This window comes from Burkholderia arboris, assembly GCF_902499125.1.
Taxonomy (GTDB): Bacteria; Pseudomonadota; Gammaproteobacteria; order Burkholderiales; family Burkholderiaceae; genus Burkholderia; species Burkholderia arboris.
Genome location: NZ_CABVPX010000020.1, coordinates 1 through 112075 on the forward strand (window position 1 = coordinate 1; position 112075 = coordinate 112075).

At 66.9% G+C, this 112075-nt stretch carries 108 protein-coding genes, 3 tRNA genes, 1 other RNA gene, 1 pseudogene and 1 riboswitch (1 of these 114 cut by a window edge); of the genes and pseudogenes, 58 read left to right on the forward strand and 55 right to left on the reverse strand.

All coding sequences use genetic code 11. The features are described from left to right. The first annotated feature begins 201 nt into the window (after window positions 1-201). Window positions 202-765 (forward strand): transcription elongation factor GreB, encoded by a 564-nt coding sequence (gene greB / locus BLA15945_RS23015; protein ID WP_059235573.1) that lies wholly within the window; start codon window positions 202-204, stop codon window positions 763-765. Between the two features lie 99 nt (window positions 766-864). On the opposite strand, the gene BLA15945_RS23020 is transcribed toward greB, so the two are convergent. Both BLA15945_RS23020 and BLA15945_RS23025 read right to left on the reverse strand, forming a co-directional pair. Then, complete coding sequence (locus tag BLA15945_RS23020; RefSeq protein ID WP_059235572.1) at window positions 865-2016, reverse strand: porin; 1152 nt, start codon at window positions 2014-2016, stop codon at window positions 865-867. A 504-nt stretch (window positions 2017-2520) separates the two neighbouring features. Then, on the reverse strand, window positions 2521-2784 hold the full coding sequence (locus BLA15945_RS23025) for a hypothetical protein (RefSeq protein WP_174993451.1): 264 nt from the start codon (window positions 2782-2784) through the stop codon (window positions 2521-2523). 393 nt (window positions 2785-3177) lie between these two features. Between BLA15945_RS23025 and BLA15945_RS23030 the strand changes: the two genes are divergently transcribed. Together BLA15945_RS23030 and BLA15945_RS23035 are read left to right on the forward strand one after the other, a co-directional pair. Continuing rightward, on the forward strand, window positions 3178-3381 hold the full coding sequence (locus BLA15945_RS23030; protein WP_006476615.1) for a cold-shock protein: 204 nt from the start codon (window positions 3178-3180) through the stop codon (window positions 3379-3381). A gap of 141 nt (window positions 3382-3522) precedes the next feature. Further along, window positions 3523-4650 (forward strand): exonuclease domain-containing protein, encoded by a 1128-nt coding sequence (locus BLA15945_RS23035; RefSeq protein WP_174993452.1) that lies wholly within the window; start codon window positions 3523-3525, stop codon window positions 4648-4650. 28 nt (window positions 4651-4678) lie between these two features. Here BLA15945_RS23035 and BLA15945_RS23040 read toward each other — a convergent pair whose 3' ends face one another. Then, window positions 4679-5272 carry a chorismate mutase gene (locus BLA15945_RS23040; RefSeq protein ID WP_174993453.1) on the reverse strand — a complete coding sequence of 198 codons (594 nt, stop codon included), beginning with the start codon at window positions 5270-5272 and terminating at the stop codon, window positions 4679-4681. Between the two features lie 223 nt (window positions 5273-5495). Continuing rightward, the gene (locus BLA15945_RS23045; RefSeq protein WP_009690993.1) at window positions 5496-5642 is read right to left on the reverse strand and encodes a hypothetical protein; all 147 of its coding nucleotides are present in this window, start codon (window positions 5640-5642) and stop codon (window positions 5496-5498) included. A gap of 198 nt (window positions 5643-5840) precedes the next feature. Between BLA15945_RS23045 and BLA15945_RS23050 the strand changes: the two genes are divergently transcribed. The 4 genes from BLA15945_RS23050 (at window position 5841) to BLA15945_RS23065 (ending at window position 10436) form a co-directional block, all read left to right on the forward strand. Further along, window positions 5841-6230, forward strand: coding sequence for a DUF2946 domain-containing protein (locus tag BLA15945_RS23050; protein ID WP_059235564.1), 390 nt, complete (start codon window positions 5841-5843; stop codon window positions 6228-6230). A gap of 125 nt (window positions 6231-6355) precedes the next feature. Next, on the forward strand, window positions 6356-8701 hold the full coding sequence (locus tag BLA15945_RS23055) for a TonB-dependent receptor (protein WP_174993454.1): 2346 nt from the start codon (window positions 6356-6358) through the stop codon (window positions 8699-8701). Next, a complete protein-coding gene (locus tag BLA15945_RS23060) occupies window positions 8689-9957 on the forward strand; it encodes a sialidase family protein (protein ID WP_059235559.1) in 1269 nt (422 codons plus the stop codon). Before BLA15945_RS23055 ends, BLA15945_RS23060 begins: the two co-directional genes overlap by 13 nt. Beyond that, a complete protein-coding gene (locus tag BLA15945_RS23065; protein ID WP_059235557.1) occupies window positions 9954-10436 on the forward strand; it encodes a TlpA disulfide reductase family protein in 483 nt (160 codons plus the stop codon). The genes BLA15945_RS23060 and BLA15945_RS23065 overlap by 4 nt, the downstream gene beginning before the upstream one ends. Before the next feature lie 79 nt (window positions 10437-10515). Here BLA15945_RS23065 and BLA15945_RS23070 read toward each other — a convergent pair whose 3' ends face one another. The 7 genes from BLA15945_RS23070 to pepN all read right to left on the reverse strand — a co-directional run bounded on the left by BLA15945_RS23070 (window position 10516) and on the right by pepN (window position 18395). Next, a complete protein-coding gene (locus BLA15945_RS23070) occupies window positions 10516-10770 on the reverse strand; it encodes a GlsB/YeaQ/YmgE family stress response membrane protein (RefSeq protein WP_059235555.1) in 255 nt (84 codons plus the stop codon). A gap of 253 nt (window positions 10771-11023) precedes the next feature. Further along, window positions 11024-11245: a hypothetical protein gene (locus tag BLA15945_RS23075; protein WP_059235553.1), complete on the reverse strand. Its 222-nt coding sequence runs from the start codon at window positions 11243-11245 to the stop codon at window positions 11024-11026. Next, a complete protein-coding gene (locus tag BLA15945_RS23080; RefSeq protein WP_174993455.1) occupies window positions 11242-12987 on the reverse strand; it encodes an FAD-dependent oxidoreductase in 1746 nt (581 codons plus the stop codon). Before BLA15945_RS23080 ends, BLA15945_RS23075 begins: the two co-directional genes overlap by 4 nt. Window positions 12988-13149: 162 nt before the next feature. Beyond that, window positions 13150-13959 (reverse strand): helix-turn-helix transcriptional regulator, encoded by an 810-nt coding sequence (locus BLA15945_RS23085; RefSeq protein ID WP_174993456.1) that lies wholly within the window; start codon window positions 13957-13959, stop codon window positions 13150-13152. Window positions 13960-14124: 165 nt separating this feature from the next. Then, window positions 14125-14200, reverse strand: a tRNA-Thr gene (locus BLA15945_RS23090). A 206-nt stretch (window positions 14201-14406) separates the two neighbouring features. After that, window positions 14407-15420: a class 1 fructose-bisphosphatase gene (locus BLA15945_RS23095; protein ID WP_006485729.1), complete on the reverse strand. Its 1014-nt coding sequence runs from the start codon at window positions 15418-15420 to the stop codon at window positions 14407-14409. A 281-nt stretch (window positions 15421-15701) separates the two neighbouring features. Beyond that, window positions 15702-18395, reverse strand: a complete 2694-nt coding sequence (gene pepN / locus BLA15945_RS23100; protein WP_174993457.1) for an aminopeptidase N — start codon at window positions 18393-18395, stop codon at window positions 15702-15704. 187 nt (window positions 18396-18582) lie between these two features. Here pepN and BLA15945_RS23105 point away from each other — a divergent pair, with 187 nt between their 5' ends. Beyond that, window positions 18583-19281, forward strand: a complete 699-nt coding sequence (locus BLA15945_RS23105) for a DUF4136 domain-containing protein (protein WP_059235545.1) — start codon at window positions 18583-18585, stop codon at window positions 19279-19281. Between the two features lie 52 nt (window positions 19282-19333). On the opposite strand, the gene BLA15945_RS23110 is transcribed toward BLA15945_RS23105, so the two are convergent. The 7 genes from BLA15945_RS23110 to BLA15945_RS23140 all read right to left on the reverse strand — a co-directional run bounded on the left by BLA15945_RS23110 (window position 19334) and on the right by BLA15945_RS23140 (window position 27332). Next, window positions 19334-19906, reverse strand: coding sequence for a TMEM165/GDT1 family protein (locus tag BLA15945_RS23110; protein ID WP_174993458.1), 573 nt, complete (start codon window positions 19904-19906; stop codon window positions 19334-19336). Between the two features lie 94 nt (window positions 19907-20000). Then, a riboswitch (yybP-ykoY riboswitch) is annotated at window positions 20001-20122 on the reverse strand. A gap of 142 nt (window positions 20123-20264) precedes the next feature. Beyond that, window positions 20265-21584: a guanine deaminase gene (gene guaD, locus BLA15945_RS23115; RefSeq protein WP_059235542.1), complete on the reverse strand. Its 1320-nt coding sequence runs from the start codon at window positions 21582-21584 to the stop codon at window positions 20265-20267. A 371-nt stretch (window positions 21585-21955) separates the two neighbouring features. Continuing rightward, the gene (locus tag BLA15945_RS23120; RefSeq protein ID WP_059235539.1) at window positions 21956-22981 is read right to left on the reverse strand and encodes an adenosine deaminase; all 1026 of its coding nucleotides are present in this window, start codon (window positions 22979-22981) and stop codon (window positions 21956-21958) included. A gap of 18 nt (window positions 22982-22999) precedes the next feature. After that, a complete protein-coding gene (xdhC, locus tag BLA15945_RS23125) occupies window positions 23000-24004 on the reverse strand; it encodes a xanthine dehydrogenase accessory protein XdhC (protein ID WP_174993459.1) in 1005 nt (334 codons plus the stop codon). Window positions 24005-24616: 612 nt separating this feature from the next. Next, window positions 24617-25129, reverse strand: coding sequence for a disulfide bond formation protein B (locus BLA15945_RS23130; RefSeq protein ID WP_059235535.1), 513 nt, complete (start codon window positions 25127-25129; stop codon window positions 24617-24619). Between the two features lie 138 nt (window positions 25130-25267). Further along, window positions 25268-26644, reverse strand: coding sequence for an amidase (locus BLA15945_RS23135; protein ID WP_059235533.1), 1377 nt, complete (start codon window positions 26642-26644; stop codon window positions 25268-25270). Between the two features lie 7 nt (window positions 26645-26651). After that, complete coding sequence (locus tag BLA15945_RS23140; protein WP_059235531.1) at window positions 26652-27332, reverse strand: GntR family transcriptional regulator; 681 nt, start codon at window positions 27330-27332, stop codon at window positions 26652-26654. Window positions 27333-27610: 278 nt separating this feature from the next. Here BLA15945_RS23140 and BLA15945_RS23145 point away from each other — a divergent pair, with 278 nt between their 5' ends. Continuing rightward, entirely contained in the window at window positions 27611-28801 is a 1191-nt protein-coding gene (locus BLA15945_RS23145; protein WP_059235529.1) for a gamma-glutamyl-gamma-aminobutyrate hydrolase family protein, read from the forward strand. A 115-nt stretch (window positions 28802-28916) separates the two neighbouring features. Then, a complete protein-coding gene (locus BLA15945_RS23150; protein WP_059235527.1) occupies window positions 28917-29606 on the forward strand; it encodes a DUF2968 domain-containing protein in 690 nt (229 codons plus the stop codon). 76 nt (window positions 29607-29682) lie between these two features. On the opposite strand, the gene BLA15945_RS23155 is transcribed toward BLA15945_RS23150, so the two are convergent. Together BLA15945_RS23155 and BLA15945_RS23160 are read right to left on the reverse strand one after the other, a co-directional pair. Further along, the gene (locus BLA15945_RS23155) at window positions 29683-30618 is read right to left on the reverse strand and encodes a hypothetical protein (protein WP_174993460.1); all 936 of its coding nucleotides are present in this window, start codon (window positions 30616-30618) and stop codon (window positions 29683-29685) included. 206 nt (window positions 30619-30824) lie between these two features. Continuing rightward, on the reverse strand, window positions 30825-30971 hold the full coding sequence (locus BLA15945_RS23160; RefSeq protein ID WP_155627165.1) for a hypothetical protein: 147 nt from the start codon (window positions 30969-30971) through the stop codon (window positions 30825-30827). On the opposite strand from BLA15945_RS23160, the gene tcuC reads away from it, so the two are divergent. Next, window positions 30970-32265, forward strand: coding sequence for an MFS transporter (tcuC, locus tag BLA15945_RS23165; RefSeq protein WP_059235522.1), 1296 nt, complete (start codon window positions 30970-30972; stop codon window positions 32263-32265). The two genes, BLA15945_RS23160 and tcuC, sit on opposite strands and share 2 nt — an antisense overlap. 82 nt (window positions 32266-32347) lie before the next feature. Here the strand turns inward: tcuC and BLA15945_RS23170 are convergent, their stop codons facing one another. Next, window positions 32348-34186, reverse strand: coding sequence for a tetratricopeptide repeat protein (locus BLA15945_RS23170; RefSeq protein WP_407045111.1), 1839 nt, complete (start codon window positions 34184-34186; stop codon window positions 32348-32350). Between the two features lie 130 nt (window positions 34187-34316). Between BLA15945_RS23170 and BLA15945_RS23175 the strand changes: the two genes are divergently transcribed. Further along, window positions 34317-35963, forward strand: a complete 1647-nt coding sequence (locus tag BLA15945_RS23175) for an FAD-dependent monooxygenase (RefSeq protein ID WP_059235519.1) — start codon at window positions 34317-34319, stop codon at window positions 35961-35963. An 8-nt stretch (window positions 35964-35971) separates the two neighbouring features. Here BLA15945_RS23175 and BLA15945_RS23180 read toward each other — a convergent pair whose 3' ends face one another. Genes BLA15945_RS23180 through BLA15945_RS23195 form a run of 4 tightly spaced genes read right to left on the reverse strand, consistent with a single transcriptional unit; the run spans window position 35972 to window position 41271 of the window. Beyond that, the gene (locus BLA15945_RS23180) at window positions 35972-36223 is read right to left on the reverse strand and encodes a formate dehydrogenase subunit delta (protein ID WP_059235517.1); all 252 of its coding nucleotides are present in this window, start codon (window positions 36221-36223) and stop codon (window positions 35972-35974) included. A 7-nt stretch (window positions 36224-36230) separates the two neighbouring features. After that, window positions 36231-39182, reverse strand: coding sequence for a formate dehydrogenase subunit alpha (gene fdhF, locus BLA15945_RS23185; protein ID WP_059235514.1), 2952 nt, complete (start codon window positions 39180-39182; stop codon window positions 36231-36233). A gap of 17 nt (window positions 39183-39199) precedes the next feature. Then, a complete protein-coding gene (locus BLA15945_RS23190) occupies window positions 39200-40774 on the reverse strand; it encodes a formate dehydrogenase beta subunit (protein WP_174993462.1) in 1575 nt (524 codons plus the stop codon). After that, window positions 40771-41271: an NAD(P)H-dependent oxidoreductase subunit E gene (locus BLA15945_RS23195; RefSeq protein WP_059235511.1), complete on the reverse strand. Its 501-nt coding sequence runs from the start codon at window positions 41269-41271 to the stop codon at window positions 40771-40773. Before BLA15945_RS23195 ends, BLA15945_RS23190 begins: the two co-directional genes overlap by 4 nt. A 131-nt stretch (window positions 41272-41402) precedes the next feature. On the opposite strand from BLA15945_RS23195, the gene BLA15945_RS23200 reads away from it, so the two are divergent. The 3 genes from BLA15945_RS23200 to BLA15945_RS23210 all read left to right on the forward strand — a co-directional run bounded on the left by BLA15945_RS23200 (window position 41403) and on the right by BLA15945_RS23210 (window position 43593). Further along, window positions 41403-42509, forward strand: a complete 1107-nt coding sequence (locus BLA15945_RS23200; protein WP_174993463.1) for a substrate-binding domain-containing protein — start codon at window positions 41403-41405, stop codon at window positions 42507-42509. A gap of 101 nt (window positions 42510-42610) precedes the next feature. Next, on the forward strand, window positions 42611-42880 hold the full coding sequence (locus tag BLA15945_RS23205) for a hypothetical protein (protein WP_059235507.1): 270 nt from the start codon (window positions 42611-42613) through the stop codon (window positions 42878-42880). Window positions 42881-43242: 362 nt separating this feature from the next. Further along, the gene (locus tag BLA15945_RS23210) at window positions 43243-43593 is read left to right on the forward strand and encodes a DUF4148 domain-containing protein (RefSeq protein ID WP_059235505.1); all 351 of its coding nucleotides are present in this window, start codon (window positions 43243-43245) and stop codon (window positions 43591-43593) included. A gap of 277 nt (window positions 43594-43870) precedes the next feature. Here BLA15945_RS23210 and ssrA read toward each other — a convergent pair. The 4 genes from ssrA to ompA form a co-directional block, all read right to left on the reverse strand. Continuing rightward, window positions 43871-44240: a transfer-messenger RNA gene (ssrA, locus tag BLA15945_RS23215) on the reverse strand. Window positions 44241-44257: 17 nt separating this feature from the next. After that, window positions 44258-44971: a phosphoglycolate phosphatase gene (gene gph / locus BLA15945_RS23220; RefSeq protein ID WP_174993464.1), complete on the reverse strand. Its 714-nt coding sequence runs from the start codon at window positions 44969-44971 to the stop codon at window positions 44258-44260. 13 nt (window positions 44972-44984) lie between these two features. Then, window positions 44985-45683: a bifunctional 2-polyprenyl-6-hydroxyphenol methylase/3-demethylubiquinol 3-O-methyltransferase UbiG gene (gene ubiG, locus BLA15945_RS23225; protein ID WP_174993465.1), complete on the reverse strand. Its 699-nt coding sequence runs from the start codon at window positions 45681-45683 to the stop codon at window positions 44985-44987. Window positions 45684-45837: 154 nt separating this feature from the next. After that, on the reverse strand, window positions 45838-46506 hold the full coding sequence (gene ompA, locus BLA15945_RS23230; protein ID WP_006476579.1) for an outer membrane protein OmpA: 669 nt from the start codon (window positions 46504-46506) through the stop codon (window positions 45838-45840). A 549-nt stretch (window positions 46507-47055) separates the two neighbouring features. On the opposite strand from ompA, the gene gyrA reads away from it, so the two are divergent. From gyrA to cysM, 16 genes are all read left to right on the forward strand, one after another. Next, window positions 47056-49659: a DNA gyrase subunit A gene (gene gyrA, locus BLA15945_RS23235; RefSeq protein WP_059235499.1), complete on the forward strand. Its 2604-nt coding sequence runs from the start codon at window positions 47056-47058 to the stop codon at window positions 49657-49659. 83 nt (window positions 49660-49742) lie between these two features. Continuing rightward, on the forward strand, window positions 49743-50342 hold the full coding sequence (locus tag BLA15945_RS23240) for a DUF2059 domain-containing protein (protein WP_059236858.1): 600 nt from the start codon (window positions 49743-49745) through the stop codon (window positions 50340-50342). A gap of 155 nt (window positions 50343-50497) precedes the next feature. After that, window positions 50498-51580, forward strand: a complete 1083-nt coding sequence (serC, locus tag BLA15945_RS23245; protein ID WP_059235497.1) for a 3-phosphoserine/phosphohydroxythreonine transaminase — start codon at window positions 50498-50500, stop codon at window positions 51578-51580. Between the two features lie 33 nt (window positions 51581-51613). Further along, window positions 51614-52696, forward strand: a complete 1083-nt coding sequence (gene pheA / locus BLA15945_RS23250; protein ID WP_059235495.1) for a prephenate dehydratase — start codon at window positions 51614-51616, stop codon at window positions 52694-52696. A 184-nt stretch (window positions 52697-52880) separates the two neighbouring features. Beyond that, a complete protein-coding gene (locus BLA15945_RS23255) occupies window positions 52881-53807 on the forward strand; it encodes a prephenate dehydrogenase (protein ID WP_174993466.1) in 927 nt (308 codons plus the stop codon). 13 nt (window positions 53808-53820) lie between these two features. After that, the gene (gene aroA / locus BLA15945_RS23260) at window positions 53821-55125 is read left to right on the forward strand and encodes a 3-phosphoshikimate 1-carboxyvinyltransferase (protein WP_059235492.1); all 1305 of its coding nucleotides are present in this window, start codon (window positions 53821-53823) and stop codon (window positions 55123-55125) included. A gap of 13 nt (window positions 55126-55138) precedes the next feature. Then, window positions 55139-55825: a (d)CMP kinase gene (cmk, locus tag BLA15945_RS23265; protein WP_174993467.1), complete on the forward strand. Its 687-nt coding sequence runs from the start codon at window positions 55139-55141 to the stop codon at window positions 55823-55825. Window positions 55826-55967: 142 nt separating this feature from the next. Continuing rightward, window positions 55968-57680 (forward strand): 30S ribosomal protein S1, encoded by a 1713-nt coding sequence (rpsA, locus tag BLA15945_RS23270; RefSeq protein ID WP_059236854.1) that lies wholly within the window; start codon window positions 55968-55970, stop codon window positions 57678-57680. Between the two features lie 22 nt (window positions 57681-57702). Then, entirely contained in the window at window positions 57703-58026 is a 324-nt protein-coding gene (locus tag BLA15945_RS23275; protein WP_006486894.1) for an integration host factor subunit beta, read from the forward strand. 208 nt (window positions 58027-58234) lie between these two features. After that, window positions 58235-58528, forward strand: a complete 294-nt coding sequence (locus BLA15945_RS23280; RefSeq protein ID WP_059235488.1) for a lipopolysaccharide assembly protein LapA domain-containing protein — start codon at window positions 58235-58237, stop codon at window positions 58526-58528. Window positions 58529-58581: 53 nt separating this feature from the next. Beyond that, window positions 58582-59754, forward strand: coding sequence for a lipopolysaccharide assembly protein LapB (gene lapB / locus BLA15945_RS23285; protein WP_059235486.1), 1173 nt, complete (start codon window positions 58582-58584; stop codon window positions 59752-59754). A 90-nt stretch (window positions 59755-59844) separates the two neighbouring features. Beyond that, a complete protein-coding gene (locus tag BLA15945_RS23290; protein WP_174993468.1) occupies window positions 59845-61245 on the forward strand; it encodes a UDP-glucose dehydrogenase family protein in 1401 nt (466 codons plus the stop codon). Window positions 61246-61252: 7 nt separating this feature from the next. Then, a complete protein-coding gene (rfaE1, locus tag BLA15945_RS23295) occupies window positions 61253-62203 on the forward strand; it encodes a D-glycero-beta-D-manno-heptose-7-phosphate kinase (protein ID WP_155627164.1) in 951 nt (316 codons plus the stop codon). A 64-nt stretch (window positions 62204-62267) separates the two neighbouring features. Next, the gene (rfaD, locus tag BLA15945_RS23300; RefSeq protein ID WP_174993469.1) at window positions 62268-63260 is read left to right on the forward strand and encodes an ADP-glyceromanno-heptose 6-epimerase; all 993 of its coding nucleotides are present in this window, start codon (window positions 62268-62270) and stop codon (window positions 63258-63260) included. Window positions 63261-63333: 73 nt separating this feature from the next. Next, complete coding sequence (locus BLA15945_RS23305; protein ID WP_059235478.1) at window positions 63334-63678, forward strand: ComEA family DNA-binding protein; 345 nt, start codon at window positions 63334-63336, stop codon at window positions 63676-63678. 213 nt (window positions 63679-63891) lie between these two features. Next, a complete protein-coding gene (gene cysM, locus BLA15945_RS23310; protein WP_059235476.1) occupies window positions 63892-64794 on the forward strand; it encodes a cysteine synthase CysM in 903 nt (300 codons plus the stop codon). A 76-nt stretch (window positions 64795-64870) separates the two neighbouring features. Here the strand turns inward: cysM and mltB are convergent, their stop codons facing one another. Beyond that, complete coding sequence (gene mltB, locus BLA15945_RS23315; RefSeq protein WP_174993470.1) at window positions 64871-66214, reverse strand: lytic murein transglycosylase B; 1344 nt, start codon at window positions 66212-66214, stop codon at window positions 64871-64873. 43 nt (window positions 66215-66257) lie between these two features. On the opposite strand from mltB, the gene BLA15945_RS23320 reads away from it, so the two are divergent. After that, complete coding sequence (locus BLA15945_RS23320; protein ID WP_011351344.1) at window positions 66258-67181, forward strand: histone deacetylase family protein; 924 nt, start codon at window positions 66258-66260, stop codon at window positions 67179-67181. Between the two features lie 29 nt (window positions 67182-67210). Here the strand turns inward: BLA15945_RS23320 and BLA15945_RS23325 are convergent, their stop codons facing one another. Next, entirely contained in the window at window positions 67211-68131 is a 921-nt protein-coding gene (locus BLA15945_RS23325; RefSeq protein WP_174993471.1) for an alpha/beta hydrolase, read from the reverse strand. A 216-nt stretch (window positions 68132-68347) separates the two neighbouring features. Here BLA15945_RS23325 and BLA15945_RS23330 point away from each other — a divergent pair, with 216 nt between their 5' ends. The 6 genes and pseudogenes from BLA15945_RS23330 to BLA15945_RS23355 all read left to right on the forward strand — a co-directional run. Beyond that, complete coding sequence (locus tag BLA15945_RS23330; RefSeq protein ID WP_059235467.1) at window positions 68348-69382, forward strand: methionine ABC transporter ATP-binding protein; 1035 nt, start codon at window positions 68348-68350, stop codon at window positions 69380-69382. After that, window positions 69372-70025: a methionine ABC transporter permease gene (locus tag BLA15945_RS23335; protein ID WP_059235465.1), complete on the forward strand. Its 654-nt coding sequence runs from the start codon at window positions 69372-69374 to the stop codon at window positions 70023-70025. The genes BLA15945_RS23330 and BLA15945_RS23335 overlap by 11 nt, the downstream gene beginning before the upstream one ends. 29 nt (window positions 70026-70054) lie before the next feature. Continuing rightward, window positions 70055-70849, forward strand: coding sequence for a MetQ/NlpA family ABC transporter substrate-binding protein (locus BLA15945_RS23340; protein WP_059235463.1), 795 nt, complete (start codon window positions 70055-70057; stop codon window positions 70847-70849). Window positions 70850-71076: 227 nt separating this feature from the next. Continuing rightward, entirely contained in the window at window positions 71077-71826 is a 750-nt protein-coding gene (locus BLA15945_RS23345; protein WP_174993472.1) for an electron transfer flavoprotein subunit beta/FixA family protein, read from the forward strand. Between the two features lie 16 nt (window positions 71827-71842). Beyond that, window positions 71843-72778: an electron transfer flavoprotein subunit alpha/FixB family protein gene (locus tag BLA15945_RS23350; protein WP_059235460.1), complete on the forward strand. Its 936-nt coding sequence runs from the start codon at window positions 71843-71845 to the stop codon at window positions 72776-72778. Window positions 72779-72903: 125 nt separating this feature from the next. Next, a pseudogene (locus tag BLA15945_RS23355) lies at window positions 72904-73011 on the forward strand (acyl-CoA dehydrogenase N-terminal domain-containing protein); the annotation flags it as partial. Between the two features lie 191 nt (window positions 73012-73202). Here the strand turns inward: BLA15945_RS23355 and BLA15945_RS23360 are convergent. Then, window positions 73203-74489: a D-amino acid dehydrogenase gene (locus tag BLA15945_RS23360; RefSeq protein WP_059235458.1), complete on the reverse strand. Its 1287-nt coding sequence runs from the start codon at window positions 74487-74489 to the stop codon at window positions 73203-73205. Between the two features lie 145 nt (window positions 74490-74634). Here BLA15945_RS23360 and BLA15945_RS23365 point away from each other — a divergent pair, with 145 nt between their 5' ends. Together BLA15945_RS23365 and BLA15945_RS23370 are read left to right on the forward strand one after the other, a co-directional pair. After that, window positions 74635-75123: an Lrp/AsnC ligand binding domain-containing protein gene (locus tag BLA15945_RS23365; RefSeq protein ID WP_012492860.1), complete on the forward strand. Its 489-nt coding sequence runs from the start codon at window positions 74635-74637 to the stop codon at window positions 75121-75123. A gap of 102 nt (window positions 75124-75225) precedes the next feature. Further along, window positions 75226-76392 carry a PA0069 family radical SAM protein gene (locus BLA15945_RS23370; protein ID WP_059235456.1) on the forward strand — a complete coding sequence of 389 codons (1167 nt, stop codon included), beginning with the start codon at window positions 75226-75228 and terminating at the stop codon, window positions 76390-76392. Window positions 76393-76443: 51 nt separating this feature from the next. Here BLA15945_RS23370 and BLA15945_RS23375 read toward each other — a convergent pair whose 3' ends face one another. Together BLA15945_RS23375 and BLA15945_RS23380 are read right to left on the reverse strand one after the other, a co-directional pair. Next, window positions 76444-76911, reverse strand: a complete 468-nt coding sequence (locus tag BLA15945_RS23375; RefSeq protein ID WP_059236852.1) for an NINE protein — start codon at window positions 76909-76911, stop codon at window positions 76444-76446. A gap of 109 nt (window positions 76912-77020) precedes the next feature. After that, window positions 77021-78160 (reverse strand): PQQ-dependent sugar dehydrogenase, encoded by a 1140-nt coding sequence (locus BLA15945_RS23380; protein ID WP_174993473.1) that lies wholly within the window; start codon window positions 78158-78160, stop codon window positions 77021-77023. A 152-nt stretch (window positions 78161-78312) separates the two neighbouring features. Between BLA15945_RS23380 and rpsP the strand changes: the two genes are divergently transcribed. The 6 genes from rpsP (at window position 78313) to BLA15945_RS23410 (ending at window position 82422) form a co-directional block, all read left to right on the forward strand. After that, window positions 78313-78567 (forward strand): 30S ribosomal protein S16, encoded by a 255-nt coding sequence (rpsP, locus tag BLA15945_RS23385; RefSeq protein WP_006476550.1) that lies wholly within the window; start codon window positions 78313-78315, stop codon window positions 78565-78567. 42 nt (window positions 78568-78609) lie between these two features. Beyond that, window positions 78610-79287, forward strand: coding sequence for a ribosome maturation factor RimM (gene rimM / locus BLA15945_RS23390; protein WP_059235452.1), 678 nt, complete (start codon window positions 78610-78612; stop codon window positions 79285-79287). 1 nt (window position 79288) lies between these two features. Then, the gene (gene trmD / locus BLA15945_RS23395; protein WP_043181891.1) at window positions 79289-80083 is read left to right on the forward strand and encodes a tRNA (guanosine(37)-N1)-methyltransferase TrmD; all 795 of its coding nucleotides are present in this window, start codon (window positions 79289-79291) and stop codon (window positions 80081-80083) included. 133 nt (window positions 80084-80216) lie between these two features. Continuing rightward, window positions 80217-80609, forward strand: a complete 393-nt coding sequence (rplS, locus tag BLA15945_RS23400) for a 50S ribosomal protein L19 (RefSeq protein ID WP_059235450.1) — start codon at window positions 80217-80219, stop codon at window positions 80607-80609. An 87-nt stretch (window positions 80610-80696) separates the two neighbouring features. After that, the gene (locus tag BLA15945_RS23405; RefSeq protein WP_059235448.1) at window positions 80697-81383 is read left to right on the forward strand and encodes a CoA pyrophosphatase; all 687 of its coding nucleotides are present in this window, start codon (window positions 80697-80699) and stop codon (window positions 81381-81383) included. Between the two features lie 100 nt (window positions 81384-81483). After that, complete coding sequence (locus BLA15945_RS23410; protein ID WP_174993474.1) at window positions 81484-82422, forward strand: CobD/CbiB family protein; 939 nt, start codon at window positions 81484-81486, stop codon at window positions 82420-82422. A gap of 64 nt (window positions 82423-82486) precedes the next feature. Here BLA15945_RS23410 and BLA15945_RS23415 read toward each other — a convergent pair whose 3' ends face one another. The 3 genes from BLA15945_RS23415 to BLA15945_RS23425 form a co-directional block, all read right to left on the reverse strand. After that, window positions 82487-82804: a putative signal transducing protein gene (locus tag BLA15945_RS23415; RefSeq protein WP_011351362.1), complete on the reverse strand. Its 318-nt coding sequence runs from the start codon at window positions 82802-82804 to the stop codon at window positions 82487-82489. 65 nt (window positions 82805-82869) lie between these two features. Then, entirely contained in the window at window positions 82870-83811 is a 942-nt protein-coding gene (gene rsgA / locus BLA15945_RS23420) for a ribosome small subunit-dependent GTPase A (protein WP_174993475.1), read from the reverse strand. Next, entirely contained in the window at window positions 83808-85067 is a 1260-nt protein-coding gene (locus BLA15945_RS23425) for a M48 family metallopeptidase (RefSeq protein WP_059235444.1), read from the reverse strand. The genes rsgA and BLA15945_RS23425 overlap by 4 nt, the downstream gene beginning before the upstream one ends. A 117-nt stretch (window positions 85068-85184) precedes the next feature. Here BLA15945_RS23425 and orn point away from each other — a divergent pair, with 117 nt between their 5' ends. Then, on the forward strand, window positions 85185-85805 hold the full coding sequence (gene orn, locus BLA15945_RS23430) for an oligoribonuclease (RefSeq protein ID WP_049030222.1): 621 nt from the start codon (window positions 85185-85187) through the stop codon (window positions 85803-85805). 16 nt (window positions 85806-85821) lie between these two features. On the opposite strand, the gene mog is transcribed toward orn, so the two are convergent. Both mog and yjgA read right to left on the reverse strand, forming a co-directional pair. Continuing rightward, a complete protein-coding gene (gene mog, locus BLA15945_RS23435) occupies window positions 85822-86439 on the reverse strand; it encodes a molybdopterin adenylyltransferase (protein ID WP_174993476.1) in 618 nt (205 codons plus the stop codon). Further along, complete coding sequence (yjgA, locus tag BLA15945_RS23440; protein ID WP_320205732.1) at window positions 86423-87025, reverse strand: ribosome biogenesis factor YjgA; 603 nt, start codon at window positions 87023-87025, stop codon at window positions 86423-86425. Before yjgA ends, mog begins: the two co-directional genes overlap by 17 nt. Before the next feature lie 127 nt (window positions 87026-87152). On the opposite strand from yjgA, the gene pmbA reads away from it, so the two are divergent. Next, window positions 87153-88523, forward strand: coding sequence for a metalloprotease PmbA (pmbA, locus tag BLA15945_RS23445; RefSeq protein ID WP_059235437.1), 1371 nt, complete (start codon window positions 87153-87155; stop codon window positions 88521-88523). Window positions 88524-88614: 91 nt separating this feature from the next. On the opposite strand, the gene BLA15945_RS23450 is transcribed toward pmbA, so the two are convergent. Both BLA15945_RS23450 and BLA15945_RS23455 read right to left on the reverse strand, forming a co-directional pair. Next, window positions 88615-89115, reverse strand: a complete 501-nt coding sequence (locus BLA15945_RS23450) for a dihydrofolate reductase (protein ID WP_059235435.1) — start codon at window positions 89113-89115, stop codon at window positions 88615-88617. A 296-nt stretch (window positions 89116-89411) separates the two neighbouring features. Beyond that, window positions 89412-89738, reverse strand: coding sequence for a hypothetical protein (locus BLA15945_RS23455; RefSeq protein ID WP_174993478.1), 327 nt, complete (start codon window positions 89736-89738; stop codon window positions 89412-89414). Window positions 89739-90239: 501 nt separating this feature from the next. On the opposite strand from BLA15945_RS23455, the gene BLA15945_RS23460 reads away from it, so the two are divergent. Then, on the forward strand, window positions 90240-91637 hold the full coding sequence (locus BLA15945_RS23460; protein ID WP_059235431.1) for a sigma-54 dependent transcriptional regulator: 1398 nt from the start codon (window positions 90240-90242) through the stop codon (window positions 91635-91637). 41 nt (window positions 91638-91678) lie between these two features. Continuing rightward, complete coding sequence (locus BLA15945_RS23465; RefSeq protein WP_174993479.1) at window positions 91679-92650, forward strand: thymidylate synthase; 972 nt, start codon at window positions 91679-91681, stop codon at window positions 92648-92650. A gap of 100 nt (window positions 92651-92750) precedes the next feature. On the opposite strand, the gene BLA15945_RS23470 is transcribed toward BLA15945_RS23465, so the two are convergent. After that, window positions 92751-95324 carry a DUF6600 domain-containing protein gene (locus tag BLA15945_RS23470; protein ID WP_174993480.1) on the reverse strand — a complete coding sequence of 858 codons (2574 nt, stop codon included), beginning with the start codon at window positions 95322-95324 and terminating at the stop codon, window positions 92751-92753. A 162-nt stretch (window positions 95325-95486) separates the two neighbouring features. Continuing rightward, a complete protein-coding gene (locus BLA15945_RS23475) occupies window positions 95487-96194 on the reverse strand; it encodes an ArsR/SmtB family transcription factor (protein WP_174993481.1) in 708 nt (235 codons plus the stop codon). A 189-nt stretch (window positions 96195-96383) separates the two neighbouring features. On the opposite strand from BLA15945_RS23475, the gene BLA15945_RS23480 reads away from it, so the two are divergent. Together BLA15945_RS23480 and BLA15945_RS23485 are read left to right on the forward strand one after the other, a co-directional pair. Then, entirely contained in the window at window positions 96384-96524 is a 141-nt protein-coding gene (locus tag BLA15945_RS23480; RefSeq protein ID WP_174993482.1) for a hypothetical protein, read from the forward strand. 131 nt (window positions 96525-96655) lie between these two features. Beyond that, window positions 96656-97168: an acyl-CoA thioesterase gene (locus BLA15945_RS23485; protein ID WP_012328135.1), complete on the forward strand. Its 513-nt coding sequence runs from the start codon at window positions 96656-96658 to the stop codon at window positions 97166-97168. 46 nt (window positions 97169-97214) lie between these two features. On the opposite strand, the gene fumC is transcribed toward BLA15945_RS23485, so the two are convergent. From fumC to BLA15945_RS23500, 3 genes are all read right to left on the reverse strand, one after another. After that, the gene (fumC, locus tag BLA15945_RS23490; protein WP_059235426.1) at window positions 97215-98609 is read right to left on the reverse strand and encodes a class II fumarate hydratase; all 1395 of its coding nucleotides are present in this window, start codon (window positions 98607-98609) and stop codon (window positions 97215-97217) included. A 145-nt stretch (window positions 98610-98754) separates the two neighbouring features. Further along, on the reverse strand, window positions 98755-100143 hold the full coding sequence (gene norM / locus BLA15945_RS23495; RefSeq protein ID WP_059235424.1) for a multidrug efflux MATE transporter NorM: 1389 nt from the start codon (window positions 100141-100143) through the stop codon (window positions 98755-98757). Between the two features lie 137 nt (window positions 100144-100280). After that, window positions 100281-100499, reverse strand: a complete 219-nt coding sequence (locus BLA15945_RS23500) for an RNA-binding S4 domain-containing protein (protein ID WP_006486208.1) — start codon at window positions 100497-100499, stop codon at window positions 100281-100283. Window positions 100500-100767: 268 nt separating this feature from the next. On the opposite strand from BLA15945_RS23500, the gene BLA15945_RS23505 reads away from it, so the two are divergent. Next, the gene (locus tag BLA15945_RS23505) at window positions 100768-101169 is read left to right on the forward strand and encodes a hypothetical protein (RefSeq protein WP_059235422.1); all 402 of its coding nucleotides are present in this window, start codon (window positions 100768-100770) and stop codon (window positions 101167-101169) included. A 131-nt stretch (window positions 101170-101300) separates the two neighbouring features. Here BLA15945_RS23505 and BLA15945_RS23510 read toward each other — a convergent pair whose 3' ends face one another. The 8 genes from BLA15945_RS23510 to fdxA form a co-directional block, all read right to left on the reverse strand. Further along, window positions 101301-102083, reverse strand: coding sequence for a DUF4088 family protein (locus tag BLA15945_RS23510; protein ID WP_059235420.1), 783 nt, complete (start codon window positions 102081-102083; stop codon window positions 101301-101303). A 161-nt stretch (window positions 102084-102244) separates the two neighbouring features. After that, entirely contained in the window at window positions 102245-102583 is a 339-nt protein-coding gene (locus BLA15945_RS23515; protein ID WP_174993483.1) for an AzlD domain-containing protein, read from the reverse strand. Further along, a complete protein-coding gene (locus BLA15945_RS23520) occupies window positions 102580-103347 on the reverse strand; it encodes an AzlC family ABC transporter permease (RefSeq protein WP_059235416.1) in 768 nt (255 codons plus the stop codon). Before BLA15945_RS23520 ends, BLA15945_RS23515 begins: the two co-directional genes overlap by 4 nt. 127 nt (window positions 103348-103474) lie before the next feature. Further along, window positions 103475-104380 (reverse strand): AraC family transcriptional regulator, encoded by a 906-nt coding sequence (locus BLA15945_RS23525; protein ID WP_059235415.1) that lies wholly within the window; start codon window positions 104378-104380, stop codon window positions 103475-103477. 62 nt (window positions 104381-104442) lie between these two features. Continuing rightward, the gene (locus tag BLA15945_RS23530) at window positions 104443-104928 is read right to left on the reverse strand and encodes a CreA family protein (protein ID WP_059235413.1); all 486 of its coding nucleotides are present in this window, start codon (window positions 104926-104928) and stop codon (window positions 104443-104445) included. A 126-nt stretch (window positions 104929-105054) separates the two neighbouring features. Continuing rightward, a tRNA-Asn gene (locus BLA15945_RS23535) sits at window positions 105055-105130 on the reverse strand. Window positions 105131-105201: 71 nt separating this feature from the next. Beyond that, window positions 105202-105277: transfer RNA gene (locus tag BLA15945_RS23540), tRNA-Asn, on the reverse strand. A 110-nt stretch (window positions 105278-105387) separates the two neighbouring features. Further along, window positions 105388-105711, reverse strand: coding sequence for a ferredoxin FdxA (gene fdxA / locus BLA15945_RS23545; RefSeq protein WP_059235411.1), 324 nt, complete (start codon window positions 105709-105711; stop codon window positions 105388-105390). Window positions 105712-105998: 287 nt separating this feature from the next. Here fdxA and pncB point away from each other — a divergent pair, with 287 nt between their 5' ends. From pncB to rmuC, 5 genes are all read left to right on the forward strand, one after another. After that, on the forward strand, window positions 105999-107198 hold the full coding sequence (gene pncB, locus BLA15945_RS23550; RefSeq protein WP_059235408.1) for a nicotinate phosphoribosyltransferase: 1200 nt from the start codon (window positions 105999-106001) through the stop codon (window positions 107196-107198). 88 nt (window positions 107199-107286) lie between these two features. Further along, the gene (locus BLA15945_RS23555; RefSeq protein WP_174993484.1) at window positions 107287-107949 is read left to right on the forward strand and encodes a LutC/YkgG family protein; all 663 of its coding nucleotides are present in this window, start codon (window positions 107287-107289) and stop codon (window positions 107947-107949) included. A 43-nt stretch (window positions 107950-107992) separates the two neighbouring features. Next, window positions 107993-109423, forward strand: coding sequence for a sodium:proton antiporter (locus BLA15945_RS23560; RefSeq protein ID WP_174993485.1), 1431 nt, complete (start codon window positions 107993-107995; stop codon window positions 109421-109423). Between the two features lie 81 nt (window positions 109424-109504). Beyond that, on the forward strand, window positions 109505-110494 hold the full coding sequence (locus BLA15945_RS23565) for a 2-hydroxyacid dehydrogenase (protein WP_174993486.1): 990 nt from the start codon (window positions 109505-109507) through the stop codon (window positions 110492-110494). Next, window positions 110491-111969: a DNA recombination protein RmuC gene (gene rmuC / locus BLA15945_RS23570; protein ID WP_174993487.1), complete on the forward strand. Its 1479-nt coding sequence runs from the start codon at window positions 110491-110493 to the stop codon at window positions 111967-111969. The genes BLA15945_RS23565 and rmuC overlap by 4 nt, the downstream gene beginning before the upstream one ends. 104 nt (window positions 111970-112073) lie before the next feature. Here rmuC and BLA15945_RS23575 read toward each other — a convergent pair whose 3' ends face one another. After that, on the reverse strand, window positions 112074-112075 hold a 2-nt sliver of the coding sequence (locus BLA15945_RS23575; protein WP_174993488.1) for a GNAT family N-acetyltransferase. The gene runs 484 nt beyond the window's last position; only 2 of the gene's 486 nt are visible here; its start codon lies off the right edge, out of view; only part of the stop codon is in view: it crosses the right edge, with 2 bases visible at window positions 112074-112075.

Consider the following 112075-nt stretch of genomic DNA (forward strand, 5'->3'; position numbering starts at 1 on the left):
CGGCTGGCAGGATTCGAACCCACGACCCCTTGGTTCGTAGCCAAGTACTCTATCCAACTGAGCTACAGCCGCACGCAGAAGCGGAAGTATAGCAGGGTTGTATAAAAAGGGAAGCCTTATTCGCGAATTAGGTGCCATGACCTTGCCGGGGCGCCCTTCGTGTACCCTTGGAGCATCAGTCATCCATGTTGAATCCGCATCATGAACAAGGCGTTTGTCAAAGAGTCGGACGGCGACGACGACGATCTCGACCAGGCTCAACCCGCGATTCCTGCGGGCTCGAAGAACTACATCACGCCGGCCGGTCACAAGCGGCTGCGCGACGAGCTGCTGAACCTGATCGACGTCGAGCGTCCCGAGGTCGTGCGGCTCGTGTCGTGGGCCGCGTCGAATGGCGACCGGTCGGAGAACGGCGACTACATCTACGGCAAGCGGCGGCTGCGCGAGATCGATCGCCGCATCCGCTTCCTGACGAAGCGGCTCGATCTCGCCGAAGTCGTCGACGCGAGCCGGCAGGAGAATGTCGACCAGGTGTTCTTCGGCGCAACGGTCGATTACGAGACGCCGGACGGCGAGGATCACACGGTGACGATCGTCGGCATCGACGAGGTCGATCTCGACCGCGGCTGCGTCAGCTGGATTTCGCCGGTCGCCCGCGCGCTGATCAAAGCAAGGATCGGCGATACCGTCACGCTGATGACGCCGGCCGGCCCGCAGCCGATCGACATACTCGACGTCCGGTATCCGGCGCGGAGCGACGCCTGAGCGACGCCTGAGCGACAGCCGGCCCGGTGGTGCGGTAAAGAAAAAGCGCCCCGGTGGGGCGCTTTTTTTCTTCCGGCGTACGGTGGCGTTGCCGGTTGCTCAGAAGCGATGGCGCAGGCCGGCCGTGACCGCGATCTGCTTGTTGGTCGACGACGCGCCACCGAGGCCATTGACATAGGCGCCGATGCCCAGGCCGTCCGTGCTGACGCGCTGATACACGCCTTGCACGTACACGTCGGTCCGCTTGGACAGCGCGTAGTCGGTCTGCAGGTTGAACTGATTCCAGCCCGGATGACGGCCGTCCAGGAAGCCCGCGGTGTACGTGTACGACCCGGCCAGCGACAAGGCCGGCGTGAGCGCGTAGCGTGCGTTCACTTCGTAGTTGTTGAAGCGGGCAAACGTGCCGTCGAGACCCAGGCCGCTCGACACGCCCGAGGCACCCGCAGAGATGCCGAGCGCCCGGTTCACGCGCGATTGCGTGAACACGAAGCCGGCCGTTGCCGGGCCGAACGTGTAGTTCAGGCCGCCGCCGAACACGCGCTGACGCTTGCCGACGAACGTGTTGTCGCCTGCCACCGCGCCGCCGCTGTTGGTGACCGCAGCCGACGTGAGGCCCGAAATGTCATTGTTCAACTGCAGGTAGCCGGCGCCGATATTGAAGCCGGCGTAGGTGTACGACACGCCCGCGCTGTATGCGCGATTGTTCGAGAACTGGTTGCTGTTCGAGAAGCCGTACAACGCGCCGAACTTCAGGCCGCCGTAATTGACGCTCGTATACTTGACGGCGTTATTGATCCGGAACGAATTGTTCAGGTTGTCGTTATCGAACGGGTGGGCAAACTGGGTGCCGCCAAATTGGGTACCGGTCAGCGACAGCGGCCCGATGTAGTCGACGACGCTATCGTACTGGCGACCGAGGGTCACGGCGCCGAGCTGGTCGTGCGACAGGCCGACGAACGCCTGGCGGCCGAATTCGCGGCCATTCTGGCCGAGCGTGCCATTGGCGATGTTGAAGCCGTTTTCCAACACGAAGATCGCTTTCAGGCCGCCGCCGAGATCTTCCGTGCCGCGCAGGCCCCAGCGGCTGCCGTTGATCTGGCCACTGCGTTCCGACCACGAGCTGTGGCCGCCCTGGTTGTTGGTGTAGGTGATGCCGGCGTCGATCAGGCCGTACAGCGTGACGCTGCTTTGAGCATGTGCTGCGGTAACGATTACACCCGACAACGCGGTGAAGATCAGGGTTTTTTTCATGGATCTGTCTCCAAACAGGATGATATCGATCGAACCTGCGGTGGACTGGCCGTGTTTTGCTTGACGCTGTAGCCGGTCCGGCAGAACGGCGGTGCGCTTATCGGAAAGCCATCTGCAGTGTACGGAGTGCGCGGAGTGGGGACGGTTCGCGCTTTAAGCAATAATGTATTTTGGAATCCGCAAAGATCGAAAAAATCGCGCAAACGATTGCCTGTCAAGGCTTTGCGGCAGTGCAGCGGAAGAATGGAGCGATCAGGACTACGTAACGGGCGTTGCGCGATTGCGACAGGTGGTCAGCCGCAGGCAGGGGTGCCCCTAGCGCGATTATTGACACATCGGCAATAGAGGTTTGTGTGGAGCATGGATAATGAAAGGTTGTTCTCTCGCTATACTGCGATCTCTGCTTTCCGAAGCAGACTTTTTCGTTGACGGAAAAGATCTCCAAACCTTTGTCGGCGCGACTTCCCAGTCGCGCTTTTTTTTTGCCCCGCTTTCCGTGCGCTATTACGTGTACGAGCGCCGCTTGCGCTTGGCCGCAGGCGCGGCTTCCTCTGCTTCGACCGGCGGCGGCGTGTAGGTCCAGTCTTCCATCACGTAGTGACGGGCATCCAGGGGCGATGCGAGCAGGTTCTGCCAATGATCGCCGTGCCACGTCGTATCGAATTCGCTGTCACACGGCGCCTCGCGAGCGGACTCGGTCAGGGCGCGGGACTTGCGGCGTACGCGTCCGAAGCGGCTCGCGAAGCGCTTGATTCCGTCCAGCCACATGACCTTCTCCTTCCTTTCGGCGTTGAGTCAGCATCGCAATGTCCCCGGGTTTCCGCAACCCGGAAAAAACCCGATGAATTTACCGGGTTGATTTGTCCCCGGTAGGAATTTCATACCTGCGATTATTGACAATCTGATCCCGGTAACATTGACAGGTTTTTCAGGTGAATCAATTAATCAAAGGCGATGGTGTACCGATTCCAGTGGTATTAGCGTCCTTTTGATAAAACTATCGTTAAAAATTTTCTTGACGCACCCGGATTGTCCAATTTATAAAGTCACCACTCCGTCCTCGGGCGGCGTGCTGGTGCGGGTGCTGGCGCAATGTTTCGGGATTTCGGGAAACGGCTATAAAAATAGCTTTTTTGATCTAATCGAGTGGGGAACGAAGACATGGATACCGGTATCGTGAAATGGTTTAACGATGCTAAAGGTTTTGGTTTTATTACGTCGGACAATGGTGGTGAAGATTTGTTTGCGCACTTTTCCGAAATCCGCATGGACGGCTTCAAGACGCTGAAGGAAAACCAGCGTGTTTCGTTCGACGTCAAAGTCGGTCCGAAAGGCAAGCAGGCAGCGAATATCCAGGCCGTCTGACGCGCCACGCATTGCCGATCACGTCTGGCCCCCGCATGGCGGGGGCTTTTCGTTTTCCGGGGACAGTACATTCGGGCCCGGGCTGGCCGCGGGCATGCATGCCGGTGCATACTCACGGAAGCATCGTTTCCCTGTCTTTTCATGTCCGATTCCCGTCCGTCCGATCCCGCGAGCGAACAGCCGCTCGTTTTCGTCGACCTTGAAACCACCGGCGGCTCGTCCGCCGAACATCGCATCACCGAAATCGGCGTCGTCGAAATCGGGCCGCTCGGCGTGTCGACGTGGACCAGCCTCGTCAATCCGGGGCAGGCGATTCCGCCGTTCATCCAGCAACTGACGGGCATATCGGATGCGATGGTGCGCGACGCACCGACGTTCGCGTCACTCGCGCCGGCGCTGTTCGAGCGGCTCGACGGCAAGCTGTTCGTCGCACACAACGCGAGTTTCGACCGCGGTTTCCTGCGCACCGAATTCGAGCGCGCGGGCTTCGCGTTCAATCCCGATGTGCTGTGTACGGTGCGGCTGTCGCGCGCGTTGTTTCCGCGCGAATCGCGGCACGGGCTCGATGCGTTGATCGAACGGCATGGGCTCGTTCCGGCCGCGCGCCACCGGGCACTGGCGGACGCCGACCTGCTCTGGCAGTTCTGGCGTCAGCTGCACGACATCGTGCCGCTCGAGCGGCTGCGCGACCAGATTGCATTGACGACGCGTCACTTCCGCCTGGGCGGGGAGCTGACCGAAGCGTGGCTCGATACCGCGCCGGCGGGATGCGGCGCGTACGCGCTGTTCGGAGAAGGAGATGCTGCGCTGTATGTCGGCCGCAGCGTGCGCGTGCGGCAGCGGCTGCGCGCGCTGCTGACCGGCGAGCGCCGCTCGTCGAAGGAAATGCGGCTGGCGCAGCAGGTGCGGCGCGTCGAATGGCGCGAGACCGGCAACGAGCTGGGGGCGATGCTCGCCGAAGCGCAATGGATTGCCCAACTGCGCCCGTCGTACAACCGGCGCCCGGCGGCCGATGCCGCCCGCGCGGGCGGCGCGCCCTGGCCGTTCGAAGGCGCTGTCGCGTTCGAGGCGCACGGCGAGCGCCGTCTGTTTCATGTGATCGACGGCTGGCGTTATCTCGGCGCGGCGGAATCGCTCGATGCGGCCGCGCGGCTCGTGGCCGACGGAGCAGCCGGCGCGTTCGAACCCTTTACCCACCGTCTGCTGCAGACGCATCTCGCGCGTGGTCTGCAAGTGATTCCGCTCACGGCGCTCACGCCGGCGGATTGAGCGCCGGCATCATCCACGCCGCGTCGCGTCAGCCGATCGCGCTGGCGCCGCCGCCGGAGCAGACGTGTGACAGCGCGGTATCGAGTGCCTGCGACTGTGTGGAATCGTAGCGCGTGAGCGTCTTCCAGTTCGCGATGCTGCGCGCGAGCCGCGCCTGGCAATCGGGCGCATCGCGAAGCGGCGCGACCCGTGCGAGACCCGTGAGCATTTTCTGTGTCAGACGGTCGAGTGCCGGCCGCGTGCTGGTCGCGAGATCGGGCGGCGTGCCTTCCGGCGGCTGCGTCGCGCGCCAGGTCGCGAACAGGGCGTTCTGCACGTCCTTGCTTGCCGTGATCTGATCCTCGAAGAACGTGCGCGCGAACGCGGGATCGACGCCGGCCTGTCCTGCGCGCTTTTCGACTGCGGTGAGCAGCGCTGCTTCGCGCGGCTGATCCTCGATCGCCTTGTGATTTGCCCATTTCCATCGTGCGACCGGTTCGGCGAGCGCGAGGCGCTGCGACGCGAGCGCAACGATGTTGGTGAGGGCGGTGTCGTCGCCGTCCGCGCGGGCGATATGCGGAGACGCAAGGAGGGCGACGCCGAGCGCGGCGACAGCGAGGCTGGCACGAATGGCTTGCTTCATCGGAACGATCGGGAGAGCCGGGCGGGCCGGACGTGGAAAACCAGAAGGATAGACGAAGACAGTCGCGCGGCGTAGCGTCGCGACAGGAGAATCAGCAGGCGAGCTGATCCGGCACCGTCAGGCTGTTGCAGCCCGGGTGCGAGGCGAATTGCGCGCGATGCGCAGGGATGAACCGCACGATAGCGATGATCGACACGTGGCGGTTACAGATCCGAACTGTCGTTCACTTCGGCGAGTACAGCTTGTGCTGCTCGTCGAAGAATGCCCGAACGTGTTCGGGCAATTCGGCGAGGAATTCCACGCCGACGGGTTCCGGATCCGGGCTCATCACTTGCTCGGGCGGTGGCATGCGAGTTGGTCTTTCGTCCATGATCGTTTCTCCAGCAGGTTCAATGATTATCAACCTCGCGCTTGGATTTATGCCAGTGGCGAATCGTTAGATTTTGTCTCTGTTGTATTAACGGCACATGCGCTGCGATGCGAGGTGTGATGGCCGCTATTGCATCCTGCGCAGTCGGCAGCGAACGGGTCGCTTGCTATACTTGCGCGCACTTTTTCCTGGACCGCGATGAGACGAACGACGCGATGGATCGGCCTCGTATGGCTGGCGCTGGTACTGAACGTACTGTCGCCCGTCGTCGGCTACGCGCGTCTTGCGTCGAGCGGCTCCGGCGCGCTCACGCTCGAATTGTGCAGTGCGGCAGGTGCGCGCCAGGTCGTGCTCGCGCAAGCGGGCGGCGACGCGGGCACGTCGTCGTTCGACCATGCCGGCGTGCCGCACTGCGTGTACTGCCCCGGCTTTGCGGCGAACCTCGCGCTCGGCACGAGCCTGCCCGAGATGCCGGGCTTCGTGCGGACGTTCGCCTATCGCGTGGCCGCACCGGCCGTTCCCGATTTTCCCCGCAAGGGCATCCGTCTCGCGCAGCCGCGCGCCCCGCCTGAAAACGCCCCGATCTGATTGATGTCGTCCGCGCGCCCCGGTGGCGTGCGAGCCGCCCGCGGCCGGGTCCGCGTGCCGCGCCGTGCGTGCGCGGTGCGCGCCCGTGTCCGGCGGCGTCCGATCACGTTTTCAGGAACTCACTCATGTCGTCTACCTTTGCCGCGCGGCCGTCGCGCGGCCGGCTCGCGCTCGCATGCGCGGCCGCTTTCGCGTGGCCGGCCGCGCACGCCGCCTCGACGGACGAGGCTCGCGCCGAGGCGGCCCGCGCGGGCGCCGATCGTCCCGCTTCCGCCGGCGTCGTCGCGCCGGCTGCACCGGCCGGCGATACGCTGACCGCCGTCAGCGTGACCGCGCAGCGGCAACCCGTCGATCCGGATACGCCGGCCGTCGTCACGTCGATCACGCGCGAGCAGATCGAGTCGCACACCAACGTCACCACCGAGGACGCGCTGAAGTACGCGCCGAACCTGATGGTCCGCAAGCGCTATATCGGCGACCGCAACAGCGTATTCGCGGGCCGCGACTTCAACGAGCTGCAGAGTGCGCGCGGGCTCGTCTATGCCGACGGCGTGCTGCTGTCGAACCTGCTCGGTTCGAGCTACGCGTATCCGCCGCGCTGGTCGCTGATTCCGCCCGACGACATCGCGCGTGTCGACGTGCTCTATGGCCCCTTTTCCGCGCTGTATCCGGGCAACGCGATCGGCTCGACCGTGCTGCTCACCACGCGCCGCCCGGAGAAGCTGGAGGCGTCGCTGTCGACGCAATTCTTCACGCAGCGCTACCACGACGGCTACGGGTTCGCGGACAGCTTCGGCGGCAATCATCAGACCGCGCGGATCGCCAACCGCGTCGGCCGGTTCTGGTTCGCCCTGTCGCTCGACCGGCTGGAGAACGACGGCCAGCCGATGCAGTATGCGAGCCCCAATTCCGCCTACAACCCGAAGCTGGGCGCCGCCGTGCCCGTGACGGGCGCCGCGACCGACATCGGGCCCAATGGCAGGCCGCGGACGATCGTCGGCGCGCAGACGATCGAGCGGACCGAACAGCTCAACGAGACGGTCCGCATGGGTTACGCGTTCACCGACCGCGTCGAGGCGACGCTCACGCTCGGGCATTGGGAAAACCACTACCGCCAGCACGGCGAAACCTTCCTGCGCGACGCGGCCGGCAATCCGGTCTACGGCGGCAACGTATCGATCGGCGGCCAGAACATGACCGTCGCGCCGAACGCGTTCGCGCCGCAGCGCGGCGACCAGGAGAACTGGCTGTACGCGCTCGGCCTGAACGGCCGGCTCGATTCGGGCTGGCGGCTGTCGGGCGTCGTGTCTGCATACGATGTGTCGCGCGACGTGCTGCGGGCGGCGTCGACCGTGCAGGGCGGTGCGGGCACGCTGTTCCAGGGCGACGGCACGGGCTGGCGCACGCTCGACCTGAAGGCCGAGGCGCCGGAGGTGAAGGGCCACACGTTCACGTTCGGCTATCACTACGACAACTACTTCCTGCGCAACGTCACGTACAACACGGCCGACTGGCTGGCCGGGCCGACCACGTCGCTCGCGAGTGTCTATCGCGGCGATACGCGCACGCAGGCGCTGTTCGGGCAGGACGCGTGGCGTTTCGCGCCGGGCTGGCTCGCGACGCTCGGGCTGCGCTACGAGCGCTGGGATGCGTATGGCGGCGCGCTCGGCAATGCGGGCGGCACGCTGGGTTACGCGGACCGCGGCGCAAACGCGCTGTCGCCGAAGGTCGCGCTGCAATGGGATGCGACGGACGTGTGGCGCTTCCGGCTGTCGTTCGCGACCGGCACGCGGTTCCCGACGGTCGGCGAGCTGTTCCAGGGCACGATCTCGAACAACGCGATCGTCAACAACAACCCGAACCTGCGGCCGGAAAAGGCGATCGACTGGGACTTCACGGCCGAGCGCGACGTGGGCGTCGGTGTCGTGCGCGCGAGCGTGTTCCAGAGCGACCTGCGCGACTCGATCTACAGCCAGACGACGGTGTCGGGCGCGACGACCGTCACCAACATCTCGAACGTCGACCGCGTGCGCGTACGCGGCGTCGAACTCGCGTTCAGCGGCGAGAACGTCGGGCTGAGGGGGCTCGCGATCGACGCGAACGTGTCGGCAAGCAATGCGCAGATCCTCGCCGATGCCGCGAATCCGGCCTACGTCGGCTCGCGCTTCCCGCGCATTCCGCGCATGCGCGCGAACCTGCTCGCGTCGTATCGCTTCGACGAGCACTGGCTCGCGAGCGTCGGCGTGCGCTACTCGGGCCGCCAGTTCAACACGCTCGACAACAGCGACGTGAATCCGGATGTCTACGGCGGCACGAGTTCGTTCACGGTCGTCGACCTGAAGGCGCGCTACCGCCTCGATCGTCACTGGAGCGCGTCGCTCGGCATCGACAACCTGACGGACCGCCGCTACTACGTGTTCCATCCGTATCCGGGCCGCACCTTCTATGGAGAATTGAAATGGTCGCTGTGAAGTCGTTCGCGGCAGGCTGCGCGCTGTGGCTCGCGGTGCTGACGCCGGCCGGCGCGCATGACGCGCACGATGCGTCGAAAGCCGCCGATCCGCATGCCGCGCACATGAACATGCAGGCCGCGCCTGCCCAGCAGAAGCAGCCGCTCGCGACGGGCGCCGCGTTCGATGCGCGTCACCGGCTGTGGGTCGCGTGGGTCGAAGGCGCGCATGTCGTCGTCGCGCATTCCGACGACGCAGGCCGCACGCTGTCGGCGCCTGTTCCCGTCAACGCGATGCCGGAGCCGGTCTACACGAGTGCCGAGAATCGTCCGAAGATCGCGACGAGTCCGGACGGGCGTGCGGTGTACGTGTCGTGGTCGATGCCGCTCGATGCGCCGTACACGGGCATGGTGCGTTTCTCGCGCTCGCTCGACGGCGGCGCGACGTGGAGCGTGCCTGTTACCGTGCACCGTGACCGGCAGGCGATCACGCACCGCTTCGACATGATGGCCGTCGATCCCGCCGGCAACATCGCGATTGCATGGATCGACAAGCGTGATCTCGTCGCGGCGAAAGCGGCGGGGCAGGCGTACGAAGGCGCGGCCGTCTACTACGCGGTGTCGCGCGACGGCGGCGCATCGTTCGAACCCGAGCGCAAGGTGACCGACCACACGTGCGAATGCTGCCGGATCGCGATGGCGATCGATCCGGCCGGGCGCATCGAGGCCGTATGGCGCAACGTGTTCCCGGGGCAGATTCGCGATCACGCGCTCGCGGTGCTGCCCGTCGTGGCGTCGGAGCAGGTCGTGCCGGTGCGCGCGACGTTCTCGAACTGGCATGTCGAGGCATGCCCGGAGCACGGGCCGGCACTGGCGATCACGCCGGACGGCACGCGCCACCTCGCATGGTTCGGCGTCGTCGACGGCCGGGCCGACGTGTTCTATTCGCGCATCGGCGCCGATGGCCAGCCGCGCGGCACGCCCTGGGCGTTCGGCGCGAATCCTGCCGCACCGGGCGAGCAGGCGTCGCATGCGGCGCTCGTCGCGCGCGGCGACGTCGTTTGGCTTGCATGGAAGGCGTTCGACGGCGACACGATGCAGATCAAGCTGCGCCGGTCGGACGATCGGGGCGAGCACTGGTCGGCGCCGCGCGTGATCGCGTCGACGTCGGGCGCGAGCGACAACCCGCAACTGCTCGACGATGCGGGCCGCCTCTATTTGTCGTGGCGCACGCGTAACGACGGGTACCGGCTGATCGCGGCGGAGGGGGCGCAATGAAGCGGCTGATTGGGTTGATCGGCATCGTGCTCGCGAGCATGTCCGCGTGGGCCGGCGGCGAACTGCAGCCGCTGCGCGCGGCCGACGTCGCGCGGTTGGTTGCAACCGCGCACGAGCGGCCGCTGGCGATCGAGATCTGGTCGCTCGATTGCGGATACTGTCGCGAGAACGCCGCCCATCTGGTCGCGTGGCAGCGCCGTCATCCGGACGTGCAGCTCGCGATGGTGGCGATGGATGCGTATGACGACAACGGTGCGGCGATCGCGCAGGCGCTTGCGCAGATGAACCTGCCGCCGCAGGTTGCGCAGTATGCGAACGCGGAACCGATGCCCGAGCGTTTGCGCGCGGCACTGGATGCCGGATGGCGGGGGGAAATGCCGCGCACCGTGTGGATCGGGCGCGATGGCGCACGCGAGGCGCGCAGCGGATTGCTGACGGCCGACGTGCTCGATGGCTGGTTGCAGCACGCGAAGCGTTGAACGCGCGGGGGGCGCGCGGCGAACGGGCCGCGCGCCGGCCTGATGCGAAAACGCGCCCGAAGGCGCGTGGAGAGAAGCGTCAGGCCGCTCGCTTGAATAGCCGGATCACGAACAGCAGGATCACCGCGCCGACGACCGCGACGATCACCGAGCCGATGAAGCCGCTGCCGACGCTGATGCCGAGTATCCCGGCGAGCCAGCCGCCGATCACCGCGCCAACGATCCCGACGATGATGTCGACGATCAGCCCGAAGCCGCCGCCCTTGACGAGCAGGCCGGCAAGCCAGCCGGCGATTGCGCCGATGATGAGCCACATAATCAAGCCATGAGTCATGGTGGTCCTCTCCTTGGGTTGAGTCGAAATGACCGGACGCCGGCTGTCGCGCCGCAAGCTGGTTGAAAGCGGCGTGCGACCCGCCGCGCCGCCCACGCAATGTAACGCGATAGGCGGGTCAGAATCGTTAAGTAATGTTATGCACCCTTAAGCGGATTTTCCAGGGAATTCGTCTGGCTACGGCGCGGTTCGTGCGGGGACGATGCGCGACGAAATGAATCTGTAAGAAATGGCTGCCGTCGAAGTGCGTCGGTCACGCGTGTGACCGCCCGAGCGTCGTTGCCGGCAGGTGCGCGTCGGGCAGACCGTCGCCCGCATCGGCGATCAGTCGCGCGACAGTTGCGGCATCGCCGATCGCTTCGATCGACAGCAGTGCGAAACGGGCGAGAAAGAGCGACGCATCGGCTTCGCCGATCCGGGTCATCGTGTGGCACAGGTCGGTGTAGAGCGTGTCGCGTTCGGTGTCGGTCATCATGCGGTCTCCTGACGATCGGTTTCGGTTTCGGTGGATGTGCGCGGATGGAGCGCACGATCGAGTGCGGTGGCCAGGTCGTCGGCATGCGCGTCGTGCCAGCGGCCGAGCACGTGCCCGTCCGGACGGACGAGATAGACGGTGCCGTTGCGTGCACCGTACAGGGCGAACAGCCTGCCGTCGTCGTCATGGCCGCTGCACGCCGGGTGCCGTGGTGCAGCATGCCGTGCGAGCGTAACGAGTGCGAACGGCACGTGCGCCTCGTGCAGGCGTTGCTCGAGCGCGGCGAGCGACGGATCGGGTACGCCATCGCTCGTGAAGCAGAACGCGGTGAAGCGTGGTGCGACGAGATCGGTCAGGTGGCCGCGGCGTGTGTCGTCGCCAGGTGCCGCATACAGCGTCAGCGGACATTCGGCGAGTACCGTGCCGGGTGCCGGGCCGGCCGCGAACGTGTCGCGTTCGGCTGCGTTGAGCGGTGACGCCGCATACGCGATGGCCGATGTCTGGCGCGGATTGATCAGCGAACGCAGTGCCGGATGCCGGACCGCGAGCGTCAGCACGGCCTTGCGCATCAGTTCGAATGCAAACGACGGCGGTGCCATGAACTCGGTGCTCTTCGTGCCGTAGCGCAGGTTCTCGTGCGTCGCGAATACGCGCTCGTCCGAGTAGCTGTCGAGCAGGGCGTCCGACGCGATGCCGCGGATCACGTACGCGAGTTTCCACGCGATGTTGTCGGCATCGTCGATACCCGAATTCGCGCCGCGCACGCCGAAGATCGGCACGAGGTGCGCGGCGTCGCCGCAGAACAGCACGCGGTCGTGCCGGTAGCGTTCGAGCGTCAGTGCGTTCGCCTTGTAGATCGTGATCCAGATCGGCGACCATGCGCCGCGCTCGCCCATCATGTCGAGCAGGTTCTGCACGCGCGGGATCACGTTCTCGGGCTTCACGGCCGCCTCGGCATCCTCGTCGTCGCGCAACTGGTAGTCGATCCGCCACACGTTGTCGGGCTGCTTGTGGACGAGCACCGTCGAGCCCGGGTTCGACGACGGATCGAAGTACGCGAGGCGCTCGGTGGGCCGGTCGCTGTCGAGCGCGATGTCGACGATCACGTAGCGGCCCTCGTAGCTCGTGCCCTGGAGCGACAGGCCGAGTGCATCGCGCATCGTGCTGCGTCCGCCGTCGCACGCGACGACCCGGTCGGCATCGAGCGCGTAGCCGCCGAGCGGCGTGTCGACGTCCAGGCGCACGCCGTCCGGTTGCCGCGTCACACCGGTGACCTTCGTCTGCCAGCGGATCTCGATGAGATCGGGGCGGCGGCGCGCGGCGTCCAGCAGGAACTGCTCGATGTGATACTGCGCGAGGTTCACCATCGGCGGCAGCTTCTGGTTCCCGTCCTGCGGCATCGTGAAATGCAGGACTTCATCGCGACGGTAGAAACTGCGTCCGCCGGTCCACGGCAACCCGACGCGCAGGAAATCGTCGAGCGCGCCGAGCCGTTCGATGATCTCGAGGCTGCGGCGCGAGATGCAGATCGCGCGGCTGCCGTGGCAGACCGAGTCGTCGGCTTCGATCAGCACGCTGCGGATGCCGTGATTCGCGAGGCCGAGCGCGACGGCGAGACCCACGGGGCCGCCGCCGACGATCGCAACGCGATGCCGGTGCGTATCGATGCCGTCGACGCAATCCGGCAGATGCGCGGGATGGCGCTCGGCGACGAACGGATAAGGTTTGAACGTGATGCTCATCGTTGGCTTCCACCGTGGTCGGGTTCGATGCGCACGCATCGATCGACGCGTGCAGCAGGTCGATGCAGTATGAAAGCCGGTCGTGCCGCCGGTGTCCCCATTTCGGGTACGGCGAAACACGGCGCGCGTGGCCGCGCTACGCCCGGCGCGAACGGAAACGCGTCAGGGCTGCAGGCACAGCGCAAACAGCTCGCGCTGGCTCGAAATGCCGAGGCGCCGGTACGCGCGCTTCTGGTAGGTGACGACGCTCGATGCCTTCACGCCGATGGTCTCGCCGATCTCGTGTGCGGTCTGGCCGTCGAGCACGCCGCGCAGCACGTCGAGTTCGCGCTTGGACAGGTCGGGGCACGCATGACGCAACCGCGCGAGCATCCGTTGCGGAATGCCGATCTGCGTCGCGCCGGCGAGCGCGTAGTGATGTTTCGCGGCCTGGGCGATCAGCGGCGCGAGTGTTTCGATCGCCGCGATCTCGCGCGGCTGGAACGCGCCGCTGCGATGCGCGCGGTACAGGTTGATCGACAGCCACGTCGCATCGTCGGGCTGCATCAGCAGCGCCAGCCGGTCGGATACGTCGGGGCCGCGATAGCATGCCGCGCGATACGCTTCGTGATCGATCTCGTCGCCGGCCTGCCGGTGCAGCAGCAAGTCGTGCCGGTGCGTGCCGCGATGGGCGGTCGATACGATCTGCTGGTTGCCGTCGAGTGCGTAGAAGTGCCGCGCGTAGGTGTCGGCGACGTCGCGCAGGTAGCGGCCGCCGCGACGATCGGCGACCGAGATCGTGCGCGGACGATTGCCGAACTCGTACGCGAAGATCGTGCATTGCGTGATCGACAGTGCATCGTCGAACAGCGTCAGGACTTCGGCCGCGAATGCGTTCGGCTCGCTGCCGCCGATCGCGGCGACGAGCCGCGTCGCGCGGGACACGTCCAGCTGTGCGTTGAGAGTCGGTCGCTCGAGACGCCAGGTGCGCATGATGCGGGGAAGGGGCGGAATGGTCCGGCGATTGTAATCGGCGGCACGCGGCGCGTGAGTCGGGGGATGCCCGCAAGCGGGGTGAGGCGGGGAAGGGCGCGCACGATTTCGGCGCCGGAAAAGAGAAAAGGTCTGACAAGCGATGCTTGTCAGACCTTTATGTCTTGGTGCCGGAGATAGGAGTCGAACCTACGACCTTCGCATTACGAATGCGCTGCTCTACCAACTGAGCTACACCGGCAGCAGAGAAATGAAATTATATGGTGAAATCCGAGATCTTGGCAATAGGTTTTGCGAACTTTTTTTCAGCTTGCTGCTGCTGCTTCGCGAAACCCTCGATCCGGCGGACTTCCCGCTTTCACTTCACTGTGATGCGACCGGTCAGGGCCACATCAAGAGGCGCGATTGTACTTGTGCATCGCACCTCCGTCTAGTGCTGCAGTGCAATTATTTTGCTTCGTCGTGATAGCCGGTGACGCGCTCGACTTCGTTCTTCGAGCCAAGGAACACGGGCACGCGCTGGTGCAGGCCCGTCGGCTGCACTTCCATGATGCGCTGCGTGCCGGTCGTCGCGGCGCCGCCTGCCTGTTCGACGATGAACGACATCGGGTTCGCTTCGTACATCAGGCGCAGCTTGCCCGGACGATCGGGCGTGCGCTTGTCGGCCGGGTACATGAAGATGCCGCCGCGGTTCAGGATCCGGTGCACGTCGGCGACCATCGATGCGATCCAGCGCATGTTGAAGTTGTCGCCGCGCGGGCCGTCCTTGCCGGCGTTCAGTTCGTCGACGTAGCGCTTGACCGGGTCGTACCAGTGGCGCGCGTTCGAGGCGTTGATCGCGTATTCGCGCGTGTCGGCCGGGATCTGCATGTTGCTCTGCGTGAGCACCCACGAGCCGACTTCGCGGTCGAGCGTGAAGCAGTTCACGCCGTTGCCGGTCGTCAGCACGAATACCGTTTGCGGGCCGTAGACGGCGTAGCCGGCCGCGACCTGCTGCGTGCCGGGCTGCAGGAACGACTCTTCGGTCGCCTGCTTGCCGTCCGGGCAGCGCAGCACCGAGAAGATCGTGCCGATCGACACGTTCACGTCGATGTTCGACGAGCCGTCGAGCGGATCGAACACGAGCAGGTATTCGCCGCGCGGATAGTTCGCCGGGATCGGGAAGAACGTTTCCATTTCTTCCGATGCCATCGCGGCGAGGTTGCCGCCCCATTCGTTCGCGTCGAGCAGGATTTCGTTCGACAGGATGTCGAGCTTCTTCTGCACTTCGCCCTGGACATTCTCGCTGCCGGCAGTGCCGAGCGCTTCGCCGAGCGCGCCTTTCGACACGTTGTAGCTGATCGCCTTGCACGCGCGTGCGACGACTTCGATCAGCAGGCGCAGGTCGGCGGGGAGGTTGTTGGTCTCACGTTGCTGTTCGATCAGGAACTTCGACAGCGTGGTGCGGCGGGCAATGGACATGACAGACTCCAAAAGGCCAAAGAGAATCCTTGAATGGCCGCAATTTTACCTGTCGCGCCTCCCGTGCCGCCGGCTTTTTTCGTCCGGTTACATCGCCGGGCGGCCGAACCGGCCGGGTTTCCGGCGGCACCGGCGGGCGGGTCGCGCGTCGCAGCGCCGGCCGGCCGTCCGGTCAGACCCCGTGACCGAGCCCGGTTTCAGCCGCGCTCGCGCAATAAAAAAGCCGGCGCCGCATCAGGCGGCACCGGCTTCATCGCGCGAATGCGACGCGAGCGGCGGCGTTACGCGAGCGCCTTCTCGACGATCTCGCGCACGTCGCGCGACTTCGCGCCGGCCGCGACCTGCTCGAGCGCTTCGCGCATCCGCTCGCGCAGTGCCGGCGTGAAACGGCGCCACAGTTCGAGCGAGCGCGCGAGGCGTGCCGCGACCTGCGGGTTGATCGCGTCGAGCGCGAGCACCTGTTCGGCCCAGAACGCGTAACCCGAGCCGTCCGCCGCGTGGAATTGCGCGGGGTTGGCCGCGCAGAAGCTGAAGATCAGCGAGCGCGCGCGGTTCGGATTCTTCAGGTTGAACGCCGGATGCGCGAGCAGCTTGCGCACTTTCGCGAGCGTCGGCTGCGCGGGCGTGCCGCGTTGCGCCGCCTGCATCGCGAACCACTTGTCGATCACGAGCGCTTCCTTCTCGAAACGACGATAGAAATCGTCGAGCGCCTGCTCGGCCGGCCCGCCCGCGCCCGCGGCGGCGGCGGACAGCAGTGCGCCGAGCGCGGCCGCGCGATCGGTCATGTTGTTCGCCGCGTCGTACTGCGCGGTTGCGAGGCGCACGGCATCGGCCGGATCCTCGAGTTCGGCGAGATACGCGAGCGCGAGGTTCTTCAGCGCGCGGCGGCCGGATGCCTCCGGCGTCGGCTCGTAGGCGCCGGGCGTCTGGTGCTGCTCGTACGCGGCGAGCCAGTCGGCGCGCAGCGCGGTCGCGAGCTGGCGGCGCACGAACTGGCGCGCACGATGCACGGCGGCCGGATTGGCTTCGGCCATCTGGTCGGCGAGATAGGTTTCCGACGGCAGCGTCAGCGCGAGTTCGCGGAACGCCGGCGACAGCGTCGCGTCGGTCAGCACGCGGCGGAACGCGGCGACGAAGTTCTCGCCGAGCACGAGCGGCTCGTTCGCGGCGGCACGCGCGGCGAGTGTCAGCAGCGCGCGCGTCGCGAGGCGCTGGCCGGCCTCCCAGCGGTTGAACGGATCGCTGTCGTGCGCGAGCAGGAACGCGAGATCGTCGTCGCTGTAGTCGTACTCGACGATCACCGGCGACGAGAAGTTGCGCAGCAGCGACGGCAGCGGCGCCTCCGGCACGTCGACGAACGTGAAGGTCTGCTCGGTGTCGGTGAAGTCGAGCACGCGCGTCGTGCCCGATGCGGCGGCTTCGCCGTCGAGACGCAGCGGCAGGTCGCGGCCGTCGCGGCCGATCAGGCCGATCGCGAACGGGATCAGCAGCGGCCCCTGCTGCGTGTCGCGCGCGGCCGGCGACGCGTCGCCGTAACCCTGCGCGAGCGTGACCGTGTAGCGGCGCGCGGCCGCGTCGTACGCGGTGCGCACCGATACGCGCGGCGTGCCGGCCTGGCTGTACCAGCGCTCGAACTGCGCGAGGTCGCGCCCGTTCGCGTCGGCCATCGCGTGACGGAAGTCGTCGCAGGTCACCGCGTGGCCGTCGTGACGCTTGAAGTACAGGTCCATCCCCTTGCGGAAGCCGTCGCGGCCGAACAGCGTCTGGTACATCCGCACGACTTCCGAGCCTTTCTCGTAGACCGTCATCGTGTAGAAGTTGTTGATCTCGACGTAGCTTTCCGGGCGCACCGGGTGCGCCATCGGGCCGGCGTCCTCGGCGAACTGCAGCTGGCGCAGCACGCGCACATCCTCGATGCGCTTGACCGCGCGGGCCGCCGATTCGACGTCGTCACCCGCGGCCATGTCGGCCGAGAATTCCTGGTCGCGGAACACCGTCAGGCCTTCCTTCAGGCTCAGCTGGAACCAGTCGCGGCAGGTCACGCGGTTGCCGGTCCAGTTGTGGAAGTACTCGTGGCCGACCACCGATTCGATGTTCGCGAAGTCGGTGTCGGTCGCGGTCTCGGGGTTCGCCAGCACGTACTTCGTATTGAAGATGTTGAGCCCCTTGTTCTCCATCGCGCCCATGTTGAAGTCGCCCACCGCGACGATCATGAAGCGGTCGAGATCGAGCTCGAGGCCGAAGCGCTTTTCATCCCAGCGGATCGAGTGGATCAGCGCATCCATCGCGTGACGCGTCTTGTCGAGATCGGCCGGCTCGACCCATACCTGCAGCAGCTTTTCCTTGCCCGAGCCGGTCGTGATCTTCTCTTCGATCGCGACGAGCTTGCCGGCGACCAGGGCGAACAGGTAGCTCGGCTTGCGGAACGGGTCTTCCCACTTCGCGAAGTGGCGGCCGTCGGGGAGGTCGCCCGAATCGACGAGGTTGCCGTTCGACAGCAGCACCGGGTACGCGGCCTTGTCGGCACGCAGCGTGACGATGTACGAGGCCATCACGTCGGGGCGGTCGAGGAAGTAGGTGATGCGGCGAAAGCCTTCGGCTTCGCACTGCGTGAAGAAGTTGCCGCTCGACACGTAGAGGCCCGACAGCGTCGTATTCTGGTCCGGTGCGCACGCGCTTTCGAGCGTCAGCTCGAACGCGTCGGGCACGTTCTCGACCGTCAGCCCGTGTTCGTGCGCGCGTACCGCACCGTGCGGCGCGCCGTTCAGCCAGGCGCCGAGGCATTCGAGCGCTTCGCCCATCAGTTCCAGGTGCGGCGTAGGCGCGGCATCCGGATTGCGGCGCACGCGCATCGTATTCCTGACGATCGTGCGGGCCGGCGCGAGATCGAATTCGAGCGCGACGGAATCGATGAGGAAGGCCGGCGGCGTGTAGTCGGCGCGGCGGATCACGGTGGAGGAGGCGTTGTCGGACATGGTCGTCGAGATCGGTGGAGTGGGGGACGGGCCCGTTGCGCGGGCCAGGCGAACCGGGCCATTGTACAAAGGCTTGCGGCCGCGTGCCGGGCGAACTTTTTACCGCTTTCGGCAGTCCGCGTATTATCGGCATCCCGTTACGGTTCGCGCGGTGCGACGAACGGGTGACGGATCGACGAGGATCAACATGAAACGCGATTGGATTATTCGCGGTGCGGGCTGGGCGGCGGCGCTGTGCGTGGCGCTGCTGACGGGCTGCACCAGCTATGTGACAACCCAGGTCACGGCCTTCTCCGACTGGAGCGGCAGCGACGCGACACGCACCTATGCGTTCACGCGCACCGATGCGCAGAAGAACAGCATCGAGCAGTCGACCTACGAGCCGATCGTCGCGAACGAGCTGTCCGCGTATGCGTTCCGGCAGGTGCCGCCGGCGCAGGCGCGCTATCTCGTCGGGCTGACCTATGCGGTCGGCAGCGATCTCGTGACGGTGCCGCAACCGGTCTACTACGATCCGTGGTTCGCGCCCGGGCCGTACTGGCGGCGCGGGCCGTGGGGCCCCTGGGGCCCGTGGGGGCCGATGCCGGCCGGCTATGTCGCGCAAACGTACCAGGTGTTCGACTACACGCTCGGGATCCGCATCACCGAGCGCGCGACGGGCAAGGAGGTGTACAACGTGTCCGCGCGCACGACCGGCGACAACGGCACGCTGCTGTATGCGATGCCGTTCCTCGCGCGCAGCGCGCTCGCCGATTTCCCGCTGTCGAACGGCGCGGTCCGCTCGGTCCGGCTGCCGGTCGACAAGCGCGGCGGGCCGGCGGCGCCGGCCGCCAACGAGCGCGCGGTGCCGGCTGCACCGGCGTCGGGCGCGGCCGTCGCGAAGTAGCGCAGTATCCCGCTCGGCGCGGCCGTCCGGCCGCGCCGGCCATTCCCCTCCGTCAGACCCCGATACCCAGCAGCGCCAGCGCGCCGAGCACGACGAACAGCACGGCTGCGATCCCGTGCACGAGCTTGGTCGGCAGGCGGTGCGCGAAGCGGTCGCCGAGCAGGATCGCCGGCACGTTCGCGAGCATCATCCCGAGCGTCGTGCCGGCCACGACGCCGATGTAATCCTGGAAGCGTGCGGCCAGCGCGACGGTCGCGATCTGCGTCTTGTCGCCCATTTCCGCGAGGAAGAACGCGACGAGCGTCGCGCCGAATACGCCGAGCCGCGAGCGGTTGGCGTTGGCTTCGTCGGCATCGAGCTTGTCGGGCACGAGAATCCACAACCCCATCGCGATGAACGAGAACGCGAGCGCCCAGCGCATGATCGACGGCGTGACGAGCGCGCCGAGCCATTCGCCGAGTGCGCCTGCGAAACCGTGGTTCACGAGCGTCGCGACGAGCACGCCGAGAATGATCGGCACCGGCTTGCGATAGCGCGCGGCCAGAACGAGGGAAAGCAGTTGGGTCTTGTCGCCGATTTCAGCGAGGGCGACGGCGCCGGTGGAGATCAGGAAAGCTTGGGACACGGATGGGGTTCCACGGGCCGATGTTGTGCGTGCGAGCGACGATCCACGCCGCGCCGGGCCCTGATGCGGCGCGCTGTGAACCATCGGTCTCGCCAGGCCAACGTGGCTGCGTCCGCCATGGCCAAACGGCCAAGTCTGTTGACGGACGCCTCCGTCACGATGCGCGCCGGGGGCGCGGGACATCGAGCGGAGCGGCTACTCCCCAATGAGCGGCGAATTCTAGCACGGCGGATTGCGTGCGGGAAAGCGGCCGGGCCGGTGTGGGGCCCGATCGGCGTGTGGCGCGTCGGGCTGCCCGGCAGGCGCGGCGGCGAATGCGCCGCGCCTGCCGGGGCAGCGTTCCGGCACGCCGTTCCCGTTACGCGGTGGCCGCGCGGCGCGCGGCGCCGCGCTCGTGGACGAGTTCGCCGGCTGCGTAGGTGCGGTACACCGCGCGGTCGTCGCCGAGCAGCGCGAACGCGAACAGCAGTTCCTCGAGTGAATCCGCGCGCTTCGTGCGACGCGCGAGCAGCGGCGTGGCCTGCGGGTCGAGCACGACGAAGTCGGCTTCGGTGCGCGGCTTCAGCGTGCCGACCGTGTCGGCGAGGTCGAGTGCCTGCGCGGCGCCGGCCGTCGCGAGCCAGAACATCCGCGTGGCGGTCAGGTGGTGGCCCGACAGCCGTGCGACCTTGTGCGCCTCGTTCATCGTCTGCAGCATCGAGAACGACGTGCCGCCGCCGACGTCGGTCGCGAGCGTGACCGGCACGTCGTGTTCGCCGGCCTTGTCGAAGTCGAACAGCCCGCTGCCGAGGAAGAAGTTCGACGTCGGGCAGTGTGCGACGACGGTGCGCGTCTCGGCCATCCGGCGGCGGTCCTCGTCGTCGAGGTGGATGCAGTGGCCGTACACCGCGCGCGGACGCAGCAGCCCGTAGCGGTCGTAGATGTCGAGATAGCTGCGATGGCCGGGGAACAGTTCGGCCACCCATTTCACCTCGTCGACGTTTTCCGCGACGTGGCTCTGCACGAACACGTCCGGATGGCGGCGCGCGAGTTCCCCGCACGCCTCGAGCTGCGCCTCGGTCGACGTCGGCGCGAAGCGCGGCGTCAGCGCATACATCTGGCGGCCCTTGCCGTGCCAGCGGTCGATCAGCTCGGCGCTGTCGTCATAACCCGATTGTGCGGTGTCGCGCAGGAACTCGGGGCAGTTGCGGTCCATCAGCACCTTGCCCGCGATCATCCTCAGGTCTCGCGCGTCGCTCGCCGCGAACAGTGCATCGGCCGACTGCTTGTGCACCGTGCAGTAGACGAGCGCGCTCGTCGTGCCGCACGCGAGCAGTTCGTCGACGAAGAAATCGGCGACTTCGCGCGCATGCTCGGGATCGCCGAACTGGCGCTCGGTCGGGAACGTGTACTTGTCGAGCCACGGCAGCAGGCCCGGCGCCGGCGACGCGATCATGTCCGTCTGCGGATAGTGGATGTGCGTGTCGATGAAGCCCGGCACGATCAGCTTGTCGCGCAGGTCGTGGACGACCGCGTCGCGCGCGAGCGTTGCCGCGAGTTGCGCGTACGGGCCGGCCGCGACGACCTTGCCGTCGGCGACGATCAGGAGGCCGTCGGTCTCGTAGTTCGCGGCCTGGCTCGATTGCGCCGGGTCGCCGTTGAAGGTCAGCAGCTGGGAACGGAAAGCGGTTTGCGTCATGACGAATGGTCCTGCATCAAGGTAAGGCGAACAGAAGAAAGCGATCGACGCCGCACGGGGGCGGGACGGTGCTTCGCGAGCGGTGGCGGCACGTTGCGTGCGGCACGACCGGAGGCGATTGCGCGGGCGAATGCGGCGGCCGAAGCCGCCAGCCAGTGGTTGCCGGCTAACCTCGCGACCGTTGCGCTCGCGACCGATGCGGCGGCGAACGGAACGGCACACCGCGACGGCAGGCACCGGCGAGCGACGACGCATAGCGCCGTCGTCACTCGCGCACGCACGCGAGCGGCCCGGCGCAAGGCCGGACCGGTGGTCGCGAGGCGGATGCCGTTGCCGTGTCTCATCTGTCTAGCGTTCCTCGATGCGGGCCGTCACGCGGCCTGCCAGTACGCGTCGAGGCGCGCGTACAGTGCGTCGCGCTGCGCCGGTTCGATGAACGACGCCTCGAAGCCGTTGCGGATCACCGCGTGGACTTCCGCATCCGTGAGCTGCAGCCCTTCGGCCGTCGCGAAGTAGTTTTCATTGACGTAGCCGCCGAAATACGCCGGATCGTCGGAGTTGATCGTTACCGCGACACCGCGGTCGAGCAGCGCCTTCAGCGTGTGCTTCGCCATGTCGTCGAATACGCACAGCTTCAGGTTCGACAGCGGGCAGACGGTCAACGCCGTGCGCGTTTTCGCGAGGCGTTCGACGAGTGCGGCGTCTTCGATGCTGCGCACGCCGTGGTCGATCCGGTCGACCTTCAGCACGTCGAGTGCTTCGTAGATATAGGCCGGCGGGCCTTCCTCGCCTGCGTGTGCGACGAGCTTCAGCCCGAGTGCGCGCGCCTTCTCGAACACGCGTGCGAACTTGGTCGGCGGATGGCCGAGCTCGGACGAGTCGAGGCCCACGCCGATCAGCCGGTGGCGATAGCGCTCGAACAGCGGCAATGCGGATTCGAACGTCGCGAGCGCGTCCTCTTCGGACAAGTGGCGCAGGAAGCACAGGATCAGCTTGCTCGACAGCCCGCGCTGCTCGGCATCGGCGAGTGCGCGCTCGATGCCCGCGACGACCGTCCCGATCGGCACGCCGCGCTCGGTGTGCGTCTGCGGATCGAAGAACAGCTCGGTGTGGACGACGTTGTCGGCGAGCGCGCGTTCGCAGTACGCGGCCGTCATGTCGTAGAAATCCTGCTCGGTCAGCAGCACGCTCGCGCCGGCGTAATAGATGTCGAGAAACGACTGCAGGTCGGTGAACGCGTACGCGGCGCGCAGCGCGTCGATCGAGTCGTACGCGAGCTTCACGCCGTTGCGCTGCGCGAGCGCGAAAATCAGTTCGGGCTCGAGCGAGCCTTCGATATGGATGTGCAGCTCCGCTTTCGGCGCGCGGGCAATCTTGTCCTTGAATGTCGGGGTCATGGCGTCGTTCTTGGTCGGTCAGTAGGTAGGGGAAGCCTGCGCGGACGCATTCGCCTCGACGGCCTGCAGCAATTGCGCAGCCACCGAGATCGCGATCACTTCGGGCGCCTTGTCGATGATGCCTTCGACACCGATCGGGCAGCGCATCCGCGCGACCTGGGCCGGGTCGATGCCGATCGCCGCGAGGCGATGATCGAACTGCACGCGTTTTGCGTGCGAGCCGGTCATCCCGAAGTACGCATAGTCGCCGCGTCGCAGGATGCGCTCGGCCAGCACGAAATCGAGCGCGTGGTCGTGCGTCATCACGACGAAGTAGGACTGCGGCGGCGCTGCGTCGACCGCGTCGGCCGGGGCAGCGGCCGCGTCGATCGCGAGATTGCCGATGCCGGCGAGCGCGTCGGCTAGCGGGAACACCGCATCGGGCCCGTCGATCCAGCGCACGTGGCACGGCAGCGTCGCCAGCACCTTCACGAGCGCGGTGCCGATGTGCCCGGCGCCGAACAGCATGACGGGGAACGCATACGGCGCGATCGTTTCGGTCATCAGCGATACGCCGCCGGTTTCCCACAGCAGGCAGTCGGCATGCGCGGCGTCCGATTCGGGCTCGCTCAACAGCGGCGCGCCCGGCGAGGGGCCGAATGATACGCTACGCACGGTCGCGGTGCCGGCCGCGACGCGCTTCGCGAGCGACATGATCCAGCCGAGATCGCCGACGTCGAGCCGCTCGAACGCGAGCACCACGGCGCCGCCGCAGCACTGGCCGAGACTCGGGCCGAGCGCGAGCCGCTCGAGCCTGCGTGCGTGCGGCACGTGCGCGCCATCCTTCAGCAGATGCCGTGCGATCTCGATCGCCTTCCATTCCAGATGACCGCCGCCGATCGTATGGCGGGCCGTGTCGCGCGTGACGAGCATCTTGGTGCCGGCTTCGCGCGGTGCGGAGCCGTCGGTATGCGCGACCGTCACGAGCACGGCCGCTTCGCCGTGCGCGAGCAGTTGCTGCAGATCGCCGAGCCAGGCTTCCATCAGCACACCCCGTTCGGAACGACGCGGCACGACACGCGGCGCGGGCTGGCGGGCGTGGCAATGACGAGGACGGACGGGAACGGGGCAGGCCGGCCGCACGCTTGAAGCGGTGCGACGGCAGCGCGCCGACGGCGCGCGCGAACGGCGCCGCCGGACTCGCGGACGCCATGAGGGTGACGGATGCGGATGGTTTGCGTTGTCATGATGAATCCAGTCGACATTGCGGATCGGGCGCGCGTTACGCAGGGGTGGTGAGACCGCCTGGCCTCGCGCACGTAGATCGCCATCCAGTCCCGAAGATAGCACCGCCACGCGGCGCGAACATGGCCGGGCGGTGATCCGGGCTATCAGGAGGCGATCATGTCGATCATAGGCCCGCCGCGCGGGATCGGGGCGCCGATGCGTGCACATCGGGCTGGAACGCATGCGTGACGGGGCGTGGGCGCGACGGTCGCGCGACGCGCGTTCGCCCGGCGATCCGGGCGGCGGCGGAGTAGGTGTTTACGCGTGGCCGGCCGGAGAGGGCCGGCGAAAGCGCCGGTTGGCGTCGTCGGCGCACGGCCCGCGCGAGCGGGCCGTGCATGCCGGGTGGCCGGCAAAGCGGCCGGCCGGTCAGCCCGCGAGCTTGCGGCGATGGCGCCAGAGGCTCGAGACGGCCGCCACCAGGATCACGGCGAAGCCGATCAGCGCCCAGCCGGGCAGCAGGATGCCGAAGATCGGCGGGTAAACGGTCTCGCACAGGCCGGCGACCTTGAACATGCCGGGGAACCACTGCGCGGGCGGCAGGCTGTCGACGATCGGCTGCAGCGTGTCGAAGCCGCAGCTGAAGCCCGGATTCATCTGGATCGACAGGTGCCGCGCGGCCGTGCCGACGCCACCGGCCGCGGCGATCGCGATCAGCAGTTCGAGCACCCAGACGCCGCGCCAGTTGCGGATCCCGGCGGCCAGGAACGCGAAGATCCCGATCGCGGAGAAGAAGTAGCGCTGGATGATGCACAGCGGGCACGGATCTTCGTTTTTCACGTACTGCAGGTACAGCGCGCCAGCCAGCAGGGCGATGCACGCCCATCCGAGCAGCATCAGCAGGCGGCGTTCACGGCGTAGCGCAAGCGTGTAGTCGTTCATGTCGGCGGGGTTCCTCGTCGGTCGGTCCGGAAAACAATCGCGCGATTTTAGCGCGAACGGTCTGGCACGAAACTGACAGCGCGCGTGCGGCAACCTGCCGCACCGCGCGCATGGCCCGCCGGCGCCGGGCTGGCGCGGTCAGCGGATCGTGTTCAGCACGGCCTCGACCGCCTGGCCGATCGCGAGCAGCGCGTCGTCGCGATGCGGCGCCGCCGCGAGCATCAGGCCGACCGGCGCCGCGTCGCGCGGATGGCACGGCAGCGACAGGCCGCACGCGTCGAGGAAGTTGAACGCGCTCGGGTTGCGCAGGATCAGCGCATTGGTGCGCGTGAACGCGTCGTCGTCCGTTTCGAGGTCGGCGATGCGCGGCGGCACGACCGGCACCGTCGGCGCGACGAGCGCATCGAAGCGTGCCCAGACCGTGTGCGCGGCTTCGTCGAGCATCGCGGCGCGCGCGGCGAGCAGGTCGAGGTAGTCGGCCGCGCTCGCGGGTTCGCCCTTCAGGATCCGCGTGAGCACGCGCGGGTCGTACTGGTCGCGATGCTGGGCGAGCAGCGGGCGATGCCATGCGTACGCCTCGATCGGCGAGAAGCCGAAGCGGTTGATCTCCGGCAGCCGGTCGAGTGCGGGGAAGCGCACTTCGGTGACGATCGCGCCGGCGGCTTCGAGATGCTTGAGCGCGGTGTCGAGCGCGGCTGCAACGTCGGCGTCGACGCCGTCCGTCACGTAGTTCGTCAGCACGCCGAGCCGCACGCCTTCGAGCGGCCGGGCGGCCGGCACGTGCGGCTCGAGGCCCGCGAGCATCCGGTCGACGAGCGCGCAGCACGCGACCGTCAGGCCGATCGGGCCGAACGAGTCGAGCGTCGTCGACAGCGGCACGCCGCCTTGCGTCGGGATCCGGCTCGCGGTCGGCTTGAAGCCCGTCAGCCCGCACAGCGCGGCCGGGATGCGGATCGAGCCGCCGGTGTCGGTGCCGAGCGCGACGGCGGCCATCCCGTCGGCGACGGAGGCGGCCGCCCCGGACGACGAGCCGCCGGAAATCCGCGCATCGCCCGGCACGTCACGGTGATACGGCGAGCGCGGATGGCCGAAATGCGGATTCAGCCCGAGCCCCGAGAACGCGAATTCGCTCATGTTGGTGCGGCCGACCAGCACCGCGCCCGCCCGCTTGAGCCGCGCGACGGCGACCGCATCGGTACGCGCCGCCGGCGCCCCGTCGAGCACGCGCGACCCCGCGCGCGTCACCTGGCCGGCGACGTCGAACAGGTCCTTCACCGACACGGGAATGCCCGCGAGCGGCGACAGCACGGTGCCCGCGGCGCGCAGCCGGTCGTGCGCGTCGGCGGCGGCGCGCGCGTTGTCGGCGTCGACTTCGGTGAAGACGGCCGCGCCCTGACCCGACGGATCGGCGATCCGCTCGAGCGCGGTGTCGACGAGCGCGCGGCTGGTGGTGCGGCCGGCCGCGAGATCGGCGGCGAGCTGGGCGAGCGGGGGGAAGGGCGTGAAAGTGGTCATGGGCGGCTCAGGGGCGAAGATGTTGAAGAAGCGTGGAGCGGAACGAATCGATATGGCCTTCGACGGCTGCGCGTGCGCCGGCGGCGTCGCGCGCGGACAGCCGCCCGAACAGCTCGCGGTGTTCGTGCTGGACGTCGGCGAGATGGTGCGGTTCGGACAGCGTGACGAACCAGAAGCGCAGCGAGCGCTCGTGCAGCGCGCGCAGGATTTCGGCGAGGACCGCGTTGCGCGCGGCTGCGGCGATCGCCTGATGAAACGCGCGGTCGAGTTCCATCATCCCCTCGACGTCGTGCGTATCGACGCAGGCCTGCCCGTCGTCGAGCAGCGCGGCCATGCGCGCGAGATCGTCCGGCGTCGCATGGCGCGCGGCGAGTTCGGCGCAGTGCGCTTCGTTGATGCGCCGCACGTCGATCACCGCGACGATGTCGTCGAGCGACAGCGGCTGCACCATCAATCCCTTGCGCGGCATCACGGACAGCAGCCCTTCGAGCACGAGCCGATGCACGGCCTGGTGCACCGGCGTGCGGCCGATCCCGGTGCGTGCGACGAGGTCGGCTTCGTTGAGCGCGGCGCCCGGCTTCAGGCGCATCGTGATGATGTCGCGCTGAATCAGCGCGTACGCGCGGTCGGCGAGGCTGGCGGCCGGCGCGGCGGGCCGCTCGCGGGTGACGTCGGGCAGGGTACTCATGCGGGGTGCGGCGCGGCGGCCGAACGGGGCGCGATCATGGCGCGGGCAAACGGGAGCGGGGGCGATGCATGGATATTATTGTGATATATCACGGGTGTCCAGTGCGGGCGACGAGACGCCGGTGGCGCCGGCACGCAAACGGGGACGCGCCCCGGCGCCGCGTGCGTCGAGTTGCAACAATATCGACAGGATGTTGCAGGTTTGCCGTGCGATCGTGCACTGAAGCATAATGAATCCTCGTCTATCCATACGCGCGAGCGACGTACCAGACCATCGTCATGAGCGAAAACACGTCTTCCCCGGCCGGTCTGCCCGGCACCTTTTCCGCTTCTTCCGATTCCCCCCGTCCCGATCCGGCGAAAACGCCCGATGCGCCGGCAGCCCAGGCTGCCGCGCAGAACGTCGCCGCGGACGGCGCGTCGCCGGTCACGGCCGCATCCGAGCCCGGTGCGCCTGGCGCGGCGGCTGCCGCCGTCGATGGCGTTGCCGCTGCGGCGGCGCCGAAGCCTGGTGCGCCCCCGCCCGGTTTCGGCGCGCAGCCCGATTTCGATTCGCCGCGGCCGCCGCCCGCGAGTGCGCAGAATGTGCCGCCGGCCTACCTGAAGCAGAGCGATACGCCGTGGTCGGTGTTCGGCCGGATCGTCGCGGCCCGTGCGCGGCGGCTGTTCGACCGCGCGGGCCAGCGCATCACGCAGCGCACGCTGCGCATCGGCGTGTCGGCGCGGATCTTCCATCCGGAGCCCGGCGCGAAGGGGTTGCGCGGCAAGACGCTGCAGTATCTCGAGGAATCGATCGCCCACTGGGTGATGTCGCGCGACGTGCTCGTGTTCATGATTCCGACCGTCGGCCACCAGGGCATGATCCACCCGAGCAACATCCGCCTGCGCGATTACGCGAAGCATCTCGACGGCCTGTTGCTGCAGGGCGGCGCCGACGTGTCGCCGCAAACCTACGCGGCATCGGATGTGCGCCCCGAATGGCCGGGCGATCGCGTGCGCGACATGTACGAACTCGAGCTGCTGCATGAATTCGTCGAGTCCGGCAAACCCGTCCTCGGTGTGTGCCGCGGCTGCCAGCTGATCAACGTCGCGTTCGGCGGCTCGCTGTACCAGGACATCGCCACCGATGTGCCGACCGCGAATGCGCACGTGAGCGAGCATTACGACCAGCATCGTCACGCGATCCGCTTCCCGGATTCGTCGACGCTGGCGAGCATGTTCCCCGGGCGCAGCGAAGCGATCGTCAACTCGATCCATCACCAGGCGATCCGCGATCTTGGCCGTGACCTGAACATCGAGGCCGTGTCGGCCGGCGACGGGATCATCGAGGGCATCCGCCATCGCCGTTCGCCATTCGTCGTCGGCGTGCAATGGCACCCGGAGTTCCATCGTGCGGGCGGCTCGGAGCTGCTCGACTGCACGCCGCTGCTCGATGCATTCCTGCGCGCGGCGCGCGAAACGCGCCTGTAGCAAGCCGCCTGCTCCGCGTGGCGCGAGGGCCGGCCGCATCCCGATTAATTCGAGATGCGGCCGTTTCGTTTTGAACGATAATCGCGAGTCCCGATTCGTTCGCCGGAGTCTGACGTTGGCTTTCCGAAATTTTTCCCCTGCACGATGCGCGACGTGGATCGTTGCGCTGGCGGCCTGCGCGCAAGCGGGCGCGGCCTGGTCCGCCGACGCGACCGCCCCCGTCGCCGGTACGCGTCCGGCGGTGACGAGCCTGAGCGGTGGCACCGCGCCGGCAGCTGCGTCGGCTGACGCCGCCACGCAAGGCAACGTTGCCGAGCTGACGCAGATGCTGCGCGACGGCCGGATCGTCGAGATGCGTACCACGTACAACGGCAGTTACGGCGCGAGCCTGCTGTTCGATCCGCGCGAGATGACGTATTACGTCGCGCTGTTCCAGGACAAGAATCTGTGGCGCGTGATCCGCTCGCAGGAGAAGAGCCGCGCGGAGATGGTGTACGCGAACTTCGTCCAGCAGACCGTGCAGCTCGCCGATATCGAGATCCGCCGTACCGAACTGCAGGCGCAGAAAGCGTTTCTCGAACGCGTGATCGCGCTGCAGGCGAATCGTGCGCAGCAACTGCAGGCCGACCTGAGTGTCGCGCGCAGCCAGCAGGCCGAAGTCGCGCAGCGGCAGAAGTCGGCGCAGGAGCAGACGCAGGCGCTGCAGGTCGAGAAGCGCGCCGCGCAGTTGCAGTTGCGCGATCTGCAGGAGCAGGTGCGGCAACTCGAGAAGCAGACCGAGACGGGGCTGCCCGCGCACAAGTAACGAGGGGGCAGACGGACGGCAGAGACGAGCGAAACCCGGCGAAGCGAGCTTCGCCGGGTTTTTTATTGGGCGGCCGTCAGTGCGCGAACGCGTCCGGCATGTCGGTCATGCGGCGGTGCGACAGTTGCGACGTCCAGTCGAAACCGGCGGCGCTCGCGTGCGTTGCGCGGGCGGGCTCGGTGCTGCGCAGCGCGTTTGCCGTCGCGATCAGCGTGAGCGGATCGTCGAGCGTGTCGGTCGCAAGCGGCGGCGGAGCGTGCCGTTCGCGTGCCGGCAGGGTGACTGCAATGTGCTGGCGCGGCGGCCGTGCGGCGAGCCGCCTGACGGTCGGCGTTGCGGCCGAGGGCGGTGCCGGATGAGGATCGTTTGCCCGATGCGGCGATGCCGCGGCAGTGCGCTGCATGTCGGACGTTGCCTTCGGGGGAGGGGGCGCCGGACGACGTGCGACGCCGTGCGGGGCCGGCCGTGATTCGACTGTTTTCGTGACAGGTGTCGCCGCCGTGCGCGGCGGCGCAGCGTGCGTCGACGGGCCGGGCCGATCCGCGGCGGCGCGCACGGTGCTGGTGAACGACGTAGCGTGATCCGGCGCGGTGCTCGCCATTGGAATCGTGAACACGGGCCCGAAACCTGCGGACGGTTCATGCGCGGCGATCAGCCAGCCGATGATGCCGAGCGCGCCGAGGCTCCAGCAGATGGCGTACATCGCGCGCCGGTCATGCGGGCCGCCGGCCGTATGCCGGAAGCGCCGGCCCGCAGCAGCCGGCGTAATGGGCGAACCTGCGGAAGCGGGCACCGGCGTCATCACGGGTAACGGCTGCCAGCGACACGCGCGATGCGGCCGGTCGACGTCGATACAGGATGTCGTCAGTGTCGCAAGGCAGTTCTTGCTGGGCCGCGCGCCGGGCGCGCCGCGAAACTTCCATTCGCGGCCGAACGGCGGCACGCGGTCGAGCGGGGCGACGCGAGGGCGGGCGAGCGCGCCTTCGACGGGAACGAGGGGCGATGGAGTCATGAGGGCGGTGCGCGGTGCGACACGGGTAACCGTGCCGGCGCGGCGCGGAAGTGTCGTCGCAAATCGTGACATTGTGGTCAGCCGGCGAAGGCCGGTCGATCTGATCAATCTGATTCTTGTGCCTGTTTCGGGCCGACTTGTACGAGGCGGATACCGCGACGGCAACGACCGTGCCGGTACAAGGCAAATGTCGGCTTCGCGTGGCATCATTCGCGAATCATGCCGGTGCACGCGTCGTTGTGCGATGCGCCGCCGGCGGGCAGCGATGCCCGTGCGCGCCGGCCCGGTGCGTCGCGCATCGCCGGGTCCATGCGGCGCGGATTCGCGCCATCCGAGCTGAGCGAGAAAAACATGTCCACAGCGTCACACGCCATCGCGCAGGAATCGAAAGTCCGCACCGTGTTCCGGGTCGTCAGCGGCAACTTCCTGGAAATGTACGACTTCATGGTCTACGGGTATTACGCGTCGGCCATCGCGAAAACCTATTTCCCGAGCGGCAACGCATTCGCGTCGTTGATGCTGTCGCTGTCGGTGTTCGGCGCGGGCTTCCTGATGCGGCCGGTCGGTGCGATCGTGCTCGGCGCGTACATCGACCATCACGGTCGTCGCAAGGGGCTGATCCTGACGCTCGGGCTGATGGCGATCGGCACGCTCGCGGTGGCCGCGATACCGGGCTACGCGACGATCGGCGTGCTCGCACCGGTGCTCGTGTTGCTCGGCCGGCTGCTGCAGGGTTTCTCGGCGGGCGTCGAACTCGGCGGCGTGTCGGTCTACCTGTCGGAGATCGCGACGAAGGGGCACAAGGGGTTCTATACGTCGTGGCAGTCGGGCAGCCAGCAGGTGGCCGTGGTGTTCGCCGCGCTCGTCGGCGTGCTGCTGAACCGCGCGCTGCCGGTCGAGGAGATGACGGCGTGGGGCTGGCGCATCCCGTTCCTGATCGGCTGCCTGATCGTGCCGTTCCTGTTCCTGATCCGCCGTTCGCTGAAGGAGACCGACGAATTCCTCGCGAAGCGTCATCGTCCGACGATGGGCGAGATCATGCGCTCGATGCTCGACAACTGGGGCGTCGTGGTCGCCGGCATGGGGATGGTGATCATGACGACGGTGTCGTTCTACATGATCACCGCGTATACGCCGACCTTCGGCAAGGAAGTGCTGCACCTGTCGTCGCTCGACGCGCTCGTCGTGACCGTCTGCGTCGGTATCTCGAACCTCGTGTGGCTGCCGCTGTCCGGCGCGCTGTCCGACCGCATCGGCCGCCGCCCGGTGCTGATCGCGTTCACCGTGCTGACGCTGTTGACGGCTTACCCGGCCGTGCTGTGGCTCGTCGGCGATCCGTCGTTCCTGCGGCTGCTCGCGGTCGAGCTGTGGCTGTCGTTCCTGTATGCGTCGTACAACGGCGCGATGGTCGTCGCGCTGACCGAAGTGATGCCGGCCGACGTGCGCACGGCCGGCTTCTCGCTCGCATACAGCCTTGCGACGACGATCGGCGGGTTCACGCCGGCAATCTCGACGCTGCTGATCCACCAGACGGGCAACAAGGCGGCGCCGGGGCTGTGGCTGAGCGTGGCCGCGGTCTGCGGGCTGATCGCGACGCTCGTGCTGTATCGCACGTCCGAGGCGCGCAACCAGTACAAGGCGGCCTGACGGGCGTCAGCCCGTTGCGCGGCGCTGGCCGTGCATCGCATCGACAAAGGGAGCGCCGTGCGCTCCCTTTGTTCATTTGCGTTCAGGCGTCGCGCAGCTTGCCGGCAACCTTGGCTGCCACGTCGAGCCATTCGCCGGCCGCGGGCTGGCGCGCGATCCTGGCCTGCGGATACCACGGGCAGTCGTCGCCGGTGAACCAGCGCCAGTCGGGCGCGAACGGCAGCATGACCCACAGCGGCTTGCCGAGCGCGCCCGCGAGGTGCGCGACAGCCGTGTCGATCGTGACGACGCCATCGAGCCGCTCGATCAGTGCGGCCGTGTCGGCAAAGTCGTTCAGCCGGCCGTCGAGGCGATGCACGCGCGGATGCGCGTCGACGCGTGCACGTTCGTCGTCGTCGAGGGCGGGCTGCAGCACGATCCAGTCGATGTCCGGCAGCGCGAGCAGCGGCGCGAGCGCGTCGAACGGCATCGAGCGATTTTCCTGCGCCTGCCGGCGCCCCGACCACGCCAGGCCGAACTTGCGCTTCGACTGTCCGCCGAGCGAGCCGCGAAAGCGCCGGCGGGCGCCGTCGGGCGCGTCGAGGTAGCGCGAGCCGCCGACGATGTCGTCCGGCTGAAGCCCGAGCAGGAACGGCAGGCTCATCAGCGTGCAGGCGACGTCCGCAGCCGGCGGCTTGGCGGCACCTTGCGCGACGAGCGTCACGCGCCAGCGCGACGCGGCCGGCGCCAGCAGCGCGACGAGTTCCGGCTGGACTTCGAGCACGACGTGCGCGCAGCGTGCGCGGGCCAGCGGCACGAAGCGGACGAACTGCAGCGTGTCGCCGAACCCCTGTTCCGCCCGGATCAGCAGCGTACGCGACGCAATCGGCTCGCCTTGCCAGCGCGGCAGCGTGCCGAGCGACGTCGCGCCCGGCGTCTCGTGGCGCGCTTCGTAGGCGGGCAGGCCGCGCGTGAAGTCGCCGAGCGTCAGCAGCGTGACCGCGCGGTGCAGCCGCGCGAGCGTGAGATCGGGGGCGACCCGCAGCGCCTGGTCGAACGCGCGCAGCGCCATCTCGTGTGCGCAGAGCGCGTGATGCGCGTTGCCGAGATTGAGCCATGCGAGGCCGAACGACGGATCGAGGCCGACGGCGCGCTCGTAATAGGGCAGTGCGTCGCGATGGCGTGCCTGCGCGCAGAGCGCGTTCGCCAGCCCGAACAGCGCGAGCGGAAACGGCGGGTGCAGCGCGAGCGCGGTTTCGAACGCGGCGGCCGCTTCGGCATGCCGGCCGACTGCTTCGAACGTGTTGCCGAGATTGAAATGCGCGGCGACGAAGCGCGGCTGCGCGGCGATCGCGGCCTGGAAGTGCGTGATCGCGTCGTCGGCGCGGCCCATCGCGTTCAGCGCCATCGCGAGGTTGTTGTGCGCGCCCGCATGCCCGGGGCGCAGCTCGAGCGCACGGCCGAACGCGGCAAGCGCTTCGTCGTGGCGGCCGAGCGCGTTCAGCGCGTTGCCGAGATTGTTGTAGATCGATGCGTCGTCGGGCGTGAGCCGTAGCGCGCGGCCGAACGCATCGATCGCATCGTTGTGACGCTGCAGTGCCGCATACGCGTTGCCGAGGTTGTAGTGCGCGAGCGGAAATTCGGGCGCGAGCGTCAGCGCGTTGCGGAAGCGGTCGATTGCTTCGTCGAGGCGGCCGAGCGCTTTCAGCGCGTTGCCGAGATTGAGCTGCAGCGCGGCATCGCCCGGACGCAGCGCGACGGCGCGCCCGACGAGATCGGCTGCCTCGGCGTGCTGGCCCTGCTGGTGCCGCAGCACGCCGAACAGGTGCAGCGCGTCGGCGTCGGCGGGGTTGGAGGCGAGCGCGTTGCGATAGCCGTGCTCGGCCTCGGCGAGGCGGCCTGCGCGGTGTGCGGCGTACGCCCGGTCGAATGCGGAATCCATGACGCGAAAACTGACGGAAAGCAGGTATTTTCCCACACCGCGCGATGATGCCGCGCATCGGCCGGTCGGCATATGGCCCCGTCACGCGGAGCGGCGTAGACTTGCAGGATCGCGTGTCATCGAGGTTCGCATGGCTGACACACTGTCCGATATCCCGCCCGTGCTGATCGTCGGCGCGGGGCCGACCGGTCTTGCCGCGGCGATGAGCCTCGCGCGGGCCCGTGTGCCGGTGCGCATCATCGATCGCCTCGCGGCACCCGCGCCGCATTCGCGCGCGATCGGCATCCAGGCGCGCACACTCGAGCTGCTGGAGCAGCATCGCGCGGTCGAACCGTTTCTCGCGCTCGGCCATCGCGCGCATGCGGCCGCACTGCACGCCGACGGCCGCGTGATCGCGCGGCTCGATTTCGATCCGCTGCAAACGCGCTATCCGTATCTGCTGTTTCTCGACCAGAGCATCACCGAGCGGCTGCTCGCCGAGCACCTGGCTGCGCTGGGCGTGACCGTCGAGCGCGGCGCGGTACTGGCCGCATGCGACGCAGGCGGCACATCGCTCGGCGTGACGATCCACCGCGCCGATGGCCGCGACGAGTCGTTCGCACCGTCATACCTGATTGCCGCCGACGGCGCGCACAGCACCGTCAGGCATCTGCTCGGTCTGGGCTTTACCGGGCATGCGTTCGAACAGACTTTCCTGCTGGCCGATTTCGCGGCGATACCCGACTGGCCGGATGAAGAGATCCACCTGTTCGCAACGCCCGAAGGCATGGCGGGCCTGTTTCCGATGGGCGACGGCCGTTACCGGCTCGTCGCCGACCGGCCGCCTGGCAGCGACGCGTCGCCCGACGCGCCGACGCCGTCGCTCGCGGAATGCGATGCAATCGTTCGTGCTCGCGTGGGCGTATCGATCTCGCCGAGCGATCTCGCGTGGTCGTCCTATTTCCACCTGCACAGCCGGATGGTCGACCGGCTGCGCCACGGCCGCGTGTTCTTCGCGGGCGACGCTGCGCACGTCCACAGCCCGGCCGGCGCGCAGGGCATGAACACCGGCATCCAGGAGGCGTTCAACCTGGGCTGGAAGCTCGCGCGCGTGCTCGGCGCGGGCACGCCCGAGCGGTTGCTCGACACGTATCACGCGGAGCGCCATCCGATCGAGCGCGATGTGTTGCGGCAGACCAGTTTCGTCACGCAGGTCGTCGAAGCCGAGCGCGGCGCGATGAAGCTGCTGCGCGATCATGTCGTGCCGCTGCTGGCGTCGTTCGGGCCGATGCGCGATGCGGTAAGGCGCACGGTCAGCGAGCTCGGCGTGCAGTACCGGAAGAGTCCGCTCACGCTGGAGCGCGTGCTCGACGGCGGTCCACGCGCAGGCGAGCGGGCGCCCGATGCACTCGTGCACGTGCTCGACGGGCCGCTCGGTCGCGCGCCCGGAACGGCGCGGCTATACGATCTTCACGATCCGGCGAGCTTCACGCTGTTGCTGCTGGAAGATCCGGTGAATGCCGCCACCGGCGAAGTGCCGCCGATGCCGGCCGATGCGCAGGCGCTCGTGCAGGGGCTCGAACGGGTCATGCCGGACGCGGTGCGCGTGTGGCGCGTCGCCGATGCCGAGGGCGACGGCGCCGCCGGGCTGGCGCAGGAATACGGCCGCTCGCGGCCGTCGTTCTATCTGCTGCGGCCCGACGGTTATGTTGCCGCGCGCGGGCGCACGGCAACCGACGCGAACGGGCTGCTGCGCCACTGCGAAAGCTGGTTCGCGGGCATGACGCAGTCCGCGTAGCGGCGCGATCAGGCGCTCGCGGCGGCGGGCACGAGCGATGCGCGGTAGGTGGCGATCGCGTCGCGCACGATCGGTGCCGCGCGTTGCGCGCCTTCGCCCGACGGATCGTCGAGCGCGGCGAGCAACGCGCGGCGCATCCGCGGTTCCCAGAAGCGCCGGATATGGTCGGCGATGCCGGCCAGCGCTTCGTCGCGATCGGGCATCGACTCGAAGAATGCGCCGATCTGGTTGGCCATGTCGATCAGGTGTTCGTGGTTCATCGCGGCCTCACTTGCCTGTCGTCACGGTATCGGGCGTGGCCGCGCGGCGCTCGAGCAGGTCGATCTGCTCCGCATTGAAGCGCGCGTACGCGCGTTGCCAGTCGGAAGGCTGCGCAACCGGCATCACCTGCACGGCCGTCACCTTGTACTCGGGGCAATTCGTCGCCCAGTCGGAGCTGTCGGTCGTGATCACGTTCGCGCCCGATTCGGGGAAGTGGAACGTCGTGTACACGACACCCGGCTGCATGCGCTCCGTCACGAGCGCGCGCAGCACCGTATGCCCGGCGCGCGATTCGATGCCGACCCAGTCGTCGCTCCGGATCCCGCGATCCTGCGCGTCGTGCGGATGGATCTCGAGGCGGTCCTCTTCGTGCCACCGGACGTTTTCCGTCCGGCGCGTCTGCGCGCCGACGTTGTATTGCGACAGGATGCGGCCCGTCGTCAGGATCAGCGGATAGCGCTGCGTGACCTTCTCCGGCGTCGGAATGAACTGGGTGATCACGAACCGGCCCTTGCCGCGCACGAACGCGTCGATGTGCATGGTCGGCGTGCCTTCCGGGGCGTGTTCGTTGCACGGCCACTGGATGCTGCCGAGTGCGTCGAGCTTCTCGTACGACACGCCCGAGAAGGTCGGCGTGAGCCGCGCGATCTCGTCCATGATTTCCGACGGATGCGTGTAGTGCATGTCGTAGCCGAGCGCCTGCGACAGCAGCAGCGTCACTTCCCAGTCCGCATAGCCCGCGAGCGGCGGCATCACCTTGCGCACGCGCGAGATGCGGCGCTCGGCGTTCGTGAACGTGCCGTCCTTCTCGAGGAACGTCGAGCCCGGCAGCAGCACATGTGCGTATTTCGCGGTCTCGTTCAGGAAGATGTCCTGCACGACGATGCATTCCATGGCCGACAGCGCGGCCGCCACGTGCTGCGTGTTCGGGTCCGACTGGACGATGTCCTCGCCCTGGCAGTAGAGCCCCTTGAAGCTGCCGTCGAGCGCCGCGTCGAACATGTTCGGGATGCGCAGCCCCGGTTCCGGTTGCAGCGTGGCCGACCACGCCTGCTCGAACTGCGTGCGTACGACCGCGTCGCCGATGTGCCGGTAGCCGGGCAGTTCGTGCGGGAACGAGCCCATGTCGCACGAACCCTGCACGTTGTTCTGGCCGCGCAGCGGATTGACGCCGACGCCTTCGCGGCCGAGGTTGCCGGTTGCCATCGCGAGGTTCGCGATGCCCATCACCGTCGTCGAGCCTTGCGCGTGTTCGGTGACGCCCAGCCCGTAATAGATCGCGGCATTGCCGCCCGTCGCATAGAGGCGTGCGGCTTCGCGCACGCGTTCGGCCGGCACGCCCGTCACGCCGGCGGTCGCCTCCGGAGAATTCTCTTCGCGCGACACGAATTCGCGCCATTGCTCGAATGCGCGCGTGTCGCAGCGCTCGGCGACGAACGCGTCGGCAACGAGCCCTTCGGTGACGATCACGTGCGCGAGCGCGTTGACGATCGCGACATTGGTGCCGGGGCGCAGCTGCAGGTGGTGCGTGGCCTTCACGTGCGGGCCGTCGACGACGTCGATGCGGCGCGGGTCGATCACGATCAGCTTCGCGCCTTCGCGCACGCGGCGCTTCATCCGCGAGCCGAACACCGGGTGGCCGTCGGTCGGGTTCGCGCCCATCACGACGATCACGTCGGCCTGGCCGACCGATGCGAACGTCTGCGTGCCGGCCGATTCGCCGAGCGTCGTCTTGAGACCATAGCCGGTCGGCGAATGGCACACGCGTGCGCAGGTATCGACGTTGTTGTTGCCGAACGCGGCGCGCACGAGCTTCTGCACGAGATAGGTTTCCTCGTTCGTGCAGCGCGACGACGTGATGCCGCCGATCGAATCGCGGCCGTACTTCTGCTGCAGCTTGCGGAATTGCGTTGCCGCGTAGGTGAGCGCTTCGTCCCAGCTCACTTCGCGCCACGGGTCGGTGATCTTCTCGCGGATCATCGGCTTCGTGATGCGGTCCTTGTGCGTTGCATAGCCCCACGCGAAGCGTCCCTTCACGCACGCGTGGCCTTCGTTCGCGAGGCCGTTCTTGTGCGGCGTCATGCGAACGACCTGGGTGCCCTTCATTTCGGCCTTGAACGAGCAGCCGACGCCGCAGTACGCGCAGGTCGTGACGACCGAGTGTTCGGCCTGCCCGAGCTGCACGACGGATTTTTCCTGCAGCGTGGCAGTCGGGCATGCGGCGACGCATGCGCCGCACGACACGCATTCCGACGCCATGAACGATTCGCTTTCGCCCGCGGCCACACGCGATTCGAAACCGCGCGCGGCGATCGTCAGCGCGAAGGTGCCCTGCGTTTCCTCGCATGCGCGCACGCAGCGATTGCAGACGATGCACTTCGACGGGTCGTACGTGAAGTACGGGTTCGATTCGTCCTTGCGGTCCTTCAGGTGATTCGCGCCGTCGAAGCCGTAGCGCACCTCGCGCAACCCGACGACGCCCGCCATGTCCTGCAGCTCGCAGTCGCCGTTGGCGGGGCAGGTGAGGCAGTCGAGCGGATGGTCGGAGATGTACAGCTCCATCACGTTGCGGCGCAGCGACTGCAGCCGGTCCGATTGCGTGCGCACCTTCATGCCGGCTTCGGCAGGTGTCGTGCACGACGCCGGATAACCGCGCCGGCCTTCGATCTCGACGAGGCACAGCCGGCACGAGCCGAACGGTTCGAGCGAATCGGTCGCGCAGAGCTTCGGGACATTGACGCCGGCCTCGATCGCCGCGCGCATCACCGACGTGCCGGCCGGCACCGTGACCGGCTGGCCGTCGATTTCGAGCGTGACGTCGGTATCGGCATGCCGTTGCGGCGTGCCGTAATCGGTATCGTCGAACGGGTCGCGGGCACGCGCCTGCGCGGCGCTCTTGCATGCGCATTGGCCTGAGCCGCAGCCGCCTTGGCGGACGTTGTTCGTGTCGAGGGACATGCAGGGCTCCTTCTGGGTCAGGCCGCGGCCTTGACCGGGCCCGACGCGGCATCCTTGCCGGCGAGCCCGAAATCTTCGGGGAAATGATCGAGCGCGGACAGCACCGGGTACGGCGTCATCCCGCCCATCGCGCACAGCGAACCGGCCAGCATCGTGTCGCACAGGTCGCGCAGCAGCGTGACCTGGCGCTCCGACGTATCGCCGTCGCGAATGCGTGCGATCGTCTCGACGCCGCGCGTCGAACCGATCCGGCACGGCGTGCACTTGCCGCACGATTCGATCGCGCAGAACTTCATCGCGTATTCGGCCAGCTCGGCGAGGTTCGACGTGTCGTCGTGCAGCACGATGCCGCCATGACCGACGACCGCGCCGATCGCCGTGTAAGCCTCGTAGTCGAGCGGCACGTCCCACTGATGGTCGGGCAGGTAGGTGCCGAGCGGGCCGCCGACCTGTGCGGCGCGAGCGGGCCGGCCGCTGGCCGTGCCGCCGCCGAAGTCGAACAGCAGCTCGCGCAGCGTGACGCCGAACGCAAGCTCGACGAGACCGCCGTGACGGATGTTGCCCGCGAGCTGGAACGGCAGCGTGCCGCGCGAGCGGCCCATCCCGTAGTCGCGATAGAACGCGGCGCCGCGCGCGAAGATCACGGGCGCCGTCGCGAGCGTGATCACGTTGTTGATGACGGTCGGCTGGCCAAACAGGCCCGCCAGCGCGGGCAGCGGCGGCTTCGCGCGCACGACGCCGCGCTTGCCTTCGAGCGATTCGAGCAGCGCCGTTTCCTCGCCGCATACATACGAGCCCGCGCCTTTCGCGACGTGTAGCTCGAATGCGTGCGCGGAGCCGAGCACGTGCTCGCCGAGCCAGCCGGCTTCACGCGCGCGGACGATCGCGGCTTCGAGCGTCGCGATCGCGTGCGGGTATTCGCTGCGCACGTAGATGTAGCCGATCGTCGCGCCCGTCGCGATGCCCGCGATGATCATCCCTTCGATCAGGCAGTACGGATCGCATTCCATGAGCAGGCGGTCGGAGAAGGTGCCCGAATCGCCTTCGTCCGCGTTGCAGACGATGTACTTCTGCGCGGCGCGCGCGTTCCGCACGGTGCGCCACTTGATGCCGGCCGGGAATGCCGCACCGCCGCGGCCGCGCAGCCCCGATTCGAGCAGCGTTTCGCACGCGGCATCGCCGTCGAGCGCGAGTGCGTTCTTCAGGCCGGCGAGGCCTTCGTGCTGCAGGTAATCGTCGATCGACAGCGGATCGGTCAGGCCGATGCGCGCGAACGTGAGCCGCTGCTGGCGCGCGAGATAGGGCAGTGCGTCGACGAGGCCGACGGCGCTCGGATGCGTGCCGCCTTCGAGCCAGTTGGCGTCGAACAGGGCCGGCACGTCGGCGGCCGACAGGTTCGCATAGCCCACGCGGCCCGCGGCCGTGCCGATCTCGACGAGCGGCTCGAGCCACAGCAATCCGCGCGAGCCGTTGCGGACCAGTTCGATCGCGACGCCGCGCCGTTCGGCTTCCGCGACGATCGCGGCGGCAAGCGCGTCGGCGCCGAGCGCCAGCGCGGACGAATCGCGCGGAACGTAGATGCGGGTCGTCATGCGGCCTCCGGCGTGTGGGCGACCGCGTCGGCGAGCAGCGCGTCGAATTTTTCCGGTGTGACTTTCGCGTGCAGCACGCCGTTGACCGTCAGCGACGGCGATTGCGCACACAGACCGAGGCAGTAGACCGATTCGAGCGCGACGGCGTCCGGCGCGTGTGCGGCCGCGGCCTCGTCGTGCGCCGCGTCGAACCGGCAGCCGGTGCGCGCTTCCGCGTGAGCGGCCAGCGTTTCGCAGCCCATGCTGCGGCACGCTTCGGCGCGACACATCTGGATCGTCACGCGCGCGGGCGGCGCAGTGCGGAAGTGGTGGTAATAGGTCAGTACGCCGTGCACTTCGGCACGCGACAGGTTCAACGCTTTGGCGAGCGGCGCGACGCAGCCCGGCGGCACGTAGCCCGCGTCGTCCTGGATCGCGTGCAGGATCGCGACGAGCGACCGGCCGGCGCGCGCATGGCGCTCGACGAGCGCGTCGGGCGCAGGGGAATTCGGGGACATCGGTTATGCTCCTCCAAAGTCTCATATGCGCTCGAAATTCATATAGTGCGCATCGCGACTTCGTTCTGATTGATTTTGACCAACGATAAGCGGAAGATTTGGCAGTCGCAATAGGAAATCGGAGTGCATAATTGATTCGAATCGAATGCGACGCGTATCTGACCGTACGCGACACGGAGGGCCGTTCGGCCAGCCTGTCAGACGTCGCGCCGCTGCTGGAACTCGTGGCCGACACGGGCAGCATTGCGCAGGCGGCGCAAGCCAAGGGGCTGTCGTACCGGCACGCGTGGGGCATGCTGCGCGCGCTGGAGTCGTGCATCGGCGGTGAGCTGATCGAAACCGCGCGCGGCAAGGGTTCGACGTTGTCGGCGCTCGGGCAGGCCGTCGTCGATGCGCAGCGTCTCGCACGCAGCCGGCTCGACGGAAACTTGCGCACGCTGGCGGCCGAGGTGGCGAGCGACCTGAACCGGCGTCTCGCGCAGCGCGACGGCGCCGTGCGAATCCACGCGTCGCACGGCTACGCGGTCGCGACGCTCGTCTCCGCGCTCGTCGATGCGCAGGCGGCCGTCGACATCAAGTATCGCGAGAGCGTCGAGGCCGTGCAGGCACTCGCCCGCGGCGAGTGCGACCTCGCCGGCTTCCATTTGCCGCGCGGCGCGTTTCGCGCGCAGTGCGCGCAGATCTACCGGCCCTGGCTCGACGATACGCGCCATGTGCTGATCCACCTGACGCGCCGCCAGCAGGGGCTGTTCGTCCCGCGCGGCAACCCGAAGCAGGTCAGCGGGCTTGCGGACCTCGCGCGCAACGACATCCGCTTCGTCAACCGGCAGCCGGGGTCGGGCACGCGCATGCTGCTGGATCTCGCGCTGCGCGCGATCGGCATCGATCCGGAGCGCATCGACGGCTACGCGTCGGCCGAGCTCACGCATTCGGCGATCGCGGCGTTCGTCGCGAGCGGGATGGCCGACCTCGGCTTCGGCGTCGAGCCGGCCGCCCATCATTTCGGGCTCGACTTCATCCCGGTCGTGGACGAAGACTATTACTTCGCATGCGAACGCGCGCGGCTCGATGCGCGGCCGCTTGCCGGCGTGCTGGCGCTGCTGCGTGACGCGCGCTTCGTCGAGCGCGTCGCGCATCTCGACGGTTACGATCCGGCCGCATGCGGCACGCTGACGAGCATCGCGACGGGACTGGCCGGCGGCGACGGCACGTACGCGCAGGACGGCAATTCGCGGTAACGGGGACGCGATCGAGCCGCGCTGCAACAGCAGGGGATTTGCGCTACGCTTGCCGCTTGATCAACGTTCCAACAAGCACGCCGTTCAGGCGTCATTCCGCCATGAAATTTTCCGTTCCCCTCGCCGCGGCAGCGTTGACCGCGGGGCTGTTGGTCGTCGCTTCGCCGTTTGCGTTTGCGCAGAATTCCCCGGGCGTGCCCGGCGGCATCCTGAGCGAACAGTTTCGCCTGAACGAGCATCCGCAGATGCCGTTCGCGGCGTCGGCGCCGTCGCAGAAATACCAGGGCAGCAAGAAGTCGGCGTTGCGCCGCAAGGGCGACCTGGGCGACCCGAACGGCTGCAACCTGAAGTGCCCGATGGATACCCGGTAAGGCTCTGACTGGCGTATTCGTGCCGGGACGGCGCGGGCGTGCTTGTGCACAACGACCCGATCGCCTGACCGACGGCTGTACGCGTTCCGTTCCGAACCTGGCTGTGATCGAGCCCCGCGAAGCGTTGCTGCTTCGCGGGGCTCGTGCTTTTCGGCAGGCCCGCACGCAACGCGGCGCCATGTGAAGCCGCCGTTTTCACGCGTTGCCGCTTCGCCAGCCAATCTAGGGTTAACCCGTAATTCAGGAAGGATGTCTTCCAGAAACCTGCCTTATTCTTAAGCATCCGCCTACATAAACTTCGGGTTGTCAGCGATGAACAAGGTGTTCACCGCGAACACAGACAAATCTGGAGGTAGGTCATCATGAAGTCGCTCGTTCAAGCTGTTGTCGTTGCCGCTGCTCTCGTTGCCCCGGTCGTGTCGTTCGCCCAGTCGGGCTCGACGATCACCCGCGCGCAGGTCCGTGCCGAACTGGTCCAGCTCCAGCAGGCCGGTTACAACTCCGCCCGCGGCGAAGATCCGCACTACCCGGAAGCGATCCAGGCAGCGACGGCCCGTGTTGCAGAGCAGCAGCGTGCACTGGCGCAGGCGCAAGGTGCCGACGCCAGCGGCTACGGTGCGCAGGCACAGGGCGCATCCGCATCGGGTTCGCGTGCAATGGGCGTGCGCCCGGCCAGTGCTGAAGAAATGAAGTCGCTGTATCGCGGCAGCTAAGCTGCACGTCGCCCGATCTGCACGAGCATGGGGGCGGCGATGCGCTGCGCCCGAAGCCGGGGCAACCGGGCTGGCCGCTGCCCGGTGCAACCGATGACTGCGCGGGCGCGGCAGAACACCTGTCACCTCCTGCCGCCGGAGCACCGGTGGCATTCCGCCCGGCCGCCCGTCCGTGGTCGGGCGCTTTTTCGGCAGGAGAGGGATGCATGCGTGTCGCCGGCAACAAAAAACCCCGCAGACTTGCGTCATGCGGGGTTCGTGCGGCGAACGCGGAATTTGGTGGAGGCGGCGGGAATCGAACCCGCGTCCAGAAGCGCTCCACGACTAGTTCTACATGTTTAGTCCAGTCTTTTGATTTAACCGCAGCGACGCGGACGAACACGCTGCACTACGGCGATTCGCTAGATTTTCGACCCTGGCGTCGCGACGCCGACAGAGCTTAACTGACGTAAATGACCTCTGGCGGTATTGCTACCGGTCTTGCGACACTAGCCCGTCAGTGAACTAGGCAGAGGACGGCGGCCGTTAGGCTGCCAGTGCGAACGTATCGTCGTTTGCAGTTACGATTTTCCCATTGATTAACGAGGTGACGGGTCCTCGACATGCCCTAGCCGCTTCACAACCCCTGTCGAAACCAGGTCGCCCCCGCGGATAAGATCTAGCATTATAGCCCAACATCGCGCAGCAGTTCGCGCAGTTCCTGCGTCGTGTCGACGAGATGCTGCGCCTGCCAGTCGGCCGGCGCAACGCCGTCGCCGCAATAGCCGTACGCGGCTGCGACCGTCGCCATGCCGGCCGCGCTGCCGGCCTGAATGTCGCGCAGGTCGTCGCCGACGTAGACGATGCGCGCGGGGGCGAGCGTCAGCTGGTCGGCCGCATGCAGCAGCGGGGCCGGGTGCGGCTTCGGGTGCGGCGTCGTGTCGCCCCCGACCACGCAGGCGGCGCGCGGGGCGAGGCCGAGCAGGTCGACGAGCGGCGCCGTGAGGCGCATCGCCTTGTTCGTGACGATGCCCCAGCGCACGCCGCGCGCATCGAGTTCGTCGAGCACGTCGCCGATGCCGGGAAACAGCGTCGTATGTACGCAGAGGTCCGTCGCGTAGTTGGTCAGGAACTCGTCGCGCATCGCGTCGTAGCCGGGCGTGTTCGGATCGATGCCGAACGCGCCGCCGAGCAGGCCGCGCGCGCCGGCCGAGGCCAGCGGGCGCAACACGTCGAGCGACGTTTCGGGCAGCCCGCGATCGCGCTGCATCCTGTTGACGGCCGCCGCGAGATCGGGCGCCGTGTCGGCGAGCGTGCCGTCGAGGTCGAACAGCACGGCATCGCAGTGCAGCAGGCGCGGTTCGTCTGCTACCCGCGCGGTCGAAAGGGGAGTCGTCATGCCGGTCGGGGGGTCACGCGCCGCGGCGGCACGCGATGAGGTAGTTGATGTCGGTGTCGTTCGACAGCGCGAAGCGCTTGCCGATCGGATGATACGTGATGCCCTTGATCTCCACGATGTGCAGATCCGTCGCGCGCACGAAGCCGGCCAGTTCCGACGGGCGGATGAAACGCGCATAGTCGTGCGTGCCCTTCGGCAGCATCTGCGCGATGTACTCCGCGCCGATCACCGCGAACAGGTAGGACTTCAGGTTGCGGTTCAGCGTCGAGAAGAACACCCAGCCGCCCGGTTTCACGAGCGTCGCGCACGCGGCGACGACATCGCCGGGCGACGGCACGTGCTCGAGCATCTCCATGCACGTGACGACGTCGTAGGTGCCCGGTTCGCGCGCGGCGATCGCTTCGGCGGCCATGGCCTCATAGTCGACCGAGATGCCGCTTTCGAGGCTGTGCAGGTCGGCGACGCCGAGCGCTTCGGTCGACAGGTCGATGCCCTTCACCTGGGCGCCGAGCCCGGCCATCGATTCGGACAGGATGCCGCCGCCGCAGCCGATGTCGAGTGCACGCTTGCCGGCCAGGTGTGCGTGCGCATCGATCCAGCCGAGCCGGACCGGGTTCAGGTCGTGCAGCGGCTTGAATTCGGCATTCGGATCCCACCACCGGTGGGCGAGGTCGCTGAATTTCTGGAGTTCGTGCGGATCGGCGTTGGTCATGTCGGCAAACGGGCTACGGGAGGAGGGCAGTGCTGCGGTTCGTCAGACCCGAGTATATAAGAAGCGGACGAGCGGCGAAGCGACGAGCGCCCGGACGGGCGTCAAAGAAAAAGCCCCGCCGGAGCGGGGCTTTGAAGCAGTCGAAAACCGCGGCTTAGTTTGCCGGAACGGTCGTCTTCTGCACTTGCTGCGTACCCACCACTTCGACTTCCACGCGGCGATCCGGTGCGAGGCAGGCGATGAGTTGCTTGCGGTTCTTCTGGTTGCAGCCAGTCGTAACCGGGTTGCGCTTGCCCTTGCCTTCCGTGTAGATCTTGTTGGCCGGCACACCCTTGCTGACCAGGTACGACTTCACGGCTTGCGCACGGCGCAGCGACAGACGGTCGTTGTACTTGTCCGAACCGATGCGGTCCGTGTAGCCCGTTGCGACGACCACTTCCGTGTTCATGCCTTCGATCTTCGAAGCCAGTTCGTCCAGCTTTTGCTTGCCCAGCGGCTTGAGCGTTGCCTTGTCGAAGTCGAACAGTGCGTCAGCTTGATACGTGATCTTCTGGCTCGTGATGGCCGGAGCAACCGGAGCGACCGGCGGCTGCGGTGCCTGGGCGACCAGTGCGCCATCGCACTTCGCGTTGGCGGTGGCCGGCGTCCAGAACGCATCGCGCCAGCAGAGCTCGTTCGTGCCGTTCATCCACACCCATTCGCCCGTGCCGTTCACCCAGTTGTCATTGACGGCTTGACGCGACGCCGGCACCGACTGTGCCGAAGCGGATGCAGCCATAACTGCGGTAGCTGCAATGAACGCGAGCTTTGAAAGTTTATTCATATTTCTCCTCTCGAAATTGAGATTACCGCAGGTTTACTGCGAGCCTGTTGACGGTGACAAGTCATACATTGCTCGAAGTATAACATTGGTGCGGCACAAAAAACGCGGCGCGCTCCTGTGTAGACTTCGAGCAGCGTCTAACTTTCAGTGCGTTGGCATTTTGCCATATCGTTCCCTTCCTACGAAAAAAAATCCTCCCCACCCTAAGATCGCTCCAACTTTGTGGTGCATGCGCAACACCGGCCTGCCGCAACTTTTAGAGATTGTCAAGAGTGTGTCGGCGAAATTGCGCGGGTGTGTGCATTTGTTTACTCGTGCGCGTGAAACAAACTGCTCGTGAGCGTGAAACAAACCGGATGCGATTGGCTGCGACGTCGCGTCGCGCGCGATTTGGGCCAATTCGCCGTCGCCGCGATTTTTGCTATTTATATATAGAGGGGGAGGCGAATTGGCGGCTGATGGGCGCATGTTAGAATCTCACGTTGCGTTGCGCATGCAGCGCCCACGCGAAAGGCGTTCGCCGTCTTCGCTCCGAAACGATACGGATACATGGATCAATTCGCCAAAGAGACCCTGCCCACCTCCCTAGAGGAGGAAATGCGCCGTTCGTATCTCGATTACGCGATGAGCGTGATCGTCGGACGTGCCCTCCCGGATGTCCGCGATGGCCTGAAGCCCGTGCACCGGCGCGTATTGTTCGCGATGCACGAACTGAACAACGACTGGAACCGCGCGTACAAGAAGTCGGCGCGTATCGTCGGTGACGTGATCGGTAAGTACCACCCTCACGGTGACACCGCGGTCTACGACACGATCGTGCGGATGGCGCAGGATTTCTCGCTGCGCTACATGCTGATCGACGGGCAGGGCAACTTCGGCTCGATCGACGGCGACAATGCCGCGGCGATGCGTTACACCGAAATTCGCATGGCGAAGATCGGTCACGAGCTGCTCGCCGACATCGACAAGGAAACGGTCGATTTCGAGCCGAACTACGACGGCAACGAAACGCAGCCGTCGGTCCTGCCGTCGCGCATCCCGAACCTGCTGATCAACGGCTCGTCGGGTATCGCCGTCGGGATGGCGACCAACATCCCGCCGCACAACCTGAACGAAGTCGTCGACGCGTGCCAGCACCTGCTGGGCAACCCGGAAGCGACGATCGACGAGCTGATCGAGATCATCCCGGCGCCGGACTTCCCGACGGCCGGCATCATCTACGGCGTCGCCGGTGTGCGCGACGGCTACCGCACCGGGCGCGGCCGCGTCGTGATGCGCGCGGCCACGCACTTCGAGGAGATCGACCGCGGCCAGCGGATGGCGATCATCGTCGACGAGCTGCCGTACCAGGTGAACAAGCGCTCGCTGCTCGAGCGGATCGCCGAACTCGTCAACGAGAAGAAGCTCGAGGGCATCTCCGACATCCGCGACGAGTCCGACAAGAGCGGCATGCGTGTCGTGATCGAGCTCAAGCGCGGCGAAGTGCCGGAAGTGGTGCTGAACAACCTGTACAAGGCGACGCAGCTCCAGGACACGTTCGGCATGAACATGGTCGCGCTCGTCGACGGCCAGCCGAAGCTGCTGAACCTGAAGGAAATCCTGCAGTGCTTCCTGTCGCACCGACGCGAAGTGCTGACGCGCCGCACGATCTACGAACTGCGCAAGGCCCGCGAACGCGGCCACGTGCTCGAAGGTCTCGCGGTCGCGCTCGCGAACATCGACGAGTTCATCGCGATCATCAAGGCCGCGCCGACGCCGCCGATCGCGAAGCAGGAGTTGATGGCGAAGCCGTGGGATTCATCGCTCGTGCGCGAGATGCTGACGCGCGCCGAAGCCGAGAATGCATCGGCAGGCGGCCGCTCCGCGTATCGTCCGGAAGGCCTGAACGCGGCGTTCGGCATGCAGAACGACGGGCTGTACCGCCTGTCCGACACGCAGGCCCAGGAAATCCTGCAGATGCGCCTGCAGCGCCTGACCGGCCTCGAGCAGGACAAGATCATCGGCGAGTACCGCGAAGTGATGGCCCAGATCGCCGACCTGCTGGACATCCTCGCGCGCCCCGAGCGGATCACGACGATGATCGGCGAGGAGCTGACCTCGGTGAAGGCCGAATTCGGCGACGCGCGCCGCTCGAAGATCGAACTGAACGCGACCGAGCTGAACACCGAGGATCTGATCACGCCGCAGGACATGGTCGTCACGATGTCGCATGCGGGCTACGTGAAGTCGCAGCCGCTGTCCGAGTACCGCGCGCAGAAGCGCGGCGGCCGCGGCAAGCAGGCGACGCAGATGAAGGAAGACGACTGGATCGAGACGCTGTTCATCGCGAACACGCACGACTACATCCTGTGCTTCTCGAACCGCGGCCGCGTGTACTGGGTCAAGGTCTATGAAGTGCCGCAGGGTTCGCGCAACTCGCGCGGCCGCCCGATCGTCAACATGTTCCCGCTGCAGGAAGGCGAGAAGATCAACGTCGTGCTGCCGGTCAAGGAATTCTCGGCCGACAAGTTCATCTTCATGGCGACGTCGCTCGGCACCGTGAAGAAGACGCCGCTCGAAGCATTCAGCCGTCCGATGAAGAAGGGCATCATCGCGGTCGGCCTCGACGACGGCGACTACCTGATCGGTGCGTCGATCACCGACGGCGCGCACGACGTGATGCTGTTCTCCGACGCCGGCAAGGCCGTGCGCTTCGACGAGAACGACGTGCGTCCGATGGGGCGCGAGGCGCGAGGCGTGCGCGGCATGCAGCTCGAGGACGGGCAGCAGGTCATCGCGATGCTGGTTGCCGGCAGCGAGGAGCAGACCGTGCTCACCGCGACCGAGAACGGCTACGGCAAGCGCACGCCGATCACCGAATACACGCGTCACGGCCGTGGCACGAAGGGCATGATCGCGATCCAGACGTCCGAGCGTAACGGCAAGGTGGTGGCCGCGACGCTCGTCGACGCCGAGGATCAGATCATGCTGATCACGACGGCCGGCGTGTTGATTCGCACCCGTGTATCGGAGATTCGCGAGATGGGGCGGGCTACGCAAGGTGTTACACTCATCAGTCTCGATGAGGGTACCAAGCTCTCCGGCCTGCAGCAGATCGCGGAGGCTGAAGAGGGCGATGGCGAGGCCGACGAGGCGTCGGACGGCGAAGCCTGAAGAACGGATGAGACTCTAGCCGCCGCGGGCGAAAAGCGCCGCGGCCGGCGAGCAACCATTCATATTTCCAAAAGGGAGTGATGATGCAAAAGCAATTCAAGCAACTGGTTCTGCTGGCTGCACTGGTGCCGACGTTCGCGATGGCGCAGGCGCTGTCGAATTCCGCACCGGCTGCTCCGGCGGCAGCTGCGCCGATCGACGCCGACAAGAAGGCAGCGATCAAGGATCTGCTCGACGCGATCGATGCGCCGAAGCTCGTGTCGGCAATCGGCAACAGCGCCGAAATGCAGGCCAAGCAACTCGTGCCGGCAATCCTGTCGGACGCGCTGTCGGAAAACAAGACGCTGAACGACAAGCAGAAGCAGGCTGCCGTTCCGACGCTGCAGAAGAACTCGGTGCCGAAGCTGGTTGACGGCGCAGGCAAGGTGTTCGGCACGCAACAGTTCCAGAACGACGCGATGTCGGCTCAGTACGACGCCTACGCGAAGTACTACAGCACGTCGGAGATCAAGGATCTGACGACGTTCTACAAGAGCCCGACGGGCCGCAAGTTCATCCAGGTTCAGGATCAGGTCGGTCGCGACGTGGTCAACGGCCTGATGCAGAAGTACATGCCGCAAGCGATCCAGGCAACGCGTACGCAGGCTGACAAGGAAGTCGCAGCAGTCAAGCCGGGCAAGTAAAGCTGTCCGGGCACGCCACCGGCCGTTCGGCCGGGTTTGGCGGGAGCCTGACGACAGTGCGATAATGGCCGTTTGCGCGTGAGCGCAAGCGGCCATTTCTTTTCTGGCGCGTTCTGCCGGCGGCGAGCCGGTCGCGTCCCTCCGAGGTTTTCACGATGCGCGTCTTTAATTTCTCCGCCGGCCCTGCGGCGATGCCCGAGGAAGTGCTGCGGCAAGCTGCCGACGAAATGCTCGACTGGCACGGCAGCGGCATGAGCGTGATGGAGATGAGCCATCGCGGCAAGGAATTCATGTCGATCCACGAGGCTGCGCTGACCGATCTGCGCGACCTGCTCGGCGTGCCGGCCAGCCACCGGGTCCTGTTCCTGCAGGGCGGCGGCATCGCGGAAAACGCGATCGTGCCGATGAACCTGCTCGGCTCGCGCAAGACCGCCGACTTCGTCGTGACGGGCTCGTGGTCGCAGAAATCGTTCAACGAGGCGAAGAAGTTCTGCACGCCGCATCTCGCAGCGAACGGCAAGACGGACGACGGCTTCACGCGTGCGCCCGCGCGCGCCGAATGGCAGCTGTCGGACGATCCGGCCTACGTGCATCTGTGCACCAACGAGACGATCGACGGCGTCGAGACGTTCGAGATCCCCGATCTCGGCGACGTGCCGCTGGTCGCGGATGTCTCGTCGCATATCCTGTCGCGCCCGATGGATGTCGCGAAATACGGCGTGCTGTTCGGCGGCGCGCAGAAGAACATCGGGATGGCCGGCGTGACGGTCGTGATCGTGCGCGAGGATCTGCTCGATCGCGCGCTGTCGATCTGCCCGTCCGCATTCGAATGGAAGACCATCGCCGCGAACAACTCCCTGTACAACACGCCGCCCACCTACGCGATCTACATCGCGGGCCTCGTGTTCCAGTGGCTGAAGCGGCAGGGTGGCCTCGAAGCGATCGAGGCCCGCAATATCGAAAAATCGAAGCTGCTCTACGACACGATCGACGCGAGCAGCTTCTATCTGAACAAGGTCGAGCCGGCAGCACGTTCGCGGATGAACGTGCCGTTTTTCCTGGCCGACGAAACGCGCAACGAAGACTTCCTTGCCGGCGCAAAGGCGCGCGGGCTGCTGCAGCTGAAGGGCCACAAGTCCGTCGGCGGCATGCGGGCGTCGATCTACAACGCGGTGCCGCTCGAGGGCGTGAAAGCGCTCGTCGAGTACATGAAGGACTTCGAGCAGCGCGGCGCCTGACGGCGGCGCTGTTCAAACAGCACGGCAAAACGCATGGACGACGAACTGAATTCCCGCCTGAAACCGCTGCGCGATCGCATCGACGCGATCGATGCGCAGCTGATCGCGCTCCTGAACCAGCGCGCCGCGGTGGCGCTGGAGGTGGGCGAGGTCAAGAAGCATTTCAACGCGCCGGTGTTCCGGCCGGAGCGCGAGCTGCAGGTGATCGCGCGGCTGCAGGACATGAGCGCCGGGCCGCTCGCGAGCGAGCACATCAGCGCCATCTGGCGCGAGATCATGGCTGCGAGCCGCGCGCTCGAGCAGACGATCCACGTCGCGTTCCTCGGGCCGGTCGGCACGTACAGCGAACAGGCGATGCTCGAGTATTTCGGCCAGTCGATCGAAGGGCTGCCGTGCCCGTCGATCGACGAGGTGTTCCGCTCGGTCGAGGCCGGTGCGTCCGCATTCGGCATCGCGCCGGTCGAGAATTCGACCGAAGGTGCCGTGTCGCGCACGCTCGACCTGCTGCTGCAGACGCAACTGCTGATCAGCGGCGAGCTCGCATTGCCGATCCACCACAACCTGCTGACGCAAAGCGGCACGCTCGACGGCGTGAAGCGCGTCTGCGCGCATGCGCAGGCGCTTGCGCAATGCCAGCAATGGCTCGCCGCGAATGCGCCGCAGCTCGAGCGGCAGGCCGTGGCGAGCAACGCGGAGGCCGCGCGTCTCGCGGCCGCCGATCCGACCGTCGCGGCGATCGCGGGCGACCGCGCAGCCGCGCATTACGGTTTGCAGATCGCGTTCTCGCTGATCCAGGACGATCCGCACAATCGCACGCGCTTCGTGATCGTCGGCAAGCAGCCGGCGGGCCAGAGCGGTCACGACCAGACGTCGCTGATCGTGTCGGTGAAGAACGAGCCGGGCGCCGTGTTCAAGCTGCTCGAGCCGCTCGCGCGGCACGGCGTGTCGATGACGCGCTTCGAGTCGCGTCCGGCGCGCGTCGGCACGTGGGAGTACTACTTCTACATCGATATCGAAGGGCACCGCGACGATGCGGCGGTGGCGGCCGCGCTCGCGGAACTCGGCCAGAAGGCCGCGTTCCTGAAGATACTCGGTTCGTATCCGAGCGCACGCTGAGGCGCGCTGGCCCGTCGCCGGGTCACGCAGGTGACGGAGAGGCGGGCAGGGCAGGCCGGTCGGCGCTGCCGAAGGCGGGTTCGGGCGGCACCCGGTGCAGGTTGCGCCGGGTGCGGGCTCGTTGCCCGGAATCTGGAATTCCGCATGCGGGGCGTCGTGCCGCACGCATAACTTGGCTCTTGTCGTGTCAGGCTTTGCATTCAACAAACTGGTCATCTTCGGCGTCGGCCTGATCGGCGGATCGCTGGCCCGCGCGTTGCGCGAGCGCGCGCCGGGCGGCGCGGGCGAAATCGTCGGCGTGGGCCGCTCGCGTCGCTCGGTCGAGCGCGCGCTGTCGCTCGGCGTGATCGACCGCGCAGCGGCGCTCGACGACGACGCGCAATTGCGCGACGCGCTCGCCGGCGCCGATCTCGTGCTGCTGGCCGCGCCCGTCGCGCAGACGGGCCCGTTGCTGGCGCGCATCGCGCCGTGGCTCGACGATGCGACGATCGTCACCGACGCGGGCAGCACCAAGTCCGATGTCGTCGCGGCCGCGCGCGACACGCTCGGCGCGCGAATCGCGCAGTTCGTGCCGGGGCATCCGATTGCCGGCCGCGAGTCGAGCGGCGTCGAGGCCGCGTTGCCGGACCTGTACGTCGGTCGCAACGTCGTGCTGTGCCCGCTGCCGGAGAACGCGCCCGAATCGGTCGCGCGCATCGACGCGATGTGGCGCGCAACCGGCGCCGACGTGCGCACGATGAGCACCGGGCAGCACGATCGCGTGTTTGCGTCGATCAGCCACCTGCCCCACGTGCTGTCGTTCGCGCTCGTCGAGCAGATTCTCGGCGAGGCCGACGCGGAACTGAAATTCTCGTACGCGGCGGGCGGTTTCCGCGATTTCACGCGCATCGCGGCGTCGAGCCCCGAGATGTGGCGCGACGTGTGCGTCGCGAACCGCGCGGCGCTGCTCGACGAACTCGACGGCTACACGCGCGTGCTCACGCGGCTGCGTGAGGCGATCGACGCCGGCGACGGCGCGGCGCTCGAAGCGGTGTTCACGCGCTCGCGCGCCGCACGCAAGGCATGGCAGGAGCGCGGCGGTGCGCCCGCTGCCGAACCGGTCAAGAAATAACAGGACGATTCCCATGGACTATCTCGATCTCGGCCCGTACTCCAGCGCATCGGGCACCGTGCGCCTGCCCGGCTCGAAGAGCATTTCGAACCGCGTGCTGCTGCTCGCGGCGCTGGCCGAAGGCGAAACGACGATCACGAACCTGCTCGACTCCGACGATACGCGCGTGATGCTCGACGCACTCGGCAAGCTCGGCGTGAAGCTCGCGCGCGATGGCGACACCTGTGTCGTGACGGGCACGCGCGGCGCATTCACCGCGAAGACGGCCGACCTGTTCCTCGGCAACGCGGGCACGGCCGTGCGGCCGCTGACCGCCGCGCTCGCGGTGAACGGCGGCGACTACCGCGTGCACGGCGTGCCGCGCATGCACGAACGGCCGATCGGCGATCTCGTCGACGGCCTGCGGCAGATCGGCGCGCAGATCGACTACGAGCTGAACGAAGGTTATCCGCCGTTGCGCATCAAGCCCGCGACGATTTCGGTCGATGCGCCGATCCGCGTGCGCGGCGACGTGTCGAGCCAGTTCCTCACGGCACTCCTGATGACGCTGCCGCTCGTGAAGGCGAAGGATGGCCGGACCGTCGTCGAAGTCGACGGCGAGCTGATCTCGAAGCCGTACATCGACATCACGATCCGGCTGATGGAGCGCTTCGGCGTGACCATCGAGCGCGACGGCTGGCAGCGTTTCGTCGTGCCGGCCGGCGTCCGCTACCGCTCGCCGGGGCGGATCATGGTCGAGGGCGACGCGTCGTCCGCGTCGTACTTCCTCGCGGCCGGCGCGCTTGGCGGCGGCCCGCTGCGGGTCGAAGGCGTGGGGCGTGCGAGCATCCAGGGCGACGTCGGTTTCGCGAACGCGCTGATGCAGATGGGCGCGAACGTGACGATGGGCGACGACTGGATCGACGTGCGCGGCATCGGCCACGACCACGGCAAGCTCGAGCCGATCGACATGGACTTCAACCTGATCCCCGATGCGGCGATGACCATCGCGGTCGCGGCGCTGTTTGCGAACGGCACGAGCACGCTGCGCAACATCGCGAGCTGGCGCGTGAAGGAGACCGACCGCATCGCCGCGATGGCGACCGAGCTGCGCAAGGTCGGCGCGATCGTCGAGGAAGGCCCCGACTATCTCGTCGTCACGCCGCCGGAAAAGCTCACGCCGAACGCGGCGATCGATACGTACGACGATCACCGGATGGCGATGTGCTTCTCGCTCGTCAGCCTGGGCGGCGTGCCCGTGCGGATCAACGATCCGAAGTGCGTCGGCAAGACGTTCCCCGACTATTTCGACCGCTTCGCCGCGCTCGCCAAAGCCTGACCCGACTGTTCCGATGAAATCGACCCGACCCTTTCACCCGACTCCCGTCATTACGATCGACGGCCCGACCGCCTCCGGCAAGGGCACCGTCGCGGCGCTCGTCGCTGCGAACCTTGGCTTCCACCTGCTCGACAGCGGCGCGCTGTATCGGCTTGCCGCCCTCGCGAGTGTGCGCTACGGCATCGCGGCGGAGGACATCGACGCGCTGGTGAAACTGATCGACGATCTGCACATCACGTTCCGCGAAGGCTGTGCGCAGCTCGACGGCGTCGACGTGTCGAACGACATCCGCGCCGAAGCGGTCGGCAATCGTGCATCGGCCATTGCCGTGCACGGGCCCGTACGCACCGCGCTCGTCGCGCGCCAGCGCGCGTTCCGCAAGACGCCGGGCCTCGTCGCAGACGGGCGCGACATGGGCACCGTGATCTTCCCGGACGCCGTGCTGAAGGTGTTCCTGACGGCCAGCGCCGAGGCTCGCGCGACCAGACGGCATAAGCAATTGATGCAAAAAGGTTTTTCTGCTAATATAGATGACTTGCTCCGGGATCTTCGTGAACGTGACGCGCGCGACAGCAATCGCGCAGCCGCGCCGCTGAAGCCTGCGGCAGATGCCGAGCTGCTCGATACGTCGGCACTTTCGGTCGATGAAGCCGTCGACCAGGTGCTGCAGTGGTACCGGGCAGTCGGCCAACCCGCCTGAGAAGGCGGGTAGCGGTAGGTGCTCCGTGCCGCAAGCGCGGAGCGTGTTTTGAACCCTTAACCCCGTGTGGTCTTCGATCTGGCCCTTTCAGCCTGCCATTCCGGCCGGCGTGGCACAGCGAGCCATGCACAATCAGATTTTTATGTCCGACCTGCAAACCTCCACCCCGAATACCGAATCCTTTGCGGCTCTGTTCGAAGAGTCGCTGACCCGCCAAGACATGCGCGCCGGCGAAGTGATTTCCGCCGAAGTCGTGCGCGTCGACCACAACTTCGTGGTCGTCAATGCAGGCCTCAAGTCCGAGGCTTACATTCCGATCGAGGAATTCCTGAACGATCAGGGCGAGGTTGAGGTGCAGTCGGGCGATTTCGTGTCCGTCGCGATCGACGCGCTCGAAAACGGCTACGGCGACACGATCCTGTCGCGCGACAAGGCGAAGCGCCTTGCATCGTGGCTGTCGCTGGAAAAGGCACTCGACAACAACGAACTCGTCACCGGCACGATCACCGGCAAGGTGAAGGGCGGCATGACCGTGATGGTCAACGGCATCCGCGCGTTCCTGCCGGGTTCGCTGGTCGACACGCGTCCGGTCAAGGACACGACCCCGTACGAAGGCAAGACGCTCGAGTTCCGCGTGATCAAGCTCGATCGCAAGCGTAACAACGTCGTGCTGTCGCGTCGTGCAGTGATCGAAGCAACCCAGGGCGAAGAGCGCGCGAAGCTGCTCGAGACGCTGAAGGAAGGCGCGATCGTCAACGGCGTGGTCAAGAACATCACCGACTACGGCGCGTTCGTCGACCTCGGCGGCATCGACGGCCTGCTGCACATCACCGACATCGCATGGCGTCGTGTGCGTCACCCGAGCGAAGTCCTGTCGGTTGGCCAGGAAGTCACCGCGAAGATCCTCAAGTTCGACCAAGAGAAGAACCGCGTCTCGCTGGGCATCAAGCAACTGGGCGACGATCCGTGGGAAGGCATCTCGCGCCGTTACCCGTCGGGCACGCGCCTGTTCGGCAAGGTCACGAACATCACCGACTACGGCGCATTCGTCGAAGTGGAGTCGGGCATCGAAGGCCTCGTCCACGTGTCGGAAATGGACTGGACGAACAAGAACGTTGCACCGTCGAAGGTTGTCCAGCTGGGCGACGAAGTCGAAGTCATGGTCCTCGAGATCGACGAAGACCGCCGTCGTATCAGCCTCGGCATGAAGCAGTGCAAGCCGAATCCGTGGGATGACTTCAGCCGCAACTTCAAGAAGGGCGACAAGATCACGGGCGCAATCAAGTCGATCACCGACTTCGGCGTGTTCATCGGTCTGCCGGGCGGCATCGACGGCCTGGTCCACCTGTCGGACCTGTCGTGGAGCGAAACCGGCGAAGAAGCCGTTCGCAAGTACAAGAAGGGCGACGAAGTCGAAGCCATCGTGCTCGGTATCGACGTCGAGAAGGAGCGCATTTCGCTCGGCATCAAGCAGCTCGAAGGCGACCCGTTCAGCAACTACGTTGCAATGAACGACAAGGGTTCGATCGTCGACGGCGTCGTGAAGACGGTCGATGCGAAGGGTGCGGTCGTCACGCTGACGGGCGACGTCGAAGGCTACCTGCGTGCGTCGGAAATCTCGCAGGATCGCGTCGAAGACGCACGCAACGTGCTGAAGGAAGGCGACAAGGTCAACGCGATGGTGATCAACATCGATCGCAAGTCGCGCGGCATCAACCTGTCGATCAAGGCGAAGGATTCGGCTGAACAACAGGAAGCGATCCGCGGCCTGCAGTCGGACTCCAGCGCTGCTGCGACCGGTACGACCAACCTCGGCGCGCTGCTGAAGGCGAAGCTCGACGGCCAGAACCAGTAAGCCTCACGAGGTCTGCTGAAGTATGACCAAATCCGAGTTGGTCGCGCAGCTGGCATCGCGATTTCCGCAACTTGTCCTCAAGGATGCGGATTTCGCGGTGAAAACGATGCTCGATGCGATGTCCGACGCCCTGGCGAAAGGGCATCGCATTGAAATTCGGGGTTTCGGCAGCTTTGGCCTCAACCGTCGCCCGGCGCGCGTCGGACGCAACCCGAAGTCGGGGGAGAAAGTGCAGGTGCCCGAGAAGTTCGTGCCGCACTTCAAGCCTGGCAAGGAATTGCGTGAACGCGTCGACGGCCGCGCGGGTGAACCGCTGAAGGCTGACGATCCGGACGACGAGCGTTGAGCGTCGTTCGGTGTGCCCGGAACCTGTCCGGCGAAGGCTGAAAAGAAGAGCGCCCCTTGGGGCGCTTTTTTCATTTCCGGCGGCAGCCGCGCAACGCCTGGCGCAGGATGTGCGCAGCCGCGGAAACGCTTCCTTTACAATACGGGTCGATTCGGTGCGACGAAGGGGAGTCGCGCGCCGCGGCAAACCTCAACAAAGAGAGGGCTTCATGAAGTTTATCGTCTGGCTGATCCGGGTATTGGTGTTCGTCCTGCTGCTGGTGCTGGCGCTGGCCAATACGCAAACCGCGACGCTGAATTTCGTTGCCGGCTACGCATGGCAAGCGCCGCTGATCCTGATCGGCCTGGCATTCTTCGCCGTCGGGTTGCTGGCCGGCCTGCTGTCCGCGCTGCCTTCGATCTTCCGCCTGCGTCTCGAGAACGGGCGTCTGAAGCGCGATCTGCGCGCGGCGCGTGAAACGCCCGCGATCGTCGACCAGCCGCCGATGCCGCCCGTCATTTAACACGGACGCCGCGCGATCATCGCGCGGTTTTCGTCTCTGCTTCGATATTTCGCATGGATCTGGATTTCTGGTGGTTGCTCGCGATTCCGGTCGCATTCGCGCTCGGTTGGGCGGCGTCACGCTATGACCTGAAGAATCTCCTGTCGGAGAGTGCCAACCTGCCGCGCTCGTATTTTCGCGGCCTGAATTTTCTGTTGAACGAACAACCCGACAAGGCGATCGACGCGTTCATCGAGGTCGCCAAGCTCGATCCCGAGACGGTCGAGCTGCACTTCGCGCTCGGCAACCTGTTTCGCCGCCGCGGCGAGACCGACCGCGCGATCCGCGTGCACCAGAACCTGCTGAGCCGCACGGACCTGCCGGTCAACGAGCGCGACCACGCGCTGTACGAGCTCGGCCAGGACTTCCTCAAGGCCGGCCTGCTCGATCGCGCCGAAGAGGCGTTCCACAAGCTCGCCGGCGGCGACTACGCGCTCGGTGCGCAGCGGGCGCTGCTGACGATCTACGAGATCGAGAAGGACTGGAACAAGTCGATCGATACCGCGAAGCGCATCGAGTCGATGAGCGACAAGCCGCTCGGTACCGAAATTGCGCAGTTTCACTGCGAACTCGCGCAGGACGCGCTGCAGCGCAAGAATGCGGCAGCGGCAGCCGAACAGCTTCGGCTCGCGCTGACCGTGAACCCGCAGAACGTCCGCGCGACGATTCTGTCGGGCGACGCAGCCGAGGCGGCCGGCGATCACGCGGCCGCGATCGAGCACTGGAAGCGTGTCGAGGCGCAGAACCCCGCGTATCTGCCGCTCGTCGCCGACAAGCTGATGAAGGCGTACGTGGCGCTCGGCAAGAACGTCGAGGGCGCCGAACTGCTGATGGGGTATGTCGACCGCTATCCGTCGAACGACCTGCTCGACATCGCGTACCAGCACATTGCCGGATTGCGCGGTCAGGATGCGGCGCACACGCTCGCACGTGCGCAGATGGAGAAGTCGCCGAACCTGTCGGGGATGCTGCACCTGCTCGATGCGCAGATCGCGGCGGCCGACGAACCGCGCCGTAAGGAACTTGAAATGATGCGTGCGCTGATCAAGCAGCGCACGAAAAATCTCCCGCGGTATACGTGCCAGAATTGCGGTTTCCGGGCACGGCTCTTCTACTGGCAGTGCCCTGGATGCAGCGGCTGGGAAACCTATGCGCCGCGCCGCGTCGAACCTGCGATGCCGGGCTGATCCCGGCACGCGGAGCCAACGCGCTGCGGTTGCCGCCGGGCTTGTCCCGGCGGCCAAGTTAGTCAATTACCGGGAAGTACCGGAACATCTATGAAAATCACCATCATCGGCACCGGCTATGTCGGTCTCGTCACGGGCGCCTGCCTCGCGGAGATCGGTCACGACGTCTTCTGTCTCGACGTCGATCCGCGCAAGATCGACATCCTGAACAACGGCGGGATGCCGATTCACGAACCGGGGCTGCTGGACATCATCGCGCGCAACCGCGCGGCAGGGCGCCTGCGCTTCTCGACCGACATCGAGGCGAGCGTCGCGCATGGCGAGATCCAGTTCATCGCAGTCGGCACGCCGCCCGACGAGGACGGCTCGGCCGACCTGCAATACGTGCTCGAGGCCGCGCGCAACATCGGCCGCCACATGACGGGCTTCAAGGTGATCGTCGACAAGTCGACGGTGCCGGTCGGCACCGCGCAGCGCGTGAGCGCCGTGGTCGACGACGCGCTTGCCGCGCGGGGGCTCGGGGGCAGCGTCGCGCATCGATTCTCGGTCGTGTCGAACCCCGAGTTTCTGAAGGAAGGCGCTGCGGTCGAGGACTTCATGCGTCCGGACCGGATCATCATCGGCGTCGACGACGACGAGACCGGCACGATCGCGCGCGAGAAGATGAAGAAGCTCTACGCGCCGTTCAACCGCAACCACGAGCGCACGATCTACATGGACGTGCGTTCGGCCGAATTCGCGAAGTATGCGGCGAACGCGATGCTCGCGACGCGCATCTCGTTCATGAACGAGATGTCGAATCTCGCCGACAAGGTTGGCGCCGACATCGAGGCCGTGCGCCGCGGGATCGGCTCCGATCCGCGCATCGGCTACCACTTCCTGTATGCCGGCGTCGGCTACGGCGGCTCGTGCTTCCCGAAGGACGTGCAGGCGCTGATCCGCACCGCGAGCGAGAACGGCCAGCCGCTGCGCATCCTGGAGGCCGTCGAGGCGGCCAACCATGCGCAGAAGGACGTGCTGATCGGCAAGATCGAGCAGCGTTTCGGCGCGGATCTGACCGGCCGTGAATTCGCGGTCTGGGGCCTGGCGTTCAAGCCGAACACCGACGACATGCGCGAGGCGCCGAGCCGCCGGCTGATCGCCGCACTGCTCGAACGCGGGGCGACCGTGCGCGCCTACGATCCGGTCGCAATCGACGAAGCGCGGCGCGTGTTCGCGCTGGATTTCGGCGACGATGCGGCGGCGCTGGCACGACTGCATCTCGTCGAGACGCAGGACATCGCCGTCACGGGCGCGGACGCGCTCGTGATCGTGACCGAGTGGAAGGAATTCCGGAGCCCCGATTTCACGCGCCTGAAGGCGGAGCTGAAGGCGCCGGTGATCTTCGACGGGCGCAACCTGTACGAGCCGGATGCGATGGCCGAGCTGGGCATCGACTACTACGCGATCGGCCGGCCGTATGTCGATCCCCAGTCGTCCTCCCGTGGCTGAGCGCACGATGAATACTCCTCGCGAAGTCGTTCCGGTGCCGCGTGCGCAGCTCGCGCGCTCGCGCGTGCTCGTCGTCGGCGACGTGATGCTCGACCGCTACTGGTTCGGCAACGTCGATCGCATTTCGCCTGAAGCGCCGGTGCCGGTCGTGCACGTGCAGCGTCAGGAGGAGCGGCTCGGCGGCGCGGCCAACGTCGCGCGCAACGCCGTGACGCTCGGCGGCCAGGCCGGGCTGCTGTGTGTTGTCGGTTGCGACGAACCCGGCGAGCGGATCGTCGAGCTGCTCGGCAGCAGCGGCGTGACGCCGCATCTCGAACGCGATCCGGCGCTGCCGACCACGATCAAGCTGCGCGTGCTCGCGCGCCAGCAGCAGCTGCTGCGCGTCGACTTCGAGGCGATGCCGACGCACGAGGTGCTGCTCGCGGGGCTCGCGCGCTTCGATGCGCTGCTGCCGCAGCACGACGTCGTGCTGATGTCGGATTACGCGAAAGGCGGCCTGACGCACGTCACGACGATGATCGAGAAGGCGCGTGCGGCCGGCAAGTCTGTTCTGGTCGACCCGAAGGGCGACGACTGGGCACGCTATCGCGGTGCTTCGCTGATCACGCCGAACCGCGCGGAACTGCGCGAAGTGGTCGGCCAGTGGAAGTCGGAAGACGATCTGCGCGCGCGCGTCGCGAATCTGCGCGCGGAACTCGGCATCGACGCGCTGCTGCTCACACGCTCGGAAGAGGGCATGACGCTTTTTTCCGCCACCGGTGAACTGCACGCACCAGCCCTCGCGCGCGAGGTGTTCGACGTGTCGGGCGCGGGCGATACCGTGATCGCGACGGTCGCGACGATGCTCGGCGCCGGCGTGCCGCTGGTCGACGCGGTCGTGCTCGCGAATCGCGCGGCAGGCATCGTGGTCGGCAAGCTCGGCACGGCCACGGTGGATTACGACGAACTGTTTCACTGAGCCCATTGGTGCGGCGCGACGAGCGCGCCGCACCAATGGCTCGCACTTTTCAGGCAGGACGATCATGACTCTCATCGTCACCGGCGCAGCCGGTTTTATCGGCGCGAACATCGTCAAGGCGCTCAACGAGCGCGGCGAGACGCGCATCATCGCGGTCGACAACCTGACGCGCGCGGACAAGTTCCGGAATCTCGTCGATTGCGAGATCGACGACTATCTCGACAAGACGGAATTCGTCGAGCGCTTCGCGCGCGGCGATTTCGGCAAGGTGCGCGCGGTGTTCCACGAAGGCGCCTGTTCGGACACGATGGAAACCGACGGCCGCTACATGATGGACAACAACTTCCGCTACAGCCGCGCGGTGCTCGATGCCTGCCTCGCGCAGGGCACGCAGTTCCTGTACGCATCGTCGGCTGCGATCTACGGCGGCTCGACGCGTTTCGTCGAGGAGCGCGAGGTCGAGGCGCCGCTGAACGTGTACGGCTATTCGAAGTTCCTGTTCGACCAGGTGATCCGCCGCGTGCTGCCGAGCGCAAAGAGCCAGATCGCCGGCTTCCGCTATTTCAACGTGTACGGCCCGCGCGAGACGCAAAAGGGGCGCATGGCGTCGGTCGCGTTCCACAACTTCAACCAGTTCCGCGCGGAAGGCAAGGTCAAGCTGTTCGGCGAGTACAACGGCTATGCGCCGGGCGAGCAGACGCGTGACTTCGTGTCGGTCGAGGACGTGACGAAAGTGAACCTGTTCTTCTTCGATCATCCGGAGAAGTCGGGCATTTTCAACCTCGGCACGGGCCGTGCACAGCCGTTCAACGATATCGCATCGACGGTCGTGAACACGCTGCGCGCGCTCGACAACCAGCCGGCGCTGACGCTCGCGCAGCAGGTCGAGCAGGGGCTGATCGAATACGTGCCGTTCCCCGATGCGTTGCGCGGCAAGTACCAGTGCTTCACGCAGGCCGACCAGACGAAACTGCGCGCGGCCGGCTACGACGCACCGTTCCTGACCGTGCAGGAAGGTGTCGATCGCTACGTTCGTTGGCTATCCGGCCAGGTTTAAACGCAAGGGCTGCATCGATAGACTGGGTCTCACGGTCGGCAGCCGCCGGCCGGTTTCTTCGGAGATCCAGCACATGATCAGGAAATGGTTTGCCGCAGCGGTCATGCTCGGCGCAGTCGCGTCAGCCTGGGCTGCCGTCGACGTCAACACCGCGAACGAGGATGCGCTCATCGGCATCAAGGGCATCGGCCCGGCGCGTGCGAAGGCGATCGTCGACGAGCGCGGCGCACGCGGTCCGTTCAGGAATGCGGAAGATCTCACCGCGCGCGTGAAGGGAATGGGCGGGCATACCGTCGAGCGGCTCCAGCAGGAAGGGCTGACGATCGGTACGGCCGGCGCAGGCGCGACCCAGCAGGCCGCAGGCAAGCCGGCGGCCGCGAAGCCTGCCGCCGCACCGGCCCGCACCGCACAGAAGTAACGCGTCGCGCGCGACCGACAAAAGGCTCCTTCAGTCGCCGTCGTTACGACGGCTTCCCGCGGCATGCCGCGGGTTTTTTGCGTGATGCGGCGTGCGCGGCAAGCGCGAATCGCGCGGCACGCGTATTCCATCGCGGTGAAGGGGTTGCCGGCGCGAGCGGCGGTGCTGGTTTACAATCGATTGATTGATCGGCCTCGTACTCACGGTATACCCATGGCTTACAAAACTATCGAAGACACGATCGGCAACACGCCGCTCGTGCAACTGGTCCGCTTGCCGGACGACGAGATTCGCGCGCGCAACAACGTGGTGCTCGCAAAGCTCGAAGGCAACAATCCGGCCGGTTCCGTGAAGGATCGTCCGGCGCTGTCGATGATCAGCAAGGCCGAGGCGCGCGGGCGCATCAAGCCGGGCGATACGCTGATCGAGGCGACGAGCGGCAACACGGGCATTGCGCTCGCAATGGCAGCGGCGATCCGCGGCTACAAGATGGTGCTGATCATGCCGGAGGACCTGTCGGTCGAGCGGCGTCAGAGCATGGCGGCTTACGGCGCTGAAATCATCCTGACGCCGGTGAAGGGCGGGATGGAGCTGGCACGCGACCTCGCGGAGCAGATGCAGCGCGAAGGCAAGGGCGTGATCCTCGACCAGTTCGGCAACCCCGACAATCCCGTTGCGCACTACGAAGCGACGGGGCCGGAGATCTGGCGCGATACGGAAGGGCGCATCACGCACTTCGTGTCGGCAATGGGCACGACGGGCACGATCATGGGCACGTCGCGCTACCTGAAGGAACAGAATCCGGCGATCGAGATCATCGGTGCGCAGCCGGAAGACGGCTCGCGCATTCCGGGCATCCGCAAGTGGCCGGAAGCGTATATGCCGACCATCTTCGATCGCAGCCGCATCGACCGCGTCGAGAATGTGAGCCAGGCTGCGTCGGAAACGATGACGCGCCGGCTGGCGGCCGTCGAAGGCATCTTCGCGGGCATTTCGTCGGGCGGCGCATGCGAAGTCGCGATGCGCATCGCACGCCAGGTCGAGAATGCGACGATCGTGTTCATCGTCTGCGATCGCGGCGACCGCTACCTGTCCACGGGCGTGTTTCCTGCCTGAACATCGGCTGGCGCGTCGCGCGCCGGCAATAAAAAAGCGCCGCTTGTGCGGCGCTTTTTCTTTGGGCGGCCAGTGCTTACTGCGACTGTGCCTGGGTAGCAGCGGGTTGCAGCGCGCCGGTCGCCTCCATCTGCGCCTTCACGGCTTCGCCGAGCTGGTACACGGTGAGCGCGTAGAAGAAGCTGCGGTTGTAGCGCGTCAGCACATAGAAATTCTTCAGGCCGAGCATGTACTCGGTCGCACGCCCCGGCGACGGCAAATCGACCACGGTCACCGGCGTGCCGGCTTCGGTCGTGATGTTGACCGTCGGCTCGTTCAGCGTCATGCCGGCGCGCAGCAGTTGCGATAGCGCCCAGTGCGGTTCGGGCTGGCCGTCGGCGGCGGCCTGTGCGATGCCCAGGCTGCCCGTGTCGGGCGTGATCTGCCAGACCACCGGGCGGTCGGTTTCCCAGCCGTGCTGCTTCAGGTAGTTCGCGACGCTGCCGATCGCATCGACAGGACTGCTGCGCAGATCGACATGGCCCGTGCCGTCGAAGTCGACCGCATACTCGCGGATGCTGCTCGGCAGGAACTGCGGGATCCCGATCGCGCCCGTATACGAGCCGAGCACGGTGGTCGGGTCGAGTTGGTTGTCGCGGGTCCAGACCAGGAAGTCCTCGAGGTTCTTGCGGAACGTGGCCTGGCGGCTGTCGCGATTCGGCGTGTCCGGGTAGTCGAAAGTGAGCGTCGTCAGCGCGTCGAGCACGCGGAAATTGCCCATGTAGCGGCCATAGATCGTCTCGACGCCGATGATGCCGACGATCACCTCGGGCGGCACGCCGAACTGCTCGGACGCGCGCTGCAGCGTTGCCTGGTTCGCCTTCCAGAACTTCACGCCCGCGTTGATGCGGATCGGCTCGATGAAACGCGAGCGGTAGACGCGCCAGTTCTTGACCGTCGGCGATGCGGCGGGCCTCACGAGCTTGACGGCCGTCGCCGAGTAGCTGATGCGCGAGAACAGCGCATGCAGGCTCGCCGAGTCGAAGCCGTTGCGGCTCACCATCTCGTCGATGAACGTGTCGACCTTCGCATTGTTCGCGTAACGCTGCGGAACGATTTCCTCTTCGAAGGTCTGGCCTTGCGGCACCGGCTGTTGCGGCTGGGCCTGTGCGACGAGCGTGCCGGCGGGCTTCGCGGGCTGCGTCTGCGCGCCGGCAGGCGCGATGCCGAGGGTCGCCGCGACGGCAGCGACGGCGAGCGGCGCGCGAACACGGAACAGCGCGGAGAGAAGGGCGGCAGGCTTGCTGGAATTCATGTCGAAGCGGGCGGACAGGGCGATTGGGTTCGGCGCAGTATACCCGACGCATCCGGCGTGCCGGGACGAAGCTGGCCCCCGTTGTGGTAAGTTAGCGGCGAATTCGCGGCAGACGATGGACATCATTGATGGAGACCTGCGGCGCACCGTGCGCCGCGGATGACAGCTTATGGCAACCGCTTTCTATACGCACCCCGACTGCATGCTGCACGAGATGGGGGAATGGCATCCGGAATGTCCGGCCCGCCTGTCGGCGATCCAGGATCAACTGATTGCGAGCCGCATCGACGATCTGATCGTGCACGAAACCGCGCCGTTCGCGAGCGAGGTCGCGCTGGGCCGCGTGCATACGCAGGCGCACATCGACTACATCCGGAGCATGACGCCGGTCGACGGCTACGTCGAGATCGATCCCGATACGCTGATGAATCGCGATACGTGGCGCGCGGCGCTGCGCGCGGCCGGCGCCGCGATCGCGGCGACCGACGCGGTGATCGAGGGCCGCTACGCGAATGCGTTCTGCGGCGTGCGTCCGCCCGGTCACCATGCGGAACCTGCGCGCGCAATGGGCTTCTGCTTCTTCAACAACGTCGCGATCGCCGCGCGGCATGCGCTCGACGTACACGGTCTCGAGCGCGTCGCGATCATCGATTTCGACGTGCACCACGGCAACGGCACCGAGGCCGCGTTCGCGAACGACGAGCGCGTGCTGATGTGCAGCTTCTTCCAGCATCCGCTGTATCCGTTCTCGGGCGTCGATCACCAGGCGCCGAACATGGTCAACCTGCCGATGCCCGCGCGCAGCAACGGGATGGCGATCCGCGAAGCCGTCGACATGTTCTGGCTGCCGCGCCTCGACGCGTTCAAGCCGCAGATGCTGTTCGTGTCGGCCGGCTTCGACGCGCATCGCGAGGACGACATCGGCAACCTCGGCCTCGTCGAGGCCGACTTCGAATGGCTGACCGCGCAGATCGTCGACGTGGCACGCCGGCATGCGCAGGGCCGCATCGTGAGCTGCCTCGAAGGCGGCTACAACCTGTCCGCGCTCGGGCGCAGCGTCGTCGCGCACCTGCGCGTGCTGGCCGGTATCTGATTCCTGACGAGCGGCCGGGCCGCGCGCACTCAGCGCGCCGGCACGCGCGCGTGGATCCATGCGATCAGCGCGTCGATCACGCGGTCGCGGTCGAGATCGTTCATCGTTTCGTGGAAACCGCCTTCGTACAGCGTCAGCGTACGATCGGGCGAGCCGACGCGCGCGCCGAACGCGCGGCTGCCGTCGGGTTCGGTCAGCTTGTCCTCGGTGCCGTGATAGACGAGCACCGGCACGCGGAGCGCGCCGCGGCCGCTTTCGATGCGCGTCATCGCGTCGAGGATCTCCGCACCGGTGCGTGCGGGCACCGCGCCGTGATGCACGAGCGGATCGGCCCGATTGGCCGCGACGATGGCCGGATCGCGCGACAGCAGCGCCGCATCGATCTTGATGGCGGGGAAGGTCGGCCAGGCCCGGCTGATGATGCGGCTGACCGCGAGCATCCAGCGCGGCACGTCGCGCCCGGGCGCGAGCGCCGGGCTCGACAGTACGAGGCCCGTCAGCGCATGGCCGCGAGCCGGCGCGCGTTCGATCGCGTAGAGCGCCGCGACTGCGCCGCCCATGCTGTGCCCCATCAGGAACAGCGGCGTATTGCCGCGTGCGGCTTCGGCGACCAGCGCGTCCGCATCGTTCAGGTAGCCGTCGAAACGCTCGGCCCACACGCGCTTGCCGGGCGACTGGCCGTGCCCGCGCAGGTCGATCGCAAGCACGTCGATGCCGGCGGCATTGAGCCGCCCGGCGAGCGCGGCATAGCGGCCCGCATGCTCGGCGAGGCCGTGCACGAGCGCGATCGTCGCACGCGGCGCCGCCGTGCCGCCACCGGCCGGCCAGCGGTACGACGCCAGTTCGAGCCCGTCCGCGGTACGCAGCCGGCCCATTTGCGGCGCGGGCGGCGCGGTAGGCGCCGATCCTGCAGTGGCGGGTGCGGCGGCCGGCGTGGTGGTGGCGGTCATCTGGCGTGTCCCCTGTTCGTTGGTCGGTGTTCCGGATCATAGTCGCGGCCCTCTCGCGACGGGCCAGCGGCACTCCTCTAATTTCGTGTGGTTATGAAAAGATCGAAATCGATTATTAAGGGGAATGAGGGGTTTGCGGTAAAATCGACGGTTATTCCAGATGCATCGGCGGCTGACTGGCGGGCCAACTCGCCAGCCGGTCGCCGTTTTGTTTACATGATCGAATTACGCAATCTTTCGCAGCGTTTCCCCGGGCCGAGCGGCTGGGTCGACGCGTTGCGCAACGTCAACCTGACGATCCCGCAGGGCGAGGTGTTCGGCATCATCGGCCGAAGCGGCGCCGGCAAGAGCACGCTCGTACGCACCATCAACCTGCTCACGCGGCCGACCGAGGGCAATGTCGTCGTCGGCGGGCGCGATTTGATGCTGCTGCCGGCAGGCGCGCTGCGCGAAGCGCGGCGCGAGATCGGCATGATCTTCCAGCACTTCAACCTGCTGTCGTCGCGCACGGTATTCGACAACGTCGCGCTGCCGCTGGAACTGGCCGGTGCAAGCCGCGCCGAGATCGAGGCCGCGGTGCTGCCGCTGCTCGATCTCGTCGGGCTGTCCGCGCAGAAGGATCGTTATCCGTCGCAGATCAGCGGCGGGCAGAAGCAGCGTGTCGGCATTGCCCGCGCGCTGGCGAGCCAGCCGAAGGTGCTGCTGTCGGACGAAGCGACGTCCGCGCTCGATCCCGAAACCACGCGTTCGATCCTCGATTTGCTGAAGCGCATCAACCGCGAGCTTGGCCTGACGATCGTGCTGATCACGCACCAGATGGAAGTGATCAAGCAGGTGTGCGATCGCGTTGCAGTGCTCGATGCGGGGCGCGTGGTCGAGGAGGGCCGCGTGATCGACGTGTTCCTGCAGCCGCATCACGAAGTGACGCGCGCGCTGATCGGCGACGTGATCGCGCAGGAACTGCCGCCCGCGCTGAAGGCGCGCGTGGCCGAGCGGCTGAAGACGGGCCGCGGGCATCTGCTGCGGCTCGCATTCACGGGCTCGGGCGTCGACCAGCCGATCCTGTCGGAGACGATCCGCCGGTACGAACTCGATTTCAACATCCTGCATGGCCAGATCGACGAGATCCAGGGGCAGGCATTCGGTTCGCTCGCGGTGCTCGCGGGCGGCGAGCCGGGCAAGGTCGGGCAGGCGCTCGCGTTTCTGCGCGAGCAAGGTGTGGTGGTAGAGGAGCTTTCGTATGTTGAGTGAGATGTTCGATATGTTCGTGCAGTCGTTCTGGGAGACGCTGATCATGGTCGGCATCTCCGGAGTGGTCGGCGCGCTCGTCGGCCTGCCGCTCGGCGTGCTGCTCTACCTGACCGATCGTCAGGGCGTGCTGCAGAACCTTGCGGTAAATCGCGTGCTCGGCGGCATCGTGAACGCCGTCCGCTCGACGCCGTTCATCATCCTGCTGGTCGCGGTGATTCCGTTCACGCGTCTCGTCACCGGCTCGTCGATCGGCACGGCCGCGGCGGTCGTGCCGCTGACGCTCGCGGCCGCGCCGTTCGTTGCGCGTCTCGTCGAAACGGCGCTGCGTGAAGTCGATCGCGGGCTGATCGAGGCCGCGCAATCGATGGGCGCGACCACGTCGCAGATCGTCTTCAAGGTGCTGTTGCCCGAATCGCTGCCGGGCGTCGTCGCGGGCCTGACGATCACGTTCGTGTCGCTGGTCGGCTACTCGGCGATGGCCGGCGCGATCGGCGGCGGCGGGCTCGGCGATCTCGGGATCCGCTACGGTTACCAGCGCTATCTGCCGGAAGTGATGTGGACGGTCGTCGCGATCCTGATCGTGTTCGTGCAGATCGTGCAGTCGTTCGGCGACTGGCTGGTCCGCCGGCTGAGCCACAAATAAGACCAGATTGATCCGATAGGGGAGACACGATGCAACGACGCTTCATGCTGAAGTTCGCGGCGGCACTGGGTGCGGCCGCGCTGTTCGCGGGCGCCAACGCGCAGGCCGAAACCATCAAGGTAGGCGTGACGGGCGGCCCGCACGCGCAGATCATGGAAGCGGTGAAGAAGGTCGCGGCGAAGAGCGGCCTGGATATCCGCATCGTCGAATTCTCCGATTACGTGCAGCCGAACGCCGCGCTCGCATCGGGCGACCTCGATGCGAACAGCTACCAGCACGATCCGTATCTGCAGGCGCAGGTGAAGGATCGCGGCTACAAGCTGATCAAGATCGCGGATACCGTCACGTTCCCGATGGGCATCTATTCGAAACGCGTGAAGTCGCTGGCCGAGCTGAAGCCAGGTGCGCGCATTGCGGTGCCGAACGATCCGACCAACGGCGGCCGCGCGCTGCTGTTGCTGCAAAAGCAGGGGCTGCTGAAGCTGCGTGCGGATGCGGGATTGAAGGCGACGCCGCTCGATATCGTCGACAATCCCCGCAAGCTGAAGATCGTCGAACTCGATGCGGCGCAGATTCCGCGCTCGCTCGGCGACGTCGACGCGGCCGCGATCAATACCAACTACGCGATGGAAGCGGGGCTGAAACCGAAACAGGACGCGATCGCGATCGAGGGCCCGAACGGCCCGTACGCGAACATCCTCGCGATTCGCGAGGCGGACCGCAACAAGCCGTGGGTCGCAAAACTGGTCGCGGCCTATCATTCGGCCGACGTGAAGCAGTTCATCGAAGGCAAGTTCGGCGGCGCGGTCATTGCCGCCTGGTAATGGGCAGAGCACGGGCGCCCGGCGGGTTTAGAGTTGATGATCGAAAACCCGGGCTTTGCGTCCGGGTTTTTTCTCTTTTAAAATAGAACGACCGTTCGCTATCATTGGCGCGTCGCCAAGAAGCGGTATCCTCGACAACCACGATGGTTGGGTCCGCTTGGCCGCGCAGTCATGAGGCCTCGCTATAAAATGGCCTCTGGTCGTATTCGTAACTTTGGAGCGTGTGCATGAAAATCCTGGTGCCAGTGAAAAGAGTGGTCGATTACAACGTGAAGGTCCGCGTGAAGTCGGACAACACGGGCGTCGACATCGCGAACGTGAAGATGTCGATGAACCCGTTCGACGAAATCGCGGTTGAAGAAGCGGTGCGCCTGAAGGAAGCGGGCGTGGCGACCGAAGTGATCGCCGTATCGGTCGGCGTCACGCAAGCGCAGGAAACGCTGCGTACGGCGCTGGCGATCGGCGCGGATCGCGCGATCCTCGTCGAGTCGACCGACAGCGTCGAGCCGCTGGCCGTCGCGAAGATCCTGAAGGCGCTGGTCGACAAGGAACAGCCGCAACTGGTGATCCTCGGCAAGCAGGCGATCGACGACGATTCGAACCAGACGGGCCAGATGCTGGCCGCGCTGGCCGGCCTGCCGCAAGCGACGTTCGCGTCGAAGGTGACGGTGGCCGACGGTAAGGCAACGGTCGCACGCGAAGTCGACGGCGGCGCTGAAACGCTGTCGCTGACGCTGCCGGCGGTGATCACGACCGATCTGCGCCTGAACGAGCCGCGTTACGTGACGCTGCCGAACATCATGAAGGCGAAGAAGAAGCCGCTGGAAACCGTGAAGCCGGAAGACCTGGGCGTGAACGTCGCGCCGCGTCTGAAGACGCTGAAGGTGGTCGAGCCGCCGAAGCGCGCAGCCGGCGTGAAGGTGCCGGACGTGAAGACGCTGGTCGAGAAGCTGAAGACCGAAGCCAAGGTGCTGTAAGAGGGAGCGCAAGAAAATGACGATTCTGGTGATTGCAGAACACGACAACGCGTCGGTCAAGGCCGCGACGTTGAACACGGTGGCGGCGGCAGCGAAGATCGGTGGCGATATTCACGTGCTGGTCGCGGGCCACAACGCGCAAGCAGCGGCAGACGCGGCAGCGAAGATCGCAGGTGTGTCGAAGGTGCTGCTGGCCGATGCGCCGCAGCTCGAAGCGGGTCTGGCGGAAAACGTCGAAGCGACCGCGCTGAACATTGCGAAGGACTACTCGCACATCCTCGCGCCGGCGACCGCCTACGGCAAGAACATTGCACCGCGTATCGCCGCGAAGCTGGACGTCGCGCAGATCTCGGACATCACGGCTGTTGACAGTGCCGACACGTTCGAGCGCCCGATCTACGCCGGCAACGCGATCGCGACGGTGCAGTCGAGCGACCCGATCAAGGTCATCACGGTGCGCGCGACGGGTTTCGATCCGGTGGCGGCCGAAGGCGGCAGCGCGGCGGTCGAGAAGATCGAAGCAGCGGCCGATGCAGGCAAGTCGCAGTTCGTGAGCCGTGAAGTGACGAAGCTGGACCGTCCGGAACTGACGAGCGCGAAGATCATCGTGTCGGGCGGCCGCGGTCTGGGCAGCGGCGAGAACTACACGAAGGTGCTGGAGCCGCTGGCCGACAAGCTGTCGGCAGCACTGGGCGCATCGCGTGCCGCAGTCGACGCCGGCTACGTGCCGAACGACTACCAGGTCGGCCAGACCGGCAAGATCGTCGCGCCGCAGCTGTACATCGCGGTCGGCATCTCGGGTGCGATCCAGCATCTGGCCGGCATGAAGGATTCGAAGGTGATCGTCGCGATCAACAAGGATCCGGAAGCGCCGATCTTCAGCGTGGCCGACTACGGCCTCGTCGGCGATCTGTTCGCGCTGGTGCCGGAGCTCGTGAGCGAGCTCGGCTGACGCGGCATCACGCTTCAGCGTTAGGTACACGGGAAAAGGGGCGCGACGAGCGCCCTTTTTTTGCGCCCTCGACGGAAGAGAGAAGAGGGAGGCGCACCAGGGGTGATGTCGCACCGGTCACGAGCATGCTGTTCGTGTTGAAGGAACTCGCGGGCATCGACGCCGTTGCGCCGTCGCCGGGTTTCGAGGATGCCGGCTACGACACGGCGCAGGCCGTGCTCGGCGAGTCCGCGTAGGTCTGCGGCGAGGTGCCGGCTCGCTCGGGACGTCGATCGTCAATGCGAAGGGCAACGCGAGCGGGCTCGCGTTGACGGACGCCCCGTTCTGACCGCGCGCAACGCTCTCGACGCAATGAAAAAGGCGCCCCGAGGGGCGCCTTTCTTTTTGTCGCCGACCGGCCCGCGTGGCGGCAGGCCGTCGCGGCTCAGGCGTAGGCGGGGCGCGTCTGGCCGGCCACGTCCTTCAGGTAGCGATGCACCGACAGGTCGTCGGCCTGGATCGCAGGCATCTTGCCCGAGATCAGGTCGGCGAGCAGCTGGCCCGAGCCGCACGACATCGTCCAGCCGAGCGTGCCGTGGCCGGTGTTCAGGAACAGGTTCGACACCGGCGTGCGGCCGACGATCGGCGTGCCGTCCGGCGTCATCGGGCGCAGGCCCGTCCAGAACGTGGCCTTCGACGTGTCGCCACCGCCCGGGAACAGGTCGTTCACGCACATTTCGAGCGTTTCGCGGCGTGCGGCGCGCAGCTTCTTGTCGAAGCCGACGATTTCCGCCATGCCACCGACGCGGATGCGCTGGTCGAAACGCGTGATCGCGATCTTGTAGGTCTCGTCGAGCACGGTCGACACGGGCGCCGCCGCTTCGTTGACGATCGGCGCGGTGATCGAATAGCCCTTCAGCGGATAGACGGGGATCTTCATCAGGTTCGAGATGAAGTTCGTCGAGTACGAGCCGAGCGCGACGACGTACGCGTCCGCGCGCACCGTCTCGCTGCCGCACTGCACGCCGGCGATCCTGCCGCCCGCGATCGCGAGCGCATCGATCGGCGTGTTGTAGCGGAACTTGACGCCGAGCGATTCGGCGAGCGCTGCGAGGCGCGTCGTGAACAGCTGGCAATCGCCCGTTTCGTCGCCCGGCAGGCGCAGGCCGCCCGTCAGCTTGTGCGAGACGGCCGCGAGTGCCGGTTCGGCGTGCTTCAGTTCGGCCGGCGACAGCAGTTCGAACGGCACGTTCGCTTCCTGCAGCACGGCGATGTCCTTCGCCGCGCCGTCGAGTTGCTGCTGCGTGCGGAACAGTTGCAGCGTGCCGCCCGTGCGGCCTTCGTACTCGATGCCGGTATCGGCGCGCAGCGCCTGCAGGCAGTCGCGGCTGTATTCGGCGAGGCGGACCATGCGGCCCTTGTTGACCGCATAGCGCTCGGCCGTGCAGTTGCGCAGCATCTGGTACATCCACTGGAGCTGGAAACGCGTGCCGTCGAGGCGGATCGCGAGCGGCGCATGCTTTTCGAACATCCACTTGACGGCCTTCAGCGGCACGCCAGGCGCGGCCCACGGCGCGGCATAGCCGGGCGAGATCTGGCCTGCGTTCGCGAAGCTCGTCTCGAGCGCCGGGCCGGCTTCCCGGTCGATCACGGTGACTTCATGACCGGCGCGCGCGAGGTAATACGCGCTTGCCACGCCCACCACACCACTGCCCAGAATGACGACTCGCATAGCTGCTCCAGATGGAAGGGACCAGGTCGAGGCCGGGCGCATGTGCGGCTCCGTGTAACCTCTAGCTGATCTAGTTTTTTGCGCTATGGTATTGTCGAATGTGCAGGTTTTGTTATCGTATTTTTCAGGTTTTCAGCATAAAAAAATGAGAACGCAACGTCAGCCAGTACGCTCGCTCGACAAGCTCGACCGGCGCATCCTGAAACTGCTCCAGGACGACGGCCGGATGGCGATGAAAGACCTCGCGGAACAGGTCGGACTGACCGTCACGCCGTGCATCGAGCGTGTGCGGCGCATGGAGCGCGACGGCGTGATCACCGGCTATCACGCGCGGGTCGACCCGGGCCAGCTGGGCGCCGCGCTGCTGGTGTTCGTCGAGATCACGCTCGGCCACAAGGGCGGCAACATGTTCGAGCAATTCCGCCGGGAAGTGATGAAGATCGACGAGGTGCTCGAGTGCCATCTCGTGTCCGGCGACTTCGACTACCTGATCAAGGCGCGGATCGGCGAGATGGCCGACTACCGGAAGCTGCTCGGCGACATCCTGTTGCAGCTGCCCGGTGCGGTGCAGTCGAAGAGCTATGTCGTGATGGAAGAAATCAAGGAGACGCTGACGATTGCCGTCGGCGAGTGACGTGCCGGCGGCCTGTTGTCGGGCCCCTTATCCCGCCCTTGGCATGCCGCACCCAATACTGTATAAATGTACAGTATTGGGTGCAGGCGAAGGGGTGGGCACATGGACGATCGGTCCGACAATGAATTTCCGATAGCGCCGCCGGTGCCCCGCAAGGGGCGCGGCGCGGTCGACAACCTGCAGGGGCGGTATGAAATCGCGCAGCGCGAAGCGGTCGACGACGGCTGGACGCACGAGTCCGGCGACGACGATTTCGCCGCGCCGCTGCGCACGCAGGTATTCGAGGAGCGGGCGAAGAGCATCCTGACGCACAACCAGTCGCCCGATATCCCGTTCAGCGTGTCGCTCAATCCGTATCGCGGCTGCGAACACGGTTGTATCTACTGCTTCGCGCGGCCGACACACAGCTATCTCGGCCTGTCGCCGGGGCTCGATTTCGAAAGCCGCATCTACGCGAAGGTCAACGCGGCCGAACTGCTCGAGCGCGAAATTTCGCGCAAGCGCTACGTGCCGGAGCCGATCGCGCTCGGCGTCAATACCGACGCTTACCAGCCGGTCGAACGCGACCTGCGCATCACGCGCAGCGTGATCCAGGTAATGCACGATCGCGGGCTGCCGTTCGCGGCGATCACGAAATCGTCGCTGATCGAGCGCGATCTCGACCTGCTCGCACCGATGGCCGAGCGCGGGCAGGTGATGGCGGCGGTCACGATCACGACGCTCGATGCGGATCTCGCGCGGACGCTCGAGCCGCGTGCGGCCACGCCGGCGCGACGGCTGCGCACGATCCGCGCGCTGCGCGACGCGGGCGTGCCGGTCGGCGTGAGCATTGCGCCGGTGATTCCGTTCGTGACCGAACCCGACATGGAGCGCGTGCTCGAGGCCTGCGCGGAAGCCGGCGCGACGTACGCGAGCTACATCATCCTGCGGTTGCCGTGGGAGGTCGCGCCGCTGTTCAAGAGCTGGCTCGCCGCGCATTTTCCCGATCGTGCGGAGCGCGTGATGAACCGCGTGCGCGACATGCGCGGCGGCAAGGATTACGACTCGGATTTCTCGAAACGGATGAAGGGCGAGGGGGTCTGGGCCGACCTGTTGCGCCAGCGCTTCCGCCAGACCGTCAAGCGGCTGGGGCTGAACGAGCGCACGAACGGCATTCTCGATCTGTCGCAGTTTCGCGGTGCGCCGGCCGCTGTCGCGCCGGCGCCGCGTGTTGCCGTGCGTTCGGCCGGCGCGCAGCCGCGCGACGACATGCAGTTGAATCTGTTCTGACACGCGAGCGAAGCCGTCGCGTGTCGGCCGCGGATGCCGCCTGCGTTGTGCTTACTGCGAAAGCTGCTTCGCCGCTTCGACCTGCGATTCGAAGTACGTCTGGAACGACAGCGCGAGGGCGGTCATCAACAGGAATGCGCCGATCAGCAGCGAGAAGATCACGACGAAGATCACGGTCCAGCCCGACTTGCTGTGCTTGCCGGTGTCCGCGTTGAACTGCGCATCCCATTTCTCGTCGGGGCGCAGCCCGTAGACGAGTGCGGCGAGGAACGCCGCCAGCAGCGAGATCGCTCCGGGTACCGCGAGCCACCAGCCGAGGCCGGCGCTGCGTTGGGTCGCCGCGAGCAGGAGGAAGCCCGGAATGCCGACGATCGTCGCGAGCAGGTGTGCCCAGCCGTACACGTCGCGGAAGCCATACAGATAGAAGCGGTGCGCGCCGAGCGATCCGAGCAGGAATGCGAGGGCGGCGGTGAGCGTCTTGGAGCGGAAGCGGCGGGACGGTGCGGTGCTGCTGGACATGGATGGCGGCGTATTGTCGTTGGCATGGGCGGCCGGCGGGCCGGCGCGGGCGCGCGGCCCGGCACGCATTCTACGATGCCCGGTCGGACCCGGTCACCCCTTGCCTGCGTCAAGGTGCCGCATAGGTCACGCGGTAGATCGCGCCCGCGTAATCGTCGCTGACGAGCAGCGAGCCGTCCGGCAGCGGCAGCACGTCGGCGGGGCGGCCCCATACCGTGCCGTCGGGCCGCAGCCAGCCGGTGACGAATGGCGTCTGGCGCGCCTGGCTGCCGTCCGCCGATACGACCACGCGCATCACGCGGTAACCGACCTTCGTGCTGCGGTTCCACGAGCCGTGTTCGGCAATGAACACGTTATTGCGATACGACGCCGGAAACATCGGCCCGGTATAGAAGCGCATGCCGAGCGCGGCAACGTGCGCACCGAGTTTCAAGACGGGCGGCACATAGCGGCGGCAGACGTCGGCGCTGCCGAATTCGGGGTCGGGCGTATCTCCGCCATGGCAATATGGAAAGCCGAAATCGAGGCCGGCGCGCGGCGCACGGTTCAGCTTGTCGTCGGGTACGTCGTCGCCCATCATGTCGCGCCCGTTGTCGGTGAACCACAGCTCGCCCGAGTCGGGATGCCACGCGAAGCCGACCGTATTGCGCACGCCGCGGGCGACCACCTCGCTGCCGCTGCCGTCGGCCTTCATCCGCGCGATGATTGCGTAGCGGCTGCGATCGGCGAGGCAGACGTTGCACGGCGCACCGGTCGGCACGTAAAGCTTGCCGTCGGGGCCGAACGCGATGAATTTCCAGCCGTGATGGTGTTCGGTCGGCAGCGCGTCGGTCACGACGACCGGGGCGGGCGGTTTGGCGAGCCGGTCGTCGATATGATCGAGGCGCAGGATGCGCGACACGGCGGATATATAGAGGGCGCCATCGCGGTAGGCAACGCCGACCGGCATGTCGAGCCCGGAAGCGATCACGTAACGCGCACCGATCCGGCCCTCTTGCATCACGAATGCATGGACGCGTCCTTCCCGCGTGCCGACATACAGGATGCCGCGCGGCGACCACGCCATTTCGCGCGCGGCCGGTACCGCGTCGGTCAGGACTTCGACGTGGAAGCCGGGCGGTACGACGAGTTCGCTCACCGGCAACGGCGCGGCAAACACCGGTGCGGACGCGAGGCAGGCAAGGCCGGCGAGCAGCGCCGTGAGACGGAGCTGCGCGCGGCGCGTCGAGGCGGCGCGAAGGGACGGCATGACGGTGGGAAACGTCCAGGACACGACGATTGTATGCCCGCCCGACAGGCCGACCGCGGATTTTTTGCGCGTAAGTGTTTGTTGTACCTCTGGTTTCCGGCTATAATCGCGTGTTTCAGTAGTTTCGAACCCGGTTTTCCGAAGGACATCATATGGTTATCATCCGTCTGGCTCGTGGCGGCTCGAAGAAGCGCCCGTTCTACAACATCGTTGCTACCGATTCGCGTAACCGTCGTGACGGCCGCTTCATCGAGCGCGTCGGCTTCTACAACCCGGTCGCCACGAAGGGCGAATCGCTGCGTATCGCTCAGGATCGCCTGACGTACTGGCAAGGCGTTGGCGCGCAACTGTCGCCGACCGTCCAGCGTCTCGTGAAGGAAGCGCAAAAGGCGCAACCGGCTGCCTAACATGGCACGGTGTGCCGGTCGTGCCGGCTGTGAGGTGCATTGATGGCGGGTCACGATTCCGGTAATGCAAGGCGCGGGCGTGCGTCATTCGGCGCATTCGTCCGCAAGCCGGTCGAGCGCGACGCTGTCGCGAACGCCGGTGAGGCTGCCGAGCAAGGTAGTCTCGATACGACGCAAGCCTGGCCCGACGATGCCGTCGAGGTCGGGGCGGTCGTCGACGCCTACGGCCTGAAGGGCTGGGTCAAGGTGGCGACACATGCCGATGCCGGTCGCGGTGGCGATGCGCTGCTCAACGCGCGTCGCTGGTGGCTGGAGCGCGGTGCGGAGCGGCTTTCCGTCCGCATCATGCAGTCGAAGACGCACAGCGACACTGTCGTTGCGCAACCCGCGGGCGTCAGCGACCGCGATGCTGCGCTTGCCATGCGCGGCTTTCGCGTGTTCGTGCGCCGGGAGGATTTCCCGGCACTGGCCGCGGACGAATTCTATTGGGTCGACCTGATTGGTCTCGAAGTCGTCAACGAGCAATCGGTGGCGCTCGGGAAGGTGAGCGGGATGATCGACAACGGCGTGCATTCGATCATGCGTGTCGAGTATCCGGCGACCGGCAAAGACGGTCAGCCGACCACCGACGAGCGGTTGATTCCGTTTGTCGGCGTATACGTCAAAACGGTGGATCAGGCGGCGCGTCGTATCGTCGTCGACTGGGAAGCCGATTACTGAAATGAACCAGGTTACCGAGAGCGCGGTGCAGTTCGACGTCGTCACGCTCTTTCCCGAGATGTTTCGCGCGCTGACCGACTGGGGAATCACCAGCCGGGCCGTCAAGCAAGGGCGCTTCGGGCTGCGCACCTGGAACCCGCGTGATTTCACGACGGACAACTACCGCACGGTCGACGATCGTCCGTACGGCGGCGGTCCGGGCATGGTGATGCTGGCCAGGCCGCTCGAAGCTGCGATCGATGCCGCGAAAGCGGCGCAGGCGGAGCAGGGCATCGCGAGCACGCGCGTCGTGATGATGTCGCCGCAGGGCGCGCCGCTCACGCACGATCGTGCGGTGCGGATGGCGCAGGAGCCAGGTGTCGTCGTGCTGTGCGGCCGCTATGAAGCGATCGACCAGCGTCTGCTCGACCGGTGCGTCGACGAGGAAATCAGCCTCGGCGATTTCGTGCTGTCGGGCGGCGAACTGCCGGCGATGGCGATGATGGATGCGGTCGTGCGGCTGCTGCCCGGCGTGCTGAACGATTCGCTGTCGGCCGTGCAGGACAGTTTCGCCGATGGCCTGCTCGATTGTCCGCACTACACGCGCCCCGAGGAGTATGACGGCGTGCGCGTGCCGGACGTGCTGCTCGGCGGGCATCATGCCGAGATCGAGCGGTGGCGGCGGCAGGAAGCATTGAGGAATACGTTGCGGAAGCGGCCGGACCTGATCGTCCGGGCGCGCCGCGAGAAGTTGCTGAGCCGGGCCGACGAGGCGTGGCTTGCGAACCTCGCACGCGAAGCGAAGAACGCCTCCTGAGGCGGCTGCGCGAGCGGGAATTGGCGGTGTCGTGCATGCGTGCGCGGCGCCTGATGTGAATCCATCCTCTATCGGGGCCAGGCCTGGAAGCAGGCGGGTGCCAACGCCGACAAGATGGCATAAGGAGTCAGTAATGAATCTGATCGCAAAACTTGAGCAGGAAGAAATCGAGCGCGCGCTCGCCGGCAAGACGATCCCCGATTTCGCCCCGGGCGACACGGTGATCGTGAACGTGAACGTGGTTGAAGGTACCCGCAAGCGCGTTCAGGCTTACGAAGGCGTCGTGATCGCGATTCGCAGCCGTGGTCTGAACTCGAACTTCATCGTCCGCAAGATCTCGTCGGGCGAAGGCGTCGAGCGTACGTTCCAGACGTACTCGCCGCTGCTGGCAAGCATCGTCGTGAAGCGTCGCGGCGATGTGCGTCGTGCGAAGCTGTACTACCTGCGCGAGCGTTCGGGCAAGTCGGCTCGTATCAAGGAAAAGCTGGTGTCGAAGGATCGCGCCGCAGCAGCTTCCCAAGAGTAAGAGCTGTAAGGAAAAAGCACCCAACCGGGTGCTTTTTTCATTCTGGCGCGACAATATGCTCGATACGACACGACCCCGAGAGCCCCATTGAATCGCCGCCCCATCATCGATCCCGAAGTCCTGCCGGTCGAAGGCACCGGCGCCGGCCTGCCTGTCATCGATCCCCGCCTGATGACGCCGTCCGGCTTGCGCGAACGTTTCGCGCGCACGCTTGAATGGAGCGTCGAGCCCGGCGAAGCGAGGCTGCAGGAAGGCGTCGATCCGCGGAGCGCGGCCGTCCTCATGCCGCTCGTTGTTCGCGAGTCGGGCCTCACCGTGCTGCTGACCCAGCGCGCCGACCACCTGAACGACCACGCCGGACAGATCAGCTTCCCCGGCGGCCGTCGCGAACCGTTCGATCGCGATGCCACGGCCACCGCGTTGCGCGAGGCGAAGGAAGAGATCGGGCTGGCCGCGGAGCGCGTCGAGATTCTCGGTGCGCTGCCCGACTACCTGACCGGCACGGGTTTCTGCGTGACGCCGGTGGTCGGCCTCGTGCATCCGCCGTTCACCGTGCAGGCCGACACGTTCGAAGTCGCCGAGATTTTCGAAGTGCCGCTCGCGTTCCTGATGAATCCCGCGAACCACCAGGTCCGCGTGTTCCGCTGGGAAGGCGGCGAGCGTCGTTTTTTTGCGATGCCTTATCCGAATGGCGAACCGGCCGGGCATTACTTCATCTGGGGCGCAACTGCCGCCATGTTTCGCAATCTCTACCGCTTCTTGGCCGCCGGCTAGGTGCACGCACCGGCCGGCGCGCGCCGCCGGCCGCCATGCGGGGCTTACGCTGTGCTATCGTTATGCAAAAAATGACATAACTCCGAAGACGGCGCCACGCATGACTTTCTTTTCGGTTCTCCTCGCCCTCATCATCGAACAGGTCCGCGCGTTATCACCGAGCAATCCGGTGTTTGCGCTGTTCCAGTTTCATGCGGAAACCGTCGCGCATGGCCTCGACGCCGGCAAGCAGAAGCACGGCATCCTCGCATGGCTCGCGGTCGTGCTGCCGTGGGTGCTGATCGTCGCGCTGATCTATTTCCTGCTGTTCAAGGTGAGCTTCGTGCTCGCGTTCCTGTGGAACGTCGTCGTCGTGTATTTCACGCTCGGCTTCCGCCAGTTCAGCCATTACTTCACCGATATCCACCTCGCGCTCAACAACGACGACGTGCCGCGTGCGCGCGAAATCCTCCACGAGTGGACGGGCATCGACACGGTCGACATGCCGGTCGGTGAAATCGTCCGCCACACGCTGATCCACGCGGTTGTCGCATCGCACCGCCACGTGTTCGGCGTGTTCTTCTGGTATGTGCTGCCGATCGGCCCCGCCGGCGCCGTGCTGTACCGGATTTCCGAATACCTCGCGCGCACCTGGTCGGCGCCGGGCGACGACCGCACGGCTGCGTTCTCGACGTTCGCGCAGCGCGCGTTCTTCGTGATCGACTGGATTCCCGCGCGTCTGACGGCGCTCGGCTTCGCGATCGTCGGCAATTTCGAGGATGCGATCTACGCGTGGCGCAATCACACGCGCCAGTGGCCCGACCCGAACGACGGCGTGCTGCTCGCAGCCGGCAGCGGCGCGCTCGGCGCGCGTCTCGCGGGGCCGCTCGCGGAGCCGTCGAGCCTCGATGCGCTGGCGGTCGGCGACAGCGGTCCTTTGACGGTCGGTGACGATTGCACGCCGCGAACGCTGCAGTCGGCGGTCGGCCTTGTCTGGCGCGCGGTGATCCTGTGGATGATCCTGCTGCTGATGCTGACGCTCGCCGTCTGGGTGTCGTGACGGGGCACCGCAATACCCGATGAAAGAACAAGGCCGGCTTGATGCCGGCCTTGTTGCTGTGGGGTCAGTCGTCGAGCGGATCGCGCACGGCGCCGCATTGCCAGCACGCGGTGAACTGCGCTTCGAGCGCTTCGCCGCACTGCCGGCAGCGCCACGGCGCTGCGCCGGCCGACGGGCCGTGCGACGCGGCGTCGAGGAGCCGGCGGGCGAGCGCGTCGTCGCGTTCGTCGTCGAGCCACAGTTCGGGCGTGCACGCATCGGCCGGCAGGCCGCCGAGCGCGCCCGTCGCGTAGCAGTTGTGCAGCTCGCAACCGATGCCGGCCACCTGAAGCACGTTGGCCCAATGCTGCGCGGTCGCGAGATCGGGTGCCTTGAAACGCATCGCGGCTCCTGTCGGTGAAGGCGGGCCCGCAGCGTGCCGGCCGGCGCCGCGCGCGTCCCGCGCGCTCAGCGGACGATCTGGCTCGCTTCGTGCACGAGCTGCGCGTACAGCGCGTGCCGCGTCGGTGCGATGCGGCCATCGGCGACGGCGTCGAGAATCGCGCAGCCGGGCTCGTGCAGATGATGACAATTATAGAAACGGCAGTCCGCGAGTAGCGGACGGAACTCCGGGAACGCACGTTCGAGGCGGCCTTCCGTCAGGTGGTAGAGGCCGAATTCCTGGAAGCCCGGCGAATCGATCAGTGCGCCGCCGCCTTCCAGCGGGTAGAGGCGCGTGAACGTCGTCGTGTGGCGGCCGCTGTTGAGCGCTGCCGAAATCTCGCGCGTGGCGGCCTCGGCGTCGGGCACGAGCAGGTTCACGAGCGTCGATTTGCCCATCCCGGACTGACCGAGCAGGATCGTCGAATGTCCGGCGAGGTGCGGCATCAGTTGCGCACGCGCGTCGTCGGGCGAACCTTTCACCGACAGCTCGAGCACGTCGTAGCCGAGCGCACGGTAGGGGGCGAGGCGTTCGCGCGCGACCGGCAGTGCGGCCTCGACGTCGATCTTGTTCAGCACGACGAGCGGCTTCAGCTCGTTCGCCTCGGCGGCGATCAGCGCGCGGCCGAGCAGATCTTCGCTGAAATAGGGCTCGGTCGCGAGCACGATCAGCAACTGGTCGAGGTTGGCCGCGAACAGCTTCGACTTGAACTGGTCGGAACGGTACAGCAGGTTGCGTCGTTCGCCGATCTCGACGATCACGCCCTGGTCGGCCGATGCGAGTTCGTACACGACGCGGTCGCCGACCGCGATGTCGCTCTTCTTGCCGCGCGGGAAGCACTGCAGCATCGGGCCGCCGTCGTCGGGTGCGACGATGTAGTGGCGCCCGTGCGCCGCGATCACGCGGCCTTCGGTCCGTTGCGCGTTCGACGCGCGCGGGGCCGGCTTGCGGGAAGTCGGGCGGCTCATGCGTGTTGCAGCAGGCGGTCGATCCGCTGCGACGCAGGCGGATGCGAGTAGTAGAAGGCCGTGTAGACGGGGTCGGGCGTCAGCGTTGACGCGTTGTCCTCGTACAGCTTCACGAGCGCGCTGACGAGATCCTGCGCGTCGGTCTGGCTGGCCGCGAACGCATCGGCCTCGAATTCGTGCTTGCGCGACGTCAGGCTGCTGAACGGCGTCGCGAAGAACAGGAACACCGGAATCGCGAGGAAGAACAGCACGAGCGCCGCGCCCGCGTTGCTGGTGTCGAGCGACGGTATGACGCCGAGCCCGGTGTAGAACCACGTGCGTTGCGCGAGCCAGCCGAGCAGCGCGAGCAGCACGAGGCTCAGCACGAACGACACGAGCATGCGCTTCATCACGTGACGGCGCTTGAAATGGCCGAGTTCGTGCGCGAGCACGGCCTCGATTTCCTGGCCGGACAGGCGCGCGAGCAGCGTGTCGAAGAACACGATCCGCTTCGATGCGCCGAAGCCCGTGAAATACGCGTTGCCGTGTGCGGAGCGGCGGCTGCCGTCCATCACGAACAGCCCCTTCGCCGCGAAACCGCAGCGCTTCATCAGCGATTCGATGCGCGAGCGCAGCGCGTCGTCCTTCAGCGGCTCGAACTTGTTGAAGATCGGCGCGATGAAGGTCGGGTAGATCAGCAGCACGAGCATCTGGAACGCGACCCAGACGATCCAGGTCCACAGCCACCACAGGCTGCCGGCCTGGTTCATCAGCCACAGCACGACGAACAGCAGCGGCAGGCCGAGTGCCGCGCCGAGCAGCGAGTTTTTCAGCATGTCGGTGAAGAACAGCCGTTTCGTCATCCGGTTGAAGCCGAATCGCTGCTCGATCCCGAACTGGCGGTAGTACTCGAACGGGATGTCGATCACGCTGGTGATCACGAGCACCGCGGCGACGAGCGCGACCTGCTGCCCGTAGCCGCGCCCGAGCCAGCCGGTCAGCAGCGTGTCGAGCGCACCGACGCCGCCGAGCAGCGTGAGGCCGACCAGCACGGCTGCGCTGACGACGATTTCGAGCATCGTCAGCCGGGTGCGCTCGACCGTATAGTCGGCCGCGCGCTGGTGGGCGGTCAGCGGGATGGTCGCGCTGAACTGCGCGGGCACGCCGTTGCGGTGCGCCGCGACGAAGCGGATCTGCCGCGACGCGAGCCACAGCTTGGTGACGACCATCGCGAGTACGGCGATCGCGAACAGCAGGGTGAACGAAAAGGGTGACATCGAAGGCGCCAAAGGGTTCTATGCGAGAATTATATGTTCTTGCGGACCGGCCCCGCTGATGCGATGCCGGCCGCCCGGGCGGCGCCGCGCGCCGTCCGCCATTTTCCAGGATGACTCATGACCGATACCGCCGCTTCCGCCAGCCAGCCCGCGCTCGTGCGCAACGAGTTGAACCTCGTCTGGCTCGACATGGAGATGACGGGCCTCGACCCGGATAACGACCGCATCATCGAGATCGCGGTCGTCGTGACCAATTCCACGCTCGACATCGCGGTCGAAGGCCCGGTGTTCGCGATCCACCAGAGCGACGAAACGCTCGCGAAGATGGACGACTGGAACAAGTCGACGCACGGCCGCTCGGGCCTGATCGACCGCGTGCGCGCGTCGACGGTGACCGAGGCGGAAGCCGCCGCGCAGCTGCAGGCGTTCCTCGCGCAGTACGTGTCGCCGGGCAAGTCGCCGATGTGCGGCAACTCGATCTGCCAGGACCGCCGCTTCATGGCGCGCTGGATGCCGGAATTCGAGCGGTTCTTCCACTACCGCAATCTCGACGTCAGCACGCTCAAGGAGCTGTGCCGCCGCTGGCAGCCCGCGATCTACAAGGGTTTCCAGAAGCGTGCGATGCACACGGCGCTCGCGGACATCCACGAGTCGATCGACGAGCTGAAGTATTACCGCGAGCATTTCCTGATTCCGGCCGCATCGGCGCCGGCAGGCGAGTCCGCGCCGGCCGCCTGAGCGGGCCGGCACGCGCTCAACGCGGCGCGCGCTGCGCGCTTTTCGGCCGGAACGCCGCGACCACCGCGGCGTCGGTCTCGATGTACGGGCCGCCGATCAGGTCGATGCAGTAGGGCACCGCGGCGAAGATGCCGGGCACGGTCGACTTGCCGTCGGCATCGCGCAGCCCTTCGAGCGTTTCCCGGATCGACTTCGGCTGGCCGGGCAGGTTGATGATCAGCGCCGCATGGTCGGCCGTCTCGCGGATCACCGCGACCTGCCGCGACAGGATCGCGGTCGGCACGAAATTCAGGCTGATCTGCCGCATCTGCTCGCCGAATCCCGGCATTTCCTTCGTCGCCACGGCCAGCGTGGCCTCGGGCGTCACGTCACGGCGCGCGGGGCCCGTGCCGCCGGTCGTCAGCACGAGGTCGCACCCCGCGACGTCGACGAGCTCGGCGAGCGTGGCGGAAATCGTCGGCGCATCGTCCTGGATCAAGCGCGTTTCGGCGCGCCACGGCGAAACCAGCGTGCCGGCGAGCCACTCCTGCAGTGCCGGAATGCCCTTGTCTTCGTAGACGCCCGTGCTCGCGCGGTCGCTGATCGACACGAGGCCGACGACCAGCTCGTCCGGGTGGTTACGCTTCGTCGTCATGGTCGTCTTCGGTGTCGTCCGGCGCCTCGTCACCCGCATCGGGCGTGCCGCTTGCGGTCTTGATCCACTGGAACAGCTCGCGGAAATAGCGCGGCGGCTTGCCTTGCTGCGCTTCCTTGCGTGCGTTGCGGATCAGCGTGCGGCCTTCCTGGATATCCGCTTCCGGGTGCTGGCGCAGGAAGTCGGTCAGTGCGTCGTCGTTGGCGAGCAACTGGTCGCGCGTGCGCTCGATCCAGTGCAGGCGGGCCGTCGCGGCCTTGTTCACGCCGCGTTGTGCGTCGAGTGCGGTGCGCAGCGCGGCCGTTTCGTCGTCGGTCAGCGAGCGCATCACGCGGCCGACGTACTGGAGCTGGCGGCGCTTGCCTTCGTGATCGGTGATCCGGCGTGCCTCGCGAACGGCATCCGAGAGACTTTCGGGCATCGGCATGCGCTTGAGGGCGTCTTTCGGCAGATCGACGAGCGCCTGGCCGAGCACCTGCAGCTCGTGCATCTCGCGCTTCAACTGGGATTTGCTGGGGCGATCGTAGCCGTTGTCGTCGTCCTCGACGGCATGCTCGATCGGCTGGATTCGGGTTTTGCGTGTCATAGGCGGCATTGTATCGCGGCGCGGACACCCCAAGCTTGTCGGTGCGCGGCCCCGGACCTTGCTATGATCGCGGGATACGCAACATTTTGACCATGCGGGCGCCCGCCCGCCACCGGATACCAAGACGATGGCAGCCAATCTCGACGTACAAGCGCGCTATTTCCCGCACACGCAGGACCAGCTCAAAGAAATCGCGTCGGACATCCTTCGCCATGCGAAGGCGCTCGGCGCGTCGGACGCCGCGACCGAAATCTCCGAAGGCGACGGCCTGTCGGTGTCGGTGCGCCGCGGCGAAGTCGAAACGATCGAACACAACCGCGACAAGATGGTCGGCGTGACCGTGTTCATCGGCAAGAAGCGCGGCAACGCGAGCACGTCCGATTTCTCGCCGGCCGCGATCAAGGATACCGTCGCCGCCGCGTACAACATCGCGCGCTTCACGGCCGAGGACGAAGCGGCCGGTCTCGCCGAGGCCGAACTGCTCGAAACCGACCCGCGCGATCTCGACCTGTACCACCCGTGGGCGCTGACGGCCGACGAGGCCGTCGAGCTCGCCCGCCGCGCGGAAGACGCCGCCTTCGCGGTCAGCCCGCAGATCCGCAATTCGGAAGGCGCGAGCGTGTCGGCGCAGCATTCGCAGTTCGTGCTCGCGACGTCGCGCGGCTTCCTGTCCGGCTACCCGTACTCGCGCCACTACATCGCGTGCGCGCCGATCGCGGGTAGCGGCCGTCACATGCAGCGCGACGACTGGTATTCGTCGAAGCGCAGCGCGATCGATCTCGCGGCGCCCGAAGCGGTCGGCCGTTACGCGGCCGAGCGCGCGCTCGCACGGATGGGCGCACGCCGTCTCGACACCCGCAAGGTGCCCGTGCTGTTCGAGGCGCCGCTCGCGGCGGGCCTGCTCGGCGCATTCGTGCAGGCCGTGAGCGGCGGCGCGCTGTACCGCAAGACGTCGTTCCTCGTCGACAGCCTCGGCAAGCCGGTGTTCGCACCGCACATCCAGGTCGTCGAGGATCCGCACGTGCCGCGCGCGATGGGCAGCGCACCGTTCGACGAGGAAGGCGTGCGTACGCGCGCGCGCAGCGTCGTGAAGGACGGTGTCGTCGAAGGCTACTTCCTGTCGACCTATTCGGCACGCAAGCTCGGCACGCAAACCACCGGTAACGCGGGCGGTTCGCACAACCTCGCGCTGCGCAGCTCGAGCACGCAGGCCGGAGACGATTTCGACGCCATGCTGAAGAAGCTCGGCACGGGCCTGCTGCTGACCGAGCTGATGGGGCAGGGCGTGAACTACGTGACGGGCGACTATTCGCGCGGCGCGGCGGGTTTCTGGGTGGAGAACGGCGTGATCCAGTATCCGGTCGAGGAAATCACCGTCGCGAGCACGCTGCAGGAAATGTTCCGGCACATCGTCGCGATCGGCGCCGATTCGATCGTGCGCGGTACGAAGGAAACGGGCTCGGTGCTGATCGAGCAGATGACGATCGCGGGGCAGTAAGCGACGCGCGGCGTCAGCCGCCATCCAGCGAAAAAGCCCGACCGGCTCACGCCGGTCGGGCTTTTTTCATCGTGCGTGACTGCGAAACGCGTCAGCCGCGCTTGCGCGCGTAGACGACGAACGCATAGCCGAACGTATTCGGCGCGGCGGCCTGATGCGCATCGCGCGACACTTCCTGCCAGTGTGCGGCGTCGGGCGCGGGGAACGACGCGTCGCCGTCGAAGTCGGCATCGATCTCGGTGACGACCAGCTTGTCGGCCAGCGTGAGGCCTTCCGCATACAGTTGCGCGCCGCCGATCAGGAATGCCTCGGGCACATCGTCTTGCGCGGCAAGCGCCAGTGCATCGGCAAGCGACGTGACCGTGTCGCAGCCGTCGAAGCGGCGCGTGGCGTCGCGCGTGACGACGATATTGCGGCGGCCCGGCAGCGGCCGGCCGATCGATTCGTGGGTCTTGCGGCCCATTACGATCGGCGCGCCCATCGTCGTGCGCTTGAAGAATGCGAGATCCTCGGGAAGTTTCCAGGGCAACTGGTTGTCGCGGCCGATGATGCCGTTGCGGGCACGCGCGACGATCAGGGTCAACGTCGTCATGAAGGTCTGGGAACAGGGAAAACGGAATGGCGCCGATTCTACCGGAACGGCGGCGCGTGCCGGATTCCGCGTACACGCGCATCGGCTTGCCTGCGCTGCGCGCCGCGACGCGTCATGTCATGTCATGTCATGTCATGCGTCGCGGCGGCGATCCGAATAAAAAGAGTGCCCGCCGGGGGACGGAGCACAAAAACGTGTCGCGTGCGAGATCGGCGATGCCGTTCCGGCCGATGACATCCGGCCTGGTTCGATCGTCAATTCAGTACGTCATCCTTATTGATTTTTCCGGTGCAGCCTCACTGACGTGTATTGCCCTGAGCATTGCCTTCCATCGCATGCTGCATGTCGCCCGGTTGCGGTACCGGAAGCGGCATCGGCAACTGGGGCGGCGGCGGGATCTCGTCCCACAGCGTCACGGAAGCCTTGCCGGCCGGCAGCGGTTGCGGTGCCGACACGGTCACGATGCCGAACCCGTTGCCGTGCTGCATGCTCGGCGCGATATCGGCGAGCAGCATGGCGCGATCCGGCTGCGCGGCTTCGTCCGCGCGTGCCGGCGCAGGCGGGCCGGCGGCCGTGAGCGCAAGCGCCAACGGCACGAAAGAAAGTAAAAGATGTTTGCGCATGATGGCCGTCTCCGATCGTTTGCGTATTCAGCGAAATACATGCCATCGTGCCGGGATCGTTGTCGCCATTGCGATTCGCGCTCAAGCGTTGCGAATTGTGGCTGAAAACGCCTGAAAATGTTTCAGGCCTGAAACGAAGGGGGTCGGGAATACTGCGGATTCAATCGGCGCGCTTCAAGGATGAAAATCGGCCCGTGTGTTGATGAAGGCTCCTTCGCTGCGCAAGTGCTATGTGCAGATGATTGACCTGCATCGACCTGTTGAGCGATCGGGCCGCATCGCCATCGGCGCTGAAACGGGTTTGTCGTATTCGGTGCCTATAACTAAGCTGTCTTGATCAAAAAGAACTGGACGCGAGATAAGCGCCATCATGCGAGGCTTTGTCGTTGCCGCGCATCGGCATGGCGAATCGAGCCACCTCTGGCTGACCCGATTCGATCCTTTTTCACGTGACTTGACGTGTGCGGCAATCGTTAGACGGTTGATGAACGGGGTGAGCATATGGGAGCCGATCAGCGGCACGTGATCTACTATTCGCGCGAACCGAACGACGCGTTGCGCGGCCATTTCGACGAATGCGGCTGGAGCGTCGATCTCGCGGAGACCGTGCGCGATGTGCGGCGCGTCGTGCAGCATGGCGTCGCCACGGCCGGCCTGCTCGATTTCTCGCCGGGCTTCAAGCCGTCGGATCTGCGCGAACTCGAAACCTGCCTGAGCATCCAGCACATCGGCTGGATCGCGGCGACGCGGCGCGGCCAGTTGCAGGACGCGACGCTGCGCCATCTCATTCGCGATTATTGCTTCGACTACGTGACGATGCCCTACGAAACGTCGCGGATCGTCGAGACCGTCGGTCATGCGCACGGCATGGTCGCGCTGACCGATCCCGTCGCGCCGCCCGTCGGCGCCGGACGCAGCGAAGGCGAGATGGTCGGCACCTGCGACGCGATGCTCGGGCTGTTCAGGACGATCCGCCGCGTCGCGGCGACCGACGCACCCGTGTTCATCTCCGGCGAATCGGGCACCGGCAAGGAGCTGACGGCGGTCGCGATTCACGAGCGTTCGTCGCGCGCCCAGGCGTCATTCATCGCGATCAATTGCGGCGCGATTCCGTCGACGCTGCTGCAGGCCGAACTGTTCGGCTATGAACGCGGCGCGTTCACCGGTGCGAACCAGCGCAAGATCGGCCGCGTCGAGGCCGCCAACGGCGGCACGCTGTTTCTCGACGAAATCGGCGATCTGCCGCTCGAAAGCCAGGCGAGCCTGTTGCGTTTCCTGCAGGAAGGCAAGATCGAACGGCTCGGCGCGCACGTGTCGGTGCCCGTCGATGTGCGCGTGATCTGCGCGACGCACGTGGACATGGAGACGGCGTTGCGTGAAGGGCGCTTCCGCGAGGACCTGTACCATCGCCTGTGCGTGCTGAAGATCGAGGAGCCGCCGCTGCGAGCGCGCGGCAAGGACATCGAGGTGCTCGCGCGGCACATGCTCGAGCGTTTCAAGGGCGATGCGCATCGTCGCCTGCGCGGTTTTTCCCCTGACGCGGTCGCGTCGCTGTACGGCTATTCGTGGCCGGGCAACGTGCGCGAACTGATCAACCGCGTGCGCCGCGCGATCGTGATGTCGGAGGGCCGGATGATCACCGCGGCCGATCTCGAGCTGAACGACTTCGCGACGCTCGCGCCCGTGTCGTTGCTGGAGGCGCGGGAAGCGGCCGAACGGCAGGTGATCGAGCAGGCGCTGCTGCGCCACCGCGGCCGGTTCGCGGATGCCGCGCGCGAGCTTGGCGTGTCGCGCGTGACGCTCTATCGGCTGATGTGTGCGCACGGGATGCGCGATCGCGGCGACACGCTGGCAGGGTTTTCGGCGCCGTTGCCGGAGCTTCCTCACCACGCTTGCTAAAATTGGCGGGTACGGCCGCCCTCGCGGCCGAAGGAACCCGCATGAAACAGTATCTCGATCTCGTTCGTACCATTCTCGATACCGGCACCTGGCAGGAAAATCGCACGGGGATCCGCACCATCAGCATGCCGGGCGCGATGCTGCGCTTCGACCTGCAGCAAGGCTTTCCGGCCGTGACGACCAAGAAGCTCGCGTTCAAGTCCGCGATCGGCGAGCTGGTCGGCTTCCTGCGCGCGTCGCGCAGCGCGGCCGATTTCCGTGCGCTCGGCTGCAAGGTGTGGGATGCGAACGCGAACGAGAACGCGCAGTGGCTCGCGAACCCGTATCGCCAGGGCGTCGACGATCTCGGCGACGTGTACGGCGTGCAATGGCGCCAGTGGCCGGGCTACAAGGTGCTCGACGCGGGTGCCGACGCGCAGATCGCCGATGCGACGCGCCGCGGCTACCGGATCGTCACCCGTTTCGACGAAGACGGTGCGCCGAAGGTACTGCTGTACAAGGCGATCGACCAGTTGCGCCAGTGCCTGGACACGATCATGGAGAACCCGTCCGACCGTCGCATTCTGTTTCACGCGTGGAATCCGGCCGTGCTCGACCAGATCGCGCTGCCCGCATGCCATCTGCTGTACCAGTTCCTGCCGAACGCAACGAAGCGCGAAATCTCGCTGTGCCTGTATATCCGCAGCAATGACGTCGGCCTCGGCACGCCGTTCAACCTGACGGAAGGGGCCGCGCTGCTGGCGCTCGTCGGCCGGCTGACGGGCTACACGCCGCGCTGGTTCACGTATTTCATCGGCGACGCGCACATCTACGAGAACCAGCTCGACATGCTGCAACAGCAGCTCACGCGCGAGCCGTACGAAAGCCCGCGGCTCGAGATTGCCGAGCGCGTGCCCGACTACGCGAAGACGGGCATCTATGCGCCCGAATGGCTGGAGCAGATCGAGCCGTCCGATTTCTCGCTGGTCGGCTACCGTCACCATGAGCCGCTGACCGCGCCGATGGCGGTCTGAGCGCACGCCCGGGGCGTGCGGTTTCATCGATCCGCACCCCGATAAAAAAGGCCCGACCGGCTGATACCGGGCGGGCCTTTTTGTTTCACATTTGCGGCACTTACTGGCGATGCCGCTCATCGTGACCGCCTGGCGGCGGCGAGTTGCCCGGGTGCGGCGCCTCGACGTGCGGCGCCGGTTGCGGCCGCGGTTCCATGCGAGGGGCGGGCATCGACGGGCGCGGTTCCATACGGGGTGCCGGTTGCGGTCGCGGCTCCATACGTGGCGCGGGTTGTGGCCGAGGTTCCGTATGCGGCATCTGCGGTTGCGGACGCGGCATGTCGTGCACGGCGGGGGCCGGCGGGCGGTACTCGTTCACGCGCGGCGGAGCGACATCGCGATGCGGCGCCGGTTGCGCGAAGTCGGGATGCGGCGGCTGCGCCGGGATGGCTCGTTCCGGTTGCGGTTGCGCGTGCTGGGCCGGTGTCTGGAAATCGGGGCGCGGACGCGGCTGCGAAAGCTGCGCCGTGTTGTCGATCCTCGGTTGCGGCAGCGCGCGCGGCGCTTCGTTCCGGCCGCCGGGCGGCATGCCTTCTTGAGCCGCTACGCCGCCCGGATGCGGCACGGCCGCGCTGCGCACGGGCGGCAGCGCATTCTGGCCTGCGGCGTGCAGCGCGGTCGGCGGGGCGGGGCGCTGACGTTCCATCGGCGTGTGCGGCTGCATCCATGCGGGTGACGGTGCGTCGGCTGCGTGCGCGTTGCCGATGCCCGACGGCATGTTGTTCGCTACCGGCGGATGCGGGACGCCGTTGCCTGGCGCGAATGCCTGATGCGGCATCGGGTTGCCGGGCGCCTGAGGCATGCCGCCGTTGGCGAAACGCGGCGCGCCGGGGTTTTCGCCGTTCGCCGGCCGTCCGGCATTCGGCACGCCCGGCACCGGTGCACCCGGCCGCCCGGCCTGCACGGCGGCCGGCTGACCTTCGCGCGGCGCGCGCGACGGCTGCACGACGGGGCCGTGCGGATTCACGAGCTGCACGTTGTGCATCGCCCACGCGCCGCCGCCGGGATTGCCCGGCACGCGAACCGGGCGTGCCCGGTAGTCGGCCGGCACGCTCGTCTTCACGACAGGTGCGCCGGCGCCCGGCACGCGTCCGCCCTGGTGCGCGAGGCGGGTAGCGGCCTGGTCGCGATACGCGGCCGGCACGGCGGGGTTGCGCGTCGCGACATACGGGTGCTGCGCGATCGCCGCCGGCGGACGGTAGCTGGCGTTGCGCAGCCCGCCGGTAAAGCTCTGGCGTACCGGAGCGATGCCGGGCGTGCCCGGCGTGACGTGCGCGTTGCGCCATTGCTGCGGATCGACGTGCTGCGAGAAGTGCGCGACCGGCTGGCCATGCACGAACGCGGAGGCTGGGACGGCCGTGATCGCGTGCGGTGCGCGGAAGTTCACGTACGTCTTGTTGATGTTGGTCATGTTGGTGATGTTCGTCACGTTCACGGTCTTGTTCACGTTGACGTTGTTCACCACGATGTTGCGATTGACGCGGTCGTAGTAATGCGGACTCCAGCCGCCCCAGCCCGGGTGCCACGGTTCGCCGGGGCCGAGCGCGAACCACGCGCAACCGGCCGCGGCGACGCCGCCGACCGTGAGCGCGACGCTCCAGTCGGGACCGCCGCCGCCACCCACGAACGCGACGAGCGCCGGTGCATAGACGGGCGGCTGGCTGACGACCATCGGGCCCGGCACCCATGCCCAGCTATCGTCCACGTAGGCCCAGCGGCCGTAGTGATACGGCGCGAAGCCCCACGGTTGGTCGTCGACCCAGGTCCAGCCCCACGGCGCCTGCCAGATCCAGTGACCGTCGTGATACGGCGCCCAGTCGGCCGGCGTGTCGTTCGGCACCCAGACCGAGCCGTAATTCGGGGTTTCGCGCCACGTGCCGTTCGCGTCGAGATCCTGGTAACCGGGCACGTCACGCGACACGTAGCGGGCCGACACCGAGCGCTCTTCGGCCGCGTCGCGGCTGGCGGCCCATTGGTCGAGCGGGTCGGGGCCCGGCGCCGCCGATTGCTGCGCGACCTGCAGGTCGGTGCCCGTGAACACGACCTGCTGCCCGGGCGACAGCGGGTACTGCCCGTTGCTGCCGTACACGGTCGCGCTGCCGCTGCGTACCGTCACGGTCGTGCTCGCGCCGTTCGGCGCGACGTCGACGCGATAGTCGCCGGGGCCCGTGATGCCGAGCGCGAGGTTCGGCGTATCGATTTCGTACGATCCGCCGGCAGGCAGGGCGCGCACGTGCGTCGAGACGGTGCCGAGGCCGACTTTCAACTGCGTCGTCGTGTCGTCGAGATTGAGCACCGACAGGCTCGTCGATTCGCCGAGCCGCACCGCGGACGAGCCGATGTGCAGTTCCGAGCGCGCGCCGGCATCGTTCCAGAGCTGGTCGCCGGTCGTGAGCGGCCGGTTCACGGCCGCATACGACCACGTATCGCTGCCGGCCGGTTCGGTCGTGACGGCACCCGACAGGTAGTTGAGCCGCGCGACGCGGCTGGGCGGGTCGCCGCCCGGTTGCCGTGCAGCGGCCGCGTACTGAGGGGCCGCGGCCGATTGCGCGAATGCGGGCGCTAGTGCCGCAAGCGCGGCGAACGCGAGCAGCGTGCAGCGGGCGGTTCGCTTGAGCGTGAACTGGGTGGCCATGGTGAGCGTGATCGTCGTTGTCGCGGCGCGTCGATTCGTGCCGTTGAATTCACAATATCCGCTTGGCCTGTTTCAATGCTCGGTGTTTTGTAAGTCGGATGGCACGCGATGTAACAAAACCTGTCCATCGCGTGCCGTTGTCGTAGAGACGCAATGCAGGCGTCAAGCGGACGTAAACCACCCTTCGAAAACCTGCTGGCCGGGCACCGTGACGCGCAGCACGCGCGGCCGCGCGGAGCGCTCGATCCAGCCGTTTTCACAGAAGCTCTCGAGTAGCGCCGCGCCGAGCGCGCCGCCGAGATGCGAGCGCCGCTCGCTCCAGTCGAGGCAGCCGCACGCGAAGCGGCGCCGGCGCGTGCGCTGCTGCGCGACATCGATGCCCCATTGCGCAAGGGCCTGCGTGCCCAGCTCGGTGGCTTCGATCGCGTCGCCGTCCGCGAGCAGCCAGCCGCGCGCGGTGAGCCCGTCGAAAATGCGCACCGCAAGTTCGCCGGCCATGTGGTCGTAGCAGGTGCGCGCGTAGCGCAGTTCGGCCGGGACCGCGCGCGACGGCGGCGGAACCGGGCGGTGCGGTGCGGCTGCGCGGGCGACGTTCGCGAGCGCTTCGAGCGACGCCGCGATGTCGGCCGACGCGATGCGGTAATAGCGGTGCCGGCCGCGCACGTCGAGGGCGAGCAGGCCGCCTTCGGTCAGGCGCGCGAGGTGTGCGCTGGCCGCGGACGGCGACAGCCCCGCGATCATCGTCAATTCGCCGGCCGGCCGTGCGCTGCCGTCCATCAGCACCCACAGCATCGCGGCGCGCCCGGGATCGGCGATCAGTGCGCCGATGCGGCTCAGGCCCGGAAAGTGGTGGTCGTCTTGGTCGGTCATCGTCGTGTCTCGTCAGCCCGGATGATTGGCAGTGTAGTCGGTGCGGGCATTCGATGTTTCGCTTCCGGATGAAATGTCGGATGCAGCGATGCCGTCCCGGCGGCGGGCCGGACTGCGGCCCGTTGCAGGGCGCGCGTAGAATGGCCTGACGCGGCGGCAGCGGGCCGCCGCACGGGACACGATGCAACGATGAAGACGATTTTCTGTGTATTGGCAGCCGCGCTCGTCTGCGCGGCCTGTGCGCAGGGCGGCGCGGGCGCCACCGGCGGGCAGGGCGGCAGTATCGAGATGTACGGGACGATCGACCAGGGCATCACGGTGCGCCGCTGATCGGAGCCGGTCAGCGGGCGTGTCGGGCATGGCCGCCACAGCCGCACCACACGGGGTTTGCCGCGACGCGTTGCCGCAGTGCAACGTATAATGGCCCGATTACAGCGCCCCTGCCGCCTGGAGCCAGAACGATGTCCCAACCGTCCCCCGTGCCGGCCGCCCTCGACCGCACCGAAACCGTATTCCGCTTCCTTGCCGAGCCTTCGTCCGTGAACTTCGGCGGCAAGGTGCATGGCGGCGCGCTGATGAAGTGGATCGACGAGGTCGCGTATGCGTGCGCGGCCGTCTGGTCGAGCCGCTATTGCGTGACGGTCAGCGTCGGCAACATCCGTTTCCAGCGTCCGATCCTCGTCGGCAATCTGGTCGAGCTGAAGGCGCGCGTCGTGGCGACGGGCCGCACCAGCATGCACATCCATGTGTCCGTGCACGCCGGCGATCCGAAGGGCGGCGTGCTGCGCCAGACGACCGATTGCCTGGTCGTGTTCGTCGCGGTCGACGAGAACGGCAACCCGGTGCCGGTGCCGCCGTTCGTGCCCGAGACCGACGAGCAGAAGGTGCTCGCGAAATATGCGGCCGACGTGCGGGCCGCGCTCGACAAGATCGTCGAGATGAAACCGGAAGAAGTCGCGAAGGGCGCGGTCTGACCGCGACGGGCGCCGCGCTCGACGCGCCGCGCCCGCTGTCCTGCCTTTACTGCGTCCCGATCATCTGTTCGGGGCGTACCCACGCATCGAATTCCGCCTCGGTCAGATAGCCGAGCGCGAGTGCGGCCGCTTTCAGCGTCGTGCCTTCCTTGTGCGCCTTCTTCGCAATCTGGGCGGACTTGTCGTAGCCGATGTGCGGATTGAGCGCCGTCACGAGCATCAGCGATTCGTTCAGCAGCAGGTCGATCCGCGAACGGTTCGGCTCGATGCCGACCGCACAGTGATCGTTGAAGCTCTGCGCGCCGTCGGCGAGCAGCCGCACCGACTGCAGCACGTTGTGCGCGATCATCGGCCGGAACACGTTCAGTTCGAAATTGCCGCTCGCGCCGCCGACGTTGACCGCGACGTCGTTGCCGAACACCTGGCAGCACAGCATCGTCACGGCTTCCGACTGCGTCGGGTTCACCTTGCCCGGCATGATCGAGCTGCCCGGCTCGTTCTCCGGAATCGACAGTTCGCCGAGCCCGCAGCGCGGCCCGCTCGCGAGCCAGCGCACGTCGTTGGCGATCTTCATCAGGCCGGCCGCAACCGTCTTCAGTGCACCGTGCGCGAACACCAGCGCGTCGGCGGCCGCCATCACCTCGAACTTGCTCGGCGCCGTCACGAACGGCAGCTTCGCGAGCCGGCCGATTTCGTCGGCGACACGCACCGCGAACTCCGGATGCGCATTCAGCCCGGTGCCGACCGCAGTGCCGCCGAGCGCGAGCTCGTACAGGTGCGGCAGCGCCGATTCGACGTGACGGATGCTCTGGTCGAGCTGCGCGACGTAGCCGGAAAATTCCTGGCCGAGCGTGAGCGGCGTCGCGTCCTGCAGGTGCGTGCGGCCGATCTTCACGATGTCGGCGAACGCCTTCGACTTCGCGTCGAGCGTCGTGCGCAGCGTGCGCAGCGCCGGCAGCAGGTGGTTGACGATCGCGTACGCGGCCGCGACGTGCATCGCGGTCGGGAACACGTCGTTCGACGACTGGCCGCGGTTCACGTCGTCGTTCGGATGCACCTTGCGCGCTTCGCCGCGCTCGCCGCCCATCAGCTCGCTCGCGCGGTTCGCAATCACCTCGTTGAGGTTCATGTTGGTCTGCGTGCCGGAGCCCGTCTGCCACACCGCGAGCGGGAATTCGCGCGGATGCTTGCCGGCGATGATCTCGTCGGCCGCGTCGATGATCGCGCGCGCCTTGTCGTCGGCGAGCACGCCGAGCGACTGGTTCACGGCTGCCGCGGCGCGCTTGACGATCGCCAGCGCGTGGATCAGCTCGGGCGACTGCTTCTCGGTCGAGATCCGGAAATTCTGCAGCGAGCGCTCGGTTTGCGCGCCCCAAAGTCGGTCGGCCGGCACGGCGATTTCGCCGAACGTATCGCGTTCCATCCGAACTGCTTCGTTCATGATGCACTCCTCCTGGAAAGGGGAAAGGCCGCGCGTCGTCGCGCGGCATCAGACGTATCGTGAGGCAGTCGCGCCGCTCGCGCGGCGTCTCGAGGTGTTCAACCGACAAGCATAGCGCCGGCCGCGATTTCGCGTCGTGTCGCGCCTAGTGCGCCGCCGCAATGAGCGACGCGGTCTTGCGGTGAAAGCGCCATGCCATCAGCGCGGCGACGCTCGCGAGGCCGGCCGCGAGCCCCCACCACAGGCCGCGCGCGCCGAGGCCCGCGTGGAACGCGAACCAGTAGCCGGTCGGAAAGCCGATGCCCCAGTAGCCGAAGGTTGCGGCGAGCATCGGAATGCGCGTGTCCTTCAGGCCGCGCAGCGCACCCGACGCGACGGTCTGCATCCCGTCGACGATCTGGAACACCGCGGCGATGCCGAGCAGCGACGCGCCGAGCGACACCGTGGCCGCGTTGGCCGGGTCGTCGAGGTGCAGGTACAGGCCGACGATCGTATGCGGCGCGACGATCATCACGACGCCCGACAGCGACATGAACGCGACGCCGAGCGCGAGTGCGACGAAGCCCGCGTGCCGTGCGGCGACGGGCGAGCCCGCGCCGACCCAGTAGCCGACGCGCACGTTGGCGGCCTGGCCGATCGCGAGCGGCACCATGAACGACACCGACGCGACGTTCAGCGCGATCTGGTGCGCGGCGAGCGACGTCGCGCCCAGCACGCCGACCGTGAGGCCGGTGGCGAGGAACAGCGTCGATTCGACCCCGTACGTGATCGCGACAGGCCAGCCGATGCCGATCAGTTCGCCCATCATGGGCAGCTTCGGGCGCGACGCAGTCACGAAATGGCGGAAGCGCTGCCGGCCGTGCAGCAGCCAGATGAGTGCGAGCGCGGTGAGCCAGATCGTGATCGTCGTCGCGACCGCCGAACCGAGAAAGCCGAGGCGCGGCAGCCCGAATGCGCCGTGGATCAGCCCGTAGTTCAGCACGCCGTTGACGCCGACGCCGCCGATCGACACCCACAGCAGCCGCTTTGCGGCGCCGATCGCCGGCAGGAATGCACGCATCAGCCCGACGCCGATCAGGCTGCCGAGCGCCGCGTAGCGCAGGATCCCCGTGTATTCGCCGACGTGATGCGCGAGCAGCGGCGGCTCGTGGAACATCAGCAGGATCGTTTCGGACAGCGACAGCGCGACGATCGCCGGAATCGCGAGCAGCACGGACAGTGCGAAGCCGGTCCAGTAGATGTGCGGCACGCGGTGCTCGGCCTGCGCGCCGCGCGCATGCGCGACGCTCACGCTGACCGACGACAGCACGCCTTGCAGGATGGTCACGATGACGAAGAAGAAGTTCGCGCCGAGCCCGCCCGCCGCGAGCGAATCGGGGCCGAGCGAACCGAGCAGCACCGTGTCGGTGACGCTCATCGCCATCTGCGAAAGTTGCGCGATCGCGAGCGGCGCGGCGAGGCGCGCGGTATCGGCGGCGTGACTGGATAGCGACGGCGGCGCAGCGACCGTCCGCGTAAGACCGGAATGCGACATGGAATGGGCGCTCGCGCGGGTGCGGGCCCGCGCTGTATGTATTTATTTTGAGAGACGCTTAGCTTACGGCTTTATTCAAACCGTGTCGAACGCGTGCGCCGATGGCCATGTCGCGGACAGGGGGAACGACGCGAGTGCTAGGCCTCGCGCACCGCGATGCGCGTGTCGCCAAGCAGCACGACCTGGCCCGCGCGGATCTTGCAGGTCTTGCGCAGCTCGACCGCGCCGTCGACTTTCACCGCGCCGGACGCGACGATCAGCTTCGCGGTGCCGCCGCTGTCCGCGAGGCCGGTGATCTTGAGAAGGTTGTGCAGCTCGACGTATTCGCCGGTCAGCGTGAAATCCAGGTTGGGCATGACGAAGAAGGTGCGCAAGGCGCGGGAGGAAACGCTCCGCATCATACGGCACCGCGGCCCGGCACGCGAGCGCGGGCCGCTGCTGCGGGCAGTTGTTAAGGACTGTGAGCGATTCGTCAGCAAATGCAACGGTGGGTAACAGTCTGAGAAATCGACGAACCGGCCGTGCGGGCGGCGGGTCTTCTGTCGTACCTGCTGCGTGTTGCGGCAGGGACGCGACGGGCCGCATCGCTGCGGTCCGGGCTCACAACTCTTGAGGAGAATTGCCATGTCCAAGATTCGTACGATGCTGATCGGTGCCGCGCTGACGGCGTTCGCCACTTCGGCCGCGTTTGCCCAGACGGGTACGGCGGCGCAGGGTGCAGCCGGTGCCGGCGTGCAGGCGCAAGCTCCGGCGGCAGGTGTCGGCGCAGGCGTGCAGGGCGGTGCCGGCGCGAACGCGTCGGGCAATGCGGCCGGCGGTGCAACCGATGCGGTCGGCGCGGCCGCCGACGGCGCGAAGGATTCGGCGACGTCGACCGTCCATTCGGCCAAGAAGCACACGAAGCATGCCGCGAAGTCGGCCAAGGGCCATGCCGGTTCGGCCAAGGCGAAGGCCGGCGAAGCGACCGAAGGCGGCGCCTCGGTCGGGGCGGAGGGCGGTGCATCGGCCCAGGGCGCCACGCAGTAAGCGGGTGCCCGGCGCCGTCGCGATGTTCGCCGGAAGCGGTGCTGCGACGGTGGTTGTCAAAAGGCCCGGTTCGCTTTGCGCGAACCGGGCCTTTTTCATCGCGTCGTGTTATCAGCGGAACGGGCGTGCGGTCACGGCCGGCGCTGTCCTTGCCCTTGTCCCTGCCCCTGGGCCGGTCGCACGGCCGCAGGTGTGAATACGCTGCGCAGCCATGCAGCGAGCCGCGCGAAGACGTCGTACGGTTCCTCGACGAAGATCTCCGGTTTCAGCAGCCGCAGGTATTCCATGATCTGCTGCGCTTCCTGCTTCTGGAACGACCCGTGCGCGAGCCCGAGGCGCAGCAGCCCGCGCAGTTCGCCGAGCTTGTCGCGCGCGGTGCTGCCGACGCTCATCTCGCACGCGAGCTTGGCCTCGTAGATCCGCTGCCGCAACGATTCCGCGAGCCGCCACGCGGGCGTCTGCATCAGTTCCTCGAGCGTCTGGATGTCTTGCGCCGCGCCCTTGATCTGCGATGCGAGCGGATCGATCAGCGACGGGTCGCCCTGCGCTTCGGCGACGATCGCCTTCGCCCAGTCGCGGCACGCTTTCGCGAGTTCGTCGGGGGTCCATTCGGAGCGCGACGCAAAGCCGAAGCCGAATTCGCCGGCCTGCCGCATCAGGATCGCGACGACGTCCGGAAATTCCTTGTCGAGCGTGCGCTTGGCCCACGCGTACTGGCCGCCCTGCAGCATCCGCTGCACCGCGTGCTCGGTCAGCGGCACCATGTTGTCGAGCAGCTTCGCGCGCAGGAAATCCTCGAACGACGGCGTTGCGAACTGCGGGTCGAGTTTCAGCGACACGCGCACGAATGCGTCGTAGTCCTTGCGCAGGGACTCGAGCGTGTCGTCCTTGAGGGAAAGGGTGATCTGGCCCATGAATCGTCTCGATGGCGGCCCGCGCAAGCCGACGGCCGGCACGGCGCACCGGGGCGGGCGCCGTGTCGACTGACCGGTGCGCGCCGAGGCCGGTGGCGGGTCTTCATTCCCTATATCGGCGCGCCGGGCGGAAACTTGAGCGCGCGCGGTAGAGCGTGTGCTCAGGCGGGCAGCCAGTGCGGGATCACGACCCCTTGCCAGAAGAAGAACACCACGAGCCCGGCCGCGATCGTCACGAGCGGGCGGCGGGTTGCCGCCGACACGAGCACGGCGGCGAGCGCGCCGACGAGCTGCGGATTGCGCCAGGTCAGCTCGGCCGTGCCGCCGTGCGGCGAGACGGCCATCGGCACGATGATCGCGGTCAGAACGGTGACCGGCACGAAGCCGAGCGCGGTCCGCACGAGCGGGGGGAACGTCAGCCGCTCGCCGAACAGGAACAGCGTCGAGCGGATCGCGTACGTGATGACGGCCATCCCCAGGATCAGCAGCGCATAGCTCACGATGCAGCCTCCCTGCGCGAGCCGGCACGCGTGCGTTCGTGCAGCAGCGTGAGCGCAACGCCGATCGCGACGCCGGCGGCGACCGCGCCGAGCAGCCCGAGCTTGTACGGCCAGCCCTGCCAGAAGTACGCGAGCGTGCCGGCCGTCGCGGCCGCCGCGAAATAGCGCAGCGTGCCCAGCTGCGGGACGACGATCGCGATGAAGGTGGCCGCCATCGCGAAATCGAGGCCGAGCGACTGCAGGCCCGGGAACGCCGCGCCGAAGCCGATGCCCGCGAGCGTCCAGACCTGCCAGTTCAGGTACATCGCGAGCCCTGAGCCGAAAAAGTAGTGGGGGCCGATCGCGCCGGGCGGGAAGTGCCGGTAGTGCGCATAGGCGACCGCGAACACCTCGTCGGTCATCAGCGCGCCGAGCGTTGCGCGCCAGCGCAGCGGCAGATGCGCGACATAGGGCGCGAGCGTCGCGCTGTACAGCAGGTGGCGCAGGTTCACGATCAGCGTCGTCGCGAGCACGACGACGAAGCTCGCGCTGCCGGCGATCAGGCCGAGCGCGATGAACTGCGCGGAGCCCGCGAACACGGCGAGCGACATCAGTGCGCCGTGCCATGCGGCGAGCGGGCCGCCGCCGACGAGCGTGCCGAAAATCACGCCGAACGGTGCTGCGCCGATCATCATCGGAATCGTGTCGCGCGCGCCGTCGAGCCACTCGTTGAGCGGGCGGCGCGGGGGCGATGCGGGTGTCGGGTTCAAAGAGCGCTTCTCCATGAATTGGAGGATAGCGAGCCGGTGGCGGGCCGGCTTGTATGTTCTTGCGCTCGCGGAATCGGGGGCGGGGCTCGCGTGCCGGCCGGCGCGGGGTGCGTCGCGGTTGCCGGCCGCGGGGCGCCGCGGGTCAGCTCGCCTGCCAGCGGCCGGGCGGCACGCCGAACATCCGTTTGAAATGCCGCGTGAAGTGGCTCTGGTCGACGAAGCCGCTGGCTGCGGCGACGTCGGCGACGGGTACGCCCGCGCGCAGCGGCGCGAGCGCACGTTGCAGCCGCAGCTGGTTGCGCCACGCATGCGGCGGCATGCCGGTCGTGCGCGTGAACAGGCGTGCTGCGTGGAACGGCGACAGGCCGGCCGCCTGCGCGACGTCGTCGAGCGTTACCGTGGCCATCAGGTCGGCGGCGAGCCGCTCGCGCATCGCCTCGACGCGCGGTTCGTCGGACGCGAGCGGCGCCGGTCGCGGCAGCGCGTCGGCGTGACGCACGATCAGCGTCGACAGCGCGTCGAGCATCGCCGTTTCGGCGGCGAGCGGATCGTAGATGCGCGATGCGGTGTTGGCCGGGTCGTCGGCCGCTTGCCCCGGCGCATGCGCATTCGAAGACAGCGCGCGGTCGCTGCCGGCTTCCATCATCCGGTGCGCGAGCGTGAGCCGGGCTGCGAGATCGGCATCGTGAATCACGTCGGGGGCGAACCACGGCGCGTCCTGCTGGCGGCCGGCGATCGCACTCGTGAGTTCGCGGATGAATTCGACGGGCATGTAGCTGACGCGATAGCACCAGCCTTCGTCGGCTGCGCGCGACCCCGTATGCACTTCGCCGGGATTGATCACGGGCACGCTGCCCGTTTCGGCGACATAGCCGTTGCCGCGATAGGTGAAGCGTTCTGCGCCTTCGAGAATCACGGGGATCGTGTACGCGTCGTGCCAGTGCGGCGCGAACGTGTGGTCGCGATAGGTCGCCGTGACGAGATCCGCCTCCGGCAGCAGCGGCGTGCGCCAGTAGCGTGCGGAATCCGGAAGGTGGGCGGCGGACATGATCGGGCGCGGGAGCGGTCGAACCGACAGTGTATCGCTCGCGCGCCCGGCCGGTGTGCGTGTTACTTGACCGGAATCGTCGTGCCGGCCGGCATCGGCACCGCGGTGACCGCGTTCTTCGGGCTGCCGCTGACGATGCGGTCGCTGTAGGTCAGGTAGACGATCGTGTTGCGCTTCTTGTCGACGACGCGCACGACATGCAGCGTCTTGAAGATGAACGACATGCGTTCGCTGAACACGTCGGTCTGCTGCTTGAGCGGTTCCTTGAAGCTGATCGGGCCGACCTGCCGGCAGGCGATCGACGCTTCGCTCGGATCCTCGGCGACGCCGAGCGTGCCCTTGATCCCGCCGGTGCGCGCGCGAGACACGTAGCAGGTCACGCCGTTCACGACCGGATCGTCATACGCCTCGACGACCACGCGGTCGGAGCCCGTGACGCGGAAATGGGTGTTGACGCTGCCGACTTCCTCCGCGTGCGCGAGCGGTGCCGCGGTGAAGGCGGAGAGCAGGAGGGCGAACGGGGCGGAACGGAGGAGGCGATGCTTCATCGACGGAACCGGATGCGAATGCGGGACAGAGACTCTAGCATGCGCGTGACCGGGCGATGAAAGGCGGAACGCGAGAGGGCGGCCGGAAAAACAAAAGGCCCGTCGAATGACGGGCCTTTCGCTGTCTGGCTCCCCGACCTGGGCTCGAACCAGGGACCTACGGATTAACAGTCCGGCGCTCTACCGACTGAGCTATCGGGGAATAAATCGGTATATCTGCGTGCGTTGTTTCCAACAAAAAACCCGTCCACTTTCAACGGGCTTGTGTGTTTTTGGCTCCCCGACCTGGGCTCGAACCAGGGACCTACGGATTAACAGTCCGGCGCTCTACCGACTGAGCTATCGGGGAACAAACAACAACAGCAGAGAAACGAGATTGTATGGAGTGTTCGCTAACCTGTCAACACTTTTGGGCCGCGGTACACAAAAATTTTATGCGGCGCGCGGCGCGCGGCGCGATCAGCGCTCGAGCAGGTGCAGCTTCTCCTGCACGTCCTTCCACTCGTCCGCGTCGGCCGGGGCCGGCTTGGTCTTCGTGATCGACGGCCAGCCCTTTGCCAGCTCGGCGTTCAGCTCGGTGAACTGCTGCTGGTCGCCCGGAACGTCTTCTTCGGCATAGATCGCATTGGTCGGGCACTCGGCCACGCACACGGCGCAGTCGATGCACTCGTCCGGATCGATGGCGAGAAAGTTGGGACCTTCACGGAAGCAATCCACCGGGCACACATCCACGCAATCCGTGTATTTGCACTTGATGCAGCCTTCGGTCACAACGTGAGTCATTAAAACGCTCCTGCTTGGCGGTATATATGGGGTGGCGTTTGCGCCAAAAGCGGCATTGTAACTGAAGCGCAAAACCCGCATGGCGTGGTCGGCTATCCGGCTTATATCGTTTCGTGATTAGTTTATGGGGTGGGCAAAGCCCATCCCCGCACACGGGCGCCGGCGCGACGGGGCAGGGCGGCGGGCGGTTTCGCGATGGTCGGGCCCGCATTCGGGTAACATGACCGGCAGACCGGGCGGCGCGCGGTGCGCCGGGGCCCTGTCACGATATTGGCGGTGCCGTAATCATGATCATCACTTCGCTGCTCGACACGGATCTCTACAAGTTCACGATGATGCAGGTCGTCCTGCATCACTTTCCCGCCGCAAGCGTCGAATACCGTTTCCGGTGCCGTACGCCGGGCGTCGATCTCGTGCCGTACATCGACGAGATCCGCGACGAGGTGCGCGGCCTGTGCGCGCTGCGCTTTTCGGACGTCGAACTCGACTACCTGCGGCGGATGCGCTTCATCAAGAGCGATTTCGTCGACTTCCTCGCGCTGTTCCATCTGAACGAGAAATACATCTCGATCACGCCGTCGCCGAGGGGCCATGGCGAGATCGACATCGTGATCGAGGGGCCGTGGCTGCACACGATCCTGTTCGAGATCCCGGTGCTCGCGATCGTCAACGAAGTCTATTTCCGCAACACGCAGCGCGAGCCCGACTATCGCGAGGGCCGCGAGCGGCTGCGCGAGAAGATCACGCTGCTCGGCGCGAAGCCCGAGTTCGCCGACTGCAAGATCGCCGACTACGGCACGCGCCGGCGCTTCTCGAAGGTCTGGCACGAGGAAGTCGCGCTCACGCTGCGCGACGGGCTCGGCCCGCAGTTCGCGGGCACGAGCAACGTGCTGTACGCGATGAAGCACGACATCACGCCGCTCGGCACGATGGCGCACGAGTACCTGCAGGCGTGCCAGGCGCTCGGCCCGCGGCTGCGCGATTCGCAGATCTACGGCTTCGAGATGTGGGCGAAGGAATACCGCGGCGACCTCGGGATCGCGCTGTCGGACGTCTACGGGATGGATGCGTTCCTGAACGACTTCGACATGTACTTCTGCAAGCTGTTCGACGGCGCGCGCCACGATTCGGGCGATCCGTTCGACTGGGGCGAGCGGATGCTGCGCCACTACGAGGCGAACCGCTGCGATCCGCGCACCAAGGTGCTCGTGTTCTCGGACGCGCTCGACATCCCGAAGGTCATGCAGTTGTACGAACGGTTCCGCGGTCGCTGCAAGCTTGCGTTCGGCGTCGGCACGAACCTCACCAACGATCTCGGCTACGTGCCGCTGCAGATCGTGATCAAGATGGTCCGCTGCAACGGCCAGCCGGTCGCGAAGCTGTCGGATTCGCCGGGCAAGAGCATGTGCGACGACAAGGCGTATCTCGCGTACCTGCGCCAGGTGTTCGGCATCGCGCAGCCGGTCGAGGAAGACGCGTCGAAGTAAGCACCGGCCGTTCGGCCGAAGGTGCGTGGCGGCAGGGGTGGCCGGTATAATCGGACGGTATTGCACGCCAACGTCACGAGGACCGTTCATGGACACTTCCGCTGCCCGTCGCCAGATCCTCGCGCGCATCCGCGCGGCGCAGGGGCGCGCGGCCGAACCCGACGCAGCAGAGCGCGACGGCGTCACCGACTACCTCGCACGGCATCCGCAGGGTCCGCGCCCGCCGGCGCCGGCCGACCTCGTCGCCGCCTTCGTCGACGAAGCGGCGCGCCTGTCGACCACGATCGACGAAGTCGCGACGCTGGCCGACGCGCCCGCCGCCGCCGCCCGCTATCTTGCCGCTCACGGCCTGCCGACGCAGGCTGTCGCGTGGCGCACGCTGGCCGATTTCGACTGGGCCGGCGCCGGCCTGTCGGTCGAATGCCGCAAGCCGCGCGACGGCGATCTCGTCGGCCTCACCGGCTGTTTTTGCGCGACCGCCGAAACGGGTTCGCTGGTGCTGCTGTCCGGCCCCGACACCTATGCATCGGCCGGCCTGTTGCCGGAAACACACATCGCAATCGTACCGGCTTCGCGGATCGTCGCCGGGCATGAAGACGCGTTCGCGCTGATTCGCACGGAGCGCGGCGAATTGCCGCGCGCGGTCAATTTCGTGTCGGGCCCGTCGCGCACGGGCGACATCGAGCAGACCATCGTACTGGGTGCGCACGGCCCGTACCGCGTGCACGTGATCATCGTACGGGGCGCATGACGCACCCGCTGCATCCTCTACCACTCGAACAAGGAAGTTCTGCATGAAACGACATGCCGCCTGGGCGGGCATGGCGTCGGGAATCGCGCTTGGCGCGGCTCCCGCGCTTGCATCGGCCGCCACGCTCGACGGCGCCACGCTGTCCGCACTCTGGGGCATCCCGTTCGCCGGGGTCCTGCTGTCGATCGCATTGTTCCCGCTCGTCGCGCCCGTGTTCTGGCATCACCACTTCGGCAAGATCGCCGCCGGCTGGGCGGTCGTATTCCTGGTTCCGTTCGCTTTCGCGTTCGGTGCCGGCACCGCGTTCGGCACGCTCGTGCATGCGCTGCTCGAGGAATACATTCCGTTCATCGTGCTGCTCACCGCGCTTTATACGGTTGCGGGCGGCATCTGCGTGAACGGCAACCTGCACGGCTCGCCGAAGCTGAACACCGCGATCCTCGCGCTCGGCACGCTGCTCGCGAGCGTCATGGGCACGACGGGTGCCGCGATGCTGCTGATCCGGCCGCTCCTGCGCGCGAACGACAACCGCAAGCATGTCGTGCACGTCGTGATCTTCTTCATCTTCCTCGTCGCGAACGCGGGCGGTTCGCTGTCGCCGCTCGGCGATCCGCCGCTGTTCCTCGGTTTCCTGAACGGCGTGAGCTTCTTCTGGACCACCACGCATCTCGCGTTGCCGATGCTGTTCATCTGCGTCGTGCTGCTGACGCTGTTCTTCGTGCTCGATACGTACTTCTACCGGAAGGGCGGCGAGGAGCGGCCGGCCGCGCTCGACCCGACACCCGACGGCGCGGCGCTGTCGATCGACGGCAAGATCAACTTCGTGCTGCTCGCGGCCGTGATCGCGCTCGTGCTGATGAGCGGCGTCTGGAAGCCGGGCATCACGTTCGACGTGTGGGGCACGCACGTGGCGCTGCAGAACCTCGTGCGCGACGTCGCGCTCGCGGGCGTGACGCTCGCGTCGCTCGCATTGACGCCGCGTTCCGCGCGTGAAGGCAATGCGTTCAACTGGGCGCCGATCGAGGAGGTCGCGAAGCTGTTTGCCGGGATCTTCGTGACGATCGCGCCGGTGATCGTGATCCTGCGCGCGGGCGCGGACGGCGCGTTTGCGCAGATCGTCCATCTCGTCACGGGGCCGGACGGCAAGCCGGTCGATGCGATGTACTTCTGGGCGACGGGCCTGCTGTCGTCGTTCCTCGACAATGCGCCGACCTATCTGGTGTTCTTCAACCTCGCGGGCGGCGACGCGCAGGCGCTGATGACGACGGGCGCGTCGACGCTCGCCGCGATTTCCGCGGGCGCGGTGTTCATGGGCGCGAACAGCTACATCGGCAATGCGCCGAACTTCATGGTGAAGGCGATCGCGGAGTCGCGCGGCGTGAAGATGCCGAGCTTCTTTGCGTACCTCGGCTGGGCACTCGTGATTCTGGTCCCCGTGTTCCTGCTGACGTCGCTGATCTTCTTCCCGGCGTAACCTGACAACTTTCAACCCAGCGCGGGCGATCCCGGCGGCGCGACGCGCGTCTCGATCGACCCGCAGCATACGGAGATGGCGATGCAGAAGATCCTGGTCGCACGTCCGATCTTTCCGGACGTGATCGAACGGCTCGAGCAGTATTTCGAGGTCGACTGGAACAACGGCGACGCGCTCGCGCCCGATGCGCTCGCCGCGCGTCTGGCCGACAAGGACGGCGCACTGACGGCCGGCGACCCGGTCGGCGCGGCGACGCTCGCGGCGGCCCCGCGCCTGCGCGTCGTGGCGAACATGGCGGTCGGCTACAACAACTTCGACATGGCCGCGTTCAACGCGGCGAACGTGCTCGGCACCAACACGCCTGACGTACTGAACGAGTCGACCGCCGATTTCGGCTGGGCGCTGATGATGGCCGCTGCGCGGCGGATCGCCGAATCCGAGCACTGGCTGCGTGCCGGTCACTGGCAGAAGTGGGCATACGACGGTTTCCTCGGCACCGACATCTACGGCTCGACGCTCGGCGTCATCGGGATGGGCCGCATCGGCCAGGCGCTCGCGCGCCGCGCCCGCGGCTTCGGGATGCAGGTGATCTATCACAACCGTTCGCGGGTCGCGCCCGAGATCGAGGCCGAGCTGAACGCCGAGTACGTGTCGAAGGAGGCGCTGCTCGCACGTGCCGATCACGTCGTGCTCGTGCTGCCGTACACGAAGGAGAATCATCACACGATCGGTGCGGCCGAGCTCGCGCAGATGAAGCCCACGGCGACGCTGACCAACATCGCGCGCGGCGGGATCGTCGACGACGCGGCGCTGGCTGCCGCGTTGCGCGACGGGACGATCGCCGCGGCCGGCCTCGACGTGTACGAGGGCGAGCCGGCCGTGCATCCGGCGCTGCTCGAGGTGCCGAACGTCGTGCTGACGCCGCATATCGCGAGCGCGACCGAAAAGACGCGCCGCGCGATGGCGAACCTCGCTGCCGACAACCTGATCGCCGCACTGGGCGAGGGGGCGCGCGCCGGGCAGCCGCCGAATCCGATCAACCCTGACGTGATCGGGAAGCCGCGCGCATGACGATGACGTTGTTGCTTGCGGCGGTCGTCGTGCTGGCCGTTGCGCTCGCGGTGGCGGTCGTCGCGCTTGTGCGCGGCGGCGGCCGCCACGATGATGTGGCCGTACTCGGCGACCAGATCGAGGACGCCGCGCATGCGCAGGCGCGCGCGGTCGAGCGGCTCGAACGCGAAGTGCGCGGCGAGATCGTCGAGAACGCGCGCGGCTCGCGCACCGAGCTGGCCGGCAGCTTTGCGCAGCTTCAGCAGACGCTCGCCGCGCAGCTGACGAGCGTGGCGACCGTGCAGAACAACCAGATCGAAGGCTTTGCGCAGCAGCTCGGCAAGCTCGTCGCCGGCAATGCGCAGCAGTTCGACGCGATGCGCGAGAGCGTGCAGCGCCAGGCACAGCAGGCGCGCGAGGAGCAGACGGGCGCGCTGCGGCTGTTCGGCGATACGTTGAACCGGCAGCTCACGCAGCTGACCGAGGCGAACGATCGCCGGATCGGCGAAGTGCGCGCGACGCTCGAACAGCGGCTGAAGGAAATCGAGACCAACAACGCGGCGAAGCTCGAGGAGATGCGCCGCACGGTCGACGAGAAACTGCATGCGACGCTCGAGCAGCGTCTCGGCGAATCGTTCAAGCTCGTGTCGGACCGGCTCGAACAGGTCCATCGCGGGCTCGGCGAAATGCAGACGCTTGCGGCCGGTGTCGGCGACCTGAAGAAGGTGCTGACCAATGTGAAGACGCGCGGCACCTGGGGCGAAGTGCAGCTCGAGGCGCTGCTCGAACAGATGCTGACGCCCGACCAGTACGCGAAGAACGTCGCGACGGTGCCGAAGAGCACCGAGCGCGTCGAGTTTGCGATCCGGTTGCCGGGGCGCGACGCCGGCACGCGCGATGCGCCGCCCGTGTGGCTGCCGATCGATGCGAAATTCCCGCGCGAAGATTACGAGCGGCTGATCGATGCGCAGGAGCGCGCCGATGCGGTGGCCGTCGAGGAGGCGGCCCGTGCGCTCGAGGCGCGCGTGCGGCAGGAAGCGCGCACGATCGCCGAGAAGTACGTCGCGCCGCCGCACACGACCGATTTCGCACTGCTGTTCCTGCCGACCGAAGGGCTCTACGCGGAGATCCTGCGTCGCCCCGGCCTGACTGATCTGCTGCAGCGCGACTATCGCGTGACGGTTGCCGGGCCGACGACGCTCACCGCGCTGCTGAACAGCCTGCAGATGGGCTTCCGCACGCTCGCGATCGAGCAGCGCTCAAGCGAGGTGTGGCAGGTGCTGGGCGCGGTCAAGACGGAGTTCGGCAAGTTCGGCGACGTGCTCGCACGCACGAAGGCGCAGCTCGAAACGGTCACGCGCTCGATCGAGTCCGCCGAGCAGCGTACGCGCGTGATGAGCCGCAAGCTGAAGCAGGTCGAGGCGCTGCCGGGCGACACGGCGGCCGGGCTGCTCGGTGCGGAAGGCGCTGATGGCGCCGATGCGGACGACGCGTGACGTGTGGTTGCCGGCAGCAACCGGAACGAAAAAAACGGGCGCCGAGGCGCCCGTTTTCTTTTGAAGCAGTTTCCGACGTGTTCACCGGCGCGGCCGGCCCGCGCTC

Coding starts and splice junctions, on each gene's coding strand:
- BLA15945_RS23275 (WP_006486894.1), top strand. CDS start 57,703: ATGACCAAATCCGAGTTGGTCGCGCAGCTGGCATCGCGATTTCCGCAA.
- BLA15945_RS23095 (WP_006485729.1), bottom strand. CDS start 15,420: ATGTCCATTGCCCGCCGCACCACGCTGTCGAAGTTCCTGATCGAACAG.
- BLA15945_RS23210 (WP_059235505.1), top strand. CDS start 43,243: ATGAAGTCGCTCGTTCAAGCTGTTGTCGTTGCCGCTGCTCTCGTTGCC.
- BLA15945_RS23350 (WP_059235460.1), top strand. CDS start 71,843: ATGACGATTCTGGTGATTGCAGAACACGACAACGCGTCGGTCAAGGCC.
- BLA15945_RS23485 (WP_012328135.1), top strand. CDS start 96,656: ATGTCCCAACCGTCCCCCGTGCCGGCCGCCCTCGACCGCACCGAAACC.
- fdxA (WP_059235411.1), bottom strand. CDS start 105,711: ATGACTCACGTTGTGACCGAAGGCTGCATCAAGTGCAAATACACGGAT.
- BLA15945_RS23205 (WP_059235507.1), top strand. CDS start 42,611: ATGAAATTTTCCGTTCCCCTCGCCGCGGCAGCGTTGACCGCGGGGCTG.
- rimM (WP_059235452.1), top strand. CDS start 78,610: ATGGCGGGTCACGATTCCGGTAATGCAAGGCGCGGGCGTGCGTCATTC.
- BLA15945_RS23360 (WP_059235458.1), bottom strand. CDS start 74,489: ATGCGAGTCGTCATTCTGGGCAGTGGTGTGGTGGGCGTGGCAAGCGCG.
- BLA15945_RS23340 (WP_059235463.1), top strand. CDS start 70,055: ATGCAACGACGCTTCATGCTGAAGTTCGCGGCGGCACTGGGTGCGGCC.
- BLA15945_RS23075 (WP_059235553.1), bottom strand. CDS start 11,245: ATGATGACCGACACCGAACGCGACACGCTCTACACCGACCTGTGCCAC.
- BLA15945_RS23180 (WP_059235517.1), bottom strand. CDS start 36,223: ATGAACCACGAACACCTGATCGACATGGCCAACCAGATCGGCGCATTC.
- BLA15945_RS23105 (WP_059235545.1), top strand. CDS start 18,583: ATGAAACGCGATTGGATTATTCGCGGTGCGGGCTGGGCGGCGGCGCTG.
- BLA15945_RS23510 (WP_059235420.1), bottom strand. CDS start 102,083: ATGGGCCAGATCACCCTTTCCCTCAAGGACGACACGCTCGAGTCCCTG.
- BLA15945_RS23070 (WP_059235555.1), bottom strand. CDS start 10,770: ATGACTCATGGCTTGATTATGTGGCTCATCATCGGCGCAATCGCCGGC.
- BLA15945_RS23345 (WP_174993472.1), top strand. CDS start 71,077: ATGAAAATCCTGGTGCCAGTGAAAAGAGTGGTCGATTACAACGTGAAG.
- BLA15945_RS23410 (WP_174993474.1), top strand. CDS start 81,484: ATGACTTTCTTTTCGGTTCTCCTCGCCCTCATCATCGAACAGGTCCGC.
- BLA15945_RS23190 (WP_174993462.1), bottom strand. CDS start 40,774: ATGACGACCCGCATCTACGTTCCGCGCGATTCGTCCGCGCTGGCGCTC.
- xdhC (WP_174993459.1), bottom strand. CDS start 24,004: ATGGAAGCCTGGCTCGGCGATCTGCAGCAACTGCTCGCGCACGGCGAA.
- tcuC (WP_059235522.1), top strand. CDS start 30,970: ATGTCCACAGCGTCACACGCCATCGCGCAGGAATCGAAAGTCCGCACC.
- BLA15945_RS23455 (WP_174993478.1), bottom strand. CDS start 89,738: ATGCGCAAACATCTTTTACTTTCTTTCGTGCCGTTGGCGCTTGCGCTC.
- yjgA (WP_320205732.1), bottom strand. CDS start 87,025: ATGACACGCAAAACCCGAATCCAGCCGATCGAGCATGCCGTCGAGGAC.
- BLA15945_RS23505 (WP_059235422.1), top strand. CDS start 100,768: ATGTCCAAGATTCGTACGATGCTGATCGGTGCCGCGCTGACGGCGTTC.
- BLA15945_RS23290 (WP_174993468.1), top strand. CDS start 59,845: ATGAAAATCACCATCATCGGCACCGGCTATGTCGGTCTCGTCACGGGC.
- BLA15945_RS23520 (WP_059235416.1), bottom strand. CDS start 103,347: ATGGAGAAGCGCTCTTTGAACCCGACACCCGCATCGCCCCCGCGCCGC.
- BLA15945_RS23320 (WP_011351344.1), top strand. CDS start 66,258: ATGGCAACCGCTTTCTATACGCACCCCGACTGCATGCTGCACGAGATG.
- BLA15945_RS23030 (WP_006476615.1), top strand. CDS start 3,178: ATGGATACCGGTATCGTGAAATGGTTTAACGATGCTAAAGGTTTTGGT.
- BLA15945_RS23120 (WP_059235539.1), bottom strand. CDS start 22,981: ATGACCCCGACATTCAAGGACAAGATTGCCCGCGCGCCGAAAGCGGAG.
- BLA15945_RS23065 (WP_059235557.1), top strand. CDS start 9,954: ATGAAGCGGCTGATTGGGTTGATCGGCATCGTGCTCGCGAGCATGTCC.
- BLA15945_RS23055 (WP_174993454.1), top strand. CDS start 6,356: ATGTCGTCTACCTTTGCCGCGCGGCCGTCGCGCGGCCGGCTCGCGCTC.
- cysM (WP_059235476.1), top strand. CDS start 63,892: ATGGCTTACAAAACTATCGAAGACACGATCGGCAACACGCCGCTCGTG.
- rpsA (WP_059236854.1), top strand. CDS start 55,968: ATGTCCGACCTGCAAACCTCCACCCCGAATACCGAATCCTTTGCGGCT.
- rmuC (WP_174993487.1), top strand. CDS start 110,491: ATGACGATGACGTTGTTGCTTGCGGCGGTCGTCGTGCTGGCCGTTGCG.
- rfaE1 (WP_155627164.1), top strand. CDS start 61,253: ATGAATACTCCTCGCGAAGTCGTTCCGGTGCCGCGTGCGCAGCTCGCG.
- BLA15945_RS23025 (WP_174993451.1), bottom strand. CDS start 2,784: ATGTGGCTGGACGGAATCAAGCGCTTCGCGAGCCGCTTCGGACGCGTA.
- BLA15945_RS23380 (WP_174993473.1), bottom strand. CDS start 78,160: ATGCCGTCCCTTCGCGCCGCCTCGACGCGCCGCGCGCAGCTCCGTCTC.
- norM (WP_059235424.1), bottom strand. CDS start 100,143: ATGTCGCATTCCGGTCTTACGCGGACGGTCGCTGCGCCGCCGTCGCTA.
- pmbA (WP_059235437.1), top strand. CDS start 87,153: ATGGCAGCCAATCTCGACGTACAAGCGCGCTATTTCCCGCACACGCAG.
- BLA15945_RS23475 (WP_174993481.1), bottom strand. CDS start 96,194: ATGACCGACCAAGACGACCACCACTTTCCGGGCCTGAGCCGCATCGGC.
- BLA15945_RS23085 (WP_174993456.1), bottom strand. CDS start 13,959: ATGCGCACCTGGCGTCTCGAGCGACCGACTCTCAACGCACAGCTGGAC.
- BLA15945_RS23330 (WP_059235467.1), top strand. CDS start 68,348: ATGATCGAATTACGCAATCTTTCGCAGCGTTTCCCCGGGCCGAGCGGC.
- BLA15945_RS23335 (WP_059235465.1), top strand. CDS start 69,372: ATGTTGAGTGAGATGTTCGATATGTTCGTGCAGTCGTTCTGGGAGACG.
- trmD (WP_043181891.1), top strand. CDS start 79,289: ATGAACCAGGTTACCGAGAGCGCGGTGCAGTTCGACGTCGTCACGCTC.
- BLA15945_RS23170 (WP_407045111.1), bottom strand. CDS start 34,186: ATGGATTCCGCATTCGACCGGGCGTACGCCGCACACCGCGCAGGCCGC.
- BLA15945_RS23460 (WP_059235431.1), top strand. CDS start 90,240: ATGGGAGCCGATCAGCGGCACGTGATCTACTATTCGCGCGAACCGAAC.
- rpsP (WP_006476550.1), top strand. CDS start 78,313: ATGGTTATCATCCGTCTGGCTCGTGGCGGCTCGAAGAAGCGCCCGTTC.
- BLA15945_RS23370 (WP_059235456.1), top strand. CDS start 75,226: ATGGACGATCGGTCCGACAATGAATTTCCGATAGCGCCGCCGGTGCCC.
- orn (WP_049030222.1), top strand. CDS start 85,185: ATGACCGATACCGCCGCTTCCGCCAGCCAGCCCGCGCTCGTGCGCAAC.
- BLA15945_RS23415 (WP_011351362.1), bottom strand. CDS start 82,804: ATGCGTTTCAAGGCACCCGATCTCGCGACCGCGCAGCATTGGGCCAAC.
- BLA15945_RS23080 (WP_174993455.1), bottom strand. CDS start 12,987: ATGAGCATCACGTTCAAACCTTATCCGTTCGTCGCCGAGCGCCATCCC.
- BLA15945_RS23425 (WP_059235444.1), bottom strand. CDS start 85,067: ATGTCACCCTTTTCGTTCACCCTGCTGTTCGCGATCGCCGTACTCGCG.
- mltB (WP_174993470.1), bottom strand. CDS start 66,214: ATGATGTCCATCGTCTGCCGCGAATTCGCCGCTAACTTACCACAACGG.
- BLA15945_RS23155 (WP_174993460.1), bottom strand. CDS start 30,618: ATGACTCCATCGCCCCTCGTTCCCGTCGAAGGCGCGCTCGCCCGCCCT.
- BLA15945_RS23280 (WP_059235488.1), top strand. CDS start 58,235: ATGAAGTTTATCGTCTGGCTGATCCGGGTATTGGTGTTCGTCCTGCTG.
- rfaD (WP_174993469.1), top strand. CDS start 62,268: ATGACTCTCATCGTCACCGGCGCAGCCGGTTTTATCGGCGCGAACATC.
- BLA15945_RS23525 (WP_059235415.1), bottom strand. CDS start 104,380: ATGTCCGCCGCCCACCTTCCGGATTCCGCACGCTACTGGCGCACGCCG.
- BLA15945_RS23050 (WP_059235564.1), top strand. CDS start 5,841: ATGAGACGAACGACGCGATGGATCGGCCTCGTATGGCTGGCGCTGGTA.
- rsgA (WP_174993475.1), bottom strand. CDS start 83,811: ATGAGCCGCCCGACTTCCCGCAAGCCGGCCCCGCGCGCGTCGAACGCG.
- BLA15945_RS23500 (WP_006486208.1), bottom strand. CDS start 100,499: ATGCCCAACCTGGATTTCACGCTGACCGGCGAATACGTCGAGCTGCAC.
- mog (WP_174993476.1), bottom strand. CDS start 86,439: ATGACGACGAAGCGTAACCACCCGGACGAGCTGGTCGTCGGCCTCGTG.
- BLA15945_RS23140 (WP_059235531.1), bottom strand. CDS start 27,332: ATGAGTACCCTGCCCGACGTCACCCGCGAGCGGCCCGCCGCGCCGGCC.
- BLA15945_RS23035 (WP_174993452.1), top strand. CDS start 3,523: ATGTCCGATTCCCGTCCGTCCGATCCCGCGAGCGAACAGCCGCTCGTT.
- BLA15945_RS23560 (WP_174993485.1), top strand. CDS start 107,993: ATGAAACGACATGCCGCCTGGGCGGGCATGGCGTCGGGAATCGCGCTT.
- BLA15945_RS23145 (WP_059235529.1), top strand. CDS start 27,611: ATGAGCGAAAACACGTCTTCCCCGGCCGGTCTGCCCGGCACCTTTTCC.
- gyrA (WP_059235499.1), top strand. CDS start 47,056: ATGGATCAATTCGCCAAAGAGACCCTGCCCACCTCCCTAGAGGAGGAA.
- BLA15945_RS23365 (WP_012492860.1), top strand. CDS start 74,635: ATGAGAACGCAACGTCAGCCAGTACGCTCGCTCGACAAGCTCGACCGG.
- lapB (WP_059235486.1), top strand. CDS start 58,582: ATGGATCTGGATTTCTGGTGGTTGCTCGCGATTCCGGTCGCATTCGCG.
- fumC (WP_059235426.1), bottom strand. CDS start 98,609: ATGAACGAAGCAGTTCGGATGGAACGCGATACGTTCGGCGAAATCGCC.
- BLA15945_RS23530 (WP_059235413.1), bottom strand. CDS start 104,928: ATGAAGCATCGCCTCCTCCGTTCCGCCCCGTTCGCCCTCCTGCTCTCC.
- BLA15945_RS23020 (WP_059235572.1), bottom strand. CDS start 2,016: ATGAAAAAAACCCTGATCTTCACCGCGTTGTCGGGTGTAATCGTTACC.
- BLA15945_RS23565 (WP_174993486.1), top strand. CDS start 109,505: ATGCAGAAGATCCTGGTCGCACGTCCGATCTTTCCGGACGTGATCGAA.
- pncB (WP_059235408.1), top strand. CDS start 105,999: ATGATCATCACTTCGCTGCTCGACACGGATCTCTACAAGTTCACGATG.
- BLA15945_RS23470 (WP_174993480.1), bottom strand. CDS start 95,324: ATGGCCACCCAGTTCACGCTCAAGCGAACCGCCCGCTGCACGCTGCTC.
- BLA15945_RS23325 (WP_174993471.1), bottom strand. CDS start 68,131: ATGACCGCCACCACCACGCCGGCCGCCGCACCCGCCACTGCAGGATCG.
- ompA (WP_006476579.1), bottom strand. CDS start 46,506: ATGAATAAACTTTCAAAGCTCGCGTTCATTGCAGCTACCGCAGTTATG.
- BLA15945_RS23375 (WP_059236852.1), bottom strand. CDS start 76,911: ATGTCCAGCAGCACCGCACCGTCCCGCCGCTTCCGCTCCAAGACGCTC.
- pepN (WP_174993457.1), bottom strand. CDS start 18,395: ATGTCCGACAACGCCTCCTCCACCGTGATCCGCCGCGCCGACTACACG.
- BLA15945_RS23305 (WP_059235478.1), top strand. CDS start 63,334: ATGATCAGGAAATGGTTTGCCGCAGCGGTCATGCTCGGCGCAGTCGCG.
- BLA15945_RS23160 (WP_155627165.1), bottom strand. CDS start 30,971: ATGTTTTTCTCGCTCAGCTCGGATGGCGCGAATCCGCGCCGCATGGAC.
- gph (WP_174993464.1), bottom strand. CDS start 44,971: ATGACGACTCCCCTTTCGACCGCGCGGGTAGCAGACGAACCGCGCCTG.
- ubiG (WP_174993465.1), bottom strand. CDS start 45,683: ATGACCAACGCCGATCCGCACGAACTCCAGAAATTCAGCGACCTCGCC.
- BLA15945_RS23240 (WP_059236858.1), top strand. CDS start 49,743: ATGCAAAAGCAATTCAAGCAACTGGTTCTGCTGGCTGCACTGGTGCCG.
- BLA15945_RS23045 (WP_009690993.1), bottom strand. CDS start 5,642: ATGGACGAAAGACCAACTCGCATGCCACCGCCCGAGCAAGTGATGAGC.
- BLA15945_RS23135 (WP_059235533.1), bottom strand. CDS start 26,644: ATGACCACTTTCACGCCCTTCCCCCCGCTCGCCCAGCTCGCCGCCGAT.
- cmk (WP_174993467.1), top strand. CDS start 55,139: ATGAAATCGACCCGACCCTTTCACCCGACTCCCGTCATTACGATCGAC.
- BLA15945_RS23450 (WP_059235435.1), bottom strand. CDS start 89,115: ATGACGACGTTGACCCTGATCGTCGCGCGTGCCCGCAACGGCATCATC.
- pheA (WP_059235495.1), top strand. CDS start 51,614: ATGGACGACGAACTGAATTCCCGCCTGAAACCGCTGCGCGATCGCATC.
- BLA15945_RS23130 (WP_059235535.1), bottom strand. CDS start 25,129: ATGAACGACTACACGCTTGCGCTACGCCGTGAACGCCGCCTGCTGATG.
- serC (WP_059235497.1), top strand. CDS start 50,498: ATGCGCGTCTTTAATTTCTCCGCCGGCCCTGCGGCGATGCCCGAGGAA.
- rplS (WP_059235450.1), top strand. CDS start 80,217: ATGAATCTGATCGCAAAACTTGAGCAGGAAGAAATCGAGCGCGCGCTC.
- BLA15945_RS23480 (WP_174993482.1), top strand. CDS start 96,384: ATGAAGACGATTTTCTGTGTATTGGCAGCCGCGCTCGTCTGCGCGGCC.
- aroA (WP_059235492.1), top strand. CDS start 53,821: ATGGACTATCTCGATCTCGGCCCGTACTCCAGCGCATCGGGCACCGTG.
- BLA15945_RS23465 (WP_174993479.1), top strand. CDS start 91,679: ATGAAACAGTATCTCGATCTCGTTCGTACCATTCTCGATACCGGCACC.
- BLA15945_RS23555 (WP_174993484.1), top strand. CDS start 107,287: ATGGACACTTCCGCTGCCCGTCGCCAGATCCTCGCGCGCATCCGCGCG.
- greB (WP_059235573.1), top strand. CDS start 202: ATGAACAAGGCGTTTGTCAAAGAGTCGGACGGCGACGACGACGATCTC.
- BLA15945_RS23195 (WP_059235511.1), bottom strand. CDS start 41,271: ATGTCCCCGAATTCCCCTGCGCCCGACGCGCTCGTCGAGCGCCATGCG.
- BLA15945_RS23060 (WP_059235559.1), top strand. CDS start 8,689: ATGGTCGCTGTGAAGTCGTTCGCGGCAGGCTGCGCGCTGTGGCTCGCG.
- BLA15945_RS23040 (WP_174993453.1), bottom strand. CDS start 5,272: ATGAAGCAAGCCATTCGTGCCAGCCTCGCTGTCGCCGCGCTCGGCGTC.
- BLA15945_RS23175 (WP_059235519.1), top strand. CDS start 34,317: ATGGCTGACACACTGTCCGATATCCCGCCCGTGCTGATCGTCGGCGCG.
- guaD (WP_059235542.1), bottom strand. CDS start 21,584: ATGACGCAAACCGCTTTCCGTTCCCAGCTGCTGACCTTCAACGGCGAC.
- fdhF (WP_059235514.1), bottom strand. CDS start 39,182: ATGTCCCTCGACACGAACAACGTCCGCCAAGGCGGCTGCGGCTCAGGC.